This is a genomic window from Mycobacterium sp. SMC-19, assembly GCF_045310815.1.
Classification (GTDB): Bacteria; Actinomycetota; Actinomycetes; order Mycobacteriales; family Mycobacteriaceae; genus Mycobacterium.
Window position 1 is genome coordinate 114576 of the sequence record NZ_JBJIAM010000008.1, and the last position, 115343, is coordinate 229918.

Genomic DNA, 115343 nt, shown 5'->3' on the forward strand with positions numbered 1-115343 from the left:
GCGTTGGCACTCCGGCGAGCCCGGCGTCGCGTTGCCCGGCGGCGAGACGGCCGAGCAGGTGCTCGACCGCTACCTACCGGTCGTCACCGACCTGCGGATGCGTTACCTCGACGACGACGACTGGACCGGGGACATCGTCGTGGTCAGCCACGGCGCGGCGATCCGCCTGGCGGCAGCGACGTTGGCGGGGGTGGACGGCAGCTTCGTGCTGGAGAACCACCTGGAGAACGCCACCGCCGTGGTGCTGGCCCCGATCACCGACGGCCGATGGAGCTGCGTGCAGTGGGGTTCGCTGACGCCGCCGTTCTATCCCGAACCGCACCCGGACCCGGTCGGCGACGCGTTGCGCTCCGACACCGACCCGATGGGCTAGACCGCCAGCGCGTATACCTGCGCGCAGCGGCAGCCGACCGCCTCGCAGTCCAGGGCGAACGAGTGCGGCAGCACCTCGCCGGGGCAGCCGTCCTCGGTGCACTCCGCGGGCTGCTGGACGTGGTGGATGAGTGTGCCGTGGCAGTGCTCCAGGCCCGCCCGGCAGTCTCGGCAGTGGTCGTCCATGGATCGTTCATAGCACTGCGCGCCGACAGGCTCGTTCCGGCGCGCCGCGTCGAGGGCAGTCAGCTCCAACCCAGTTCGTGCAGCCGGTCGTCGTCGATACCGAAGTGATGGGCGATCTCGTGGATCACCGTGATTCGGACCTCCTCGACGAGTTCGTCGTCGGACTCGCACATCTCCAGCAGCGCATCCCGGTAGATGGTGATGGTGTCCGGCAGTGAGCCGGCATAGCTCGAATCGCGCTCGGTCAGCGCGACCCCCTCGTAGAGCCCGAGCAGATCGGGCTCCTCGGCGTTGCGGCCCTCCACCAGGATCACCACGTTGTCGAAGGCCGCCGCCAGCTCCGCCGGGATCAGGTCGAGCGCGTCGGAGACGAGATCGTCGAACCGGCGCGGGTCCATCGCGACACTCACCGCGGCTGGCTACCGGCCGGCAGTTGGTTCAGGCGTTCCGCGGGGATCGACGGCGGCGGGATCGGGGGCTGGCCGTTGATCAGCAGCGATCCGCGGGCACTGTTGATCAGCGCCGCCCAGCCACCGTTGCCCAGCGTGGCGCCCAGACTGCAGGCCACCTCGCGGCTGCCCGCCGACCAGCTGGGCAGGGAGACGGTGGCGTAGGTCAACGTCAACGTCGTGTCGCGCAGCTGCACCGGGTCCAGGTAGGCGTCGGTGAGCCGGGTGCAGGAGTCCTTGATGAACGCATCCTGCTCGGCCTCGGGGGGCAGCGCGTCGGGGAACCGCTCGGTCAGATTGACCGTGCCGGTGACCTCCTTGGTGTGCGGCGCCGCGCAGTCGACCGGAACGTCGTTGGGCTGGTTGGTGGCCGGATCGATGCCCAGGCAGGTGCCCGGCGGCCAGACCTTGGACTGGTCGATGTCGGCGACCTTGCCTACGAACGCGGTCTGCCGGCCGCCCACGCCGGGCAGTTGCAGGCCGCACAACATCCGGCGCTCACCGTGCTGGCGCCACGCGCGTTCACCGGCCCACAACATGCTGGCGACGAACTTGCTGTGCGGGTCGAACTTGGCGCCGAGGTAGCGGCGCACCGACGACTCGCACTGCTCCTGGGTGATCTGCTCGATGCGGGCCATCGACGGCGGTGGGGCGTCGGGACCGTATTCGGCGCCCGGGAACATCTTCATGTCCACCGGGCCGGCCACCTCGAACTTGTGCTCGTCGGCGCAGCTGACGATCGTCGCCGCGTCCAAGTCGTTCTCCGGCCAGTTCAGGCAGTCGCCGGCAACCGCGTGGTCGATCGCTTCGTTGCCCTTGACCGTGCCGAGTCCCAGTCCCGGCCCGGTGCCCTTGCCGCCCGCCCCCGGCGCCGGCTCGGCGTTCAGATGGCCCAGCAGCCCCCCGGGGCCCTCGCCGACGACGGGAACAACCGTGATCAAACCGGCGATCAGCAGCCCACCCAGCGCGGTGAGCAACAGGGCACGGCGGGTCGGGGCGGCTTGGAGCGTGCGTCGCCAAGACACCCGCTTGGCGGGTGGATTCTCCTGGTCGGCTGCCTCTGACATCGGGTCCATTCTGACAGGCAGCCGCGAGCGCGTGACAAATGATGCGAAAGTGATGCAGCCGGCCAGGTTGTAGGGTTTTGCCGTGATCGACCTGAAGCTGCTGCGTGAAGATCCCGACCGTGTCCGCCGCTCCCAGGTGGGTCGCGGTGAGGACCCGGCCCTGGTGGACGCCTTGCTGGCCGCCGACACCGCACGCCGTGCCGCCATCGCGGCGGCGGACTCGATGCGTGCCGACCAGAAGGCGGCCAGCCGGTCGGTCGGGGCGGCATCGCCGGAGGAACGCCCGGCCCTGCTGGCGCGGGCCAAGGAGCTGGCCGAGCAGGTCAAGGCCGCCGAGTCCGCCCAGGGCGAGGCTGAGGCGGCGTTCACCGGGGCGCACATGGCGATCGCCAACGTGGTGATCGACGGGGTGCCGTCGGGCGGCGAGGACGACTTCGCGGTGCTGGACGTGATCGGCGAGCCGCCGGCGATCGAGAATCCGCGCGACCACCTCGAGCTCGGTGAGGCGCTGGGCCTGATCGACATGGGGCGCGGAGCCAAGGTCTCCGGCTCGCGGTTCTACTTCCTGACCGGCCGCGGCGCGCTGCTGCAGCTCGGCCTGTTGCAGCTGGCCGTGCGCCTGGCGGTCGACAACGGGTTCACCCCGATGATCACCCCGTCGCTGGTCCGTCCCGAAGTCATGTCCGGCACCGGATTTCTGGGCGCGCACGCCGACGAGATCTATCGGCTCGAGGCAGACGACCTCTACCTGGTGGGCACCTCGGAGGTGCCGCTGGCCGGCTACCACTCCGACGAGATCCTCGACCTGTCGGCCGGGCCGCTGCGCTATGCCGGGTGGTCGTCGTGCTTTCGCCGGGAGGCCGGCAGCTACGGCAAGGACACCCGCGGCATCATTCGGGTGCACCAGTTCGACAAGGTCGAGGGGTTCGTCTACTGCCGGCCCGAGGACGCTGAAGCCGAACACGACCGGCTGCTCGGCTGGCAGCGCGAGATGCTGGCCCGTATCGAGGTGCCCTACCGGGTGATCGACGTCGCCGCAGGCGATCTCGGGTCCTCGGCCGCCCGCAAATTCGACTGTGAGGCGTGGGTGCCCTCCCAGGGCACGTACCGGGAGCTGACGTCGACGTCGAACTGCACCACCTTCCAGGCCCGCAGGCTGGCGACCCGCTACCGCGACGAGAACGGCAAGCCGCAGACCGCGGCCACCCTCAACGGCACCCTGGCCACCACCCGGTGGCTGGTGGCCATCCTGGAGAACCACCAGCAGCCCGACGGCAGTGTGCGGGTGCCGCAGGCGCTGGTGCCCTACGTGGGCGTGGAGGTGCTGGAGCCGGCCGGCTCCTGACCGGCGGCCGCGTCAGGCGGTGAAGAGTCGCCGCGAGCAGTCCAACAGCATCCGGTGCAGTTCCTCGTTGGGGATGTCCGACACCGCGGGATCGGCTGCCGCGCCGAGAATTCCGGGCACCAGAACCGCGATCGCGATGAGGGTGGCTGGGTCGGGCTGTGGTCCCGCCAGGATGGCCTGCAAGCGCCGGGAGGCGTCCCGGAAGTCTCCGATGGCCTCGACGACTCCCACCACGGCGGGATCGGTGTGGACCAAGGCCGTGGTGCGACGGTGCCGCACTGCCAGTTCGATGATGCCGCTGATGGTGGCCTCGCGCTGAACCTCGCGGGAGTCGATGGCCTCGACGATGGCGACCACCCGGGCGATGTCCTCGAACACCGGGCGAAACACCTCGACGACGATGTCGTCCTTGCAGTGGAATTGGTAGTACACCGCGGACTTGTTGACGCCCAATCGGTCGGCGATCATCTGCAGCGAGGTGCCGCTCACCCCGTGCTCGGCGAACAGCCCTTGCGCGGCCTCTAGTACGCGCTCCCGCGCGAATCCCCGCGGCGCCATCGTCTTCGCCACTGCATGTCTCCCTGCTGTCGGAGTCGACCGTTCACGGGCGTGAGCCACACCGCACGGTTGTGCTGACCGATCGCTTGATTCTACTTTACTGATCGTATAACTTGGCTTTCCGTCACGCTTAACCGCAGATCTGGACTGAAAGGGCGTCGCCGATGCTGAACCGACAGGTGCACAGGCTTTCCCGCTCTGATCAGGCCACCCTGTCCCCGGGCGTCACGGCTTATGTGGTTGACGCGCCGGAAATCGTGGCCGGGGACCACCCGTTGTTCGATGCGATCGCCGAACTGGGCGCCACCGCGAATCGGTTCGCGGCCGACACCCATGTCCTGGTAGTGGTCAGCAAGGCCACCGGCAAGGTCGGATCCGCTCGGTGAAGGCGCTGAGGCGGGCGTGGATGCCGCTGCTCATCGTGGCGGTGGTGGTGCTCGGGACGCTGACCGTGCTGCGGTTGCGCACCTATTTCGGGGGCGACAACTCGCACCTGATCAGCACCAAGGTCGACGACACCAAGCCGTACAACCCGAAGGTCGTCACCTACGAGGTCTTCGGTGAACCCGGCGCGACGGCCGACATCAGATACCTCGATCTCGACAGCAGGCCCCAGCATGTCGACGCCGCAACACTGCCCTGGTCGGTGACCCTGAGCACCACGCTGTCCGCGGTATCGCCGAACCTCTACGCGCAGGGCAAAGGCTCCACCCTGGGCTGCCGCATCAGCATCGACAACGAGCTCAAAGACGAGCGAACCGCCACCGGCGTCAGCGCCCTGACCTTCTGCTTGGTGAAATCTGCATGAGCACTTCTGCGGACAACTTCCCGCCCGAGGCGCCCACCGAGACCATCCCCGCTGCCGCGGAGCATCCCAAGCCGGGTGCGATGGCGAAATGGATTCGGCGACTGGCTATTCCGATCATGCTGGGCTGGATCGGGATCATCGTTCTGGCGAACGTGACCGTCCCCCAGCTGGAGAAGGTCGCCGAGATGGCCGCGGTTCAGATGACCCCGGACGACGCGCCCTCGATGATCGCGGTCAAACGTCAGGGCGAGGTGTTCAAGGAGTTCACCTCCAACAGCTCGGTCATGCTGGTCCTCGAGGGCGACGAGCCGCTGGGTGCCGACGCGCACCATTACTACGACCAGATCATCGACAAACTGAAGGCCGACACCACCCACGTCGAACACATCCAGGATTTCTGGGGTGATCGCCTGACCGCCGCGGGAGCTCAGAGCCCGGACGGCAAGAGCGCGTACGTGCAGATCTACACCGCGGGAAACCAGGGTGAGGCGCTGGCCAACGAATCGGTCAGAGCGGTCAACCAAGCAGTAGACAGTGTTACCGCGCCACCGGGAGTGAAGGCGTATGTGACCGGCGGTGCGGCGCTGGCGGCCGATCAGGACAAGGCCGGCACCCGCAGCATGCACATGATCGAGTCGCTGACGTTCGTCGTCATCATCACCATGATGCTGACGGTCTACCGATCGATCACCACCGTGGCGCTGGCGCTGGCGATGGTGGTGACCGGGCTGGCGTCGGCTCGGGGCATCGTGGCGTTCCTGGGCTATCACGGTCTGATCGGTCTGTCGCCCTTCGCCACCAGTCTGTTGGTGACACTGGCTATCGCGGCCGCCACCGACTACGCGATCTTCCTGATCGGCCGATATCAGGAGGCGCGCAGCGCGGGCGAGGACCGGGAACAGGCGTACTACACCATGTTTCGCAGCACGGCGCATGTGGTGCTCGGCTCGGGCATGACGATCGCGGGCGCCACGCTGTGCCTGCACTTCACCCGGTTGCCCTACTTCCAGTCGTTGGGGATTCCCCTGGGGATCGGCATGACCATCGTCGTCATCACGTCACTGACGATGGGGTCCGCCGTCATCGCGGTGGCGGGGCGATTCGGCACCCTGCTGGAACCCAAGCGAGCCAACAGGGGACGCGGCTGGCGCAAAATCGGTGCGGCCGTGAGCCGTTGGCCAGGACCGATTCTGATCGCCGCGACTGCGGCCGCACTGGTCGGCATCCTCGCCCTGCCCGGGTACAAGCCCGGCTACAACGATCGCGCCTACATGCCCGCGGATCTACCCGCCAACCAGGGTTTCCTGGCGTCGGACCGGCACTTTCCCTCCGCGCGGATGAACCCTGAGATGCTCATGATCGAAACAGACCACGACATTCGAAATTCCGGGGACTTTCTGGTGATCGAGCGAATCGCCAAGCGGGTCACCGGGGTAGAGGGTGTCTCACGCGTCATGTCCATCACCCGGCCGCAGGGTATTCCGATGGAACACTCCACTTTCGGCTACATGCTCGGCATGCAGGCGGTCAGCCAGGACATGACCCGCAAGTTCAACGAAGATCGCACGGCGGACATGTTGGCCCAAGCAGAGGACATGCAGGTCAACATCGACACCATGACGAAGATGATCGAGCTCATGGAGGAGATGAACGCCACCATGGGGCGCATGGTCGGCAAGATGCACCTGATGGTCGACGACATCGAAGAACTGCGCGACAAGATCGCCAACTTCGACGACTTCTTCCGGCCGATGCGAAGCTACTTCTATTGGGAACCGCACTGTTTCGACATTCCGATCTGCCACTCGCTGCGGTCGGTCTTCGATGCCATGGATGGTGTCGACACCATGACCGACAACTTCAAGCAGATCGTTCCGGACATGGACGCGATGGCGGCGCAACTGCCGCAGATGCTCACGCTGATGCCGCCGATGATCCAGATGATGACGAACGCCAAGGCCATGATGCAGGCCACCTACGCCACCCAGAGCGGACTGGCCAAGCAGGCGCAGGAAGCCCAAGGGGATCCCGCCGCGATGGGGGAGGCCTTCGACAAGGCCCGCAACGACGACTCGTTCTATCTGCCGCCGGAGATCTTCGACAACGCCGAATTCCAGCGTGGCATGAAGAGTTTCGTGTCGCCGGACGGGCGTGCCGTGCGGTTCATCGTCAACCACGAGGGCGATCCACTGAGCGCAGAGGGCATCAAGCACATCGACGCGATCAAGCTCGCTGCCAAGGAGGCCATCAAGACCACCCCCTGGGAGGGCTCGAAGATCTACGTCGGTGGTACCGCCGCGATGTTCAAAGACATGCAGGAGGGCTCCAACTACGACCTGATGATCGCGGGCGTCGCGGCGCTGTGCCTGATCTTCATCATCATGCTGATCATCACCCGTGCCGTGGTGGCCGCGCTGGTGATCGTGGGCACCGTGGTGGTGTCACTCGGCAGCGCCTTCGGCCTCTCGGTGTTGCTCTGGCAGAACATCATCGGGCTGCAGGTGCACTGGATGGTGATGGCGATGGCGGTGATCATCCTGTTGGCGGTGGGTGCCGACTACAACCTCTTGCTGGTTTCTCGCCTGCGCGAGGAGATCCACGCCGGGCTGCACACGGGCATGATCCGGGCGATGGGCGGCAGCGGCTCGGTGGTGACCGCCGCAGGACTGGTGTTCGCCTTCACCATGATGACGATGGCGATCAGTGAACTGCGCGTGATCGGTCAGGTGGGCACCACCATCGGCTTGGGGCTGTTGCTCGACACCCTGATCATCCGCTCGTTCATGACGCCGTCGATCGCGACTCTGCTCGGCAAATGGTTCTGGTGGCCGCAGGTGCCGCGGCTGCGTCCCAAGCCCGCACCCTGGCCGGCGCCGTTGCAGCGCAACCCGAGCGACGACCTCGTGGAGTCCGGCGGTGGAGCGCATCGGGGAGGTTGGTGATGAGGTTCGGAGGCGCATGCGCGTTGGCGGGTGTGTCGGCGGCAATCCTGTTCGCTGTGCCCGCGCACGCCGATGTCGATACCGATTTCGCCCGCCGATTGCATGGCTACGGCATCTACGGGGCGCGCGACTACAACGCCCGGCTCGGCAAACTCACCTGTAAACGGTTGACCAACGACGTCGACCATGACGCCTTCGAGTCGGCGGCCTTCGTCGGCAAGAACATCAAGGGCGTGAACTCCCAGCAGGCCTGGCAGTTCGTCGATACGGCGTTGAGCACCTACTGCCCCGACAAGCTGATCGTTCTGGAACAGGCTGGAGGTATTCGATGAACCGCAAGAGCTGGGCTCTGGCGGTAGGGCTGCTGACCGGTATGGCCGCGGCGGGGACTGCGTCGGCGGATGCGACGGAGAACTTTCCGATTCCCAACCGGATGCTGCACACCACCTGCACCGCCGAACAGATCATGGCGGCCGCCCGCGATGTCGCGCCGGTCTACTACGAGCGCTACATGATCGACTACAACAACAAGTCCCCGCAGGTCCATGAGGCGGTGCAGGACCGGATTCACTGGTTCTACTCGATGGATTACCCGGGCCGTCGCGCCTACTCGGAGAACCTGGCCACCGACATCTATTACGAGAAGCTCGCTTTCGCGTGGCCGAACTGGGCCAAGTTGTTCTTCAACAACCACGGGGTCGCTGCCCGGGCCACCGAGGTGTGCGAGCAGTACCCCGCTGCCGACATGGGGGTGTGGAACTGGACCTGACCCTCTAGGTCAGTAACGCCATGATCTGCCGTGCCGTGTCCAGCAGGATCTCGTGCAGCTGTTCGTCGGCGATGTCTGCCAGTTCGGGGTCGGCTGCCGCGGTGAAGGCTCCAGCCATCAGGGTGGTCGTGATCACCCGAGTTCTGGCATCGGGATTGGGGCCCCGCAGGATGGCCGCCGCGGCGTCACTGACGGCCATGAAGTCGTCGCGGGCCCGCACCGCGTGCTCCATGCCGCGGTCGTAGAACAGGAAGGCGAGCCGGCGGTAGCGGACGGCGAGTTCGACGACGCCACTGACGGTCACGTCCCGCTGGCCCTGCCGGGTCGGCATGGCCTCGGCGATCTTGATGACCCGGACGATGTCGTCGAACATCGGTTCTACCAGCGCGACGACGATGTCATCGCGGGACCGGAACTGGTAGTAGACAGCGGGTTTGCTCACGCCCAGCCGGTCGGCGATCATCTGCATGGATGTGCCACCGATGCTGTGTTCGATGAACAGGTCCAAGGCCGCCTGCAGCACCCGCTCGCGCGCGGAGCCGCGCGCCGCCACCGGCTTGGCCACGACATTCCTCCTCCTCGACGCGGCCAGCCTATCGCGCGAGGTCGGGGTCGCCGGCCGCTACGCCGCAGCTTTGGCGTGCCGGTGCTGGCGTTCGATGGTGGCGAAGTAGAAGGCGTAGGCGAACGCGCAGCTGGTGAACAGACTCGACACGAAGTAGAGCCACGGGCGCCGCAGTCCACGCCGGTAGCCGTCGACGATGGTGAACAGCGGCAGCAGAACGACGTTGATGATCGTGTAGTCCTGGCTGGCCGAACCGGCGGCCGGATTGGTGAACATCAGCTGGATGTACTGCGTCCAGCTGCCCGGCCCCCAGATCGGATTGTGGTTGGGGCCGTGCGCGTACTCGTTGACGAAGCGGATGTTGAAGTACCAGCCCAGCACGATCGACGCGATGCCGATCAGGTAGTACACGATCTCCAGGGGTGAGAACGGGGCGCCCCCAGAGGGTTTCGCGAAAACCGCGCGATTGGATGCCACAATCCACCAGATGGTTGCCAGGCCCAGCACTGCATGCACGATGAGCGAGATCATGCGGTCAGTCTCACCATGCGTAGCAAGTTTTGTCAATAATGACATTCCTGACCGGTGTGACGCTGAGGTACCTTTACGCGCATGCCACGAGCCCCGCAGACCGCGCGCAGCGAACGCACCCGCGAAGCGTTGCGGCAGGCCGCGCTGGTCCGCTTCCTGGCGCAGGGGGTAGAGGACACCTCCGCCGAGCAGATCGCCACCGATGCCGGGGTGTCGCTGCGAACGTTCTATCGGCACTTCACTTCCAAGCACGACCTGTTGTTCGCCGACTACGACGCCGGGCTGCAGTGGTTCCGCAGCGCCCTGGCTGCCCGGCCGCCGGCCGAGCCGATGATCGAGGCGGTTCAGGCGGCGATCTTCGCTTTTCCCTACGACGTCGAGGCGGTGACTCGCATCGCCGCGCTGCGCGAAGAAGAGCTCGATCCGGAGCGCATCGTGCGTCATATTCGGCAGGTGGAGACCGATTTCGGCGACGCGGTGGCCGAGCGGCTGCGGGCCACCACGAGGAATGCGTCCGCTGACCCGCTGCGGGTTGCCGTGACTGCCCGCTGCATCGCGGCCGCCGTGTTCGCCGCGATGGAGGTCTGGATGCTGGGTACGGACCGCTCGCTCGCGGAGCTGGCCCGGATGTGCCGTACCGCGCTGGACTCGCTGAGCAGTCTTTAGTTACGTCAATATTGACAAAACTATCCACCCGTGCCAGCGTTCCCGGAAAGCGGGAAGGGGCGGATGGATGACCGACTACGACGCGATTGTCATAGGTGCTGGGCACAACGGACTGGCCGCGGCGCTCATCCTGCAGCGTGCGGGGTTACGCACGCTGTGTCTGGAGGCCGGTCGATACGCCGGGGGGATGGCCTCCACGGTGGAACTGTTCGACGGCTATCGGTTCGAGATCGCCGGCTCGGTGCAGTTCCCCACGTCGGCCGCGGTCAGCGCGGAGCTGGGCCTAGACGGTCTGGAGAGCATCGACCTCGAGGTCATGTCGGTGGCGATGCGCGGCGTCGGTGACGACCCGCTGATCCAGTACACCGACCCGATGAAGCTGTTCACCCACCTGTCCGAGGTGCATGGCGCCGAGGCGGTCAACGGCATGGCCGGGTTGCTGGGCTGGAGCCAGGCGCCCACTCGGGCGCTGGGCCGTTTCGAAGCGGGTCGGCCACCGAAATCGCTTGACGAGATGTATGCCTGCGCCACAAATGAATTCGAGCGTTCGGCTATCGACGACATGTTGTTCGGTTCGGTTACCGAGGTGCTGGACCGTTACCTGCCCGACCGGGAGAAGCACGCGGCGCTGCGCGGCTCCTTCACCGTGCTGGCCGTCAACACCCTCTACCGCGGACCGGCCACCCCCGGCAGTGCCGCGGCACTGGCCTACGGCCTGGGCGTGCCCGACGAGAACACCGTGCTGATGAAGAAGCTGCGGGGTGGAATCGGCGCACTCACCGGGCACCTGTGCGACACGTTCACCGGTCTGGGCGGGCAGCTGCGGCTGCGCACCGCGGTGTCGGAGATCCTTGTCGCCGATGGGACGGTGGCCGGCGTGCGGACCGAATCCGGCGACACCCTGAGCGCACCGGTGGTGGTGTCGGCGATCGCCCCCGACGTCACGGTCACCGGACTGCTCGACGCCGCTTCGGTCCCGGAGGACATCCGCGCCCGCTACGCCCGCACCGACCACCGCGGCAGCTATCTGCAGATGCATTTCGCGCTGGACGCGGCGCCGGTGTTCACCGCCCCCTACGAGGCACTCAACGACCCGGCCATGCAGGCTTCGTTGGGGATCTTCTGCACACCCGAAGAGGTACAGCAGCAGTGGGAGGACGCGCGCCGCGGCGTCGTCCCGGCCGATCCGACCGTGGTGCTGCAGATCCCGTCGCTGCACGATCCCGAGCTGGCCCCGCCCGGCAAGCACGCGGCGTCGGCGTTCGCGCTGTGGTTTCCCATCGAGGGGGACGGCAACTACGGCGAGATGAAGGTCGAGATGGGGCGGCGGGTGATCGACAAGATCACCAGACTGGCACCGAATTTCGAGCGCAGTATCACCCGGCACACCACCTTCACCCCGCGGCATATGGGCACCATGTTCGGTGCGCCCGGCGGCGACTACTGCCACGGCCTGCTCAACCCGGATCAGATCGGCCCCAACCGGCCCGGGCCGCGGGGTTTCCTCGGGCAGCCGCTACCGGTGGCCGGGCTCTACCTGGGGAGTGCAGGCTGTCACGGCGGGCCGGGGATCACGTTCATTCCCGGTTACAACGCCGCTCAGCAGGTCTTGGCTGACCGCTGAGTAGCGCAACTACCGCTGGGCTGCCAGAAGCTCGTCGAGCAGCGCCCGAAAAGCGTCCGGGTCCGCCGGGGTAAATGCCGGGCGCGGCCACGGGTCGCCGTGTAGGTCCAGGGTGATCAGGGTGGACCGCGTCGGCCGCTTGATGTCCAGCGGCAGCCAGCGTCGCAGATCCGAGCTGCCCCAGATCCGGAATCGGTGGGTCAGCATGCCCAGCGGTTCAGCGCGGTAGCCGCGGATCGCCGACAGCGGGATCACTTTCGAGGTCCCGGAGGGGAAGTGATAGCGGCGCAAGGTGATCGCCCGGCGGTCCAGGACCACCAGTCCGTCGTCGTAGGAGTTGCCGCTCACAGCTTCTCGCAGCGCAATTCGTGGCCCTTGGCGGTCAGGCAGCGACCCGACTTGAGATCCCATTCCCAGCCGTGCTGATTGCAGGTCAGCGTGTCGCCCTCGACCACCCCGACCTTCGACAGGTCGGCCTTCATGTGCGGGCAGCGACGCTGAATCTGCCAGTCGCCCAGGGTGATGGTGGCCGAGTCGTCATGGCTCTCGCCGAACCAGCCTTCGGCGTAGACGATCCGGTCCTCGGTGAGGCACTTGAAAAAGGTGTACAGGTACTCGTTGTAGCCGCCGACCCGCCAAGCCCTGAATCGGGTGGACAAGAAGATGGTGTTGACCCAGTCCGGTTCGTCGTCGCGCAGCACGGTCCGCACCAGCTCGGGCGGAATACCGAAGCCGTAACGAAACTTCTCGCCGGGAATCGGCTCGCGCACCATGCGTTTGGGGAAGTCCAGCACCACGGTTTCGGTGTGGCCCTGCCCGTCCAGCACCAGCTCGACCGGATAGCCGATGCCGTCGCAGATCTCATTGCTGCGGGCCATGATCGGCTCGAACAGTGTGCGCAGCGGCTCGAGCATCGCCGGACCGGCCGCCGGCGCCCAGGACGATTTCTCGGCGGCCAGCACCGGCGCCATCCGGTCGGCGTAGGCGGCTATGTAGTCCGCCTTGCCAGTGGTGAAGATGGCCTCGACGTCAGCGTCCTCCAGTGGGTGATTCAGTGAATCCAGTTGCGCCCCGGTGAAGCTCGCGGTGCTGCCGGGAATCATCAGCAGCCCGCGGTCATGCCCGTTGCGGCGCAACTGGTCCAAGAACACCATCTCGTCGGGGAAGATGTTGGCCGGATCGCCGTGATCATCGTTGAGGTAACGCAGCTCGGAATCCAGGAAACATGGCGGACCCGCAGACGGCACCACCCACGTCGCTCCGACGTGGGCGATGTACTGGCGGGCGCGGTCCATCTGCCGCTGGCGCTTCTGGGTGCCGAACGCCTCCTTGGCCCGCGCCGGCATGTCGTAGACCATCGGGTACCAGATCGCCCCGGAGTACTGCACCAGGTGCACGTCGATCGCGTCGAAGGCTGCCAGCACGTCCAGATCGGTGGGGCGGGAGTCGTTCATGTTGAACACGGTGGTCACACCGTCGGACACCACCAGCCCGGAGTCACCGATCGGACCGTCGGCCGGGGCGCGCAGCGCGATGATCATCACATCCAGATCGCCCTTGGGGCCGGACACGGTGTGCCGCTGCGAATCGGTGGTTTCGAAGAACCGGTGAAAGCCCAGGGCCTCCAGCTCGCGGCGCAGGTCGGGCACCGGATAGTCGGGCAGCAGCACCACCGCGTCCTTGTTGACGTGCGCCGCCAGGTGCCGCGGGTCGAAATGGTCGTGGTGCAGGTGCGAGATGTAGAGGTAGTCGCAGTCGCCGAGAGTGTCCCAATCCAGCGCGGAGTTGTCCGGGAAGGGGAACCACGACGCGAAGTAGGCCGGGTTCACCCACGGGTCACACAGGATGCTGCCTGCGGCGGTCTCGATCCGGAAGCCGGCGTGCCCGACGCTGGTGACCTGCACGTGTACCTTCTCCCGACGCTTACAGAGATCCCCTGCGAGCTTACCGGCGGGGAAGCCGACCTCATCGCCTAGGCTTGGACCCTGTGGAGCCTTGGTACGGGAGTGTCGCTGCTGCTGCACATACGTTGTGGCGTTATGAGGGCCTGAAGATCACCGTCACCGGCCGAGAGCACCTGCCCGCCACCGGCGGCGCGGTGATCGCGATCAACCACACCGGCTATCTCGATTTCCTGTTTGCCGGCGTGGCCTCCTATGACGCGAAGCCGCGGCGTCGGGTGCGCTTCATGGCCAAGAAGGAGACGTTCGACAACCGCTTCACCCGCCCGATCATGCGCGGCTGCCGGCACATCGCGGTGGACCGCAGCCGGGGCGCGGAGTCCTATGCCATCGCCGTCGACAAGCTCAAGGCCGGTGAACTGGTCGGGGTCTACCCCGAGGCGACCATCAGCCGCAGCTTCGAACTCAAGGAGTTCAAGAGCGGCGCCGCACGGATGGCGATCGAAGCGCAGGTGCCGATCATCCCGCACATCGTGTGGGGCGCCCAGCGGATCTGGACCAAAGACCACCCGAAGCAACTGGGTCGCACCAAGGTGCCGGTCTCGGTGACCATCGGCGAGCCGATACCGCCGACGTTGCCGGTCGAAGACCTACGCGCGCTGTTGCAGACCCGGATGCAGCACCTGCTGGAGCAGGCGCAGGACGCCTACCCCGAACATCCCGCCGGCGCGTTCTGGGTGCCGCAACGCCTGGGCGGCAGCGCCCCCACCCCTGCCGAGGCGCTCCAGCTGGACGCCGCCGAAGCTGCGCGCAAAGCGCAGGAGCGGGCCGCCCGCCAGAAGCAGCCGCCGAGCCCGACGGGCGCTGCGGAGTAGAGCTGGCATGCAGCCGGTCTTTCGAGCCCTGGAGCTCACTGCGCGCAGCGCGGTGAAGATCGCCGGCGCAACGATCGACTATCGCGGCCTGGAACACATCCCGGCCCACGGCGGTGCGGTGATCGCGATCAACCACACCGGCTACGTGGATTTCCTGCCGGCCGGGCTGGCGGCGTACCACCGCGGACGCCGGATGCGGTTCATGATCAAGGCTGAAATGCAGCAGGTGCGGGTGGTCAACTATCTGATCCACCACACCGGCACCATCCCGGTGGACCGCGGGGCCGGATCCGACGCCTACCGCCACGCGGTGGCCGCGCTGCGCTCCGGCGAGGTGGTGGGTGTCTATCCCGAAGCCACCATCAGCCGCAGCTTCGAACTCAAGGAATTCAAGTCCGGGGCGGCTCGCATGGCGCTGGAGGCGCAGGTGCCGATCGTCCCGCTGATCGTCTGGGGGGCCCACCGGCTGTGGACCAAGGGTCACCCGAGGGCGCGGTTGGTGCGCAGCAAGATTCCGATCACCGTCCTGGTGGGCGAACCGCTGGCCCCGACCGGTGACGCCGCGGCGCTCAGCGCCCGATTGCGTGAGCGAATGGCACCGCTGCTGGCTCAGGTGCAGCAGGACTACCCGCATCCTGCCGGTCAGTTCTGGGTGCCGCGGCGACTCGGCGGCAGCGCGCCCACGCCCGACGAGGCTAGGGTTTTAGAAGTGCAAGAGCTGGCGGAACGGATGCGCAAGAGCGCGGGTGCCGGGAGGCCAGACCCAGGGAAGACGGAGCGCACGGAGCAATAGAGGATGGCAGAACCCTTCTTCCGCGCGCTGGAGATCGTGGTCCCGCGGCTGGCGAACGCCAACGGGCCGCACGTGAGGATCGACGGCCTGGAGAACATTCCCGAGCGCGGCGGCGCGGTGCTCACGGTCAACCACACCAGCTACCTGGACTGGTATCCGGCCTCGATCGCGGCCTTGCGCCGGCACCGCCGGCTGCGGTTCATGATCAAGGCCGAGATGACCGAGGTCCCGGTGGTCAACTACGTGATCAAGCACATCAAGTTGATCCCGGTGGACCGCTCCGCCGGAGCAGGCGCCTACGACGAGGCGGTGCGGCGGCTACGCCAAGGCGAGCTGGTCGGCCTGAACCCGGAAGCCACCATCAGTCGGAGCTTCGAGCTGCGGGAGTTCAAGACCGGTGCTGCCCGGATGGCTCATGCCGCGGGTGTTCCGCTGATCCCGGTCATCGTCTGGGGAATCCACCGGGTCTGGACGAAGGATCATCCGAAGCATTTGTGGCGCAATCATATTCCGGTGCTGGCGAAGGTCGGACGGCCGATGGCCGCCTCCGCGGACGTCGAGGCGACCACGCTCGAGCTGCGGAACACGATGGCGGCGATGCTGGAGGAGACGCAATTGGAGTACCCGCACCCCGCCGGGGCGCACTGGGTGCCACGCCGGTTGGGCGGCAGCGCGCCGACCATGGCAGAGGCGCTGCAGATGCGCGCGGCCGAGTTGGCCGAGCGTGATCGCAGACGCATGGAGCAGACCCAAGGCGGCCGGTTGCGGCGGACGCTGACCGGACGGAGTTCGCACTGATGCAGCCCCATGGCGGTCCTCCCGCCCTGATCGCCAGCGATGTCGACGGCACCCTGCTCGACGGCACCGAGAACATCACCGCGCGGACCCGGGCCGCGGTGCACGCGGCCGTCGACTCCGGAGCTCGCTTCGTGCTGGCGACCGGACGCCCACCGCGGTGGATCGCGCCGGTGGTCGACGCGCTCGGGTTTGCCCCGATGGCGGTGTGCGCCAACGGGGCGGTGCTCTACGACCCGGCCACCGATCGGGTGGTCTCGGCTCGCACGCTCTCGGCCGACAGCCTGGTCAAGCTGGCCGAGGTTGCCAGCCGCGCCATTCCGGGGGCGGGCCTGGCGGTGGAGCGCATCGGCGAGAGCGCGCACGACGCGGCCACCCCGCAGTTCGTCAGCTCACCGGGTTACGAACACGCCTGGCTCAACCCCGACAACACCGAGGTGTCGCTTGAGGACTTGCTGTCCCAGCCGGCGATCAAGCTGCTGATCCGCAAGGCGGGGATGTCCAGCGCCGACATGGCGGTCCAGCTGCAGGCCCACATCGGAACGGCCGCGGAGCTCACCTACTCCACCAACAACGGGCTGATCGAGGTGGTTCCGGCGGGCATCACCAAGGCCAGTGGCATCGAGGAGCTGATCGCGCCGCTGGGCATCGGCATCGAGCAGGTGGTGGCATTCGGGGATATGCCCAACGACCTGCCGATGCTGGTACGTGCCGGACACGGCGTGGCGATGGGCAACGCCCACCCCGACGTGCTGGCGGCGGCCGCCGAGATCACCACACCCAACACCGACGACGGCCTGGCGCGGGTGCTGGAGCGGATTTTCCTGCGTTGACTCTGCGCTGAGGGCGGGGGTTACTCGAACTTTCCCGCCATAGCCGCAGAGTCAACGGTGGTTAGCGAGGCTCGACGAAGGAGAGGCGAAGCTGGACCGCCGCGTCGAAACGGTGGTTAGCCGACTGCGAACGGGTCGATCACCCGCGAGAAGCGCTCGAGCTGTACCGGCGGGCCCTCCGGTGGCGGCGGGGGCAGCACCTCGGCGTTGCCGTCGACGACCCGGATGACCGTCGCGCTGGCCCGGTTGTAGTTCAGGGTGCCGTGCTGGAAGTTCTGGCCCACCCATTCGGGTTCGGCGAGCTCGGCGCTGGTCGGCAGTCCGAGCACGCCGCGTTCGTAACCCAGCGACGCCCAGGCGTCGTAGATGGCCCCGGTGATCGGCTGCGCGCCGGTCTCCGGCGACCAGTACACCGCGCCGTGCTCGAACGTGGCGTACTTGGTGGAACCCTCGCCGATCGCCTCGGGCGACGTGGGGGCGCCGAGCATGCCCTCCGTACCGCCCAGTTCCATCCAGCGGGTGTGGATGGCGCCGCCCTCCATCACCCGGGCGAGGTCTTCCGGGCCGGGCGGTTCGTTGAACCGGGAGGCGATCTCGCGAATCTCGTTGAGCGCGACGTAGCCCTGCTCGCCGGGGCACTCCGTCGCATCGAGGTCGCGGTGACCAATGATCGAGGGCAGCGTCAGCGACGCGCCGCGCGGAACGTTGGTGAACGAGCCGCCGGCGGAGGTCAACTCGGCGATGCCACGCGGATCGGTGCGGTCCAGGCCGAGCCGCCAGCCCAACAACCGGCCGACCGTCTCGAGTTGAATCGGCGGGGGAGGCGCGTCGTCGAAGGTGCCGATCATCGACACTCCCCAGGTATTTCTGTTGAACCCGCCCGCGTGGCTGCCCATGATGCCGCGGGCCAGGCCGCCGGCCCGGCCTTCGAAAACTTGGCCGTACTTGTCCACCAGCGCGTTGTAGCCGATGTCGCACCAGCCCAGGGTGCGGGTGTGATAGGCGTAAATCGCCCGGATGATGTCCGCGGAGTCTTCGGGGGCGTATTCGTTGGAGCCCGCGGTGTGGTGCACCACGGCCGCATGGACCGGGCCACTCTCCACGGGTTTGCCGCACCGCCCGTAGGCGCCCGCGCCCCAGTGACTGCGCGGGATGATGTTGGGTGGCTGTCCCGGGCCCAGCACCGCCTTCGGCGGTTGCCACTGCGAGTCGGCGGGGGCCTTCGGCGGCGTGATCAGCACCGCGGAGACATTCTGGGCAATGGGCTGCGCGGCGGTGGCCGGTAGGTAGCCGAGATCGCCCGGGGCGGGCTTGTTCGGAACCGGGCCCGGCTTGGCGGGGCCCTTCGGTGTGGCGGGTCCGGTGGCTTTGGATCCGGCCTTGGGGTTGGCCTGAGCCGGGTTGCCGGGAGCGTTCGGAGCGGTCCGGGTCACCGCGATCTGGACCGCCGTGGTGCGCCCGACGAATACCGGCTCGGTCCCGTCCGGGCCGGGAGCGGGGGCATCGGCAGGCCGTGGACCCGGGGTCTCCTGTTTGGTCTCGTGCGCGGTCGCATACCAGGGCCCCCAGGACCCGTCGGCGCGCTTGGCGCGGATCCGTGCCGACGTGCCGCTCAGGTCGGCGCCGGTGAGCGCGACCATGGTGAACGGTTCGTCCTGGCTGATCTCGCGGACGGTGACGCCCGGCTCCAGATTCGGCAGTGGCTGCTGGTTCAGCTTGGTCGCGGCAGCGCTGGGGGGTGTCTGCGATGCGTCAACCGACTTGAAGCCCGACCCGGAGTTCAATGCCCACGGCAGGATCAGCACGGTCGCGAGAGACGCGGTCAGCTTGATCGTCGGCGGGGGACGACGACGGGTTGGCACGTGCTGATGTTACGTATGTGTCATGTGTTGTTGGTGATGCGACACGCGCCCGCCGACTCCGGCCGGATTCCCGGGCATTGTTAACGGCACCGCAGAGTCTTCCGGTGCCCGCCGGGTGCGGGCTGACTCTGCGGTGCCGTTGGGCGGAACAGCTCCGCTGTTGTGTCTGTTACGGCAACGGCAACGGCAGCGGCGGGGCCGGGGCGGCGACCGCCGGACCGGCGCCCTGCGCTGCCTGAGCGATGGACGGGATCACCACACCCTTGAGCAGGTCGATGGCCTGTCCGGCACCCAGCTGGTTGGCGGCGCTCATCAGGTCGCTGACCAGTCCACCCTTCTCCTCCGGCATGCCCAGGGACGGGTCGCCGAGGATCGGGTAGGTGCCGTCGAGGCCGGGGTCCAGGCCCACCGGCGAGGTGAGCGGCAGACCGTCGGACCCGAGCAGACCGGTGTCCGGGCTGGTCAATCCGGGGCTGGTCAGGCCAGGGCTGGTCAACCCGGGACTGGTCAGCGGGCTGGTCAACCCGGGGCTGGTCAGTGACGAGTCGGTCAGCGGCGGCGTGGTCAGACCGGGGGTGGTCAGGCCGGACGTGGTCGACACTCCGGGCGTGCCCAGCGGCGGCGTCGACAGCGACGGCGTGGTCAGCGACGGGTCGGTGAGCCCCGGCGTGCCCAGCCCGGGGGAGGTCAGGCCCGGCGTGCCCAGCCCGGGGGAGGTGAGGCCCGGCGTACCCAGGGACGGGTCGGTCAGTCCCGGCGTGCCCAGGCCCGGTGAGGTCAGGCCGGGGTACATCCCGGTGGAGGCCCCGGGGTACATCCCGGTCGAGGCGCCGCCGCCGCCGAAGCCGGGCACCGGCGGGAGGTTCACCCCGAACTGGGACAGGCCCTGGGTCAGGGCGGTGATCAGCTCACTGGGCAGGTCGGCCACGGACGAAGCCGCGACGAAGTCGTGGTGCTGAGGGGCGCTGTTGTGGGCGGCCAGCTCGGATACTGCGACAACTGCGAACGGACTCGCGACCGCCAGGGCGGCGACTGCGCTCATGGTTGTCGAGAGCCTGCGTCGACGTCGGTTCGGCACGGAAGTCTCCTCAATATGTTTTGCCGTCGGGCCCGCGCTTTTCCGGGGCCGTCGTGGCGCTCACTGCACTTGCATCTGTCCTACGTGACCGACGGTACGCGTGTGACTCGTGTGAAAAGAGTGACGAGATCGAATCGTGAGGGAACTGCTATCAACCCTTCTCCGGCGTCCGGAGGCGGCCTCGGCGCCTCCGGATTGCCGAGCCGCCGGTAATCGGCGGGCGATAGTCAAGGTGCAAGCGGGGGCGGCGGGGCGCCGACGATGCGCGCGGGCGCTGGTCGGCTACCCTTGGCGCCGATGACCGCTCGTTTTGACCTCTTTGTCGTGGGTTCCGGATTCTTCGGCCTGACCATCGCCGAGCGCGCAGCCACGCAGCTCGGCAAGCGCGTTCTCGTCGTCGAGAAGCGCCCGCACATCGGCGGCAACGCCTACTCCGAAGCCGAACCGCAGACCGGTATCGAGGTCCACAAGTACGGCGCGCACCTGTTCCATACCTCTAATAAGAGGGTCTGGGACTACGTGCGGCAGTTCACCGAGTTCACCGGCTACCAGCACCGGGTGTTCGCCATGCACGACGGTCAGGCCTACCAGTTCCCGATGGGCCTGGGCCTGGTGTCGCAGTTCTTCGGCCGCTATTTCAGCCCTGATGAAGCTCGGGCGCTGATCGCCGAACAGGCCGCCGAGATCGACACCGCCGACGCGCAGAACCTCGAGGAGAAGGCGATCAGCCTCATCGGCCGCCCGCTGTATGAGGCGTTCGTCAAGGACTACACCGCCAAGCAGTGGCAGACCGACCCCAAGGAACTCCCGGCGGCCAACATCACCCGGCTGCCCGTGCGCTACACCTTCGACAACCGCTACTTCAACGACACCTACGAGGGCCTGCCGGTCGACGGCTACACCGCGTGGCTGGAGAACATGGCGGCCGACGAGCGCATCGAGGTCCGGCTCGACACCGACTGGTTCGACGTCCGCGACGAACTCCGGGCAGCCAACCCGGACGCCCCGGTGGTCTACACCGGACCGCTGGACCGCTACTTCGACTACGCCGAAGGCAAGCTGGGCTGGCGCACCCTGGACTTCGAGCTCGAAGTGCTGGGCACCGGCGATTTCCAGGGCACGCCGGTGATGAACTACAACGACGGCGACGTGCCGTTCACCCGCATCCACGAGTTCCGGCACTTCCACCCGGAGCGGGAGTACCCGGCCGACAAGACGGTGATCATGCGCGAGTACTCGCGGTTCGCCGATGACGCCGACGAGCCCTACTACCCGATCAACACCGAGGCGGACCGGGCGGTGCTGACGTCCTACCGGGCGCGGGCCAAGGCCGAAATGGACACCGCGAAGGTGCTCTTCGGTGGGCGGCTGGGCACCTACCAATATCTGGACATGCACATGGCCATCGCCAGTGCGTTGAACATGTACGACAACATCCTGGCGCCGCACCTGTCCGAAGGGGTGCCGCTGGGGGAGGGCAGTAAGGCATGACCGACAGTTCGCGCGCGGTGAGCCGGCTTTCGCGGATCATCCTGCCTCGCCAGGGCGAGCCGCTGGATGTGCGCAAGCTCTACATCGAGGAATCCGAGACCAACAGCCGACGGGCACACCCGCTCACCCGCACCAGCCTGGAGATCGGCGAGGAGTCCGAAGTCTCGTTCGCCACGTACTTCAACGCCTTCCCGGCGTCCTACTGGCGTCGCTGGTCGATCGTCGAATCGGTGGTGCTGCAGCTGGAGCTGACCGGGGCAGGGCGCGTCGATGTCTACCGCTCCAAAGCGACCGGTGCGCGTATCGCCGTGGACGGCAAGCCTTTCGGGTCAGTCGAAAACAGCGACACCCCGACGGTGGTGGAATTCGAGATTGGTCTGCAGCCGTTCGAGGACGGTGGCTGGATCTGGTTCGACATCACCACCGATACCGCGGTCACGCTGGACCGCGGTGGTTGGTACGCCCCGATCGAGGCGCCCAGCCGGGCCGACATCGCCATCGGCATCCCGACCTTCAACCGGCCCGACGACTGCGTCAACGCGCTGCTCGCACTGACCTCCGACCCCGACGTCGACGAGGTGATCAGCGCGGTCATCGTGCCCGACCAGGGCACCCGCAAGGTTCGCGACCACCCCGGCTTCGCCGCGGCCGCCGCCGGTCTGGGAGACCGGCTGTCGATACACAACCAGCCCAACCTCGGCGGGTCCGGTGGCTACAGCCGGGTCATGTACGAGGCGCTGAAGAACACCGGCTGCGAACAGATCCTGTTCATGGACGACGATATCCGCATCGAGCCGGACTCGATCCTGCGGGCGCTGGCACTGAACCGGTTCGCCAAAACGCCCACCCTGATCGGCGGGCACATGCTCAACCTGCAGGAGCCCTCGCACCTGCACATCATGGGCGAGGTCGTCGACTCGGGCGTCTTCATGTGGACCAACGCCCCGCACACCGAGTACGACCACAACTTCGCCACCGACTCGCTGGCGGAGTCTCCGGATCTGCACCGGCGCATCGACGTCGACTTCAACGGCTGGTGGATGTGCATGATCCCGCGCACCGTTGCCGAAGAGATCGGCCAGCCGATCCCGTCGTTCATCAAGTGGGACGATGCCGAGTACGGGATCCGGGCCGGCGAGCACGGCTACCCGACCGTCACGCTGCCCGGTGCGGCGATCTGGCACATGGCCTGGAGCGACAAAGACGACGCGATCGACTGGCAGGCCTACTTCCACCTGCGCAACCGATTGATGGTGGCGGCCCTGCATTGGGACGGCAAGATCTCCGGGCTGATCCGCAGCCACCTCAAGGCCACCCTGAAACACCTTGCCTGCCTGGAGTACTCGACGGTCGCCGTGCAGAACAAGGCGCTGGACGACTTCATGGCCGGCCCCGAGCACATCTTCTCGATCCTGGAGTCGGCACTGCCCGACATCCACGCGCTGCGCAAGACCTATCCCGACGCGGTGGTGCTGCCGGCGGCCAGCGAGCTGCCGACTCCGTCCCGGCGCAGTCGGGCAATGCGCCCGCCGGTGCAGCCGCTGTCGATCGGCTACCGCCTGGCCCGCGGCATTCTGCACAACCTCAAGGCCACCGAGCCGGAGCACCATCGCCGACCGCAGCTCAACGTGCCCACGCAGGATGCTCGCTGGTTCCTGCTGTGCACCCAGGACGGCGTCACCGTCACCACCGCCGACGGGCGCGGAGTGGTGTACCGGCAACGCGATCGGGAGAAGATGTTCTCGCTGCTGCGCGAATCGCTGCGCCGCCAGTACGAATTGGCGCGCCGGTTCGACAGCCTGCGCCGGGCCTACCGCCGGGCGCTGCCCACGCTGGCGAGCAAACAGCAGTGGGAGACGGTGCTGCTTCCCGACAGTGCCACCTCGTCATGACCGAACTCGGCAGCGCCCCCGACCGCATGGATCTGGCTGATTCGGTGCCCCCGCACGGCGAGGACGCCGTGCTGGTCGCGGTGCAGTCGGCACTGACCGGCCGGTCCGGTGTGCTGCCCGTGGCCCGGGCGATGTCGCACTTCGGTGAGCACAGCCTGGGCTGGCTCGCGGTAGCGGCGCTGGGCGCCCTGGTCCAGCCGCAGCGCCGCCGGAGCTGGCTGCTGGCCGGTGCCGGCACACTGGCCGCGCACGCCGCCGCGGTCGTCATCAAGCGGATCGTGCGCCGCAAACGCCCGCACCACCCGGCGATCGCGATCAATGTCGGCACGCCGAGTGCCTTGAGCTTCCCCTCGGCGCACGCCACCTCCACCGCGGCGGCGGCCATCCTGCTGGGCCGCGCGGCCGGCCTGCGGCGTGGAACCCTGCCGGCGGCGCTGGTGCCGCCGATGGCGCTGTCTCGCCTGGTGCTCGGGGTGCACTATCCCAGTGATGTTGCCGCCGGCGCGCTGATTGGCGCTGCCGTCGCCGCAGCCGCGATCCGCCTGGACAACTCTGGAGACTCGGCATGAGCGCAGAAACGCAAGATCGCACCTCGGAGCTCGGCCCACCGGCCAACCTGCTCGCCGGGGTGATCAAGGCCATCCGGCCCCGCCAGTGGGTGAAGAACGTACTGGTGTTGGCCGCGCCGCTGGCCGCGCTCGGCGGCGGCGTCCACTACGACTACGCCGATCTGGCGCGCAAGTCGCTGATCGCCTTTGTGGTGTTCTCGCTGGCGGCTTCGTCGATCTACCTGGTCAATGACTCTCGCGATGTGGAGGCCGACCGGGCGCACCCCACCAAGCGATTCCGGCCGATCGCCGCCGGCGTGGTGCCGGTGGGCCTGGCCTACGCCCTGGCAGCGCTGCTGGGGGCCACCTCGCTGGGCATCTCCTGGTGGCTGACGCCGAATCTGGCTCTGGTGATCGGCATCTATCTAGCCATGCAGTTGGCGTACTGCTTCGGGCTCAAACACCAAGCGGTGCTGGACATCTGCGTCGTGTCGTCGGCATATCTGTTGCGGGCGATCGCCGGCGGCGTGGCAGCAAATATCCCGCTCTCGCAGTGGTTCCTGCTGGTGATGGCCTTCGGGTCGCTGTTCATGGTGGCCGGCAAGCGCTATGCCGAGAAGCAGTTGGCCGAACAAACCGGGGCGAAGATCCGCAAGTCGCTGGAGAGCTACACCAGCACCTACTTGCGGTTCGTCTGGACGATGTCGGCCACCGCGATGCTGGTCTGCTACAGCCTGTACGCGTTCGAACGCGACAGCGGTTCGGGGTCGTGGTTCGCGGTGTCGATCATCCCGATCGTCATCGGCGTGCTGCGCTACGCGGTGGACGTCGACGGGGGTATGGCCGGCGAAGCGGAGGACATTCTGCGCCGTGATCGGGTGCTGCAGCTGATGGCGCTGGCCTGGATCGGGACCATCGGTGCTGCCGTCGCCTTCGGCTAGCTCGGCCCGGGGGGCCACGAGCGGCAGAGCGCCGGACCCCCGGGTCCGGCCGTTGGGCTGGCCCGCGGTCTCCTACAGCCCCTCGGTGCGGCTGAGTTCGTGGGCCGGGGTGGCGGTGGTGCTGCTGATGTTCGGCATCGGTGCGTGGCGGCGGCGCTGGATCTCCGACGACGGCCTGATCGTGTTGCGCACCGTGCGCAACCTGCTGGCCGGCAACGGCCCGGTGTTCAACGTCGGGGAACGCGTGGAGGCCAACACCTCCACGGCCTGGACTTACCTGATGTATCTCGGCAGCTGGCTCGGCGGGCCGGTGCGCATGGAGTACGTGGCGCTGGTCTTCGCGCTGGTGCTGAGCCTGGCCGGGGTGGCGATGCTGATGCTGGGCGCCGCGCGGCTCTACGCGCCGGGCCTGCAGGGCCGCCGCGCGCTGCTGTTGCCGGCCGGGGCGCTGGTCTACATCGCACTGCCGCCGGCGCGCGACTTCGCCACCTCTGGCCTGGAGGCGGGTCTGGTGCTGGCCTACCTGGGCCTGCTGTGGTGGATGCTGGTCTGCTGGTCGCAGGCGCTGCGGATGCCCCGATCCCGCGCTCGCGGAACCCTTTTCACCGCATGCCTGGCGTTCGTGGCCGGCTGCAGCGTGCTGGTTCGCCCCGAGCTGGCGCTGATCGGCGGCGGTGCGCTGGTCATGCTGTTGATCGTGGCGGCGGACTGGCGGCCGCGCGCGCTGATCCTGGTAGCCGGCGGCGCCCTGCCGGTGGCGTACCAGATCTTCCGGATGGGCTACTACGGCCTGCTGGTGCCGGGGACCGCGCTGGCCAAAGACGCGGCCGGCGACAAGTGGTCGCAGGGAATGATCTACCTGGCCAACTTCAACGCCCCCTACGCGCTGTGGGTGCCCGCGGTGCTGCTGGTGGCGCTCGGCGCGGCGCTGTGGGTGGGCTCCGCCGTCCGCTACCGGCCGCGCCGGCCGGTGCCGCCCGGCGTCGGCCCGTGGGCCCGACTGGTCCAGAGCCCGGGTGCGGTGGTCTGCTTCTTCGTGTTCAGCGGGCTGCTGCAGGCGGCCTACTGGGTGCGCCAGGGCGGCGACTTCATGCACGGGCGCGTCCTGCTGGCACCGCTGTTCTGCATGCTGGCTCCGGTGGCGGTCATTCCGGTGCTGCTGCCCGACGGCGCGCGCTATCGCCGCGAAGCCGGCTTGCCGCTCAGCGGTGCGGTCGGACTGCTGTGGCTGGCGGTGGCCGGCTGGGCGCTGTGGGCGGCCAACTCGCCGGGGATGGGCGATGACGCCACCCGCGTCACGTACTCCGGGATCGTCGACGAGCGCCGGTTCTACTCCCAGGCGACCGGCAATGCGCACCCGCTGACCGCCGCGGACTACCTCGGCTATCCGCGGATGCGCGCGGTGTTGACCACGATCGCCGCGACCCCTGACGGGGCGTTGCTGCTGCCGTCGGGCAACTACGACCAGTGGGATGTGGTGCCGGTCATCTTGCCGGTGCCCCCGGGGATCGGCGTGCCGACCGATCCCGATCCGGGCGGAACCGGCCCCCACACTGTCTTCTTCACCAACATGGGCATGTTGGGCATGAACACCGGCCTCGACGTCCGGCTGCTTGACCAGATCGGGCTGATCAATCCGATCGCGGCGCACACCGAACGGCTGGAGCACGGCCGGATCGGTCACGACAAGGATCTGTTCCGGGACTGGGTGGTGGCCGACGGCCCGTGGGTCAAGTGGTACCCGCTGATTCCGGGGTATCTGGACCAGGACTGGATCGCCCAGGCGGAGGCGGCCATGCGCTGCCCTGACACCGCGGCGGTGCTGGGCTCGGTGCGTGCGCCGATGGGCCCGCGCCGGTTCTTGTCCAACGTGTTGCACTCGCCGGGTTTCACCCGCTACCGGATCGAACGGGTCCCGCGCGACGAACTGATCCGCTGTGGGCTGGCCGTCCCCGAACCGACGCGTCCCCCCTACACCGGGATGTCGCCAGACGTCCCCTGACTGCCTGGCGCCGGTCCCAGCCGAAAATTGTGACGGACGTCATTGTCCGGACCCGGCAGCTACCCGCCTTGTCGGGTCTACCGGCTGGAATGCCTGCCTGAGCGCAGCGGGCCGACTGTCACAAAATTCGGTTGCGGGCCCGGTCGCGGGCCCGGTGGCGGAACCCGGGGATCTCGATGGCGGGCGATTTGTGGTTGACTACACCGGCACTGTTGCGTTGGTACGCACAGATCGGGTCCGAGTCGGGCCACGCTATGAGCTAAGTACGGCAACGAACGAATGAGGATGCCAAGAATGAAGCTGCTTGACAGGTTGAAGGTCGCCGCCACCGGCGCGGCCGTGCTGGCGGGACTGGTCGGTGTCGTCGGCGGGACCCCGGAGGCGAACGCTTTCTCTCGGCCGGGTCTGCCGGTGGAGTACCTGCAGGTGCCTTCGGCCGGTATGGGTCGTGACATCAAGGTCCAGTTCCAGAGCGGCGGTTCGGACTCCCCGGGCCTGTACCTGCTCGACGGCATGCGGGCTCAGGACGACTTCAACGGCTGGGACATCAACACCCCGGCGTTCGAGTGGTACCTGAACTCGGGCATCTCGGTGATCATGCCGGTCGGCGGCCAGTCCAGCTTCTACAGCGACTGGTACAAGCCGGCTTGCGGCAAGGCGGGCTGCTCCACCTACAAGTGGGAGACCTTCCTCACCAGCGAGCTGCCGGCCTACCTGGCCTCGGAGTACGGCGTGAGCCAGAGCCGCAACGCCGCGGTCGGCCTGTCGATGGCCGGTTCGTCGGCGCTGACGCTGGCGATCTACCACCCGAACCAGTTCACCTACGCGGGCTCGCTGTCGGGTTACCTGAACCCGTCCACCGGTAAGGGCTGGATCGGCCTGTCGATGGGTGACGCCGGCGGCTACAAGAAGAACGACATGTGGGGCGACGACAACGACCCGGCATGGTTGCGCAACGACCCGACGGTCAACGTCGACAAGCTGGTGGCCAACAACACCCGCCTGTGGGTCTTCTGCGGTAACGGCAAGGCCAACGAGCTGGGCGGCGACAACATCCCGGCCGTGTTCCTCGAGCAGAACTTCATGATCGGTGCGAACAAGAAGTTCCAGGAGCTCTACACCGCGGCCGGTGGCAACAACGCGATCTTCAACTTCCCGGAGTACGGCACGCACAGCTGGGAGTACTGGGGTCAGCAGCTGCAGGCCATGAAGCCGGACCTGCAGAGCCACCTGGGCGCCACGCCCGGCGGCGGCGCGAGCAGCAGCAGCAGCTCGGGCGAGTAGTCCAGAACGCTAAAGATGTACCGCCGACGGCGGCGACCCTGACGGGTCGTCGCCGTCGGTCGTTTCCTGCCCTGCCCGCGAGTGCCGTGTGATTGACTACCTCCCGGGGTCAGGGCGCGCGACCAGCGGGTGGAATCATCTGAGAATCTGTGCCGACGAGCGAGGTGGAAATGAGCGGACTGTCGAAGTTGCTGCGGGCGCTATGCGTTGCCGTGCTGATGCTGGGCTTGTGGAGTGGGGGCACCATCGTCAGCTCCACCGCGCACGCCGCACAGTTCGAGAACCTGATGGTCCCGTCGCCTTCGATGGGCCGCGACATCCCGGTGGCGTTCCTCAACCAGGGACCGCACGCGGTGTACCTGCTCGACGCGTTCGATGCCCACCCCGACGTGAGCAACTGGGTCACCGCGGGCAACGCGATGAGCACCCTGGCCGGCAAGGGTGTCTCGGTGGTCGCCCCGGCCGGCGGCGCCTACAGCATGTACACCAACTGGGAGCAGGACGGCAGCAAGCAGTGGGACACCTTCCTGTCCACCGAGCTGCCGGACTGGCTGGCGGCCAACCGGGGTCTGGCTCCGGGCGGGCACGCCGTGGTCGGTGCGTCCCAGGGCGGCTACGGGGCACTGGCGTTGGCCACCTTCCACCCCGACCGGTTCGGCTTCGCCGGCTCGATGTCGGGATTCCTGGGGCCGGCCAACACCACCGAGGGCGGTGTCATCGCCGCCGGCCTGCAGAACTTCGGCGGGGTGGACCCGTACGGCATGTGGGGCGCGCCCCAGCTGGGCCGGTGGAAGTGGCACGACCCGACCGTGCACGCCACGCTGCTGGCGCAGAACAACACCCGGGTCTGGATCTACGCCCCGCTGGGCGGCGCCTCCAACCCGGCGGCGATGATCGGCGACCCGTCGCAGGCGGCCGGCAGCGGACGGTACTTCAACTCGCAGTACCGCCAGGTGCGCGGCAAGAACGGCCACTTCGACTTCTCGGCCGGTGACAACGGCTGGGGATCGTGGGCGTCGCAGCTGGGCGCCATGGCCGGCGACATCGTCGGCGCGATCCGCTAACTTGCGTTGACTCTGCGTCCAGGGCGGGAAAGTTCGAGTAAGCGCCGCCCTGGACGCAGAGTCAATGTGTGCCGTCGCCGATCTGTACCGTGAAAGGCGATATGGCCAAGAAGAAGACATCCAGCTCCCCGCGAAAATCCCCCCGGAAGTCGCCGCGCAAGTCGTCAGCCAACCGGCGCCGCGTCCTCGCCTGGATCGCCGCCGGCGCGATGGCCTTGGTGGTGGCCCTGGTGATCGTGGCAGTGGTGATCTGGATCCGCCGGCCGGCCACACCGCCGATCGCGGAGCAGCCGAGCGCCGGCGTCCCGCCGACCAGCTCGGTGCCGTCGCGGCCCCGCAAGCCCCGCCCGGCCTATCAGGACGCCAGCTGCCCCGACGTGCAGCTGGTGTCGGTGCCCGGCACCTGGGAGACCTCGCCGACGGACAACCCGCTCGACCCCACCCAGTTCCCGATCGCGCTTCTGCTCACCGTCACCCGCCCGATCGCCCAGCAGTTCGACGCCGCCCGGGTGCAGACCTACACGGTTCCCTACACCGCGCAGTTCCATAACCCGCTGTCGGCCGACAAGCAGATGAGCTACAACGACAGCCGAGCCGAAGGCACCCGCGCCACCGTCAAGGCGCTGACTGAGATGAACGACCGGTGCCCTCTGACCAGCTACGTGCTGATCGGCTTTTCGCAGGGCGCGGTGATCGCCGGCGATGTCGCCAGCGACATCGGCAATGGGCGCGGCCCGGTCGACGAGGACCTGGTGCTGGGCGTCACGCTGATCGCTGACGGCCGCCGCCAGACCGGCGTGGGTGTAGACGTCCCGCCGTCTCCGCCCGGTCAGGGCGCCGAGGTGACCCTGCACGAGCTGCCGATCCTGTCCGGGATGGGGCTGACTATGACCGGCGCGCGCGAGGGCGGTTTCGGCGACCTCGATAAGCGCACCAACGAGATCTGCGCGGTCGGTGACTTGGTCTGCGCGGCCCCGCAGGAGGCGTTCAGCGTCGGCAAGCTGCCGGCGACGCTGTCAACGCTGGCCGGCGGTGCTGCTCAGCCGGTGCACGCGCTGTACGGCACCACCGACGTCTGGAGCCAGGACGGCATGTCCGCAACCCAGTGGACGCTGAACTGGGCGCGTGAACTCATCGACAACGCGCCACGTCCGCCGCACGGCTGAGGCTCGACGAAGGAGAGGCGAAGCTGGTACCGCCTCGTGACCCGGAGACCGGCGTCACACGCGGTACCGTTTGATTTGGCATGGGCCGCACCGACCTCTAACATTAAGAGCAATTTAAGAGCGGCGCGGTCCATGGCCGCAGGGCAGCAGCGCGTCGTCGGGTGGCGGCAAACCATTACCATCTGTGAGGTTCCGGGCCCGCGCGATGTAACGCACCGGCGTAACCAGACACGCCCGGCAGCTGACTGAGAACGTATGTTCGCGACAGGAGATTTTGCATGGCCCCGGCAACACAGGCCAGTTACCACAACCCGTTCGTCAAGGACGGCAAGATCCGGTTCCCGGACAACGCCAACCTGGTGCGGACCGTCGAGCGCTGGGCTGCGCTGCGCGGCGACAAGATCGCGTACCGATTCCTGGACTTCTCCACCGAGCGTGACGGTATCGAGCGCGACCTCTCCTGGTCGGAGTTCGGCGCGCGGAACCGGGCGATCGGTGCCCGGCTGCAGCAGGTCACCAAGCCCGGTGACCGGGTGGCGATCCTGTGCGGGCAGAACCTGGACTACCTGGTGTCCTTCTTCGGCATCATGTACGCCGGTCGCATCGCCGTGCCGCTGTTCGACCCGGGCGAGCCGGGTCACGTGGGCCGGCTGCACGCGGTGCTCGACGACTGCACCCCGTCGGCGGTGCTGACCACCAGCGACTCCGCCGAAGGCGTCAATAAGTTCTTCCGCAGCCGCCCGGCCAACGCCCGACCGCGGGTGATCGCGGTCGACGCGCTGCCGCCGGAGGTGGGCTCGACCTGGGTGATGCCCGAGACCGACCGGAGCGACGTCGCCTACCTGCAGTACACCTCCGGCTCCACCCGCACCCCGACCGGGGTGAAGATCAGCCACCTGAACCTGCCCACCAACGTCGTGCAGCTGCTGGACTCACTCAAGGGCCGCGAAGGTGACCGGGGCGTCAGCTGGTTGCCGTTCTTCCACGACATGGGCCTGGTCACCATCCTGCTGTCGTCGGTGATGGGTCAGCAGTTCACCTTTATGAGCCCGGCCGCGTTCGTGCGCAGGCCGGGCCGATGGATCCGTGAGCTGGCCCGCAAGGAGGGGGAGACCGGCGAGGTGTACTCGGCGGCTCCCAACTTCGCCTTCGAGCACGCTGCGGCGCGCGGCCTGCCCAAGGAGGGTGAGCCGCCGCTGGACCTGAGCAACGTCAAGGCGATCCTCAACGGCAGTGAGCCGGTGTCTGCGGCATCGCTGCGCAAGTTCAACGAGGCGTTCGCGCCGTACGGGTTCCGTGAGGAGGCCATCAAGCCGTCCTACGGCCTGGCCGAGGCCACCCTGTTCGTGTCCACGACCCCGATCGGCGAGAAGCCCAAGATCATCTACGTCGACCGCGAAGCGCTCAACAACGCCAACCGCCTGGTCGAGGTACCGGAGGATGCGCCGAACGCCGTCGCGCAGGCCTCAGCCGGACGGATCAGCGTCGACCAGTGGACGATCATCGTCGACTACGAGACCGGTGCCGAGTTGCCCGACGGACAGATCGGCGAGATCTGGCTGCAGGGCAACAACATGGGCGGCGGCTACTGGAACCGTGAAGAAGAGACCGCCGACACGTTCCAGAACGTGCTCAAGACGCGTAACAACCCGTCTCGGGCCGAGGGCTCCGACGAGAACGGCTTCTGGGTGCGCACCGGTGACTACGGCGCCTACTACCAGGACGACCTCTACATCACCGGCCGGGTGAAGGACCTGGTGATCGTGGACGGCCGCAACCACTACCCGCAGGACCTGGAGTACTCCGCGCAGGAGGCCAGCCGGGCGCTGCGGGCCGGCTACGTCGCGGCGTTCTCGGTGCCGGCCAACCAGCTGCCGCAGTCGGCCTTCGACAACCCGCATTCCGGGCTGAAGTTCGACCCCGAGGACAGCTCCGAGCAGTTGGTGATCGTCGCCGAGCGCGCACCGGGCGCCCACAAGCTGGAATACCAGCCCATCGCCGACGACATCCGGGCGGCGATCGCGGTGCGCCACGGCGTGACCGTGCGTGACGTGCTGCTGGTGTCGGCGGGCACCGTGCCGCGCACCTCCAGCGGCAAGATCGGTCGCCGCGCCTGCCGGGCCGCCTACCTCGATGGCAGCCTGCGCGGCGGCACCACCGGCCCGAACGCCTACCCCGACGAGGTCTAACCCCAGATGAGCGAGGCTCCGCAGATGACCGGCGACGGCGACGACGCAATCCTGCGCGGCACCAGCCGCACCGACCTGACCGTCGCCGACATGCGGGCCTGGCTGCGCAACTGGGTGGCCAATGCCACCTCCCAGTCGCCGGAGAAGATCAACGAGACCGCTCCGCTGATCGAACTGGGCCTGTCGTCGCGTGACGCGGTGGCGATGGCGTCGGACATCGAGGACTTCACCGGGGTCACGCTGTCGGCGACGGTGGCGTTCCGGCACCCGACGATCGAGGCGCTGGCCACGGTGATCATTGAGGGTGAGCCGGTGCTGGAGGACGACGCGGCCGGCGAGGACTGGTCGCGCGACGCCGATGTCGCCGACATCGCTGTGGTCGGCCTGGCCACCCGATTCCCGGGCGACATGAACACCCCCGAGGACACCTGGGAAAAGCTGCTGGCGGGGTTCAATGCGATCACCGACCTGCCCGAGGGGCGCTGGTCGGAGTTCATGGAGGAGCCTCGGGTTGCCGAGCGGGTCAAGAAGGCGCGCACCCGCGGTGGCTACCTCTCCGACATCAAAGGCTTCGATGCGGAATTCTTCGCGCTGTCGAAGATGGAGGCCGACAACGTCGACCCGCAGCAGCGGATGGCGCTGGAGTTGACCTGGGAGGCGCTCGAGCACGCCCGGATCCCGGCCTCGAGCCTGCGCGGCGAAGCGGTCGCGGTCTACATGGGCTCGACGAATGGCGACTACCAGAACCTGGCGCTGTCCGACCCGAGCATCACCCACCCGTACGCCATCACCGGCAACTCCAGCTCGATCATCGCCAACCGGGTCAGCTACTTCTACGACTTCCGCGGTCCGTCGGTCACTGTCGACACCGCATGTTCGTCGTCACTGGTCGCCGCGCACGCCGGTGTGCAGGCGCTGCGCAACGGCGAGGCCGACGTGGCGGTCGTCGGCGGCGTCAACGCGCTGGTCACCCCGCTGGTGACGGTCGGATTCGACGAGGTCGGCGGGGTGCTGTCGCCCGACGGCCGGATCAAGTCGTTCTCCTCCGACGCCGACGGCTACTCCCGTGCCGAAGGCGCCGGCGTGCTGATCCTCAAGCGGGTCGACGACGCGCGCCGCGACGGCGACCAGATCCTCGCGGTGATCGCCGGCTCCGCGGTCAACCACGACGGCCGGTCCAACGGCCTGCTGGCGCCCAACCCGGACGCTCAGGCCGCGGTGCTGCGCAAGGCCTACAAGAACGCCGGTATCGACCCGCGCACCGTCGACTACATCGAGGCGCACGGCACCGGCACCATCCTGGGCGACCCGATCGAGGCCGAGGCGCTGGGCCGGGTGGTCGGCCGGGGCCGTGCCGCTGACAAGCCCGCCCTGCTGGGTGCGGTGAAATCCAATGTGGGACACCTGGAATCGGCAGCCGGTGCGGCGAGCCTGGCCAAGGTTGTGCTGGCGTTGCAGCATGACAAGATCCCGCCGTCGATCAACTACGCCGGGCCCAACCCCTACATCGACTTCGCCGGCACCCACCTGAAGGTCGCCGACACCGTCAGCGACTGGCCACGCTACGGCGGCTATGCGGTCGCCGGAGTCTCCGGCTTCGGATTCGGTGGGGCCAACGCGCACCTGGTGGTGCGTGAGGTGTTGCCGCGCGACGTGGTGGAGAAGGAAGCTAAAGAGCCCGAAGCGCCTGTCGCCGAAGAGGTTTCCGAACCCGAGATCGAGCACGAGGCCCCGCGCTTCGACGAGTACGGCGAGTTCATCGCGCCCGAGAGTTCGCACGGCTACGGCGACGAACCCGAGTACGAACTGCCCGGCCTGACTGATGAGGCGTTGCGGCTACGCGACGAAGCGCTGGCCGAGCTGGCGGCGCAAGAGCCTGTGCAACCGCTGATCCCCCTGGCGATCTCGGCATTTCTGACCTCCCGTAAGAAGGCCGCCGCGGCCGAGCTGGCCGACTGGATCGACAGCGAAGAGGGCCGGGCCACCCCGCTGACGTCGATCGGCCGGTCGCTGTCGCGGCGCAACCACGGCCGCTCCCGCGCCGTGGTGCTGGCACACGACCACGACGAGGCCATCGCCGGCCTGCGCGCGGTCGCCGAGGGCAAGCAGAAGCCCAACGTCTACTCCGTCGACGGCCCGGTCACCAACGGGCCGATCTGGGTGATGGCCGGCTTCGGCGCCCAGCACCGCAAGATGGGCAAGAACCTCTACCTGCGCGACCCGATCTTCGCCGAGTGGATCGAAAAGGTCGACGCCCACGTCCAGGACGAGCGCGGCTACTCCGTGCTGGAGCTGATCCTCGACGACTCGCACGACTACGGCATCGAGACGTCCAACATCGCCATCTTCGCCATCCAGATCGCGCTCGGCGAGGTGCTCAAGCACCACGGAGCGCGCCCGACCGCCGTCATCGGCCAGTCACTGGGCGAGCCGGCATCGGCCTACTTCTCCGGTGGTCTGTCGCTGGCCGACGCCACCCGGGTGATCTGCTCGCGCGCACACCTGATGGGTGAGGGCGAAGCGATGCTGTTCGGCGAGTACATCCGGTTCATGGCGCTGGTGGAGTACTCCGCCGAGGAACTCAAGACGGTGTTCGCCGACTTCCCGGGCCTGGAGGTGTGCGTCTACGCCGCCCCGAGCCAGACCGTGATCGGTGGCCCGCCCGAGCAGATCGACGAGATCGTCGCGCGCGCCGAATCCGAGGGCCGCTTCGCCCGCAAGCTGCAGACCAAGGGTGCCGGTCACACCTCGCAGATGGACCCGCTGCTGGGCGAATTCTCCGCGGAGCTGCAGGGCATCGAGCCGCACATCCCGAACATCGGCATCTTCTCCACCGTGCACGAGGGCAGCTACGTCAAGCCCGGCGGCGAGCCGATCCACGATGTGGACTACTGGAAGAAGGGGATGCGGCACAGCGTCTACTTCACCCACGGGGTCCGCAACGCCGTCGACAACGGCTACACCACCTTCCTGGAGCTGGCGCCGAACCCGGTGGCGCTCATGCAGGTGGGATTGACGACGGCCAGCGCCGGGCTCCACGATGCCCAATTGATCGCAACGCTGGCCCGCAAGACCGACGACGTCGACGCCATGATCATCGCGATGGCCCAGCTCTACGTCTACGGCCACGACCTCGACTTCCGCACGCTGTTCCCGCGTGAGGTGCAGGGGCCGATCAGCCCGGCGGAGTTCGCCAACATCCCGCCGACGCGGTTCAGGCGCAAGCCGCACTGGCTCGACGCCCGATTCTCCGGCGATGCCACCGGTGTCATGCCCGGCTCGCACGTAGCGACCCCGGATGGCCGGCACGTCTTCGAGTACGCCGGTCGCGGCGAGACCGACTTGGCTGCCCTGGTGAAAGCCGCTGCCGCAACAGTCATTCCGGATTCGACCCTGGTGGCCTCCGAACAACGGGCGGTACCCGGCGAGGGTTCCCGGCTGGTGACCACGCTGACCCGGCACCCGGGTGGCGCGGCCGTGCAGGTGCACTCGCGCATCGGCGAATCGTTCACGCTGGTCTACGACGCGCTGGTGAGTCGCGGCGGTGCAACCGGAGTCCTGCCGGTGGCAGTCGGCGCCGGGACCGCGGTGCCGGCGGAATCTGTTGCGGCGCCGGTCGAACCGGAGCCGCAGGCCGACGACGCCGCGATTCTGAGCGACAATCTCACCGCGGGAGCCGGGCTGGCGGCCGGCTTCGCCAAGTGGTCACCGGAGAGCGGGGAGACCGTCGCTGAGCGGCTGGGTGCGATCGTCGGCGGCGCGATGGGCTACGAGCCCGAGGATCTGCCGTGGGAGGTGCCGCTGATCGAGCTGGGGCTGGACTCGCTGATGGCGGTGCGGATCAAGAACCGTGTCGAGTACGACTTCGACATGCCGCCGATCCAGCTGACCGCGGTGCGCGACGCGAACCTGTACAACGTCGAGGAGATGATCCGCTACGCGGTCGAGCACCGCGACGAGGTGGAGGCGCTGCACGCCCACCAGCAGACCCAGACGGCCGACGAGATCGCCGCCGAGCAGGCCGCGATGATCGCCGCGGCAAAGGGTGCGGCGAGTGCGGAAGTCGCTCCGGCCGCCGAGCCGGCGCCGGCCGCCGAAGCCGCTGCCGCGCCACCTGCTTCGGACATCCCGATCCCGCCGCCGCCGACCAACCCGGCCGGCCCGGCGGTTCCGCCGCCGCCGACGGACCCCAGCGGCCCGGGCGTCGACGCGAGCGGTGTCAGCACCAAGACGGCTGCCGCGGCCGCCGCCAAGGTGCTCACCCAGGAGGCGGTCACCGAGGCGTTGGGCGCCGACGTGCCACCGCGTGACGCCGCCGAGCGAATCACGTTCGCCACCTGGGCGATTGTCACGGGGAAGTCCCCGGGCGGCATCTTCAACGAACTGCCCGCCGTCGATGACGACACCGTGGCCAAGATGGCCGAGCGGTTGTCCGAGCGTGCCGAGGGCATCATCTCGGTCGACGACGTGAAGTCGGCGACCACCATTGAGGCTCTGGCGACCATCGTCCGTGATCAGCTGGAGGACGGCGTGGTGGACGGATTCGTCCGCACGCTGCGCGCGAAGCCCGAAGGTTCGAACAAGATCCCGCTGTTCGTGTTCCACCCGGCCGGTGGCTCGACCGTCGTCTACGAACCGCTGATGAAGCGATTGCCCGCTGACCTCCCGGTGTACGGGATCGAGCGGGTGGAGGGCTCCATCGAGGAGCGCGCCGCCGAGTACGTGCCCAAACTGCTGGAGCTGCACGACGGGCCGTTCCTGCTGGCGGGGTGGTCGCTGGGCGGGGCGCTGGCCTACGCATGTGCGATCGGGTTGAAGCGGGCCGGCGCCGATGTGCGTTACGTCGGGCTGCTCGACCTGGTGCTGCCCGGTGAGCCGATCGACCAGAGCAAGGAAGGAATGCGCGCGCGCTGGGACCGCTACGCACGGTTTGCCGAGCGCACCTTCAACGTCGAGGTCCCCGAGATCCCCTACGAGGAACTGGAAAAGCTCGACGACGAGGGTCAGGTCCGTTTCGTGCTGGACGTCGTCGCGCAAAGCGGGGTGCAGATCCCGGGCGGCATCATCGAGCACCAGCGCACGTCGTACCTGGACAACCGGGCCCTGGACACCATCGAGATCCAGCCTTACGAGGGGCACGTCACGCTGTACATGGCCGACCGCTACCACGATGACGCCATCGTGTTCGAGCCCGCCTACGCGACCCGCAAGCCGGACGGCGGCTGGGGCGAATACATCTCCGACTTGGAGATCGTGCCGATCGGGGGCGAGCACGTCCAGGTCATCGACGAGCCGTACATTGCCAAAGTGGGCGCCCATATGAGTGAGGCGATCAACCGGATCCAATCCGAAGGTGAGAGCGCGTGACGAACAAGACCACCGCCGAACTGTTGGCCGAGCTCCACGAAAAGCTGGAGCTGGCATCCGAACCCGGCGGTGAGGCGGCCGTCGCCAAGCGCGCGAAGAAGGGCATCCCCAGTGCCCGCGAGCGCATTCATGCCCTGCTGGACCCGGGCAGCTTCTTGGAGATCGGTGCGCTGTGCAAGACCCCCGGTGACCCGAACGCGCTGTACGGCGACGGCGTGGTCACCGGCCATGGCCGGATCAACGGCCGGCCGGTCGGGGTGTTCAGCCACGACCAGACCGTGTTCCAGGGCTCGGTCGGAGAGATGTTCGGCCGCAAGGTGGCCAAGCTGATGGAGTGGGTGGCCATGGTCGGCTGCCCGATCATCGGCATCAATGACTCCGCGGGCGCGCGGATCCAGGACGCGGTGACGTCCCTGGCCTGGTACGCCGAGCTGGGCCGGCGGCACGAGATGCTGCGCGGCCTGGTGCCGGAGATCTCCATCATCTTGGGCAAATGTGCTGGGGGAGCGGTGTATTCGCCGATCCAGACAGACCTCTTGGTGGCCGTGCGCGATCAGGGCTACATGTTCATCACCGGACCCGACGTGATCAAGGACGTCACCGGCGAGGACGTGAGCTTCGACGAGCTCGGCGGCGCCGACGTCCAGGCGCAGCGCGGCAACATCCACAAGGTGGTCGACGACGAGGCGGCGGCGTTCCAGTACGTGCGCGACTACCTGTCGTTCCTGCCCGCCAACCACTTCGACGACGCGCCCATCGTCAATCCCGGCCTGGAGCCGGAGATCACTCCGCACGACCTGGAGCTGGACGCGATCGTTCCGGACGCCGACAACGTCGCCTACGACATGCACGAGATCCTGCTGCGTATCTTCGACGACGGTGACGTGTTCGAGATCGCCGATCAGCGCGGGCAGGCCATGATCACCGCGTTCGCGCGGGTCGACGGTCACCCGGTCGGGGTGATCGCCAACCAGCCGATGTACATGTCCGGGGCCGTGGACACCGAGGCTTCGGACAAGGCGGCCAGTTTCATCCGTTTCTGCGACTCCTACAACCTCCCACTGGTTTTCGTCGTCGACACCCCCGGCGCCATGCCCGGGGTATCGGAGGAGAAGAACGGAATCATCAAGCGCGGTGGCCGGTTCTTCAATGCCATCGTCGAGGCCGACGTGCCGAAGGTGACCGTGATCATCCGCAAGGCCTACGGCGGCGGCTACGCCGTCATGGGTTCCAAGCAGTTGTCCGCGGATCTGAACTTCGCCTGGCCGACCGCCCGCATCGCGGTGATCGGTGCCGACGGCGCGGCCCAGCTGCTGGTGAAACGCTTCCCGGATCCGACCGCGCCCGAGGTGCAGAAGATCAAGCAGGACTTCATCGACGGCTACAACGAGAACATGGCGATCCCGTGGACAGCCGCCGAGCGGGGCTACATCGACGCCGTGATCCAGCCGCACGAGACCCGGTTGTTGCTGCGTAAGTCGCTGCGCCTGCTGCGCGACAAGCAGAACTTCCCCAAGGTGCAGCGCAAGCACGGCTTGCTGCCCATCTAGCCCGTGCTTCTCGTGTGGTGAGCGATGCCGTCCCGCGCCGCCGCTAAGTCCTGACTCAGGATGCGGCAACGTTAGCCGACCCGCGTTCTCAGGGTTCGAAGGGCTTGTTCCTGGTGGGGGTGTTTTTCCGGATTAGTGAACCTGAATTTGACATAACAGAGTGTGATTGAAATCATCCAGGTTTGGCAACGCCCACTCATGTGCGGCCTCGAGAATCTGGCGAGGAACTCTGGATGTTTGATGCAGTCGCGGCACGGTCCGGTCACTGCGAGCAAGGCCTGCGAGCTGCGCTGGCCGCCGCCGTCTTGGCGGCCGGTATCGCCGGTGCTCCCCAGCTCACGTCGTTGACCTCGCCGCCCGACCATGCCGGAGTGCTGCTGTCCGCTGCCGAGGGTGGCTCGCTCGCCAACTCGGGCATCGCGCTGATCATGGGCCCCAGCATGATCCCGACGCCGAGCGAGCATTACGCCGAAACCGTGAATGATCTCTTCCTGCAGCCGCACGGGTTCGCCGGCCAGCTCGAGGTGCTGACCACGCCTCAGGAGGCCTACTTACTGGATGAGTCCATGGCCAAGGGCGCGCAGGCTCTGACCGACCGAGTGCTGACCCTGCTCGATGAAGGCAAGGTGGACGAGGACCACCCGGTGACGGTCTTCGGTTACTCGCAGAGCGCCGCCCTCACGACACTGGCCATGCAGCAGCTTGACGAGGCCGGCGTACCGAGTTCGGCGGTGCATTTCGTGCTGATCGGTGATTCGGCAAACCCCCTCGGCGGCTTGCTCGTCGGGTTCTCGGACTACCCGGGCATCGCTGACAACCTGGCGTCACAAGGTGTCACCCTGGGCAACCCGACCCCGAATGATCTGTACCCCACCGACATCTACACCTTGGAGTACGACGGCTACGCCGACTTCCCGAAATACTTCCTCAACCCGCTGTCCAGCCTGAACGCGATCATGGGCATGGCCATCCAGCACATTGCGTACCTTGGCTTGACCCCCGAGCAGATCGCGGACGCCGTCCTGCTGGAGTCCAGCCCGGACAGCATGATCAACTCCTACGTGATCCCCAGCGAGTACCTTCCGCTGCTGTACCCGCTGCTGTTCGTCCCGATCACCGGCAAGCCCATCTACGACCTGCTGGAACCGGTCATGCGCATCCTGGTGAACCTGGGTTACGGCAACATCGATCACGGGTGGAACGACGGCCCGGCGGATGTCCCGAACATGGCGACGGAGGATATGCCGAACCTCGACTGGAACGAGGTCGGCACAGCGCTGGTTGAAGCGACGATGACCGGCTGGGGCGCTTTCGTTTCCGACCTCCTCGACCCGAAGACATACGTGGAAGTGGACGTGCTCGACAACCCCGCACTGGACGGGCTGCTCGCAGCTATGGCCGGTGTGGGCGTCGCTGCCGGCGACGACCCGACGGTGGACGAAATGCTCAACGGCCTGACCAACATGATGTGGGAGTCGCTGGTCGGTCAATACCTGGATCCCGCTTACTGGGACGCCGCTTCCTAGTCTCGGGCGGGTAAGTGTTGCGTAACGCTTCCGCAACACCAGTCACTTCTGTTGCAAACCAATTATCGTTTACCCCAGGCGATCCCATAGTGGGCTAGCCGCCGAGGTTCCAATCATGCGGGGCCGGAACGTGATTCCGGCTGCCCGGATCGCCGTGCGAACCGTCGGAGGCCTGACGGGGGAGACGACGTGTGCCCTAGCGGCGAGGCGCGATGAGTCTACTGCTGCCGGCGAGGCCGTCGGCGCCGGTCGCGCGGAAAGCGCGAAGTGTCCCAGATGACCGTAAGCGGCTGCTACGCAAAGCAATTGCGGCATCGGCCATCGGCAACGCGACCGAATGGTATGACTACGGCGTTTACGCGGTCGTCGCCACGTATCTGACTGAGGCTTTCTTTCCGGACACGCTGGGCAATCTCGGAACCATGCTCGGCTTCGCGGTCTCTTTCGTGCTGCGACCGCTGGGGGGCATGATCTGGGGCCCGATCGGAGACCGGTTCGGACGGAAGTCGGTCCTGGTCGCGACAATTCTGCTGATCGCGGTGGCGACGACGTTGATCGGCGTGCTGCCCACCTATGCCAGCGCGGGGTGGTGGGCGCCAGGCCTGTTGATCGCCCTGCGTGTGGTGCAGGGCTTCTCCACCGGCGGCGAATACGGCGGCGCCGCAACGTTTATGGCTGAGAGCGCACCCGATGACAAGCGGGGGACGTACGGCAGCTTCCTGGAGTTCGGTGCCGTCGGCGGCTTCGTCCTCGGCAGCGCCGTGGTGCTGGCGCTGGAGGCGATGCTCAGCCATGAGCAGATGGCGGCCTGGGGCTGGCGTATTCCGTTCCTGCTCGCCCTGCCGCTGGGTGTGCTGGGGCTGGTGCTGCGCAGTCGGATGCCCGAGACTCCGGTGTTCGCCGAGTGCGTCGCCTGCGACGCGATCAAGGGATCGGCCTGGGACCGGCTGGTCGACCTGCTGACCAACTACACCCGACCGATCTTGGTCACGTTCGCGCTGCTGGTCGCGCTGAACATCATCGACTACACGCTGGTGACCTACCAGCCGACCTACCTGCACGCCTCGGCCGGCCTGGACGAGCGCAGCAGGACGGCGGTGGTGCTGGTCGGGGAGTTGGCCATGATGGCCTGCATCCCGTTCGCGGGCGCCTGGTCGGATCGGATCGGTCGAAAACCGCTGTGGCGCGGCTCTTTGATCGGGTTCGCCGTGTTAGCGCTGCCGATGTACTGGCTCATGGGCCAGGGTTTCACCTGCGCGCTGGTGGGATTCACGGTGCTCAGTGTGCTGTTCGCTGCGCCGTTGGCAACCGTGGCGGCGACGTTTCCGGCGATGTTCCCCACCCAGGTGCGCTATGCGGGATTCGCGATCGCCGACAACGCGGCCGTCGCGGTGTTCGGCGGCACCGCGCCGGTGTTGGCCGACTCGGTCATCGAACACACCGGGTGGCAGCTCTTTCCGGCGGCGTATCTGGTGCTCGCCGCGGTGCTCGGATTGGTCGCCCTGCGGTTCCTTCCGGAGACCCTTGGGTGTTCACTACGCGGTACCGGCATCCCCGGAGTGCAGGGTGAACTCGAACGTGAGCTGGCGGCTGTGATCGCCAGGCAAGCCGACGGGCCCCGCGAGCGTGCACAGAATGACGCCTGACGCGGCGTGTCGGGGTACAGACACGCACGCTCGCGGGAGGTACCCCCAGCTCGCGGGAGGCCCCGATCGGGAGACCGATTACGCCTTGATCCGGATCTGGCCCGGTGACCACCAGCCCGAACGCGTCGCGCTGCCCAGGTCCAACTCCGCGGGCGTTGCCGGTGTGATCACGTCGAACTGGCGCAACGAGCCCCAGTCCCGGCCCCAGTCGTAGTTCAGGTAGGTGGCCATCACGTGCGCCCGCAGCAGCATGTCGGAGATGCCCAGCAGCCCGCCGTTGACTCCGTCCTGCCAGGTGTCGGTGTCCTGCTTCTTGGCGTTGTAGTCCGGGGTGATCCGGTACTGAGGCACCTCGGTAACGCCGTTGGCGTGCAGCATCGGGTGCTGACACGGGAAGGCCAGGCCCACCGCCCAGTCCAGCAGCACCGGCTTGTCGGAGCCGATGTACTCCTGGATGGTCTTCACCTCGGGCAGTCGCGGCGGGGTGAACGCGATCCAGTCCCGCGGGTTCAGCGACTTGTCCACGGCCACAATGCGGACCGCGACGGCCTGGGCGGGGATCTGGGCCCGCGGGTAGCGCAGGTTGCGCCACATCCGCGGCCACTCGCCGAACAGGTCGTAGGGCACCAGCCGGCCGGCGGCCACCGGAGCGCCGTCGGGACCGGGCAGCCCGTACTCCAGCTGCACGTCCTGGCCGGTGGTGTAACCCTTCAGCACACTGTTGCCGGCGATGGTGCCTGCCGCGGTCACCGCCACCAGCGGGTGCCCGTCATCAGCGGGGGGTAGCGCGTACCAGGCCGACGTCAGCTTGGACTCCTGCTGGCCGTCGGTGCTGTAGCTGCCCGCCAACGGAATCCGGGCCGGGTCCAGACCGTAGGGCAGCGGGACGGTCGAGCCGTTGATCCCAGCCGTCTTCAGCTTCTTCGGGGCGTCCCAGTCGTAGTCGGTGCCGGGCTGGGTGATCGGCATCCGCAGCGCCTCGGCGACCACCTTCTCCGGTACCCCGCTGGCGGTGAAACCGACCGGGTCCACCCCGCCCAGCGGTCCGAGATCGCCGTATTCACCGGGCAAAGGTGTCAGCGCGCCGTCATTGGGGTCCGGCTCCACGAGTACGTTGTCGGCCAGCCCGCAGCCGCCCACGAACGCCCGCACGTTGGCCAGGCCGTTGGAGTAGGTCGGGTACTCACGGATGACCCCGGCCACCATCGAGGCGACGAACACGCACACCATGAAGCCGGCCGCCACCGGAATAGGAGCGGCGGTCAGCGCCCGGGCCACCCGGCCCTCGCCGCGATCACGCGGCGCGAAGTGCAGCCAGGCCGCCCAACCGGCCGCCACGGCGAACATGGCGAACAGAATTGTGCTGACGGTGATTCCGCCGATGCGCGGCATGTCGGCGTTGAACGGCACGCCGTAGCTGGAGACGTACCACCAGCCGTTGGTGGTGGCGAAACACAACGCCAGAATGAACAGCACCGCCGCCGCGAAGGCCATCCGGTTTCGCGACCAGCGCACCACTTGTCGAGATACCAGCACCGTGGTCAGCGCCGCCATTGCCCCGGCCACCGCGGCGAACAGGCCGAAGTGATGCACCCACTTGGTGGGCGCGAACATCAGCGAGAACATGGTCGCCAGGATCACGCCCATCAACCGCCACACCGGGCCGCTGGCGACCCCGGCAACGCGCTTGCGCCGCAACATGACGAACATCGCGGTGAACAGGCACAGCGCGCAGATCAGGAAACCGAACCGCCGCGACAGCGAGCCGTCGACGGTCGGCAGGATCAGGTAGTAGTAGCGCAGGTTCTCGGTGTACCAGGCCTGGCTGGGGCCGATCGCGGTACGAACCCGGGTGGCTTCCAGCACGGTGCGGATGGTCTGGTCGGAAAAGACGACGGTCAGGATCACCGCACCGGCGGCCAGCAGCGGCGCCACCAGCGGCCAGGTGCCGTGAATGCGGTGGCGACGCACCAGGATCCGCAGCAGCGGCCGGCCACCGGCCAGCAGCGCGGCCACCGCGATCAGGCCGGTGGGCTGAATACCCAGGGTGAAGGCCGCACAGATGATCGCCAGCGCCGCCGGGGTCAGCCGGCTGGAGATGATCGCCCGCTCCACCAGCACGTAGGTGATCAGCGCACCGACCGCGATGATCCCCTCGGGGCGCAGGCCGTTGTTGAACGGCATCCATGCCGCCAGCAGCACCAGGCCGGCCGCCCACAGCGCGGGCTTGCTGGCCGCCACCGCCGGACCGAACCGGGGCAGCACCTCGCGGCTCAGCAGCAGCCAGCACACCAGCCCGGCGACCAGGTCCGGCAGCCGGATCCAGATGCTGGCGTCGGAGACGTGCGTCATCAGCGCCAGCAGGTTGTAGTACCAGCCGAACGGGTCCTCCGGGCTGCCGAACCAACGGAAGTAATTGCTCATATAGCCGGCGTGATCGGCCACCCGGGCCATCCCCAGGATGTAGCCGTCATCGGAGGAGTTCGCGCCGATCACGTACCAGAGCAGGAACCCGAACACCACCGCCACGTCGGCCAGTGAGAAGAACCGCCAACGGCTCGGGATCAGCCGGTGCATCCGGTGGCCGTCGAGCCGGTCCAGGCGCCACAGCGCCAGCACCGCGATCACGGTGGCCAGGATGGCAACGTAGATCGCGGCCCGCTTCAAGGGGGTCGGCTTGGTGGAGAACCGGGTGTCGATGTCGGCGGTCAACTCCAGACCTGCCGGGGCGGGACCGGCCAGGTCGGTGAACACCCCGACGATCTGCGGGCGCAGGTTCGGGTCGGGCCAGCCGTAGCGCTGGGTGATCCCGCCGATGGTGGCGAACGTTCCGGCGTGCGACGACGTGACCTCGATGTCGGTGCAGCCGGGCCCTTCCACCTTGGCCCGCGGTGCGGTGGCCAGCACCACGTTGCGGTCCGTGACGTCCACCCGCTTCTCGGTGACGGTGATGAACAGCCCGTTGAGTGCGGCGTCCTTGCCCTTGGCCGGTGCGGTGGCCAGCAGTGTGCCGCCCTCGGCGGGCAACTGGCGCACCAGCGCGCACGGCGCCTTCACCGACATCGAGATCGGGGTCTGCGAGATCAGCGGGGCGGTCACGCTGCCCAGCTCGCCGTGCTGCGGCCAGTTCAGCGTGGCGGTGGTCTGCACCACCGGCAGCAGCGGGGTGGCCACCGACAGCAGGAAGCCCACGAGGCCGGCGACGACGGCCACCCAGCGGGTCAGTTTCAGGTCACGGTCGGTCACAGGCGGCGTCATGGCAGTGCTCGAATCGGTCCGGACCGGCTCCAGCCGGTAACAGTGACGGTGCCCTGCTCGATGTCGGCGTCGGGCGCGTCCTTGGCGGGGATCAGTCGGTGATAGGCCTCGACCGCACCCCAGTCGCGATACCAGTCATTGCGCAGGTAGGTCGGCAGGGTGGTCGTCCAGAGCATGGCCTGGGTGATCATGAACGGCCCACCGTCCTCGGCGGACTGCCACAGGTTGGACGACGCCGCGGTCTGCTTGTGATCCGGCATGATCCGGTACTTCGGCAGCTCGGCGATGCCCAGGTGCTCGGTGAACGGCCGCTGGCACGGGAAGTTCGCCGCCACGGCGATGTCCATCAGCACCGGGGTCTGCGAGCCCATCAACTCGGTGATGGTCTGGACCACCGGCACCCGCGGCGGGGTGAAGGCGATCCACTGCTCGGTGGACAGGTTCGGGTCGTTGGCGACGATGCGCACCACGTCGGTGCCCGGCGGCGCCCACGCGAGCGGGAACCGCAGGTTGCGCCAGGAGTTCTGCGGCCCGATGTCGATCGGTTCGGTCTGGCCGAGCGCCTTGAACGTGCCGTCGGGGTTGCTGGTGCCCCACTCCAGGTTCAGCGGCTGGCCGTAGTCGAGCTTGCCGTCCTCGCCGTGCGACCAGATGGCCCCGGCGGCGGTGACGACGACGATGGGCGCCCGGGTGGCGGTGCGGTCGGGTTCGGGCAGTCGGTACCAGACCGAGGTGGCGTGCGCCGCGACCTGCTCCTTGTAGGAGCCGAGCACCGGGGTGACGGCCGGGTCCAGGCCGAACGGCAGCGCCACCCGGGAACCGTTCACCCCGTCGGGGGCGTCGTCGGGGATCTTGCCGCCGGCGGTGCCCGCCGCGTCACTCTGGTTGGCGCTGGGCTTGTTGGGGGAGGCGTCCGCGTTGGGCACCCCGGGCTTGGCGATCACGGCCAGCGAGGTGAGGTCCTCGTCGACGGCGTTGGGGTCGAAGCCGTAGGGGTCGGACCCGCCGAGCGGGCCGAGCTCGGTGTATTTCTGGCCCGGCACCGGCTGCAGCAGACCCGCGTTGACGTCGGGTTCGGCCAACACGTCGTCGGCCATGGCGCAACCGGCCAGGCCGGAGGTGATCGCGTCGGCGTTGGCCTTGGCGGTGGTGTAGGCGGGGTAGCGCCCGGCGGCGGCCTTGGCCATCGAGCCGACCATCAGCAGCACCATCAGGCTCGCGACGATCAGCAGCGGGGTGGAGGCCAGAATCCGGTTGCGCCGGTTGGGCGTCACCTCGGTGTGCCCGGTGTAGTCCAGCCGGAAGTGCTGCCAGCCGGCCAGCAGGCCGGTGGCGATGGACGCAGCCAGGAACATCGACGTCACCGGGCGGCTGGCGATCACCGGTGGGATGTCGAACCACGGCACCCCGTAGCCGCCGACGTAGAACCAGCCGTTGACCCCGGAGGTCGCCACGGCCACCAGGAACAGCAGCGCGGTCACGTACAGAGTCATGTTGCGTCGGCTGTGCAGCCCGACCCGGGCGAAGGTGAACGCGGTGAGCGCCGCCAGCGCACCGGCGAGCCCGGCGAACCCGCCGAACTGCACCGCCCACTTGGTGGGGGTGAACGTCAACAGCAACAGGCCGACGGCGGTCGACCCGATCAGCCGCCAGGCCGGGCCGCTGGCCACCCCGTTGATCCGGCCGCGCCGCAGCAGCACCACCAGCATGGCGAACATGCAGAACAGCAGCACCAGCACGGCGAACCGGCGGGTCAGCGAGGCGTCGACGTTCTCCTCGACGGTCAGGAAGTAGTACCGCAGGAACTCCTGGTACCAGGCGATGGTCGGACCGACCACGTACTTGATCCGGGCCGCTTCGGCGACCGCGGCCAGGGTCTGAGACCGGCAGACCACCACAGCGATCACCGATCCGGCTGCGGCCAGCACGGCCAGCGGGGCGGCCAGGCCGTCGGTGGCCCGGCGCTTGCGGATCACCGCCTCGATGGCCCGGGAGCCGGTCAGCAGGGGGGCCAGTGCGATCAGTCCGTGCGGCGCCAGCGTCACGGTGAAGACCGCCACCACGATCGCCAGCGCGGTGGGCACCAGTCGGCGGGTGGCGATGGTGCGTTCCACCAGCACCCAGACCAGCAGAGTGCCCAGCGCGATCAGGGGCTCGGGGCGCAGGCCGTTGTTGAACGGCAGCCAGGCCGCCGCGAACATGGCCGCGGCGGTGAACACCGCCACCCGGTTGCCGGACAGCCGGCCCAGCCGGGGCAGGATGCGGCGGCTGATGATCAGCCAGCAGGCCATGCCGGCCAGTGTGGCGGGCAGTCGCATCCACACCCCGGCGGTGCTGATCGTGCTCAGCTGGCCGAGCAGTGAGGGATACCAGTCGAACGGGGCCTCGGTGGCGCCGAAGAACCGGTAGTAGTTGGCCACGTAGCCGGCGTGCGCGACGTTGCGGGCCATCGTGAGGTTGTAGCCGTCGTCGCTGGAGATGGCGCCGATGACGTGCCACAGCGCCAGGGTGGCCAGTACGCCGATGTCGGCCAGCCAGGTGATCGGGTTGGCCCGCAGCCAGTGCCGCCAGCTGCGCGGGGTGCGGTGGGTCTGGCGGCGGTCCAGGACGGCCAGCGCCAGGATGGCAGCCAGCACTGCCAGCACCCCCAGCGCCATGACCGCGGTCTTGAGGGCAGTGGGTGCGGTGATGAACCGGGTGTCGACGTCGATGCGGGCGCTCAGGCCGGGCTGCGGGCCGATCTCCAGCTCGGTGAAGACGCCGCCGACCTGCGGTTTGTTCTCGGGGGGCAGGGTGCCTGCCGCGCCGGGGATCCCGACGAAATCTGCGCCGACCTCGCCGGCGTTGGCCCACAGGTGCAGTTGGCTGCAGTCGGCGATCTTGGCGCGGGGGGCGGCCGCGGCCACGTGGTCGCGGTAGGCGGCGAACACTGCCGTCTTGTTGGCCCGCACGAACAGGCCGTGCGCGGTGGCGTCGACGCCGCCGGCCGGCACGGTCGACAACACCAGGCCGCCCTTTTCGCCCAGGGTGGCTATCGCCGAGCAGGGAATGGTGATGTCCAGGCTGCGCGGCGCACCGGACACCAGGGGAGCGGTGACGTCGCTGACGTGGCCGTCGGCGTTGAGCCCCTGCGGCCAGGCGATGGTGGCGGTGGTCTGTTTGACCGGGAGCAGCGGGGTGATGCCGCACAGCAGCACGCCGGTGACGCCGGCCACCACCGCGATCAGCCGGGCGATCCGATAGCGCTGCTTGGGCTGGTCGTAGGTGGAGGACACGAGCCCTGATGTTAGGCGACCCGGCCGGCCGCGCGGGGAACCCGTCCCGCCCGGCGTCGAATGCGTTCGGGGGCGCTCCAGCCCCCGCGAGTGGGAATCTCACGACGTGACACGCCGACGGAGCGTCGTGAGATTCCCACTCGGCGGCAAGAAATCAGTGCCGCAACGGTGCCGGGCTCCACAGCCCGGAACGCACGGCGGTGCCCAGATCCAGCTGCGCCGGGGTGGCCGCCGGGTAGTACGGCGTCAACTGCTGCAGGGCGCCCCAGTCGCGGAACCAGTCGTGGTTCAGATAACTGGGCACCGTGGTCGCGCGCACCAGCAGCTCGGTGATGCCCAAGGGACCGCCACCGTTGTTGTCCATCACCGGGGAGTTCGCCTCGGCGCCGAACCGGTCCGGCAGGATCCGCCACTTCGGCACTTCGGTCACCCCGTTGCGGTGACCGAACGGCCGCTGGCAGGGGAACGCCAGGCCTACCAGCCAGTCCAGCAGTACCGGATCCGAGGAGCCGACCGCTTCCTGCAGGGTGCGCAGCTGCGGCACGCGCGGCGGCGTCACCGCGATCCAGTGCTGTGGGGCCAGGTCGTCGTCGCGGACCACCAACCGGATGCGGGTGGCCTCGGGCGGGATCGCCGACATCGGTGCGCGCAGGTTGCGCCACGCCGGGACCGCGCCGATGTCACCGAACTCGACCGTCCCGCCGGGCTTGTCGTTCGCGGCGCCGGACTCGGTGGCCCACTGCGCGGTGACCTCGCCGCGGTCGAAGCGGCCGGCGGCCGTCACCACCAGCAGCGGCCCGGCGTCGGCCCGGTCGGCGGGCAGCCGGTACCAGGCCGAACGCAGCAGCGCGGGGACCTGAATGCCGGGGCGCCAGCTGCCCAGCACCGGCACCCGGGCCGGGTCCAGCTTGTAGGGCAGCCGGGCTCGTGAGCCGTTCACGCCCTCGGCGGCGGTGGTGCCACCTTCGGTACCGGCCTCGCCGCCGGCGGTCTGTGCGTCGTCGTCGGCCAGCCGGCCCAACCCGGGCGGGCCGATCACCTGGTCGGCCGAGACGTCGGCGGGAATCCCGTTGGGGGTGAACCCGACCGAGAACGTGGCGCCGAGCGCGTCGGCGACCGGAGCATCGATCGGGGTGAGGATCCCGGCGGTGGGGTCCTGCTCCACCAGCACGTCGTCGGCCAGTCCGCAGGTCCGCCCGGAACCCAGCACCGGAATTGCGGCCAGGTTGGAGCGGCCCACCGTCCAGGCCGGGTATTGGCCGAGCATCGAGGCGGTCAGCGACACCACCTCGAACACGATCAGCACCCAGGAGGCGATGGCCAGGGGATAGCCGGACAGCGCCGTCCAGCGCGGCGGCCGCTCGGCGCCGTTGACGAAGTGGAACCAGGCCGCCACCAGCGCCGCCAATACCGTCAGCGCCACACCCATGGTCGCGAACGCCAGATGCCACTTGGGGAAGGCGTTCGACCACGGCACCCCGAAGTTGGAGACGTACCACCAGCCGTTGACGCTGGCGAACGACAGCGCGGTGATGAACAGCACCACTGCGGTGAACAGCGTCCGGTTGCGCCGGGAGTGCATGGCCGCGGCCCCCACTGCGACGGCGGCCAGCGCCCCCACCGACCCGGCCAGGCCGGCGAACACACCGAAGTGATGCGTCCACTTGGTGGGCGTGAACATCATCGCGATGAACGAGATGATGGTGATCCCGATGATGCGCCGGCTGGGTCCGGCCGCGGTGCCGGGAATCCGGCCCTTGCGCAGCGCCATCGCCACCGAGACCGCCAGCGCGACGCCCAGTGCCAGCACCGGGAATCGGCGCGCCACCGAGCCGTCGGGGGTGGCCAGGAACAGCCGTTCGTAGCGGACGTGCTCCTCGAACCAGGCCAGGCTGGGCCCGACCGCGGACTTCAGCGTGCTGGCTTCGATCTCGCCGGCCAGGGTCTGGTCGCGGAAGATGACGATCGCGGTGATGCTGACCGCCGCGGCGATCGGGGCCAGCAACGGCGCCAGCCCGAACTGCTTGGACCGCCGATGCAAGATGGTGCGCAGCGGCCCGATCGCCACCAACAGCGCGCCGATCGACGCGATCCCGGTCGGGCCGGAGAACAGCGTCATCGCGCCGATGATGCAGGCGATCGCCAGCGGCAGCAGCCGGCTGGTGGCCACCGCCCGCTCCACCGAGCACCAGGTCGCCAGGATGCCCAGCGCGATGATCGGCTCGGGACGCAGGCCGTTGTTCAGCGGCAGCCAGAACGCCAGGAACATACCGGCCGCGGTCCAGGCCGCCGCCCGGCTGTGTTTGACGGCGTGGCCCAGGCGAGGGATCACTTCGCGGCTGATCAGCCACCAGCAGGCCAGCGCCATGCCCAGGGTGGGCAGCCGCATCCAGATGCTGGTGGTGGACACCTGCGACCACACCGCCAGCAGGTCGTAGTACCAGCCGAACGGCGCCTCCGGCGTACCGAACCAGCGGTAGAAGTTGGCCATGTAGCCGGCGTGCTCGGAGATCCGCGCCATGGTCAGGATGTAGCCGTCGTCGCTGGTGTTGGCGCCGACGAAGTGCCACCAGACCAGGACCAGCGTGACCAACGCGTCCAGCGGTGAGGCCGACCACCAGCGGGCCGGCAGGAAGCGCCGGTGCCGGGTGCCGTCGGCGGTGTCGAGGATGTGCAGGGCGATCAGCGCGACGATGGTCAGCGTCACCCCGAGGATCATCGCGGCCAGCTTGAGCGGGGTGGGTGCGCTGGAGAACCGGGTGTCGACGGTGGCGGTGAAGTCCAGGCCGGCCGGCGCCGGGCCGGCCAGGTCGGTGTAGACGCCGACGATCTGCGGGCGGAAGTCGTAGCCGCTGCGGGTCCCGGTCAGCGGGGAGCCGGGCTTTTCGGCGTGCGGTCCGTACTTGAGGCCGACGAACTCGGCGGTCACCCGGTCGGCGTGCGCGGTGAAGGTCAGCTTCTGGCAGTCCGGGCCGAGTACCTGGGACAGCGGCGCCACCACCACCGGCACGTTGCGCACCACCAGAACCAGGTCGTCGTTGACGAGTTCGATGAGCAGTCCGCGGTCGACGGCCTTGGGGGCCTGTTTGGGCACCGTGGACAGCAGCACCGACTTGGCGGGGGTGAGGCCCGCCGCGGCCTGGCACGGCACGCTGATGTCCAGGTCGGTGGCGACGTAGCCGATCAGTGGTGCCTGCACACTGGCCAGGACACCGTTCTGCGGCCAGTTGAGTTCGGCAGTGGTCTGTTTGACCGGTAATAACGGGGTGAGGATCGCCAGTAGGGTGCCCAGCACGCCGGCGACGACGGCGACGGCCCGAGCGATCCGGAAGTCGGCGCGCGTATCGGTCACGGACAGATGCTATCGGTGCGGCCGATGGCGTCCGTCAGGTGCGGATGGCAAGCACGAACGGGCCGATCTTCTGCACGTGGAACTGCGGCCCGGCGAACAGGGCCGCATCGAGCTCTACGGTGTAGCGCCGCACGTTGGGATGGTTGGGGTAAACGTCCTTGGCCAGCCGCAGCGTGTAGGTGTCGCCGGCGCCGGGGCGCATCAGAAACACCGTCGGCGCCGGCCACGCCAAGTCGTCGAGCGCGCGGGTGAACTGCTCCGAGGTCTCGAGCTTGGACCAGGCCTCGATCGCGGCGGCGCGCGCGGAGAACTGCGCCAGCGGGTTGGCGTAGTGCGGCGTCAGCCCCTGGAAGCCCCAGTAGGGGTAGTAGGACAGGAAGCTGTAGTCGGCGGTGAGCACCACGGTCTGGTTGCGAGCCTTACCGGTGGCCTTCGTGATGGCCGCATCGACGGCCTCGTAATACTTCGCGGCCCCCGGTGCGCGTCGGTCGCCGCGGTCGCCGTGGCCGTCGGTGTCGGTGTAGGCGACGGTGATGTCGGGCCGCAGCACCTCGGGAATGTCCTGGCTGAACGCGAGCGCCCCGGCCAACCCCACCGCGGTCGCGACCGGGTAGACGATGGTGTGCCAGCCCTGCGCGGCCCGGCCGAGCGCCTGGGCGCCCTCGACGAAGCCGAACACTCCGGCGGTGGCCAGCAGCACCGTCAGCGTCGGCTGGAGCCGGAAGCTCAGCAGGGTGGTGAGGGCCAGGGTCGAGAGCATCGACAGCAGTGACCACAGGTAGACGCCGACGACGCCGACCGCCAGCGCCCCGGCGCGGGTTGACTTGGTGGCCCGCGCCACCAGCCACACCGTGCCCAGCAGACACAGCGCGCCGAGCAGCGTGAACTGCAGCATCGGGAAGCTCAGCTCCGCGCCGTCGCCGGGCAGGTAGTGGAAGGCGCTGCGGGACTCGCCGGGCGGGTGGTACAGCGCCTGCCGCAGGTAGGGCGTCCAGGTGATCGACGCGATGGCAACGGCGATCACGCCGATCACCGCCAGCCGCCCCAGCGGGCTCAGCGCGGCCTTGGCGCCGGCGCGTTTGATCGTCCGGGACGCCGCCAGCACCACCGCCATCAGCGTCACCGTGAATGCGGTGTAGGCCACCAGCAGGGTGTAGAAGGTGGCGGCGAAGCCCAGGAAGACACCGGCGCCGACGATGGCTCCCCAGCCGCGACCGGACGCCCGCAGACCCGACCAGGTCAGGACCAGCACCGGGGGCAGCAGCACGGTGATCATCGCCGCGTAGGGCTCCGGGGAGCTGTAGGCCAGCGTCACCGCGGCCCCGGCGATGGTGACCAGCAGCGCGTACTCGAAGCGGATCAGCTTGTTCCACAGCACCAGCGCGACCGCGACCGCGACGGCGATCGAGGTGATGGCCCACGGCTTGTACATCTCCCAGGCCGGCAGGCCGGTCCAGGCCGCGGCCCGCCCGCCGAGCCAGAACCAGCCCGGCGGGTAGAACGGCGGCAGTCCGAGGTAGGTCATGTCGGCCAATGCGGGACTGTCGGTCAGCCGGGTCAGGTATTCGGTGCGGAACTGCTGGTCCACCGAGATCCCGAACAGGTAGAGCTTGGTGGCCCCCAGCGGCATCGCCAGCGTGACCACCGAGAACGCGCTGGTGAACACCACCGCGGCCAGCCAGCCCAACGTCTGCCGGCCGCGTCGCCACAGCATGGCCGCCGCGGCCAGCCCGGCCAGGCAGCCGACCTGCCCGACGGTGGTCAGCGCATGCAGTTGGTTCGACGACGGATACGCGGGCCACTGCACCCGGGCGATCGCCATCAGCGCGACCACCGCGACGACGACGGCCAGCGTGGCGGCCAGCATCATCTGACCGACGGTGGTCAGCGCGGTGCGCATCAGATGGGCAGCCGGCGGAAGATCGCCCGCGGGACGTGCCGAAGCACCATCATGACGTAGCGGAACGCCCCTGGCGCCCAGACGATCTCCTTGCCCTTGGCGGCCGCGGCCACCGCCAGTTCGGCGACGTCTTCCTTATCGACGGTCAACGGGGCTTCCTTGACGTGCGCGGAGAACCGGGTGCGCACCTGGCCGGGCCGGATCACCAGCACCCGCACCCCGTCTTCGCGAAGCGCCTCGCCCAGGCCGAGATAGAAGCCGTCGAGCCCGGCCTTGGTGGAGCCGTAGACGAAGTTGGTCCGGCGAACCCGCTCACCGGCCACCGAGCTCATCGCGATGATCTGGCCGAAGCCCTGGGCGCCCATATTGCCCGCGAGCAATACGCCCACCGAAACCGCTGCGGTGTAGTTGATCCCGGCGACCTGCACCGCCTTGGCCTGGTTGTGCCAGAGCTCCTCGGCATCTGCGTCCATGCCGAACGCCACGATCGCCACATCTATATCGCCGCCCGAGAACGCGGAGTCGATCATCGCCGGGTGGCTTGCGGTGTCCAGCGCGTCGAAGTCGACGATCCGCACCGACTTGGCGCCGGCCGCCTCCATCGCCGCCACGGCGCCGTCGCGGCCGGGGTCACCGGGCAGGCAGGCCAGCACCACGCTGGCCGAGGCGTTGCGCAGGTAGCGCGCACAGATCGCCAAACCGATCTCGGACGTGCCGCCCAGCAGCAGAATCGACTGGGGATTACCGGTCGCGTCGAACACCATCTAGAGCAGCTCCAAACGTCGGGCCATATCGGAGGCGAAGATCCCGTCGGGATCGACCTTGCGTCGCACCGCGATCCACTCGTCGATACGCGGGTACATGGCGTGGAAATTCTCCGCGGTGGTGCGGGAGTCCTTGGCGGTGTAGAGCCGACCGCCGAACTCCAGCACCCGGCGGTCGAGGGAGTTGAGCAGCTCGTTGACGCCGGGTTTCATCGGGAAGTCCAGGCACACGTTCCAGCCGGGCATCGGGAAGCTCAGCGGCGCCTCATTCCCCGGTCCGAACAGCTTGAACACGTTGAGCGCCGAGTAGTGCCCGCTGGCCTGGATGTCGATGATGATGCTCTTGAACTCCTCGACGGCCTCGGTGGGCACCAGGAACTGGTACTGGGCGAAGCCGGCCGGACCGTAGCCGCGGTTCCACTCACCCAGCAGATCGAGCGGGTGATAGAACTGCGTCAGGTTCTGCACCTTGCCGCGATAGTGGCCGCCGCGGCGGTAGTACAGCTCGCCGATGGCGCTCAGGCTCAACTTGTTCATCAACCCGTTGGGGAAGATGTCGGGCACCGTCATCAACTGCGGCGCGTCGAACTTCAGCGGGTTGCGGGCCAGCTTGGCCGGCAGCTCGTCGCGCAGGGCCAGGCGCCCGCGGGTGATGGTGGCGCGGCCCAGTTTCGGTGGCGGGCTGATCGCGTCGAACCACGCACTGGAATAGGTGTAGTTGGCTTCGCTGCCGTCGCTGTGAAAGGCGATGGTCTCATCGAGAGTTGCGGTGTTGTCGCCGTCGTTGATGAAGTACGCCGTCTCGGTCGGCGTCATGGCAATCGTGGCGCGCAGGATGATCCCGGTCAGGCCGTTGCCGCCGACCGTGGCCCAGAACAATGCAGCCTCGGGGCCGTCGGGTGTCAGCTGGCGCACCGAGCCGTCGGCGGTCAGCAACTCCATCGACACCACGTGGTTGCCGAAGCTGCCCTCGCTGTGGTGGTTCTTGCCGTGGATGTCGCAGGCGATCGCCCCACCGATGGTGACCTGGCGAGTCCCCGGCAGCACCGGCACCCACAACCCGAACGGCAATGCCGCCTTCATCAACTGATCCAGGCTCACCCCGCCGTCGACGTCGACGACGCCGCGGTCAGAGGAGATCGAGTGGATCCGGTTCAACGCGGTCATGTCGATCACCAGGCCGCCGCCGTTTTGGGCGTTGTCGCCATACGAACGGCCCAGGCCGCGGGCGATCACGCCGCGACTTCCGTCGTCGGCCGAGCGAGCCACCGCCTTGGCGATGATTTCGACATCCGGGGTCGACAACACCTGCGCCACGCTCGGCGCGGTGCGGCCCCAGCCGGTGAGGCGGCGCGTTGTGGTCTGCAACTCGGTGCTCAACATCGCACATGAGGGTACCGCCAACGCGCCGGATCCCGGTTCAGCGTGACTAATGCGATCTGTCCCGCTACGATCGCGCAATGCCTGAGACTTCTGCGAGCGAATCCTCCTCTGCCAAGCCCAAGACCGCGGGTTTTCCGCAATCTTCCACCTCGTCGTCGGCGTTGTCGGTGCCCACGATCGCCGCGCTGGCGCTGGCCGTGATCGGCATCGTCTTGGCCATCTTCGGCTGGTTCCACCCGTCGACGAGCCAGAAGTTCTCGGACGACCAGCGTGCCGACGCCAAGGGCAAGATCTGCGAGGCGCAGGGCGTCGTGCGGCAGGGCACCCAGTTCAACACCAACCTGCAGAACCCGGTCCCGGGCGACCTGGCCGGTGACCTGGCGGTCGGCACCAACGCGCGGCTTTCGCTGTTCGCCGGTGGCGCCTTCCTGCACCAGAACCTCGAGGCCAACCCGGCCACCCCGGCCGACCTGTCGAAGGCCGTTGGCGACATGGCCGACACCCTCGAGTCGCTGAGCATCAACTACCTGGCTGGGCACTCGCCCGAGGACGCCGTCCAGCAGCCGCTGCGCGACCAGCTGCGCGGTCAGATCGACGTCCTGGACAACCTCTGCCAGCAGCAGTAATTCAGCAGCAGTAAATCCGTTCGATCCGTAGGTGCGCTGGGCGATGTCAACGACAGAGCCCAGCGCATTTACGTTGGTGGACCTGCTTGCGCAGCAGGCCGACCGCCACGACGACAAGGTCGCCTTCCGGTTCTGCCCGGAGGGCGACGACGAACACGACCGGCTGAGCTATCGCGAGCTGGACCGTCGGGCCCGGGCCGTCGCCGCCGGTCTGCAGCAGCACGGGGCGGCGGGCCAGCGAGTATTGATCTTCTGCCGCCCGGGCCTGGACAGCATCGTCGCCTTCTTCGGTTGCCTGTATGCCCGCGCCATCGCGATTCCGGTGGACGCGCAGTGGACCTCGGCGCGGATCGAGGCAATCGTGCCCGATGCGCGCGCCGAAATTGCCTTGGCCACCACGAAAACCCAAGAGGGGATCCGCGCCGCGGCGGACCGCGCAGCCCAGGCGGCGGGCTTAGCGCCGCTGCAGTGGTTCGCCACCGAAGAATTGAGCGGCGACGAGTCCGCTGCCGACCGTTGGGCGCTGCCGCCGGTGACCGCGGCGACCGTTGCGGCGATTCAATACACCTCCGGAACCACCAAGGCGCCCAAGGGTGTGGTGCTGACCCACGGCAACTTCATGCACAACCTGGAGACCGTCCGCCAGACCTGGAACCCCGCGCCGGACAACCCGGTGTTCCATCGCCCGGTGGGTTCGGTGACCTGGCTGCCGCAGTACCACGACCTGGGCCTCATCGGCGGTGTCCTGATGACGCTGTACGTCGGGACGACCACGGTGGTGATGTCGCCGGGCGCCTTCCTGATGCGCCCCATGCGCTGGCTCGAGGCGATGTCCCGGCACGGGGCCGTCATCTCCGGCGCACCCAACTTCGCCTACGACTGGTGTGTCAAGCGCAGCACGTCGGCCGAGCGCGCGGCGCTCGATCTGTCCAACTGGCAGGTCGCCCTCAACGGCGGCGAACCGGTGAATCCCGAATCGCTGCAGGCATTCTCGGAGGCGTTCGCGCCGGCCGGATTCGCCCCCGAGACGTTTCTGCCGGTGTACGGACTGGCGGAGGCGACGCTGGGAGTGTCCGGTGGATCGGATTCGCCGCTGCCGGTGGTCGTGCACGTCGATCGCGGTGCGCTCGGTGAAGACCGGGTTGTCGAAGCCGCTCCGGATGATCCGCTCGCAGCCGCGGTGGTCGGCTGCGGGCGGCCGCGGGGCGGCCAGCGGGTCATCATCGTCGACCCGGAAACCCGAATCGAGTGCGACGCCGACGGAGTCGGGGAGATCTGGGTCGCCGGACCCAGCGTCGGGCAAGGATATTGGCGGCGTAGCACGGAGACCGAGCAGACCTTCGCCGCGTACCTGGCTGACAGTGGCCAAGAGTTTGACGGCCCGTTCCTGCGCACCGGGGACCGCGGATTCCTGCATCACGGTGAACTGTTCGTCACCGGTCGCTGTAAAGACCTGGTCGTGCTGGGCGACGTCGTTCACTACCCCAACGACATCGAGCGCACCGTGCAGGGCTGCGACTCGGTGTTGCTGCCCGGCCGCGGCGCCGTGTTCGCGATCACCGGCGAGCGCGGGGATCCGTTCGCCGGTGAACGGCTCGTGGTGGTCCAAGAGGTGCAGCGACACCGGATGACCGACACCGATACCCACGGTGTGCTGACCGCGATCCGCGACGCGGTCCTGCGCCACCACCGGACCGAGGTGCACGACGTGCTCCTGGTCAGGCCCATGAGCATTCCCACCACATCCAGCGGCAAGATCCAGCGGGCCGCGTGCCGGGAGAAGTTCAGCGCGGGTGAGCTGGCGGCTCTCGCCCAGTGGAACGCTCCGCTGCCCCCGGCACCCGAACCGGGAACGGCCGCCAAGCAGCAGATGGCACTCGGCCTGGCCCGGTTCGTGGGCAGGCTGGCACGCCAGCGCCGCGAATCGGACTAGACACCGGCGCATCCCCGGCGGGCGTCAAGTTGACGGTACCGCGGGTACCGTCCAGCAAACTGTCTTGCTGCGTCGGATCGACGAACTCGTCCCACGCCCCTCGGTGACGGCAATGCGGCTGGCGAACGGTGCCGGAACCGCGACCCTGGGTGTCATCGCAAAGGTGACGCTGCACCCGCCGCGGCGGAATGGTCAGTAGCTCGTCGGCGGACAGTTGTCCGCCGAATATGCTGCGGTGATGTACGATCCCTCAGCGAATTATCAGTATCGCTAGGGAATGGCAAGCGTCGACGGCGCGGTCCATTTGCCCTGATTGCCGGTGCCGGGCTCGAAGTCTTGACGCCGCCCCGACTATCGGAGGGGCGGTATTGACTACGTACGTTGTCTAATTCTGACTACGCATGTTGTCGCTGTGAACAGGTGCAATGCGTCTATCAACAGACTTGTTGTGAAATGCAATCGCAAAATGTTGTCAATTCTCTGACTACGTCTGTTGTCGTTATTTTGACTACAGACGTTGTCTTTCGCCAATCGAAGAATTGCGTCTGTGAGCCTGAGAGTTCCCTATTTGAAATGTGACGCTTCTCATGTACTGTCGCGAAAGTTTGATCCCCCGAGATGGAAGAAACTCCCGATGCAGCAGTTACTTCGTCCCTACGCCACGACGGGCGTCGCCCTGGTAGGTGCCGGTCTCGTCAGCGTCACTGCTGTGCCGATCCCGCAGGTGAGCTTGCATACCTCGCCGGCGCCACGGCCGGATCTCGCGCCGGTCCAGCAACCGTCGAACCTGCGGTTGATGGCCAACACGTCCGACGTGTTGGTCACCTGGGATCAACTGTTCAGCAACACGGCCACCAACCTGGCCAACCTGGGCCAGCACGTGGACTCCGGGATGCTGCCGTCGGAACTCGGGCTGCTGTTGTCGTCGGTCGCACCGTTCGTCACTGTCGCCAACGCGTGGAACGAGATCTGGGCCGCGATCGCCATCGACCCTGCCAACACGCTGAGCATCCTGTTCAACGCGCCGGCCACCCTGCTCAACGCGTGGCTCAACGGCACCAACACCATCGAATTCTTCGGGATCACCGTCCCGGCGTTCAACGGCCTGCTGGCGGGTCCGCAGTCCTTCGACCTCGAGATCACCCTCAGCCAGGTGCTGGACACGGTGAACCTCGGCGAGAAGAGCCTGACCACGATCCTGTCCGGAATCGGGATCGGCGACCTGCCGATCGGGTCGATGCTCACCAGCCTGCTCGACGGGGTGGGGCTGGGCGACCAGACCCCGCTGGACCTGATCAACGCGATCGGTATCGGGTCGCAGTCTGCCGCGCAGCTCGCCACCGGACTGCTCGACGCCATGGGCCTGGGGCACAAGAACCTGATCGACATCCTGGGCAACGTCGGACTCAGCGACGAGTCGGTGGCGGATCTGGGCACGAAGGTGCTCGATGCGATCGGCATCGGCAACCCGACGCTCGGCGATCTGCTGGGCAACGTCGGCCTGGCCGACCAGTCGGTCTCGGGTGCACTGCTGGCGGTGCTCGACGCGGCCGGCATCGGCGACCCGACCGTCACCGGCCTGCTCGACCAGCTCGGCTTTGCCGACCAGCCGGTCTCCGACCTGGCCGCCAGCCTCCTCGACGGTCTCGGCCTGGGTCAGCGGACCCCGGTCGATCTACTCAACTCGCTGGGCCTGGCTGACCTGTCGATCGGCGACCTCCTGCCCAAGGTGCTCGACGCGCTGGACCTGGGTCAACGGACCCCGCTGGACCTCATCGACGCGATGGGCCTGGGCGACGTCAGCGTGGGCTCGCTGGCCGTCGACTTCCTCGGCGGCGCCGGCCTGGGCGACGCCACCGTCGGCGATCTGGTCAACGCCGCCGGGCTGGGCGGCCTGACCATGCAGAACATCGTCGACGCCGCCCACCTGGGCAACGTCTCGCTGGGCACCATCTTCAGCAACCTCGGCTTCGGCGGCCTGACCCTGAACAACCTGATCTGGGCCACCGGCGGTGACACCGTCGCCGACAAGATCGGCGGCCAGGGCATGATCGACGGCCTCAACGCCAACACGATCAACAGCATCCTGGCGGACCAGGGCATGGCCGATCAGACCATCGCCCAGCTGCTCGGGCCGATGGCCGACCAGAAGCTCAGCGATCTGATCGAAGCCAACCTCTCGATGACCCTGAGCTCGGTGCTCACCGGCATGGGCATGAACACCCAGACGCTCGACGAGCTGGTCGCCAGCTTCGGTCTGGACAACTCCAGCCTGGGCCAGCTGCTCACCGACATGGGGCTGAACGACACCACCCTCAACGAGATGCTGGGCAACCTGCTGGGCACCGGCACCTTGGGGCAGCTGCTCAACGACGCGGGTATCGGTAACCAGCATCTGAGTGACCTGCTCGACGGCATCTTCAGCGGCCAGACCTTGGGCTCGTTGCTCGGTACCACTGACCTGGGCAACACCCACCTCGACGCGCTGCTGCACAGCCTGCTGGGCGACATGTCACTGGGCTCAGTGCTGGGCGGTCTGGGCTTCGCCACCACCGACTTGGACACGCTGGTCGGCGGCTTCCTGGGCGGACAGACCATCGCCGATCTGCTGAGCAGCTTCGAACTCGCCACCACCGAGCTGGACGAGCTGCTTGGTGACCTGTTCGGCGACGGAACGTTGAACTCGATGCTCACCAACATGGGCCTGGGCAGTGACACCCTCAACGACCTGCTGGACCAGTTCGGCCTGTCCGACATGGTGCTCATCAACACCCATCTCGGCGATTTCGGCGGATTCTTCGCCTCGCTATTCGGCGGCGTGTAACCGCCCCCATCCACCGAATCGACTCGGAGAAACCTGATGCTGCAGACCCTTCGCCCCTACCTCACGCCCGGGATCGCCGTCGTCGGCGCCGGACTGATCGCCGTCGTGCCGTCGGTGGCGCCGATGCCCGCCGCCCCGACGTCCTTTGCTGCGCAGCAGCACTCGGTGACGCTGACCGCCGACCCGGCGAACGACGTCACCGGCCTGCTGACCAGCTGGGGACTGCTGCCGACGATCACCGTCAACGCGGTACCACTGCCGGCGCAGATCAACATCGAGCTGGGTTCCACGCTGCACAACCTGCTGGCGATGATCGGCCCGTTCATCACGCTGAACAACGCGTGGAACGACATCATGGATCAGCTCGCCGCCGACCCGGGCAACGCGTTCATGATCCTGCTCAACGCGCCGGGCACGCTGATCAACGCCTTCCTGTTCGGTACGGCCGGCATCGACGTGGCGGGGATGAACATCCCGCTGTTCAACGGGCTGTTCGTCGCACCACACACGGCGACCGTTGACCTGCAACTGGGCCAGTTGGTGGACCTGGCCGGCGTCGGAAACACGACGCTCGGCGACGTCCTCGGCCAGTTCGGCATCGGCGACGAGTCGGTGGAGGGCCTGCTGACCGGCCTGCTCGACAGCCTGGGCTTCGGGCACCTGAGCGTCACCGCGCTGCTGTCCGAATTCGGGATCGGCGACCAGCCGATCGCGGATCTGGCGGCCAACCTGCTCGACGTGATGGGTATCGGGAACCCGACGATCTCCGGCCTGGCTGACCAGGTGGGCCTGGGAGACAAGTCGATCGCCGAGGTGCTGACCGGCCTGCTCGGTCAGGCCGGCATCGGCAACCCGTCCCTGGCCGGGCTGCTCGACCAGTTCGGCCTCGGCGACCAGACGGTGGGCGAGTTGGCGACCGGACTGCTGCACTCCGCCGGGATGACGGACACCAGCATCACCGGCTTGCTCGGCCAGCTCGGCGTCGGCGACCTCACCCTGGGCGACGCGCTCAAAGACCTCGTTCACACCACGGTGGGCGGCGACGCGACCATCACCGATCTGCTCAGTCAGTTCGGTGGTGCGGATATGACGCTCGGCAGCGTGATCAACCCGCTGCTGGACGCCTCGGGTTTCGGTGACCAGAGCCTCGCCGAGCTGATCGACAGCCTGCTGGGCGGCATGTTCGGTGGCGGCGGCGCCGGCAGTATGACCGTCGGCGACCTGGTGATCGAGATCCTGCAGGGCGCCGGCTACGACATGTCGCTGTCGGAGTTGCTGCAGAACGCGGAGATGGCCGACATGACGCTGGGTGACTTGCTCGAAGGCACCGAGATCGGCGACCAGAAATTCACCGACCTGCTGACCCAGGCCGGGATGGGTGACAAGACGTTGCTCGAACTCGCCGACGGCGCGATCCCCATCCCGGACGTCACCTGCCCCCTGCTGCCGGGGTTGTACAACGTGTCCTGCTACCAGACCCTCAACAGTTTGATGGGGCCCAACAGCCTGCTGGAGACTCTGCAGCGGCTGTACAGCGCCGGTGCCCCGAACCTGGGTGTGGCGCCCGGTACTCCACTGTCCGACATCACCATCGGTCAGCTGCTGGGGGCGACAGGTGTGGGCGGCGAGAAGCTCAGCGAGCTGCTCACCGGCCTGAATCTGAGCACCCCCTTCGACACCGTCATGCACAACCTCGGGCTGGACAACGTCACGCTCAGCGACCTTTTGAACAACGGCTTCTCGAGTCTGATGAACATCTCGGTGATGTCGATGCTCAGCTCCTGGGGCCTGAACAACCTGAACATCGACACCGTGATCGACCGGTTGGGCCTGGACGTCACGATCAACGGGCTGCTGGGCAGCCTCGGCCTGAACAACGTCGACATCGGCGGCCTCCTCGACCACGTGCTGGGCGGTATGACACTCGGCTCGATCGCAAACGACTTGGGCCTGAACAACATTCACCTGGACGGGTTCCTGGAGAGCCTGCTCGGCGGCGCCAAGGTCGGCAATCTCCTCGATGACCTGAACTTGAACAGCGTCCACCTGGACGAGATTCTTCAGCGTCTGCTCGGCGGCGTCACCCTGAACGACATCGCCAGCTCGCTGGGCCTGGGCGCCGTCACCATCGACTCGTTGGTCGCCAGCCTGGGCCTCGACGGCCTGACGGTCAACGACGTGATCGACGACCTGGGCCTCGGCGGCCTGGACCTCGACGGCCTGCTGGCCAACATGGGCATCTCCGGCACCGATCTGATCTCCGTCAGCATCGGACAACTCGGCGGGTTGTTCGGCTTCTAAGCCGGTCGAAGACGGCCTCGGCAAAAACCAACACTTCACGAAAAGCAAGGGCGGATAACAGCAATGGGTGGCAAGCGCGACGGTGTGGAACGGCGGACGGCGAACGCAGCCGGGGCGCGTCGGCGCAAACGCATCGCCGGTGCCGGAACCGCGGTAGGCGCGTTCCTGGCATTCGGGATGACCCCGCTGTCCGTCGCGCCGTCGGCCCATGCCGACGAGCTGGACTGGGTCTCAGACCTTTTCGGTCAGAGCCTGGGCGATGCCTTCGCCACCCTGGGCGACGCCTCGTCGTGGCAGACGATCTTCGATGCCGACTCCTGGTCGCCGCTGTTCACTCAGCTCGACAGCGGCTGGGACGCCGCGCTGGTCCCGGTGTCCGCAGCCGCCAGTGACCCGTTCGCGGACCTGTTCAACACGCTGTTCTACGAGCCGGTGCACACCGGCATCGAGAACTGGATCAACAGCCCGCTCGGCCTGCAGGTCAACGGTGCGATCAACGGCATGTTCGGGGTGTACCTGATCGGTAATGGCGCCGACGGCACCGCGGACAACCCGGACGGCGGTGACGCCGGCCTGCTGTTGGGAGACGGCGGCAACGGCTTCGGCTACAGCGGCAACGGCGGCAATGCCGGTTGGTTGTTCGGCAACGGCGGCAACGCCGGCAGCGCCGGTGACACCGGGGCCGGCGACTCCGGGGCCGGCGGGCCCGGCATGGCCACCTTCGCTGCCCTGACCAGCGACCCGGCTCCGATCAACGGCGCGCCCGGAGTGGGCGGCAACGGTGGCGGCCTCTTCGGCAATGGCGGCAACGGAACCGACGGTACGGCCGGGCAGTTCGGTGGCGCGGGCGGCGCCGGCGGCGCGGGTGGCGCCGGTGGATTCTTCTTCGGCAGCGGCGGCAACGGCGGCAACGGTGGTGTCGGCGGCGACGGCACCGCTGTGCACCTCAACGGCGGGGCCGGCGGGGCCGGCGGCGCCGGGGGCCGGGGCGGGCTGTACTTCAGCAACGGCGGCGTCGGTGGTGTCGGTGGTGCCGGTGGTGACGGCTTCACCGGTGGCCGGGACGGTGGCAACGGTGGTGTCGGCGGTGCTGGTGGCGCCGGTGGCGGTGGCGGCACCTTCTTCGGCAGCGGCGGGTCCGGCGGTGTGGGCGGCGTTGGCGGCGACGGCGGCAGCGGCACGGCGGGTACCGATGGCGCGCAGGGCACCTTCACCGGTGCCGGCACCGGAAACGGCGGTGCCGGGACCAACGGCGGCGTCGGTGGCCTGGGTGGCAACGGCGGCGTCGGTGGCGACGCCGGGGCCGGTGGCCTGTTCGGCTCCGCGGGCCACAGCGGATCGGGCGGTGCAGGCGGTGCCGGTGGCGACAGCGGTGCGGGCGGCAACGGCGGTAACGGTGCGGCCGGGACCGCCGCACACCTCAACGGCGGCAACGGCGGTCGCGGCGGCGAAGCCGGTATTGCCGGTGCCGAGGGTCGGGGCGGCGCGGCGGGCAGCGGCTCCGGCGGCGTTGCGGGCGCGGCGGGCAGCGCCGGCGAAGCGGCCACCGTCAGCGGCAATGGCGGCAACGGTGGTGCCGGCTTCAGCGCGGTCAACCCGGGCCAGGCCGCCGGTAACGGTGGTCGGGGCGGTGACGGCGGGTCGACCGGCAACGGCGGCAACGGTGGCGTCGGCGGTAACGGCGCGGCGGGTGCCCTGGGCGGCAACGACGTCAACGGCAACGGCTTGCAGGGCGGCGCCGGTGGTGTCGCCGGCAACGGTGGTGCCGGTGGTGCCGGTGGATCGGTCTCGGGTAACGGCGGTGCCGGAGGCGCGGGCGGTGCCGGTGGCACCGGCGGCGCCGGCGGGGCCGGGGAGACCGGCGATGCCGGTCAGAACGCGGCCGCCGGAACCGGTGGTACCGGCGGGACCGGCGAGAACGGTGGCAACGGTGGCAAGGGCGGCATCGGCGGCCTCGGCGGCAACGGTGGTGCCGGTGGTACGGCGGCGCACGGCACCTCGGGTGCATTCGGTGCGGGCGGTGTCGGTGGTGCCGGTGGTGCCGGCGGTAACGCGGGCGACGGCGGCCAGGGCGGCACGGGTGCTGGTGGTGGCAAGGCCGCCGCGGCCGGCGCGGGTGGCCTCGGCGGTAATGGTGGTTCGGTGGGTGCCGGCGGTGCCGGTGGCGCCGGCGGCCTGGGTGCCGGCGGCGCGCATGCGGTAGGCGGCAAAGCGGGCGCGACGGGTACCGGCGGCGACGGCGGCGTGGGCGGTACCGGTGGTGCCGGGCAGCTGCTGGCCAATGGCACGGTCCAGGCCGGTGGCGTGGGCGGTCACGGCGGTAACGCGGGCGCGGTCGGCAACGGCGGTGCGGGCGGCACCGGTGGTGCCGGGGCGACCGGCGCGGCCGGGATCACCAGCGGTTCGGGTAACGGCACCAACGGTGCGACCGGCGGTGTCGGCGGTGCCGGTGGCGTGGGGGGTGCCGGCGGCTCGATCTCGGGTAACGGCGGCGTCGGTGGTGCCGGTGGCGTGGGTGGAACCGGCGGTGCCGGTGGTGCCGGCTCCAACGGAATCGACGGCGTGGATGCGGCCGCTGGAAGTGGCGGCAACGGCGGCGACGGCGGCAGCACCAGCAGCGTCGGCGGCAACGGCGGCAGCGGTGGCGTCGGCGGCGCCGGCGGTGCGGGCGGCACCGCGGTGCACGGCTCCGCGGGTGGCCAGGGCGTCGGTGGCACCGGTGGCGCCGGGGGCGCGGCCGGCAACGGCGGCACCGGTGGTGCCGGCGGCGACGGCGCCGGTGGCGGCGCCAACGCGGTGGCCGGCCACGGCGGCAATGGCGGTAGCGGCGGCACGGCGGGTGGAGCCGGAAACGGTGGCGCCGGCGGTATCGGTGCCGGCGGCCAGGCCGCCAGCGGAGCCGCGGGTGCGGCGGGCAGCGCGATCGGCGGCGTAGGCGGTAACGGCGGCAACGGCCAGGTGTTGGCCGATGGCACGGTCCAGGCCGGCGGTGCCGGCGGCAACGGCGGCAACGCGGGTGCGATCGGAACCGGTGGCGCGGGCGGCAACGGCGGTAGCGGCGCGGCAGGTGCGACCGGAGGCCGCGACGCGAGCGGCAATGGACTGACCGGCGGTAACGGCGCGGCGGGCGGCGTCGGCGGTAAGGGCGGTGCCGGCGGCACCCTCTCCGGCGACGGCGGTGCCGGCGGCCGCGGCGGTGCCGGTGGCGCGGGCGGCAATGGCGGTAGCGGCGGGTTCGTGACCCCCGGCAGCGGCGCGTCCGGCGCAACCGGTGGCAACGGTGGTACCGGCGGCACCGGCGGAGCCGGGGGCCTCGGTGGTGACGCGACCGACGGCAACGGTGGGGCCGGCGGCCAGGGCGGCACCGCGGGTGCTGCCGGCAACGGAGGCAACGGCGGTGTGGGCACCGGTGGGGGTAACGGTGCGACCGCCGGCAGCGGCGGCAATGGCGGCAGCGGCGGCGAGCGCGGCACCGCGGGTGCCGGTGGCGATGGCGGCACCGGCGCCGGATCCGGCCACGACGGCGCAGCCGGCGCGGTCGGCGGTATCGGCGGCGGCGGTAACGGTGGCGAAGGCGGCCGCGGCGGCGACGGTCGCGAACTGTCCGACGGCACCATGCAGGTCGGCGGCGCAGGCGGCCAGGGTGGCAGCGCCGGATCGATCGGCAACGGTGGCCGCGGTGGTGATGGCGGCGCGGGCGCCAGCGGTGGGACCGGCTCGGTAAACAGCGTGAACGGCGCCAACGGTGCCATCGGTGGTGTCGGTGGTGCCGGCGGCAGCGGTGGCTCGATCGCCGGCAACGGCGGCGCCGGTGGTGTCGGCGGCCACGGCGGCAACGGCGGTAACGGTGCCATCGGCCTGACCGGCGCCGCGGGCACCGATGCCGCGGTCGGCAGCGGCGGCAACGGCGGCAACGGCGGCATCGGCCTCGACGGTGGCAACGGCGGGAACGGCGGCGTCGGCGGTCAGGGCGGTCTGGGCGGCAGCGCGGTCAACGGAGCCGCAGGCAAGGCGGGGATCGGCGGGATCGGGGGCAATGGCGGCAACGCCGGCCACGGCGGCGACGGTGGTGCCGGTGGCCGCGGCGCGGGCGGCGGCTTGAACCTGGTCGCCGGCAACGGTGGCGCCGGCGGAAGTGCGGGCAGCGCCGGCCAGGCTGGGGCCGCAGCGCAGGGCGGCCTCAGCGGCGACGGTGTCAGCCAGCGTGCCGGTGGTGTGGCGGGCGCGGCGGCGGTCGGCGGCGGCAACGGTGGTGCCGGTGGCGACGGTGGTGCCGGCGAGGTGCTGTCCAACGGTGCTTCCCAGGCCGGCGGTAACGGTGGTGCCGGCGGCAACGCGGGCGCGGTCGGAACCGGTGGCGTCGGTGGTGACGGTGGCGCGGGCGCGACCGGGAACGCGGGCGTCACGGACGCCGGTGGCGACGGAAGCAATGGCGGGGACGGCGCGGCCGGTGGAAACGGCGGGGTCGGCGGCGCAGGTGGCACTATCTCCGGCAACGGTGGTGCGGGCGGCACCGGTGGTGCGGGCGGCAGCGGTGGTGCCGGCGGCAACGGACTCGTCGGTACCGCAGGGACCACCGATGCCGCGGGCCAGGGCACCGACGGCGGCGACGGTCGCGACGGCGGCGACGGCGGAAACGCGGCACACGGCGGCAACGGTGGTGCCGGCGGCACCGCGGTGAACGGCAACGCGGGCGCGGCCGGTGCCGGTGGGGTCGGTGGCACCGGTGGCGCGGCCGGTAACGGCGGGACCGGCGGCCGAGGCGGCGACGGGGCCGGCGGCGGCCTTGACTTCGAGGCCGGCACCGGTGGCAACGGCGGCGACGGCGGGGCGGTCGGGCAGGCCGGCCTGGGTGCCGCCGGTGGCACCGGCGCCGACGGCAGCCACGCCGCGGATGGTGCGGACGGCGCCGCAGGCCACTCCAACGGCGGCGCGGGCGGCAACGGTGGCGCCGGCCAGATCCTGTACGACGGCACTCTGCAGGTCGGTGGTCAGGGCGGTAACGGCGGCAACGCCGGGACGGTCGGCACCGGCGGTGCGGGCGGCAACGGCGGTGCCGGTGCTACCGGGGCGGCCGGGGTCACCGATGCCTCCGGCACCGGCACGCACGGTGGCAACGGCGGACTCGGTGGCAACGGCGGGACCGGTGGTGCCGGCGGCACCGTGGCCGGTGATGGCGGCGTCGGCGGTCAGGGCGGTGCGGGCGGCACGGGCGGTCTCGGTGGTGCCGGGCTCAATGCGTCTGTTGCCGGCCAGAACGGCGGCAACGCCGGTGACGCCGGCAACGGCGGTCAGGGCGGCGTGGGCGGCCAGGGCGGCACCGCCGCCAACGGAACCGGTGGTGCCGGCGGGCGCGGCGGCGCCGCCGGTGACGCCGGCACCGGTGGCCAGGGTGGCCAGGGTGTCGGCGGTGGCGCCGCGGCGAACGCCAGCAACGGCGGCAACGGCGGCACCGGTGGGGAACGCGGCACGGCCGGGCAGGGCGGCGGCGGCGGGGCCGGTAGCGCGGGCGACGGCGCGCACGGCGGTGTCGGCGCGGTCGGCGGCGGCGGGAACGGCGGCAACGGTGGCGCGGGCGGTAACGGAATCGGCGTGATCAACAACGCCGGTCAATCCGGCGGCAACGGCGGCCTCGGTGGTGCGGCCGGTAGCAACGGCAACGGCGGAGACGGCGGCGCCGGGGGTAAGGGCGCGGTGGGCACCAACCCGGCCGCACCGACCGAAGGCGGGTCGAACCCGTTGGCCGGCAACGGCGCCGGCGGATCGGACTGCGGCAGCACCGGGGGCACCAGCTCCTGCACCGCCGGAGTCGGCGGCAATGGCACCGCGGGTAACAGCGCCAACAACGGCGGGCACATCCAGAACGGCGGCAACGGTGGCACCGGCGGCCGGGGCAACACCGGTGCGTGGTTGGGCCAGACGGCCACTGGCGGCAAGGGCGGCAACGGCGGTAGCGGCGGGGTTTCCGGCGACGGCGGCGACGGCGGTACCGGCGGCTACGGCTACGTCGGTGGCAGCTCCAGCAGCGCTCACGGTGGTACCGGCGGAAACGGTGGCGACGGTGGCAACGGTGTCAGCGGTGTGACCGGCGGCAACGGCGGTGCCGGCGGTGCCGGCGGTGCCGGCGGGTCGATGTCGGGTGTGGGCGGCAACGGTGGCGTCGGTGGCGCGGCCGGCAACGGCGGCGACGGCACCGTCGGCGGTGATGGCGGCGACGGCGGAAACGGCGGACAGGCCTACATGTCGGCGCCGGTCGGCGGCACCTCCGCGGTCGGCGGCCAGGGCGGCAACGGCGGTAACGGCGGCTACGGCGGTAACGGCGGATCCGGCGGCATCGGCGGCCAGGGCGGTGACGCGGGGGCCGCCGGTGCGGACGGTGCCGGTCAGGCCGGCGTGGGCGGTGCCGGCGGCAACGGTGGTTCCGGTGGTCAAGGCGGTAGCGGCGGCGACGGCGGCGACGGCGGCAACACCAGTCGCGGCACCTCATTCGGCAGCCAGACTGCCGGCCAGGGCGGGACCGGTGGGACCGCCGAGGTCGGCGGAAGCGGCGGCGCGGCCGGCGGGGGCGGCGCGGGTGGCCAGAACGCCGACGGCTCGAGCGCATCCAGTGGTGCGGGGGGCACCGGCGGGACCGACGGCGACAACGGCGCCGCCGGCAGCGGCGGATCGACCGGCAGTACCGGCTAAGGCCACGACGTCCTCAACGAATCAACCATTCCTGCTTAAGTAACGAGGTTCCCCTGTGATTGGTAAGCGCCACAACGCAACTCGTGCTGCTGGTCGTCGAGTGCTGGGTGCGGGTTCGGCGGCAGCGGCATTTTTGGCGTTCGGTGTGTCGCCGTTGGTGTCGGTGCCGGTGGCGCAGGCTGATGGTGAGTTTGATTGGCTGCTGGATGTTTTCGGTTCGGGGGCGTGGTCGGCTGCCGAGGTGGACGCTGGGGGTGCGTTCGATTGGGGGTCGTTGTTTGACTCGTCGGCGGGGTTGGCCGGTGGTGATGCGTTTGATCTGACGGCGTTGGTTGAGGCGTACATCTATGCGCCGTTGCATGCCGGCATGGTCGATTGGCTTGAGAGCCCGTTGGGTGTTCAGGTCGGCTCGTTTGTCAATGACACGTTCGGGTTCGGCTCGATCATTATCGGTAATGGCGCTGTTGGTGTTGCCGGTGTTGATGGTGGCAATGGTGGTGCGGGCGGTTGGTTGTTCGGTGATGGTGGTGCTGGTGTCGCCGGTGGTGATGGTGGCGCGGCCGGTTTGTTCGGCAATGGCGGCGCCGGCGGCGCCGGGCTAGCCGGTGGTGATGGCGGTACCGGCGGTGCCGGTGGTTCGTGGATGGGCGTCGGCGGGGTCGGCGGCGCCGGTGGTGTCGATGGCGGCAACGGCGGCGATGGTGGCGCGGGAGCGGGTTGGCTGTTCGGTTCCGGTGGTGCTGGCGGTGCCGGCGGTGTTGGCGCGGCCGGCGTGGCGGGCATCGACGGAGCTAGCGGCGTGTGGGCCAACGGGGGTAGCGGCAACGGCGTGGTCGGTGGCAACGGTGTTGTTGGCGGCAATGGTGGCAATGGTGGTGTCGGCGGCAAGGCTTCGGGCTTTTTCGGCAACGGCGGCAATGGTGGTGTCGGCGGTGTCGGTGGTGCGGGCGGTAACGGTGGCCGTGGTGGTGACGGTGCTGTTGGACAGTGGGATGTGGCTGCCAGCAATGGAATTGGTGGTGATGGTGCCGGTGGTGGTGACGGCGCCAATGGTGGCCAGGGTGGCCAGGGTGGTCTGGCTGGTGCGGGCACCAGCCTGGGTTCGGCGGGTGTCAACGGCCTGGGCGGCCAGGGTGGTGCCGGCGGCAACGCCGGGATTGCCGGCGATGGCGGCGCTGGTTTGGACGCGGACAGCGAGCATCCCGACGGCGGCGATGGTGGCAACGGTGGGGACCCCGGCGCGATCGGTCACGGCGGTCAGGGCGGCCTGAATGGTGGGTCGACCACCGAGCGTGCGGCCAGTGGCGCCGACGGTCAGGCGGCCGGGCACGGCGGTAACGGCGGTAATGGCGGCGACGGGTTCGACGTGGCGGCCTACAACGCCGCCCACGCAGGCGAACTGGGCTTCAAGGCACTTAGCATCGCCGGCGGCAACGGTGGCAACGCCGGCGACGCCGGACTAGTCGGAGACGGCGGCACCGGCGGCAACGGCGGCAACGGCGGCGCTGGCGGTCCCGGTGGCAATGGTGGCTGGTCGGGCGGCAAGGGCGGTACCGGCGGCGACGGTGGCAATGGCGGCAACGGCGGCGCTGCCGGCGCACTGAGTGGTAACGGCGGACTGGGCGGCAACGGCGGCCTGGGCGGCGACGGCGGGCACGGTGGAAACGGCACCGGCGCCAACAGCAATGCCGGCAGCGGCGGCGACGGCGGCAAGGGCGGCATCGGTGGCCAAGGCGGGGCCGGACAGACGGGTGAGATTGGCAGCTACCTGACCGGTGACGGCAACGGTGGCAACGGCACCAACGGTGGCGCCGGCGGAACCGGCGGCGACGGTGGCAAGGGCGGCGACGCAGGCACCGCCACCGGCACCGGCACCCTGGGCGACAACGGCAACGGTGGCGACGGCGGCCAGGGCGGCACCGGCGGCGCGGCCGGCGACGGCGGCCGGGGTTCGGACGGCGACGCTTCAAACATCAACGGCGGCAACGGCGGTAACGGCGGCAACGTTGGAATCGCGGGCGCCGGTGGCAACGGCGGCGCGGCCGGATCCGGTGGTGTGGGCGGCAACGCCGGTACGCAGGGCGCGGAAGGCGACGCGCCGACCATCGGGGGCAACGGCGGCGACGGTGGTAACGGCTTGGCCTCCTCGGCCGAGGGCGTCAACGGCGGCGCGGGCGGCGCGGGTGGCAACGGCGGCGACCACGGCAACGGCGGGAACGGGGGCGACGGCGGCAACGGCTTCACCGGTGCGGCCGGCGTGAGTGCCACCACCGCGGGCGACTCCGGTACCAGTGGCGGCAACGGCACCGACGGTGGCGCGGGTGGCGCCGGCGGTCTGGGCGGCGCGATCAGCGGCGACGGCGGCGACGGCGGTCTGGGTGGTGCCGGTGGTTCCGGCGGCAACGGTGGGGACGGCCTGGCCGGTGCACAGGCCACGGTGGCCGGGGCGAACGGCAACAACGGCGGCTCCGGTGGCAACGGTGGCAACGCCGGCTCCGGCGGCGCCGGCGGTAACGCCGGAGGCACGGCCGGCGGTTCAGGCAACACGGGCACCAACGGCAGTGGCGGGTCCGGTGGTTCCGGTGGCAACGCCGGCACGGCGGGTAACGGCTCGGACGGTGCAGCAGGCAACGCCTCAAACATCAACGGCGGCAAGGGCGGCAACGGCGGCGAGGTCGGTTCTGCCGGAACGGCGGGCCAGGGCGGCGCGGTCGGAACCGGGGGAACCGGCGGCAACGCCGGGGCCGACGGCGATGCCGGCACAGCGATCGCCGGTCCAGCCGGCAACGGCGGCAACGGCGGCGCGGGCTACGACGCGGCCGGCGACGCCGGTGCTGCCGGCGGGACCAGCGGTGGCAACGGCGGCGCCGGCGGTGATGGCGGCAGCGTGGGCAATGGCGGCAATGGCGGTGTCGGGGGCAGCGGCAAGTCCGGCGTTGGTACCGCCGGCACAGCGGGCACGGCCGGCAACCCCAACGGTGGCGCGGGCGGTACCGGCACCGACGGTGGCAATGGTGGTAACGGCGGTGCGGGCGGAACCGGCGGTGCGCTGGCGATCAACACCGCGGGGAACGGCGGCGTCGGTGGTGACGGTGGAGCCGGCGGCAACGGCGGTAACGGCGGTAACGGATTCAGCGCTACGGCGGCCGGCGCCGCGGGTGGCAATGGTGGGGCCGGTGGCGAGGCCGGCTCCGGCGGTCATGGCGGTTCCGGCGGCAACGCCGGAACCGCGCAGTCGGGCGCGGTGGTCGGTGCCAACGGCAATGGCGGCCAGGGCGGTAACGCCGGCAGCGCCGGCCAGGGCGGCAACGGCGGCCGGGGCGGCGACGGCAATGCCAGCACCCCGAACGGCGGCCGCGGCGGTAACGGCGGCGATCCGGCCAACATCGCGGGCAGCGGGGGAACCGGCGGCGCAGCCGGCAGCGTCGCGGGCGGCGGTGGAACCGACGGGTCCGGCGGCGCAAGCGGAAGTGCGACAGCGGGCGCGTCCGGCAATGGCGGCGCGGGCGGAAACGGCTACAACGCGGCCGGTGACGCCGGCGCGGCGGCAGGAGCCAACGGCGGCAAGGGCGGTGCCGGCGGTGACGGCGGTGCGATCGGCAACGGCGGCAACGGCGGTGCCGGCGGCAACGGCAAGGTGGGCGCCGACGGTTACACGGCCCCGAACGGCCAGGCGGCCGGCGGCGGTGCCGGCGGTACGGGTGCCAATGGCACCCAACCCGGGCAGGCCGGCGGAAACGGCGGCCGGGGCAATGACAACAGCTGCGCCAAGTTCTTCGGCTGCGGCGACTTCTACGCCGGCGGCGGAGGAAACGGCGGCAACGGGGCGCAGGCCGCGGACGGCGGCAACGGTGGTGCCGGCGGGGATGCGTATGCCAATGCCGGCGGCACCAACGGCAAGGCCCACGCCGGCGACGGCGGCGACGGCGGTGACGGTGGTATCGGCGCGAACGGCGCGAACGGCGGTAGCGGCGGCGCCGGCGGTGCCGGCGGCAAGGGCGGCTCGATCTCCGGTGACGGCGGCAACGGTGGTGCCGGCGGTGCAGGCGCCAACGGCGGCGCCGGTGAGAAGGGCGGCGACGGCGGAGATGGCGGCAAGGGCGGATATTCGCAGAACCGTCAGGGTTCTGGCTACGTCTGGGGCGGCAACGGCGGTGATGGCGGCACGGGCGGCGGGGGCGGCAATGGTGGCGACGGTGGCAACGGTGGTGCCGCTGGCGCGGCGGGCGTCGCCCTAGGCTCTGGCAGCTCCGGCGCAGCCGGTGCCAGTGGCGGTGCAGGCACTGGGGGCGCGGCCGGTGCTGGTGGCGCCGGCGGAGCGCGTGGAGAAGGCGGAACGACCTCGCCCGGAACCGTCGGCTCCTCCAACGGTTCCCCGGGGCAAGTCGGAACCGGTGGCGCGGGAGGCACGAAGGGTAACGACGGCGCCCATGGCTAGCCACGCTCTCTCGCACGCATTTTCGCGGCGTTTCCTTTTGCGTGGGAACGCCCTTTCGAGCCGGTTCGCCGACGTCGAAAACTCAACCAACCTCATCCCGAACTCAGCAGATAGGCGTCGTTCCCATGGCTCGTAAGCGTCGTAACACAGGTCAATACGTCAACCGCGGCAATGCATCTCGCCGAGCAATCGGTGCCGCCGGAGCCGTCAGTGCGTTCCTGGCGTTCGGCATGGCCCCGCAAGCGCAGGCCGACTTCGATCTGGACGACCTGTTCGACCCGAGTGCCTGGGCTCCGCTATTCGATTCCAGCACTTGGGATTCGGGCTTGAACTGGGATCAGCTGTTCGCCGGTGACGAGCTGGCCAATGCACTGACCGCGGGCTCGGCGGCCGACACCGGCAACCTCACCGCCATAGTCGACCAGTGGTTCTACACCCCGATGCATAGCGCGATGGTCGACTGGATCGAGAGTCCGTTCGGAACCCAGGTCAACGACTTCATCAACAACACCTTCGGCTTCGGCTCGATCATCATCGGCAACGGTGCTGCCGGTACCGAACTCAACCCCAACGGCGGCAACGGCGGCTGGCTATACGGCGACGGTGGCGCGGGCTACGACGGCTCGCTGACCGGGGTGGCCGGCGGCAATGGTGGCGCGGCCGGGATGTTCGGCAACGGCGGTGCCGGCGGCGACGGCGGCGCGGGCTTCGACGGCGGCACCGGTGGGGCCGGCGGCAGCTGGAGCGGTATCGGCGGCGTCGGCGGTATCGGTGGTGCCGGTGGCGACGGCGGCAACGGCGGTGCCGGGGCTGGCTGGCTCTTCGCTATCGGTGGTGCCGGCGGGGTCGGCGGCGACGGACTGGTCGGCGCCGCGGGGGCGGTCGGAGTCGCCGGTGTCGATGGCGGCAATGGTGGCGTCGGCGGCAACGGCGGTGTAGGCGGCAACGGTGGAGCTGGCGGCGCTTCGAAGGCAATCATTTTCGGCGCCGGCGGTAAGGGCGGCGCGGCCGGTGACGGTGGCACCGGCGGTGTCGGTGGTGCGGGTATGGCCGGCACCGACGGAAACGACGGCGAGACGGGCACCTTCGCCGGCGGCGGTAGCGGCAACGGTGGCGACGGCACTGACGGCACCAATGGCGGTAACGGCGGCACGGGCGGCAACGGCGGTGCGGCCGGCGCGGCCGGTACCGGCGGGAAGGCCAGCTCTTGGTTCGGCAGCAACGGCACCTTGGGTGCCGGCGGTCAGGCCGGTGACGGCGGCAACGGCGGGGCCGGCGGGGTTGCCGGACTCGGCGGCAACGGTGGTGCGGGCGCGGCCGGCACGGCGACGAACCTCAACGGTGGCGCGGGCGGTGACGGCGGCGACACCGGCACGGCGGGCGCCGGCGGTGCGGGCGGACAAGCCGGCGGTGCCGGAGCAGTAGCCGGTCAGCAGGGCATCAACGGTGCCGACGTGACCGGCGTCGGTGGCAACGGTGGAGCGGGCGGCGACGGCTATAGCCCCACGGCCGCAGGCGAATCGGGCGGCAACGGTGGCGCCGGCGGTGACGGCGGCGCCTACGGCAACGGTGGTGCGGGCGGTAACGGCGGCAACGGGTCGACCGGCATCGCTGGCAGCGACGGCAGCGTCACCAACCCTGACGGCACCGACGGTCACACCGGCGGAAACGGTGGCGCCGGTGGCATCGGCGGCAAGGGCGGTTCGATGGCCGGCAACGGCGGAACCGGCGGTCGGGGCGGCCACGGCGCGGACGGCGGCGCAGGCGGCGACGGTGTCGTCGGCGCGACCGGTTCGTTCGACAACGGCGGCACCGGCACCGGTGGCAACGGTGGCGACGCGGGCAGCGGCGGCAACGGCGGCAGCGGCGGCAACGGTGGTGCGGGCGGTACGGCGGCCCATGGCATCGCGGGCTCCACCGGGGCTGGGGGCAACGCCGGTAGCGGCGGTGACGCCGGTAGGGCCGGCGACGGCGGCGCCGGCGCAGCCGGCACAGCAGCGCATCGCGACGGCGGCGACGGCGGCGACGGCGGGAACACCGGCACCGGCGGCAGCGCCGGCAACGCGGGCACCGGGTCTCACACCGGCGCAGCGGGTTCGGCCGGGCACGCCGCCGCAATCGGTCAAGGCGACGGCGGCGCGGGCGGCGCCGGATTCAACGCGACCACCGCGGGCGACTCCGGCGGCAACGGCGGCGTCGGCGGTGACGGCGGCGATCGCGGCAACGGCGGAAACGGTGGCGCCGGTGGATCCGGCGCGGACGGCACCAACGGCGCCGTCGGCAACGCGGTCAACCCCGACGGCGGCAACGGCACGGTCGGCGGCAGCGGCGGCATTGGCGGCGCGGGCGGTAAGGGTGGTTCCGAGGCCGGCAATGGCGGCGCCGGCGGTGTGGGTGGTGCCGGGGGCGCGGGCGGCAACGGTGGCAACGGCGTGACCGGGGCCAACGCCAGCACGGCCGGCGGCAACGGCGCGAACGGCGGCGACGGCGGCGACGGCGCCCTCGGCGGCAATGGCGGCGCGGGCGGTGCCGGCGGTTCCTCCGCGCACGGTACCTCCGGGGCCGACGCTTCCGGAGGTGCCGGCGGTCGTGGTGGTGACGCTGGGGCGGCCGGCAATGGCGGCGCCGGCGGCAACGGCAACGCGACGCACATCGACGGTGGCAACGGCGGTGACGGCGGCGATGTCGGCACCGCCGCCGCGGGCGGCAATGGCGGAGCCGCCGGTGGTACTGGGGCGACAGTCGGCGCCACCGGCGCACACGGCGCCGAGATCATCGGGGCCTCCGGCAACGGCGGCCAGGGCGGCGCGGGATTCACCCCCACCGCGGCAGGGCAATCCGGCGGCGACGGCGGCGCGGGCGGTAACGGCGGTGCCCACGGCAACGGCGGCAACGGCGGTGCCGGCGCGGCAGGCTCTGCCGGAACCAGCGGGCCAGTCGGAAACAACGGCACCCAGGGCAGCGTCAACGGCACCAACGGCGGACAGGGCGGTTCGGGAGGCAACGGCGGCAACGGCGGTGCCGGCGGCACTGGCGGCTCGCTGAGCACCAACACCGCCGGTAACGGCGGCATCGGCGGTGCGGGCGGCGCCGGTGGCAACGGTGGTGTCGGTGGGAAGGGCTTCACCGCCACGGCGCCCGGTGCCGATGGCGGCAACGGCGGCAAGGGTGGTCAGGCCGGTTCTGGCGGCGTCGGCGGTGCGGGCGGTAATGCGGGCACCGCCGCCAACGGAACCGTGGGCAACAACGGCAACGGCGGGGCCGGCGGTAACGCCGGCGATGCCGGAGCGGGCGGCAACGGTGGCGATGGCGCCGCCGGAAATGCGGCCAACCCCAATGGCGGCAACGGGGGCCAGGGCGGCGACCCTGGCAACGTCGCTGGGACCGGTGGCGCCGGCGGCACGGCCGGCGCCACCTCCGGCGGCGGCGGAATCCACGGCGGCCAGGGCGCCGACGGCGTCTCGGCGACCACGGTGTCGGGTAACGGCGGCAACGGTGGGGCAGGTTTCAGCCCGACCAGCATCGCCGAAAACGGTGGCAATGGCGGCGCCGGCGGTAACGGTGGTGCGGCGGGTTCGGCCGGTAACGGCGGCAACGGTGGTGCCGGCGGTGCGGGCGCGACCGGCGTCGGAGGAAATGGCGCGGTCGGTACGGCGGGAACAGCCGGCAACCCGAACGGTGGTGCCGGTGGTTCTGGCGCGGCCGGCGGTAATGGCGGTGCGGGCGGTAGTGGCGGCGCCAGCGGCGCCCTGGTGTCCAACCACGCCGGCAATGGCGGCGTCGGCGGCAAGGGTGGCGACGGTGGTGCCGGTGGCACCGGTGGTGCCGGATTCAACGCGACGACGCCCGGCGTCAACGGTGGTGACGGCGGCAAGGGCGGTCAGGCCGGTTCCGGTGGCACCGGTGGTGCCGGCGGCAACGCGGGTGCGGTGAACGGGGCGGCCACCGCGGGTGTCAATGGCAGCGGTGGTGCCGGTGGTAACGCCGGGACGGCCGGGCAGGGCGGCAACGGCGGCAACGGCGGTAACGGGGATGCCGCAAACCCCAACGGCGGCAACGGCGGTCGTGGTGGCGATGCGGGCAATGTCGCCGGCACCGGCGGTGGCGGCGGTGCGCGCGGGACCGGCGGCACCGGTGGTGTCGACGGAGTGACCGGCGCCAACGGCACGGCGGTGAGCGTGGCCTCCGGTAACGGCGGGAACGGCGGCGCCGGCTTCAGCCCGACCAGCGTGGCCGACAACGGCGGCAATGGTGGCGCGGGCGGTAACGGCGGTGCGGCGGGGTCGGCCGGTAACGGCGGCAACGGTGGTGCCGGCGGTGCGGGCGCGACCGGCGTCGGAGGCACCGGCGCGGTCGGCACCGCGGGCACGGCCGCCAACCCCAACGGCGGTGCCGGGGGATCCGGTGCGGCCGGCGGCAATGGCGGTAAGGGCGGCGTCGGCGGCGCGAGTGGCCTGCTGGGCGTCAACCACGCCGGCAATGGCGGCGCCGGCGGCAAGGGTGGCGACGGTGGTGCCGGTGGCACCGGTGGTGCCGGTTTCAACGCGACGACGCCCGGTGCCAATGGCGGTGACGGCGGCAACGGTGGTCAGGCCGGTTCCGGTGGCACCGGTGGCGCCGGAGGCAACGCGGGTGCGATCAACGGCGCGGCCACCGCGGGTGTCAACGGCAGCGGTGGCGCCGGCGGTAACGCCGGGACGGCCGGGCAGGGCGGCAACGGCGGCAACGGCGGCAACGGGGATGCCGCAAACCCCAACGGCGGCAACGGCGGTCGTGGCGGCGATGCGGGCAATGTCGCCGGCACCGGCGGCGGCGGCGGTGCCCGCGGGACCGGCGGCACCGGTGGTGTCAACGGAGTGACCGGCGCGAGCGGTACTTCCGCGGTCGGCCCATCCGGTAATGGCGGCACCGGCGGTAATGGCTACAACGCGGCCGCCGACCCCAACGCCGCGGCTGGCGCCCGCGGCGGCGACGGCGGTAAGGGCGGCACCGGCGGCTCGATCGGCAACGGCGGCGACGGCGGTGCCGGTGGTACCGGTGCGGCGGGTCAGGCCGGCGGGAACGCCGCCAACGCTGGAGGATCCGGCACGGCCGGACTCACCGGTGGTGCCGGCGGCAACGGTGGTGCGGGCGGCAACGGCGGTGCGGTGTCCGGCGCGGCTGGCAACGGCGGTGTCGGCGGTAAGGGCGGCGTCGGTGGTGCAGGCGGTAGCGGCGCGAACGGCTCGACGGGCATCACTGCCCCCGACGGCGGCGGACTCACCGGTGGCAAGGGTGGCAACGGCGGCAGCGGGGCCATCGGTGGCGCCGGTGGGGTCGGCGGCAACGGCGGTGTCGGAGGCACCGCCACCGACGGCAGCACCGGCAGCCACGGTGTCGGCGGCCAAGGCGGTGCCGGTGGCCAGGGCGGCAGCGCCGGCAACGGCGGTACCGGTGGCACCGGTGCCGGTGGCGGCACCAACGCGGCCGCCGGCAACGGTGGCCAGGGCGGCAACGGCGGAAACCGCGGCACCGGTGGGGCCGGCGGTCTCGGCGGTGACAGCGGTAACGGCCAGCTCGCCTCGAGCGGAGCCGGGGGCGCTACCGGAGCCAGCGGCGGTAACGGCGGCAACGGCGGCGTCGGCGGTAACGGCCAGGGCACCGTCAACGGTGCTGCGCAGATCGGTGGTATCGGCGGCAAGGGCGGCGACGCCGGAACCGTTGGCAACGGCGGGACCGGTGGTGCGGGCGGCAATGGTGCGGTCGGAACGGCCGGTTACACCCCCCCGACTGGCCAGGCAGCCGGTGGCGGTACTGGAGCCAACGGCGCTAACACCACCCAGGCCGGCCAGATCGGTGGTGCCGGTGGCACGGGATCGTCCGCGTCGTGCGCGCTCTTCTTCGGCTGCGGCGACATCAACGCCGGCGATGGCGGTAACGGCGGCAACGGCGGCCAGGCAGCGGCCGGCGGCGCCGGCGGCGCGGGCGGGGGCGCCAATGCACAGACCGGCGGAACCCGCGGCTACGCGTACGGCGGCGACGGTGGCAACGGCGGCAACGGCGGAGACGGCACCAACGGCACGGCCGGGGCCAGCGGCGGCGCCGGTGGCGCGGGCGGCAAGGGCGGTTCGATCGCCGGCAACGGTGGTGACGGTGGTCTCGGCGGCCTTGGTGGTAACGGCGGTGCCGGCGAGAACGGCGGTAACGGTGGCGCAGGCGGCGGCGGCGGTACCGGTGAGAACCACCAGGGCACCGGTTACGCCAAGGGCGGCGACGGCGGCGACGGTGGCACCGGCGGCAAGGGCGGTAACGGTGGCGCGGGCGGTAGCGGCGGCGTCGGTGGCGCCGCGGGGACTGCGCAGGGCATCGGCGCCAACGGAAACGTCGGTGTCGGTGGCGCCGGTGGCACCGGCGGTGCGGCCGGTTCCGGTGGCGCTGGCGGTACCGCCGGGGCGGCCGGATCGGCATCCGCGGGCGGCGCGGTCAGCGCGGACCCGGGCGCGGCTGGCCAGACCGGCACTGGCGGCGGCTCCGGAACGAGGGGCACCGATGGCGCTCACGGCTAGATCCCTTGCGTCCTCGGCGGCTGCATCCCCAACCCAGTTGCCCAACTAACTCTCCACCCACAGACACCAGATAGAGGTCATCCCCATGGCTCGTAAGCGTCGCAGCGCAGCACTGCACGGAACCCGCGTCAGCGCAGGGCGTCGGGCGGTCGGTGCCGCCGGTGCGGTGAGCGCCTTTCTGGCACTGGGGATGGCGCCGCAGGCGCAGGCCGACTTCGGTCTGGAGGACCTGTTTGACCCAAACGCCTGGGGGTCGTTGTTCGACGGCAACACAGGCGATTTGGGCTTCAACTGGGATCAGCTGTTCGCCGGCGACGAGCTGGGCACCGCGCTGAGTGCGGCCTACGCCGATCCGGGTTCGGCGGCGGCGATGCTGGGCGACCCGTTCGGCATCACCGGGTTGCTGGGCCAGTACTTGTTTGAGCCGATGCACGCCGGAATGGTGGCGTGGATCAACGACCCGTTCATCGGCAAGCCGGTGGATGACTTCATCAACACCTGGTTCGGGTTCGGTTCGATCGTCATCGGCAACGGTGCGGCGGGCACCGAGCTCAATCCCGATGGTGGCAACGGGGGTTGGCTGTTCGGAGACGGCGGTGCGGGCTACGACGGTTCGCTGACCGGGGTTGCCGGTGGTGACGGCGGCACTGCCGGGATGTTCGGCAACGGTGGTGCCGGCGGGGCCGGTGGCCTCGGCCTCGACGGTGGTGAAGGCGGCAACGGCGGCAGCTGGATCGGCGTCGGTGGGGCCGGTGGCGCCGGCGGGTCCGGCGGCAATGGCGGTGACGGGGGCGCCGGGCTGGGCTGGATCTACGGCATCGGTGGCAACGGCGGGGCCGGCGGGGACGGTCTGGCCGGGTTCGCCGGTGCGATCGGCGTCGCCGGTGTTGACGGCGGCAACGGTGGCGCGGGCGGCAATGGCGGCGCGGGCGGTAACGGCGGCGCCGGTGGGGCGTCCAAGGCGCTGCTGTACGGCTCCGGCGGCCAGGGCGGCGCGGCCGGAAACGGTGGCGCCGGTGGTGCCGGCGGCCAGGGTCTGGGTGGCGAGGACGGCACCGATGGCGCGGCCGGCACATTCGCCGACGGTGGCTCCGGCAACGGTGGCGATGGCACCGCGGGCTCCAACGGTGGCAACGGCGGTGCCGGCGGTAACGGCGGCGCGGCCGGGGTGGCCGGGGCAGCGGGTGCCACCCATGCGCTCTTCGGCTCGGACGGCAATACCGGTGCGGCCGGCCACGGTGGCGCCGGTGGCGCCGGCGGTGACGGCGGTGACTCCGGGGTGGGCGGCAACGGTGGTGCGGGTGCGGCCGGGACGGCGGCCAACCCGGACGGCGGTGACGGCGGCAACGGTGGCTCGACCGGCACGGCCGGCACCGGCGGTGCGGGCGGCCAGGCCGGCGCCGGTGGTGCGGAGGGCCAGTCGGGTAACGGCGGCGAGGCCTCGACCGGTGCCGCATCCGGCGGCCGAGGCGGCGACGGTTATGACGCCGCCGCAGACCCGAACGCGGCAGCGGGAACCGCCGGCGGCAACGGCGGCAAGGGCGGCAACGCCGGTGACAACGGCAGCGCGGGCATCGGCGGTAACGGCGGCAACGGTGCTGCCGGAGCAGCCGGAGCCACCAGCACGGCCGAGGGCGTGGACGGCACCGCCGGCACCGACGGTGGCGCCGGTGGCAATGGCGGCTTGGGCGGCTTGAACGCCGACGGAATCACCTACGCCACAACAGGATTAGGCGGCGATGGTGGTGCCGGCGGTCAAGGTGGCCACGGCTACACCGGCTTGAGTGGCGCGATTGCCGGCGCGGACGGCGAGAGCGGCAGCAACGGTGGTGCCGGTGGCAACGGCGGTGCCGGGGGTACCGGCTCGGTCGCGGGCCAGCAGGGTGCCGGTGGTGCCGGGGGTAACGGCGGTAACGGCGGCGACGGCGTGGCCGGGGATGCGGGCATCGACGGCACGTCGGCCGACCACGACGGCACGGCCGGCGGCGACGGTGGCAATGGCGGCAACGCGGGCACCGGTGGTGCGGGCGGTCAGGGCGCCGGCGGCATCGCGGCCGGTGGCAACGACGGCACCGCGGGCCTCGGTGGCAATGGCGGCAACGGCGGTAACGGCCTCGCCGGAGTGGACAGTACCCAGGCGGGTATCGACGGCACCGCCGGCGGTAGCGGTGGTGTCGGCGGTAACGGCGGACAGGGTGGCCTGCTGGCGGGCAGCAGCACCGACCGCGCCGCCTCCGGTAACGGTGGAAATGGCGGTTCCGGTGCCAAGGGCGGCAACGGATTCACCGGCGCAGACGGCACTATCCCGGGCGCTGATGGTGTGAGCGGCACCAATGGTGGCGCCGGGGGCAACGGCGGCGCCGGCGGTTCCGGTGCGACGGCGGGCCAGCAGGGCGTCGGCGGCGTCGGTGGCAATGGCGGTAGCGGCGGCAATGGTGCGGCAGGTACCGCGGGTACCGACGGCGTCGTGAACAGTCACGACGGCACGGCTGGCGGCGACGGTGGCAACGGCGGCAACGCGGGCACCGGTGGTGCGGGCGGTCAGGGCGCCGATGGCACCGCGGCCAGCGGCAACGACGGCACCGCGGGCCTCGGTGGCAATGGCGGCAAGGGCGGCAACGGCCTTGCGGGTCTGGACGGCGCCGGGCCGGCAGTGAACGGCACCGCCGGGGGCAATGGTGGTGCCGGCGGCAACGGTGGGCAAGGTGGCCTGCTGGCGGGCAGCAGCACCGACCGCGCCGCCTCGGGTGCCGGTGGCGACGGAGGCGCCGGAGCCAAGGGCGGCAACGGATATACCGGTACCAACGGCCTCACCCCGGGTGCCGACGGTGGTAGTGGCACCAATGGTGGTGCCGGCGGCAACGGTGGCGCCGGCGGGACCGGCTCGACCGCAGGCCAGCACGGTGCCGGGGGTGCCGGTGGCAATGGCGGTAGCGGCGGCAATGGTGCGGCCGGCAGCGTGGGCGTTGATGGCACGTCGGCCAACCACGACGGCACGGCCGGCGGCAACGGCGGCAGGGGCGGCAACGCGGCACTCGGTGGCGCAGGCGGCGAGGGCGCAGGCGGCATCCACGCAGCCAACGGCGCCAACGGCACCGCAGGACTCGGCGGAAACGGCGGCCAGGGCGGCAGCGGCCTGACCGGAACCGACAGCACACAGGCCGGTGTGGACGGAACTGCCGGCGGCAGTGGTGGTGTCGGCGGCAACGGTGGGCAAGGTGGCCTGCAGGCGGGCAGCACCACCGACCGGGCCACCTCCGGCACCGGCGGCAATGGTGGGGCTGGTGGTAAGGGCGGCAACGGCTTTACCGGTGCCGATGGCACTGCGCCGGGTGCGGATGGTGTCAGTGGCACCAATGGTGGTGCCGGCGGTAACGGTGGCGCGGGTGGTTCCGGCTCGACGGCCGGTCAGCACGGTGCCGGTGGTGTCGGTGGCGATGGCGGCAACGGTGGTAAGGGTGCGGCCGGCAGCGTGGGCGTTGATGGCACGTCGAGCAATCACGACGGCACGGCCGGCGGCAACGGTGGCAATGGTGGCAACGCCGGCCTCGGTGGTGCGGGTGGTCAGGGCCCGAGCGGTGCGGCGGCCAGTGGCTCGAACGGTACCGCGGGCCTCGGCGGTAACGGCGGGTCCGGCGGTAAGGGCATCGACGGGACCAACAGCACGGCAGCGGGTGTAGACGGCACCACCGGCGGCAACGGCGGCACGGGCGGCAACGGTGGCCAGGGTGGTCTGCTCGCGGGCAGCACCACCCAGCACGCGGCGTCCGGTACCGGCGGCAATGGTGGTGCTGGTGGTAAGGGCGGCAACGGATTTACCGGCTCCAGCGGCGTCAACGCCGGCAGTAACGGTGAATCCGGAACCAACGGCGGCCAGGGCGGCAACGGTGGCTCCGGAGGCACCGGCGCCACCGGCGGCGCCGGCGGCAACGCGGGCAACGGCGGCGTCGGCGGCAACGGCGGCAACGGAATCGACGGCGCCAACGCCGCGTCCGCCGGTGCGGACGGCCAGAACGGCGGCACGGGCGGCAACGGCGGTCAGGGTGGTGCCGGCGGTCAGGGGGGCAACGCCGGTACCTCGACCTCCGGCAACGCAGCCGCCAACGGCAACGGTGGCAGTGGCGGGCGCGGCGGCGACGCGGGCACGGCCGGCAACGGCGGCAGGGGTGCCGACGGTGACGTCACCAACCCCGACGGCGGCAAGGGCGGCAACGGTGGCGAGGTCGGCACCGCCGGCAACGGCGGATCGGCCGGCTCGCACGGCAGCGGTGGTGCCAGCGGCACGAACGGAGCCACCGGGGCTGGTGGCACCGCGATCACCGGCCCGGCCGGCAACGGCGGACAGGGTGGCAACGGCTTCAGCTCCACCAGCTCGGCTGAGAACGGCGGTGACGGCGGCAACGGCGGTGCAGGCGGCGCCGGCGGCTCACACGGCAACGGCGGCGACGGCGGCATCGGTGGTGCGGGTGCCACCGGCGTCGGCGGTACCGGTGCAGCCGGCACCGCGGGAACGGCAGCTCAACCCGATGGCGGCGCGGGCGGCTCCGGCCTATCCGGCGGCAACGGTGGCAAGGGCGGCAACGGCGGTGCCAGTGGCAACCTCGCAGCCAACCACGCCGGTAACGGTGGCGCCGGTGGAGTCGGTGGCGCGGGTGGCAACGGTGGGACCGGTGGCGCCGGCTACGACGCCGCCACCGACCCCAACGCGGCGGCCGGCACCAACGCAGGTAACGGCGGCAATGGCGGTGAGGCTGGATCCGGGGGTGCGGGCGGCGCCGGCGGTAACGCCGGTGCGGTCAACGGCGCGGCCGGCGCGGGTGCCAACGGCAACGGCGGCAACGGCGGCAACGCCGGCGTCGCGGGCCAGGGCGGCAACGGCGGCAACGGTGCTGACGGCAACGCCACCACCCCGAACGGCGGCAACGGCGGAAACGGGGGCGACCCGGGCAACGTTGCCGGCACTGGCGGCGCCGGCGGCGCGCACGGCACCGGCGGAAGCGGTGGCGTCGACGGTACGAACGGTGCCAGCGGCACCCCGGTCACTACGGCGTCCGGCAATGGCGGCAACGGAGGCAACGGCTACAACGCCGCTACGGACCCCGCCGCCGTTCCGGGCACCAATGGCGGCGCCGGCGGCAACGGCGGCAACGGTGGCATGGCCGGCAACGGTGGCAACGGTGGAACCGGTGGCAGCGCGGCTACCGGTGTGGGCGGCGCCGGTGCGGCCGGCACGGCCGGAGATGCCCTCAACCTCAACGGCGGCAACGGACTTCAGGGTGATTCCGGTGGCGACGGCGGCACCGGCGGCAATGGCGGCAATGGTGGCCTGCTGAGCGTCAACACCGCGGGCAACGGCGGCAACGGCGGCGTGGGCGGTGACGGTGGTGCCGGCGGCACCGGCGGAGCCGGCTACAGCCCGACCGCTGCCGGAGCCGACGGCGGTGACGGCGGTAACGGCGGCGAGGCCGGTTCGGGTGGCACCGGTGGTGCCGGCGGCAATGCCGGAACCGCGCAGAACGGCAGCGTGGTCGGCGCCAACGGCAACGGCGGCAAGGGCGGCAACGCCGGCAGCGCCGGCCAGGGCGGCGACGGCGGCAGGGGTGCCGACGGCGATGCCACCACCCGCAACGGTGGCGACGGCGGAAACGGTGGTGACGCCGGCAATGTCGCGGGCACCGGCGGTCAGGGCGGCGCGGCCGGTACCACGGTCGGCGGCGGCGGAACGGCCGGCGGATCCGGAGCCAGCGGCACCCCGGCTGCCGGGCCGACCGGCAACGGCGGCAACGGCGGCGACGGCTACAACCAGCCTGGAGCCGGTGACGGCGGCCAGGGCGGTGCCGGCGGCGACGGCGGAAACATGGGCAATGGTGGCGACGGCGGGCGCGGCGGCGACGGCAGTGCCGCCGCCGGCGGGTAAGCGTCAGGTCGTCGAGTGAACGGATGCCCGCGATGAGAACGCTGCCCTGGCACGCCAGGGCAGCGGGGCCGAGCACCTGTCAGCACAGGAAGCGCTCCGTACCCCGAGCTGCGTCCATCCGGTTCCGGATGGCTCAGGTAAGTACCGCGAAGACATGGGTGGATAGCTCGACGCCCCGCGGATTCTCCGTGGCGGATCGATCTCCGATCTGACTGTTGCCGCGCGGTAGGCGCGGCGATAGCCGAGCAAAAACATCACAACCATCCATCGGCCCACGCAGTGGGCCACCGTTTGAGAACTTGGGGCAGTACATGACTGGAAAGCGTGAGAGCGCACGGCAGACCGGAGCCGGGCGGCGCACAGGGGACTCGCGTCGTCGAGTGCTGGGTGCGGGTTCGGCGGCAGCGGCATTTTTGGCGTTCGGTGTGTCGCCGTTGGTGTCGGTGCCGGTGGCGCAGGCTGATGGTGAGTTTGATTGGCTGCTGGATGTTTTCGGTTCGGGGGCGTGGTCGGCTGCCGAGGTGGACGCTGGGGGTGCGTTCGATTGGGGGTCGTTGTTTGACTCGTCGGCGGGGTTGGCCGGTGGTGATGCGTTTGATCTGACGGCGTTGGTTGAGGCGTACATCTATGCGCCGTTGCATGCCGGCATGGTCGATTGGCTTGAGAGCCCGTTGGGTGTTCAGGTCGGCTCGTTTGTCAATGACACGTTCGGGTTCGGCTCGATCATCATTGGTAATGGCGCTGTTGGTGTTGCCGGTGTTGATGGTGGCAATGGTGGTGCGGGCGGTTGGTTGTTCGGTGATGGTGGTGCTGGTGTCGCCGGTGGTGATGGTGGCGCGGCCGGTTTGTTCGGCAATGGTGGTGCCGGCGGCGCGGGTCTGGCGGGCTTGGCCGGTGGCGACGGTGGCGCCGGTGGTTCATGGATGGGCGTCGGCGGGGTCGGCGGTATCGGCGGTGATGGTGGTGGCGCCGGCGGTAATGGCGGCGACGGCGCGGGTTGGCTGTTCGGCTCCGGCGGTGCCGGCGGTGCCGGCGGTGTCGGCGCGGCCGGCGCGGCGGGTCTGGCTGGTGCTACCGGTGTTTGGGCTTCGGGTGGCAACGGTGCCCTCGGCGGTAACGGCCTCCTCGGTGGTAACGGTGGCAATGGTGGTGTCGGCGGCAAGGCTTCGGGCTTTTTCGGCAACGGCGGCAATGGTGGTGTCGGCGGTGTCGGTGGTGCGGGCGGTAACGGTGGCCGTGGTGGTGACGGTGCCGCTGGTGAGTGGGATGTGGCTGCCAGCAATGGAAATGGTGGTGATGGTGCCGGTGGTGGTGACGGCGCCAACGGTGGCCAGGGCGGCCAGGGTGGTCTGGCCGGTGCGGGCACCAGCCTGGGTTCGGCGGGTGTCAACGGCCTGGGCGGCCAGGGTGGCGCCGGCGGCAACGCCGGGATCGCCGGTAATGGCGGTGACGGGGCCGAAGGGACAGCGGGCAACACCGGCGGTGGCCGCGGCGCCGACGGCGGAAACCCGGGCGCGATCGGCCACGGCGGTCAGGGCGGCCTGAATGGTGGGTCGACCACCGAGCGTGCGGCCAGTGGCGCCGACGGTCAGGCGGCCGGGCACGGCGGTAACGGCGGCAACGGCGGCGACGGGTTCGACGTGGCGGCCTACAACGCCGCCCACGCGGGCGAACTGGGCTTCAAGGCGCTCACCCTGGCCGGCGGCAACGGCGGTCTTGGTGGCAACGCCGGCGCGGTCGGTGACGGCGGTACCGGCGGCAACGGCGGCAACGGCGGGGACGGCGGTAAGGGCGGCAACAGTGGTGTGCTGCTGGAGAACGGGCACGGCGGCAAGGGCGGTGCCGGCGGCAACGGTGGCAACGGTGGCGCGGGCGGTGCCGGCGGTTGGGAGGCCGGCCAAGGCGGTGCCGGTGGTACCGGTGGCAAGGGTGGTGCCGGCGGCGTCGGCGGCGACGCCCTGAACCCCAACTCCGGAACCGGTGGTGACGGTGGTGTCGGCGGCCGGGGCGGTCTCGGTGGTGCCGGCGGCGCCGGATACACCGGCGCAGCCGGCGTTCAAGGTGTCAACGACGGTGCGGGTGAGAACGGCGGCAATGGTGGTGCCGGTGGTACCGGTGGCGAGGGTGGTGCCGGCGGTAACGCGGGCAACGGCGCCACCGGCAACGGTGGAAACGGCAACGGCGGTGCCGGCGGTAAGGGCGGCGACGCGGGCGCCGGGGGCGACGGCGGCAGGGGCGCCGACGGCGACGCCACCTACCTCGACGGTGGCCGGGGTGGCAACGGCGGCAATGCCGGCATCGAAGGTGCCGGTGGTGCCGGCGGTAGCGCCGGAACTGGCGGTAACGGCGGCACAGCCGGCCTGCACGGAGCCGGCGGCAATCAGGTGACCAGTGGCGGAAACGGCGGTAACGGCGGCGACGGCTTCACCTCGACGGTGGCCGGCGCCTCCGGTGGTAACGGCGGCGCGGGTGGCGACGGCGGCAACCTCGGTAACGGCGGTAACGGCGGCGCCGGTGGCAACGGTGTGGCCGGCACCAACGGTGTCGGGACCGACGCCGGCGGCAACGGCAACTCCGGCACCAGCGGTGGTTCCGGTGGCTTCGGTGGCAAGGGTGGCAACGCCGGCACCGGCCTGAGCACCCTGACCGGCGGCACCGGTGGTGCCGGTGGTTCGGGCGCCGACGGTGGCGATGCCGTGGCCGGTGCGATCGGCTCTGCCGGTTCGTTCACCTCCGGTGACGGCAATGGCGGGGCCGGCGGCAACGCCGGGACGGCCGGTGCCGGCGGCAGCGGCGGCAATGGCGGGGCGGGTGGCAGCAACGGCGACGGCAGCTCGGCCGCGACCGGCACGGGCGGCAACGCCGGCAGCGGCGGCGCGGGTGCCCAGGGCGGTGACGGTGGCGCAGGTGCCCACGGCGACGCAGCGCACCTCAACGGCGGCAACGGTGGCCGAGGTGGGGACTCCAGCCAGGGCGGTGCCGCGGGCACGGCCGGCACCGGCTCCACGACGGGCAGCGCCGGATCCCAGGGCGCGGGTGTCGCCGGCCCGGCCGGCAACGGCGGCCAGGGCGGTGACGGCTACACCTCCGGGGTGGCCGGCGAATCGGGCGGCAACGGTGGTGCCGGTGGCGATGGCGGCAACCTGGGCAACGGCGGCAACGGCGGCGCCGGTGGCGACGGTGTGGCCGGCACCAACGCCGTCGGCACCGACGGCAACGGCAATGGCAACTCCGGGACTGCCGGTGGCTCGGGTGGCTCGGGCGGTAAGGGAGGCAACGCCGGTACCGGCTTGACCTCGTTGACCGGCGGCGCCGGTGGCAATGGTGGTTCGGGTGCCGACGGTGGTGACGCCGCGGCCGGCGTGACCGGTGCGGCCGGGTCGTTCGCCACCGGTGACGGCAACGGTGGGGCCGGCGGCAACGCCGGGACGGCCGGCGCCGGCGGTAGCGGCGGCAACGGCGGTGCGGGCGGCACCAACGGCAACGGCAGCTCCGCTGCGGCCGGAACCGGCGGCAACGCGGGCAGCGGTGGTGACGGCGCCGCGGGCGGAAATGGTGGCGCCGGTGCCAACGGCGATGCAAACAACCTCAACGGCGGCAACGGTGGCCGGGGTGGCGACTCCAGTCAGGGCGGCGCCGCGGGCACGGCCGGTACCGGCGCGTTTACCGGCGCCACCGGATCGCAGGGCGCCGGGGTCAGTGGCCCGGTCGGCAACGGCGGCCGCGGTGGTGACGGCTTCACCGCCAGCACGGCCGGCGCGTCCGGCGGCAACGGTGGTGCCGGTGGTGACGGCGGCAACCTCGGCGACGGGGGCGACGGTGGTGCCGGCGGCAGCGGTGTCGCGGGCATCGACGGCGTCGCCGCCACGGCCGCGGGCGACAACGGCACCAGCGGTACCGACGGCGGGTCCGGCGGCAACGGTGGTGCGGGTGGCCTCGGCGGCTCCCTCTCCGGTCATGGCGGCAACGGCGGTAGCGGCGGTGCGGGCGCCCAGGGCGGAAACGCGGGCGCCGGGGCGGCCGGGGTGAACGGCAGCTACCTCAACAGCGGTGACGGTTCTGGCGAGAAGGGCGGCGACGCCGGGGTCGCCGGCAACGGCGGCCGGGGCGGCAACGGCGGTGCGGCCGGCGGTGTGGCCGCGGGCGGCACCGGAGCCGACGGCGCGGTGGGCGCGGCCGGGTCCGGCGGGGCCGGCGGCGACGGCGCAGCCGGTGGTAACGGCGGTGACGGTGCGGCCGGCGACGCGACCAACCTCAACGGCGGCAACGGCGGAGCCGGGGGCAACTCGAGCACCGGTGGTAACGGCGGCGCGGTCGGCACCGGCGCAGGCGCGGCGACCGGCGGAACCGCCGGCAGCAGCCCAACCGGCCCAGCCGGCAACGGTGGTGCGGGCGGTTCGGGCTTCACCAACGCGGCCGGCGTCGGTGGCGACGGCGGTACGGGCGGCGACGGCGGCAACATCGGCAACGGTGGAGCGGGCGGCTCCGGCGGCAACGGCGGCAACGGCATCGACGGCGACCAGGGCACGCTGGCTGCCATCAGCGGCACCGACGGCACCGCGGGCTTCCACGGCGGTAAGGGCGGCGACGGTGGTGTCGGCGGCTCGACGTCCGGCAACGGTGGCGCCGGTGGCGTCGGCGGTGCCGGAGGTAAGGGCGGGTCAGGCGGTGACGGCCTGGCCGGCACCAGCGCCACTCTGGCAGGCGGTGCCGGTACCGATGGCGGGTCCGGCGGCAACGGCCAGGCCGGTGGCTATGGCGGTGCCGGCGGCAATGGTGGCGCCTCGGCCCACGGGACCGCGGGTGCCAACGGCAACGGCGGCGCGGGCGGTGCGGGCGGTAACGCCGGCACACCCGGTGACGGCGGCAACGGCGGCAACGGTGACGCGGTCACCATCAACGGCGGCAACGGCGGTGCGGGCGGTAACGCCGGCACCGCGGGCAACGGCGGCGCCGGTGGGGCGCACGGCACCGGCGGAACCGGCGGCACCAACGGCGGCGACGGGGCCGACGGCACCGGGGTCACCGGTCCGGCCGGCAACGGTGGCACGGGCGGCAACGGCTACAACGCTGCCAACGACGCCGGCGCGGACGGCGGCACCAGCGGCGGCAACGGTGGAGCCGGCGGTGACGGCGGCAACATCGGCAACGGTGGCAATGGTGGCGTCGGCGGTGACGGTAAGACCGGCGTCGGCGGGACCGGTGCGGCCGGCACCGCGGGCACCCTCGCAGCCCCGAACGGTGGTGCCGGTGGCCAAGGCCTGGCCGGCGGCGACGGCGGCAAGGGCGGCGCGGGCGGCAACGGCGGTTCGCTGGCGGCCAACGTCGCAGGCAACGGCGGAAACGGTGGTAGCGGTGGAGCGGGCGGCGCCGGCGGCACCGGCGGCGCGGGATATGACGCCAGCACCGGATCGGTGGCCGGCGCGAGCGGCGGCAATGGCGGCAACGGCGGGGAAGCCGGATCCGGCGGCACCGGTGGGGCCGGCGGCAATGCCGGTACCACCAGCCACGGCACTGCCGGCACCAACGGCGATGGCGGCAACGGCGGCAGCGCCGGCACCGCGGGCGAAGGTGGCCAGGGTGGCAACGGTGCCGCCGGCGACGCCAGCACCCCCAACGGCGGTAACGGCGGCAACGGCGGTGACCCGGGCAGCATCGCCGGCACCGGCGGCAACGGCGGCGCGGCCGGAACCACGGCCGGTGCCGGGGGCACCGACGGGACCGACGGCGCGAACGGAACACAGGCCATCGGCCCGTCGGGCAACGGCGGTAACGGCGGCGCCGGATACGACCCGTCCCAAGACCCGAACGCGGGAACAGGTGCCTCCGGTGGTGCCGGCGGCACGGGCGGTAACGGCGGCGCGATCGGCAACGGTGGCGACGGTGGTGCCGGCGGTAGTGGCACGGCGGGGGTGGCCGGCCTCAGCGCTACCGTCGCGGGCGACTCCGGTCTCCAGGGCCAGGACGGTGGCGCGGGCGGTAACGGCGGCGCGGGCGGACTCGGCGGCGCCCTGTCCGGTAACGGTGGCGCTGGCGGCGCCGGCGGTTCGGGTGCCGACGGTGGCCAGGGCGGCAGCGGCATGAGCGGTGCTGCCGGCGCGGTGGCATCCGGAATCGCCGGGCAGGCCAACAACGGCCAAGACGGTGGCGACGGTGCCATCGGCGGTCAGGGCGGTAACGGCGGCAACGGTGGTCTCGGTGGAACCGCGGCCCACGGCAGCACCGGCAGCCTCGGTGCGGGTGGCAACGGTGGCAAGGGCGGCGCCGGCGGCACCGCGGGTAATGGTGGCGCCGGCGCGAACGGCGATGCCACCAACCAAACCGGCGGTGACGGTGGCGACGGTGGCGACGTCGCCTACCCGAGCGCCGCGGGCGGCAATGCCGGGACCGGCTCCGGCAACGCCACGGCCGGCAGTGCGGGCAGCGTGCCCGGCGGTCCGGTCGGCAACGGTGGGAACGGCGGTGACGGTTGGAACAACACCGGAACCTCCGGAATCGGCGGCGCCGGTGGTGCCGGTGGCGATGGTGGCAACCTGGGCCTTGGCGGCGACGGCGGCCACGGTGGCAACGGCCCGAACGGATCAGGCCCCAACGGCTGATCCCGGTTGGACAGATCGACGCGGCCGCCCCGGCAATGGGGTGGCCGCGTCGTTTTTTTGGGCGTGGAAAACGGGGAAGATGGCGGTTCTTATTGCGAACTGTTGTCCTTATCGCCACAGGTCGCGAAGCGTTACTGGAGGGTAATCGGGATAGCGGCATTCGTAGTTGATTGCGAAGTCCCGATCTCACCCCTAGAAACCCTGCGGCGAGGTTCTATAGCGAGGGCCGTCGGCCTCAATTGCGCCGTCTGAGCCGGGGTCGCACCGGCGCGCCGCCGTGACGGCGCCGGCGCCAGCGCGCCAAGGAGGCGTTCTCCAAATCGTGCGTGCCGGGCCGCTGATGCGACGTGGCTGCCGGTGACCTGCACCGGGTGGCCCAGGGGGGCCTGGTCGGTGGCGGCGGGCCCCAGTCTGCAGCTGTCAGCAAACGCGTGGAACGCCCGATCTGTTTGCTGAGAACCTGTACCCCGTTGTTTAGCTGTTAGTTACCTGTGAGCAGTGAAAGTGACAACACTAGTTGTAAGTCTCCTTACGGAGGCCAACTAACCGTAATCAGGGGTAACAAGCGCCAACGCAGTACTACCGTCTGTCATAGTGTACCGGGGTTGACTGGGCGAGAATCGCTGTTAACCTAACTCCCCAAACGAGATAGCTGTGTCTGCGTTGTGCGTCAGTTAAGGGGAGTGACGTCATGGCTCGTCATCGTCAGGGTGGATTTAAGGTTCGTCGCAACCGTGTCTTTGGTGCCGGGACCGCGGTCGGCGCGTTTCTCGCCTTTGGGCTGGGGCCGTGGGCGGGGGCGCCGGTGGCGCACGCCGATTTTGACGACGTGTGGGTGGATCTGTTCGGCGCCGATCTGGGGAACGCCGTCGCCGATCTGGGTGCCAACTGGGGCGACCAGGCCGCCTGGGCGGTCGTTTTCGATCCGGGGAGTTGGACGCCGTTCTTCGATGGCCTCGGTGAGCCGGCCATGTGGGACGCGATCCTGGCGGATCTGAATCTGGCCGGTATCGGGGCCGCCTCGCTTGATCTTCCGGGTGCCTCGGACGCGTCGTTCAATTGGGGCGAAATCAATTGGCTGATGCCATTCGGTGATGGAGCGGACGGCACGGCCGCTAACCCTGACGGTGGCGCCGGTGGCTGGATCTATGGCAATGGTGGCGCGGGCTGGGATGCCGATGGCACCGGCGCCAGCGACGACGGTGGCAACGGTGGCCAGGGTGGTCTGTTCGGCGGCGACGGCGGTGCCGGTGGAGACGGTACCGAGGGCGGCGACGGTGGCGATGGAGGCGCCGCGGGTCTGTTCGCCTGGTTCAGCAACGGTGGCGCCGGCGGTAACGGCGGCGACGCGGTCACCGCCGGTGGCGTCGGCGGTACGGGTGGCATCGGTGGCGACGCCGCCCTGTGGGCGATTTTCAGCACGGCCGGCATCGGCGGCCAGGGCGGCGACGGCTTGGCTGGTGCCGCGGGTCTGGCGGGCAGCTTCGCCAACGGCGGAGACGGCAATGGTGGCAACGGCGGCAATGGCGGTGCCGGTGGAAACGGTGGTGCCGGTGGCCGGGGTTCGTACTGGTTCGGCGCTGGTGGAAAGGGCGGCGCGGCCGGTGACGGCGGCAAGGGTGGTGTCGGCGGGTCCGGTGCGGACGGGGCCGACGGCACCAGTCTCGTCGTCGACGGGACGAGCGGTGGCAATGGTGGTCTAGGTGGCAATGGTGGTGCCGCCGGTACTGCCGGTGCCGGCGGTGCGGGCGGCTGGTTCATCCCTAACGCCGGTGCGGGTGCCGCGGGTACGCAGGGCGTCGGTGGTGTCGGCGGCAATGCAGGTGGCGGTGGCGACGGCCACGACGGTGCCGATGGTGCGGAGGGGACTGCCGGCCATGTGGATGGCTACGCCGGTGAGGCCGGCGGACACGGTGGCAACGCCGGGCTGGCCGGCGCCGGTGGTCAAGGTAACGGTGGGCAGGCCGACAGCGGTGCGGCCGCTTCCGCGGGTAAGGGCGGCAGCGGTGGCGTCGGAGGTAAGGGCTATGACGCGGCGTCGGACGCGACCGCGCTGGCCGGAACCGCTGGTGGCAATGGCGGTGCTGGTGGCGATGCGGGGCAGGGTGGCCTGCAGGCTGATGGCACGACGCACGCGGCGGCGGGTGCGGCCGGTGCTGGTGGTGCCGGTGGTGACGGCAAGGACGGCGCTGACGGGGCCGCGGGCACGGCGGTGGATCCCGACGGCAAGGCCGGCGGCGCCGGTGGCGCCGGCGGTAACGGTGGTCAGGGTGGCCTAGAAGTCGATGGCACCACGCACGCCGCACAGGGTGTCGGTGGTGACGGTGGCGCCGGCGGCAAGGGTGGTGCGGGCTATGACGCGCTGGCTGCCGGTGCGGGCGCGGGTGTTTCGGGCGGCAACGGTGGTGCCGGTGGCGATGGTGGCGCCGGCGGTACCGGTTCCACCGCGGGTGCGCACGGTGTTGGCGGCGTGGGCGGCAAGGGTGGCAGCGGCACCGACGGCGCGAACGGTGGTGCCGGGACGGACGGTACGGCGGCCGATCCCGACGGCGGGGCCGGTGGCAATGGTGGCAATGGCGGTAACGCCGGGGCCGGTGGCGCCGGTGGTAGTTCCGGTAATGGAAACCACGCCGCCAGTGGAGCCAGCGGTGTGGCGGGCAAGGGCGGTAACGGTGGCGTCGGTGGTGCCGGCTATGACGCCGCGTCCGACCTGGCGGCAGCCGCAGGCACCGCGGGCGGCAACGGTGGTGTCGGCGGTAACGCCGGCGTGGGCGGTCTTGAGGCCAACGGCAGCCGGGCCGCTGCTGGGACCGCCGGCGTCGGCGGCAACGGTGGTTCCGGTACTGATGGCCAAGCCGGTGCCGTGGGTACGCAGGCCAACCCGGACGGTGGGGTGGGTCAGGCCGGTGGCGCCGGCGGCAATGGCGGCCTGGGCGGCCTGGACGTCGACAACAGTCGCGCCGCCAGCGGTGATGGCGGCAATGGTGGTGCCGGTGGTAAGGGCGGCGCCGGTTATGAGGGCCTGGATGGTGCGACGGCGGGCGCGGCCGGTGAGAACGGCGGCAACGGCGGTGCGGGTGGAGCCGGCGGAGTCGGCGGAACCGGTACCAATGCGGGACTTCACGGGCTCGGTGGTGTGGGCGGCAACGGTGGCTCTGGTGGCGACGGCGCAACGGGCGGTAACGGTGCCGATGGCACGGCCACGCATGTGGATGGCACGGCGGGCCAGACCGGTGGTGCGGGCGGTAATGCGGGCAAGGGCGGTGCCGGCGGCGACAACGGCGATGGAACTCAGGCTGCCGGTGGCAGTGACGGTTCGGCCGGTGTCGGCGGCAAGGGCGGTTCCGGCGGCAAGGGCGTTGACGGAAGCGATGGTTCCAACACCGGCGTCGGACGTATCGATGGCACCAACGGCGGCGCCGGTGGTGCTGGTGGTGACGGTGGTCAGGGCGGTCTGCAGACCGACGGGACCCGTGCTGCCCAGGGCGATGGTGGTGGCGGTGGTGCCGGCGGCAAGGGTGGCAATGGTGGCAATGGCGTGGCCGGGGCCACGGCGGGCGCCACTGGTACCAACGGTGGTATCGGCGGCGACGGTGGTACCGGGGGCGTCGGTGGGCATGGCACCAATAACGGTGCGGCCGGTCTCGGCGGGGTCGGGGGCAACGGCGGCAACGGTGGTGCGGGTGCCGCGGGTGCGGCCGGCACCAACGGCACGGCCAGCCATGTGGATGGCACCGCCGGTGGTAACGGTGGCGCTGGTGGTAACGCGGGCAAGGCCGGCAGCGGTGGTCTCAGTGGTGCTGGTGTTCAGGCCGGCAACGGAACGGACGGCACGGCCGGTGTTGGTGGTGTCGGTGGTCAGGGCGGTGCGGGCTACGCCGGTGCGGACAGTCACACCGCGGGCGTGGCCGGAGGCAATGGTGGTGCCGGCGGCGCCGGTGGTAACGGCGGTCAGGGCGGCCTGAAGGCAGATGGCAGCACCCGTGTCGCTGACGGTGCCGGCGGTGCCGGCGGTGCCGGCGGCCAGGGTGGTGCCGGCTACGACGCGGTTGCCGAGGTTGCCGCACCGGGCACCTCGGGCACCAACGGCGGTGTTGGTGGCGACGGCGGCGCTGGCGGCAGTGGTTCCACCGTGGGTGCGCACGGTGTCGGTGGCGTCGGCGGTAATGGTGGTTCGGGTACCAATGGCGCCGATGGCGCAGTCGGAACCACAGGTACTGCTGAGGATCGCACCGGTGGTGCCGGTGGCAATGGTGGCGATGGCGGTAACGCCGGCGCCGGTGGCGCCGGTGGCGACTCCGGTGGCGGCAACCACGCCACGTCGGGCACGAATGGTTCGGCGGGCACGGGCGGCTCCGGTGGCGCCGGTGGCACTGGCTACGACGCGGCCACCGATGGCAGTGCTGCAGCGGGCACCTCCGGTGGCAATGGTGGTGTCGGCGGTAACGCGGGGCATGGCGGTGTCGAGGTCGGGGGCGGACACGCCGCGGACGGCACGGCCGGTGTGGGCGGCAACGGCGGCGACGGCAAGGACGGCGCCGACGGTGCGGCCGGTACCGCACCCAACATTGACGGCACCGCCGGTGGCGCAGGCGGCGCGGGCGGTAACGGTGGCCAGGGTGGTCTGGAAGCTGATGGCTCCACCCATGCCGCGCAGGGTGATGGTGGCGATGGTGGGGCCGGCGGCAAGGGTGGTGCCGGCTACGACGCGGTGGCTGCGGGCGCGGGCGCGGGCGTCTCCGGCAGCAACGGTGGCGCAGGTGGTGATGGTGGCGTCGGCGGTACGGGTGCCAACCCGGGTGCCCACGGTGTCGGTGGCGTCGGCGGTAATGGTGGTTCGGGTACCAATGGCGCCGATGGCGCAGTCGGAACCACAGGTACTGCTGAGGATCGCACCGGTGGTGCCGGTGGCAATGGTGGCGATGGCGGTAACGCCGGCGCCGGTGGCGCCGGTGGCGACTCCGGTGGCGGCAACCACGCCACGTCGGGCACGAATGGTTCGGCGGGCACGGGCGGCTCCGGTGGCGCCGGTGGCACTGGCTACGACGCGGCCACCGATGGCAGTGCTGCAGCGGGCACCTCCGGTGGCAATGGTGGTGTCGGCGGTAACGCGGGGCATGGCGGTGTCGAGGTCGGGGGCGGACACGCCGCGGACGGCACGGCCGGTGTGGGCGGCAATGGTGGCGACGGTGCGGTCGGGGCCGCGGGTAACGCGGGCACTCAGGCCGACCCGGACGGCACGGCCGGCGGTAAGGGTGGCGCCGGCGGTAACGGCGGCGTGGGCGGTCTCGAAGCCGATGGCACCACCCACGCCACGCAGGGCGACGGCGGTAATGGTGGCGCCGGTGGTGAGGGCGGCGCCGGGTATGTCGGTGCCAGTGGCGCCAACGCCGGTGACTCCGGCCAAAACGGCGGCTCGGGCGGCGCTGGTGGCGATGGCGGAGCTGGTGGAACGGGGAATGTCGGCGGCGCGGGTGGTGCGGGTGGCAACGCCGGCAATGGCGGTAGCGGTGGCGACGGGGTCACCGGTGCCGTCGGCACGTTCGCCAACGGTGGCAGCGGAAGTGGTCAGGCGGGCGGATCCGGCGGCAGCGGTGGATCCGGCGGCAATGGTGGCAAGGGCGGCGTGGGCGGTACGTCGACCGGTGGCGGCGCGAACGGTGCCACCGGTGTCGGTGGTGACGCCGGCGACGGAGGCAACGCGGGCACGGCCGGTGACGGCGGTAAGGGCGCGGACGGTACCGCGACCCATGTCGATGGCGGTACTGGCGGCAAGGGCGGCGAGGTCGGCGCGGCGGGTCACGCGGGTACAGCGGGAACGGGTTCCACCAATGGCGGGGCCGGAACGGATGGCACCGAGATCACCGGCATCGCCGGCAGCGGCGGCAACGGTGGTGACGGCTTCAACGGCGTCAACGCCGGTGACCGCGGCGGCAACGGCGGTGCTGGTGGTGACGGCGGCAGTCGCGGCTCCGGCGGCAGTGGCGGTAGCGGTGGCGACGGTGTGCTCGGCGCCAACGGGGAGAGCATCGGCAACGTCAACGATCCTGCGCAGCATCTTCCGGCCACGGACGCCGGTCGTGCTGGCGGTGCCGGCCAGGCCGGTGGCGCAGGCGGTAACGGCGGCGCCGGTGGTGCCAGCGGTGCGCTGGCCGGCAACGCCGGTAGCGGCGGCAAGGGTGGGGCCGGTGCCGACGGTGGTGACGGTGGCGACGGCGGTTGGGGTGCTGACCACGCGGTCGGCGCGCTGTATCCGACGGCGAACATCAACGGCGGCCAGGGCGGCCTCGGCGGCGACGGCGGAGCCGGAGGCAACGGTGGCGCCGCTGGTGCGTTGAACAACGGCAGTGGCAATGCCGGTGGCCAGGGTGATGCCGGTAAAGCCGGTAACGGTGGCGACGGCGGTGACGGTGGCCGCGGTGGCACCGGAGGTGACCAGGGTGGCGCGGACGGTGTCGGCGGGGTCGGCGGCGCTGCCGGCGACGGCGGAAACGGTGGTGCAGGTGGTTCTGGCCTGACCGCCACCGATGGTGGCAACGCCGGCAACGGTGGTGTCGGTGGGCACGGCGGCCACGGTGGCTCGGGTAACTACCCCGCAGGCACCGACGGCATGTCCGGCGGTGCGGCCGGTGTCGGTGGCAACGGTGGTACCGGTGGAGAGGGTGGTATCGGCACGAACGCCACCAACGGTGGTGCCGGCGGCAGCGGAGGCACCGGCGGTGAGGGCGGCACGGGCGGTGTCGCCAAGTGGAACTCGGGCGGCAATGGTGGCGCGGGCACCGACGGTGGCGACGGTGGTAATGCCGGCGCCGGAGGGGCCGGCCACAACGGCGGCACGGATGGCACCGACGGCACCGGCGGTACGGGTGGCGAGGGCGGCCGGGGCGGTCAAGGCGCCCCGAACAGCGGCCATGACGTGGACGGCAACGGCCTGGCCGGCGGTAACGGTGGCCAAGCCGGCGATGGCGGTGCCGGTGGTCAGGGCATCAACGGCGTTGGTGGCGGCGACGGTGGTCGGGGCGGTCAGGGCGGTTTCGCCGGTGCGGGTGCCAGCGGCCTCAACCAAGCCGCCGGTAGCGGCCTGGACGGCGGTAACGGTGGGGCGGGCGGCAACGGTGGTGACGGCGGTCAGGGCGGTGCCGGCACCGACGGCGGCGCCAACGGCGGTCAAGGCCCGGGTGGTTGGGGCGGTCAGGGCGGTCAGGGCGGCAACGGCGGCACTGCTGCCGCGGGCAGCGGACTAATCGGCGGTAGCGGCGGCAAGGGCGGCGCGGGTGGTAACGCCGGTGCCGGCACCAACGACTACGCCACGATCGACGACTATCACCCCGGCCAGGGCGGTAACGGTGGAGCGGGCGGCAACGGCGCCACCGGGGTGTCCGGTGTCTCTGGCGTCAACCCCGGCGACAGCGGCACGTCCGGTGGTGCCGGCGGCAATGCCGGCGCCGGTGGCAACGGCGGTGACGGTGTCATCGGTGGCAAGGGCGGAAACGCCGGCACTGCCGGTGCCGGCGGCAGCGGAGGAGCGGGTGTCAGCGCCACGGCCGGTAGCGGTGGTGATGGCGGTGACGGCGGCAACGCCGGTGCTGGTGGCGCGGGGGCCGCTGGTGGCGCCGGCGGTAGTGGCAGCGGCACGAACGGCGACGGCGGCGCCGGCAGCAGCGGTGGCAACGCCGGTACGGCCGGAAGCGCCGGCAACGGAGCCGGTGGCGGTGGCGGTACCAACGCCGGCAGCGGCGGTAAGGGCGGTGACGGTGCCGACGGCGGACTCGCCGGCCTGGGCGGCGCGGCAGGCACCGGAGCCGGCAGTGTTGGCAACGACGGCAGCGATGGTGTGGCGGGAACCGACAGCGTCGGCGCCAACGGTGGCGTCGGCGGCGATGGGTCCGGCCTCATCGGTGCCACCACGACCGCGCAGAACGGCGGTCAGGGCGGCGAAGGTGGCGCCGGTGGCTCGCACGCCAACGGTGGTAACGGCGGTGCCGGCGGCAAGGGCGCGACCGGTGTGGCGGGAATCGGTGGCGCTACCGCAGGCGCTTCGGCGACCACCGCGGGCGGTACCGGTGGCAATGGTGGTGCCGGTGGTACCGGTGGCGCCGGTGGCGCGATCTCCGGAGTCAGCGGCAATGGTGGCCAGGGCGGCGAAGGTGGCACCGGCGGCAGCGGTGGTGCCGGTGCCGATGGTGCGGCGGGCACCGACAACTCCGGCAACACCGGTGTGGCCGGCGGTAATGGCGGCAATGGCGGCAACGCCACCGACGGCGGCAACGGTGGCGTAGGCGGGACCGGCGGTGCGGCCGGTGCGGCCGGCGGCGGCGGAAGCGGCCAGCACGGTGCAGGCGGCCAGGGCGGCGACGGCGGTATCGGCGGAACCGGCGGCATCGGTGGCAATGGCGGCGATGGCGGTAACGGAGACGCCGGCGTGGGCGCGGCCGCGGGTAAGGGCGGCGACGGCGGTAATGGTGGTGCGGTCGGTAAGGGCGGTGTCGGCGGTGCCGGTGGCGACAACGGTGACGGCACGAATGCCGCGGCAGGTGACCACGGTGCAGTCGGTCTCGGAGGTGACGGCGGTAAGGGCGGCGACGGCGGCGATGGTGTCGGCCAGCTCGGTGACGGGACCGGCCAGGCCGGTGCAGCAGGCGGCAACGGCGGCAACGCCTACGTCGGCACCTACGACCACGCATTGGGCGCGGGCAACGGTGGCGCCGGCGGTAAGGGCGGTGCGGGTGCGGTCGGGGCGGACAACGCCAGCGGCGATGGCTTCACCGGTGGCGCCGGTGGCGCCGGCGGTAACGGCGGCCAGGGCGGAGTCCAGAACGGCCACGGTGGCGACACCACCGGTCAAGGCGGAGCCGGTGGTCAGGGTGGTAGCGGTGGCGAAGGTGGTGCGGCGACCGGTCCCACCGGAAACGGCGGTACCGGTGGCGCCGGCGGTAAGGGCGGGACCGGCGGCTGGGCCGGAGCGAACAACAACACCGGCCACACCTACAACGGCTACGACTACACGCTGGCCGGTGGTACGGCCGGCGACGGCGGTGACGGTGGTCAGGGCGGCGGCGGTGGCGCGTCCAACGCCGGTACCGGTGGTACGGGCGGTGCGGGCGGCCTTGCCGGTGACGGTGGCCGCGGCGGCTGGGGCTCGGACCTCGGCGCCGATGGTGGCGCCGGTGGCGTCGGCGGCAACGGCGGTGGTGGTGGTCTCGGCGGTGACGGCGTCATCGGTGGCACCGGTGGTGCCGCCGGCGACGGTGGTGTCGGCGGCCACGGCGGCCATGGCGGCTACGGCCAGGGCACCACTCCCGGAGATGCCGGAGCGGCCGGTGCCGGCGGTAACGGTGGCACCGGTGGTGTCGGTGGTCACGGTGCCGACAGCACCAGCGGCGGCAGTGGTGGTGCGGGCGGCAGCGGTGGTGTCGGCGGCGAAGGCGGCACAGGCGGTGGAGCCGCCGCCGGCAGCGGCATGGACGGCGGTGCCGCGACCGACGGTGGCACCGGCGGCAACGCCGGGGCTGGCGGGGCCGGGGTAGATGGCGGCTCGGACGGGGTCAACGGCCACGGTGGCGACGGCGGCCTGGGTGGCCGCGGCGGTCAGAGCGGCAGTGGAGCCAGCGGTACCGCCGCGCACCTCGACGGCGGCGACGCCGGCAACGGCGGTGCGGGCGGTAACGGTGGAGCCGGTGGCCAGGGCATCGGTGGCGTCGGCGGCGGTAATGGCGGTCGCGGCGGCCAGGGTGGCCAAGCCCTTGGCGGTGGTAGCGGCGCCAATGCCACGGCCGGCAGTGGTCTCGACGGTGGCAATGGCGGTGCCGGTGGCGACGGTGGCGCCGGCGGTCAGGGCGGTGCCGGCACCGACGGTGGCCAGAACGGCGGACAGGGCACCGGCGGCTGGGCCGGCAGTGGCGGCGCGGGCGGTAAGGGCGCCGACGGCTCGGCCACCGCTGCTGCGGGCAATGGCGGCAAGGGCGGTGCGGGCGGCGACGGCGGCCTCGGTACCAACCTCGGCGCGACCCCCGACGACTACCACCCGGGTCAATCCGGTAACGGCGGGGCCGGTGGCGCCGGCGGCAACCAGAGCGGTAGCAGCAGTGCCGCCGGCAACGGTGGCGACGGCGGTGCCGGCGGTACCGCCACCGGCGGCATCGCGGGTAACGGCGGTGGAGGTGGCGTCGGTGGTACCGGCACCACAGCTGCCGGTGGTAACGGCGGCAATGGTGGAGCCGGCGGCGCCGCCACATGGGGCACCACCGGTGCTCCCTCCGGCGCGAACGGCGTAGCCGGCGGTAACGGTGGTGTCGGTGGTGCCGGTGGCAACGGCAACGGCGGTGGTGCCGGCGGTAGCGGCGGCAGCGGCGGTCACGGCAGCGACGGTGGCAACGGCGTCGACGCAACCACCGCGGGTGCGGCGGGCAGCAGTGGCGGCAACGCCGGCGCCGGCGGCGCCGGTGGCGGCGGCGGCAAGGGCGGTACCGGCCTGACGGGCAGCGCCGGCGGCAAGGGCGGCAACGGTGGTACCGGCGGCGACGCGGGCACGGCCGGCAGTGGCGGTGCCGGCGCGGACGGCGGCACTGGCCTGCTCGCGGGCAACGGCGGAAACGGCGGTAACGGCGCCAACGGCGGCGCCGCAGGTGCCGCGGGCGCCGGCGGCACCGGTGGCACCACCGGCAGTAACGGGACGGCCGGCACGGCGGGCACGAGCAGTGCCGGCGGCAACGGCGGCCAGGGTGGCGATGGCATAGGCATGAGCGGCTCGACCCCGCAGTCCGGTGGTACCGGCGGCAACGGCGGTAACGGTGGCGTGGGTGCCCAGGGTGGCGCAGGCGGCGCCGGTGGTTCCGGTGCCTCGGTCGGCACCGGCGCGGTCGGCGGCGACGGCGGCAGCGGCGGCGCGGGTTGGCTCGGTAGCGGCATCGGCTACGGCGGTGGCGGTGGCGGTGGCGGTGGCGGTGCCCACGTCGGCGGCAGCGGATCTTCCAGCGGCGTCACCGCGACCGGTGGTAACGGCGGCGACGGTGGCGACGGCACCGCGACCGCACCCGGTGCGGCCGGTCTGACCGGTGCCGTGGCCGACGCGATCATCAACGGCAACGTCACGAACCTGACGATCCAGGCCGGCAACTCGACGGACGAGTTCGCCGGTGGCAGCGCGACGGTGACCATCGACTCCAGCAGCACGATCACCGACAGCTCGGTGACCGGTGGCAATGCCGGTACCGGCGGGGCCGGTGGCGCTGCCTCGCTGACTTCGACGAACGGCGGCAGCATCTCCGACGGGCACGCCAAGGGCGGCGACGGCAGCGACAGCGCGGCCGGCGGCGCCGCGGGCATCACCGCCGACGGCGTGAACAGTTCCGTCACCAACAGCTCCGCGACCGGTGGCAACGCCGGGACGGGCGACGGCAACGGCGGCGCCGGTGGTGTGGGTGGTGCGGCAGCGGTGGGCGCCACCAACGGCGGCAGCGTGGATGGCGGCACCGCCAACGGTGGTACCGGCGGTGACGGCAGCAATGGCGGCACGGGTGGCGGCGGCGGGCTCGGCACCGTCACCGCGGACGGTGCCGGCAGTGCGGCCACCGGCACCGCGACCGGCGGCGACGGCGGCGCCGGCAAAGCCGGCGGTACCGGCGGCGACGGCAACACCGGCTACATCTCGGCCACCGACGGCGGCAAGGTCATCGACGACCCGGCTGTGGGCGCGCCCGCCACCACCGCCACCGGCGGGTCCGGCGGCACCGGCGACAACGGTGGGACCGGCGGCAAGGGTGGCCTGGGCGGTGTCGAGGCGCACCAGGACGGCACCTCCTATGGGCAGGCGAGCGGTGGCACCGGCGGCACCGGGACCGATGCCACCAGCCAAGGCGGCAAGGGTGGCAACGGTGGTATCGATGCCGGCGAGGCGCACAGCGGTCTGGGCGGGCCCGGCGGTACCGCGCATGGCACCGCGATCGGCGGCAACGGCGGCAACGCGACCGGTGGCGGCACCGGCGGCAACGGCAGCTACGGCAGCATCAACGCCGGCGGCACCGGCGCGGAGGCCAGTGGCACCGGCCACGGCGGTAACGGCGGCCAAGGCCTCAACGGAGGCACCGGCGGCAACGGCCAGAACGGCCAGGTGGCGGCGCTCGGCGATGGGACGTACGCCAGCGGGACCGGCCAGGCCGGCAACGGCGGTGACGGCGACGGTGCGAGCAGCAAGGGCGGCGACGGCGGTCTGGGTTGGGTCCGCGCGCTGGCCCAGGACAGCACCATCACCAATGGCAGCTCCACCGGCGGTGACGGTGGTGCGGGCAGCGCCGGTAAGGCCGGCGGCGCGGGCGGTCAGGCGTATGTCCAGACCAACGCCACGGGCGACACGATCACCAACGGCACCGCGGCCGGCGGCAAGGGCGGTGGCAGCGCCAACGGGGTCGACGGCGGCCAGGGCGGCCGGGCGCAGGTCTTTGCCGGTGACCCGAACACCGTGACATCCGGCGGCGACACCATCACCAACAGCGGAGCCACCGGCGGGGACGGCGCAGCCGGCCACAATGGCGGAACCGCACTGCTGCAGGCCACCAACGGCGCCAGCATCTCGGGCAGCCAGGCCACCGGGCAAGACAGCAACGCCACCGCCAACGGCGGGTCGGCCACGGTCACCGCCGACGACGGCGTCAGCACGATCACAGACAGCTCGGCGGCCGGCGGCAAGGCCGGGGTCGGCGACGCCAACGGCGGCACCGGTGGCAATGCCGGCAACGCCAGCGTCACCGCCACGGCCGGCGGCGTCATCACCGACGGCCACGCCATCGGTGGCGACGGCGGCGCCGGCACCAACAGCGGCGCCGGCGGCATCGGCGGCATGGGCAGGGTCACCGCCGACGGCGCCGGAAGCACCGCCGGCGGTGACGCCAGCGGCGGTAACGGCGGCACCGGAGACGGCGCCGGCAGCATCGGCGGTGCGGGTTCTGATTCCGACGTCGAAGCCGCCAACGGCGGCAGTGTGAGTGCGGCTTCGGCAACGGGTGGCGACGGCGGCAACGCGTTTGCGGGTGGCACCGCGGGCGCCGGTGGCTACTCGGCCGTCACCGCCGGCGTGGAAGGTGGCACCGGAGGCAGCGCTTCCGGTGATGGCCACGGCGGCAACGGCGGCAACGCGACCGGTGGCGGCAGCATCGGCGGAAAGGGCGGCAGCGGCAATATTCAGGGCGGCTTTGTCCGCACCGGAATCGGCGGCAACGACGGCTCGGCCAGCGGAACCGCGAACGGCGGCAATGGCGGTCAGGGCACCGGCGGCGGCAAGGGCGGCGACGGCGGAATCGGAAGCGTTGTCGCCGGCGGAACGGGTGCGGTAGCCAGCGGCAGCGGCATCGGCGGTAATGGTGGCGCCGGTTTGGCGGGTGGCACCGGCGGTAGCGGCAGCAGTGGCCAGGTGGGAGCGTTTGCCGCTGGGGCGCACGCGAGTGGTACCGGGCAGAGCGGCAATGGCGGTGACGCCACTGGTGCGGGCAGTGTCGGTGGTGCCGGCACCATCGGCAACATCCAGGCCTTCGGCATTAACAGCGACGCGAGCGGGACCGCTACCGGCGGTGATGGTGGTGCGGCCAGTGCAGGCGGCCACGGCGGAACCGGCGGCCAGGGCCGGATCGTCGCGAACGGCACCGACAGTCAGGCCACCGACGGCATCGCCACTGGCGGCGCCGGTGGCTCCGGGCTTGACGGCACTAACGCCGCCCAGGGCCTCGGTGGTCAGGCGTACATCTTTGCTGGGACCTTCGGTGACCCCAACAGCGGCGGCAACATCTCCGGCAGCACCGCCATCGGCGGCACGGCTGGTGCCTACACCGCCAGCGCCGGTAATGCCGAGATCACCGTCACCGGTAGCGGCAGTGTCACCGATGGACATGTGTCCGGCGGTGACGGTGGCGCCAACGGAGCGGTCGGCACCAACGGCGGTGTCGGCGGCAAAGGCGGGGGCGGTGCTAGCGCGATCCTGACTGTCGGTGACGGCACCAACTACTCCGGCGTCACCCTCAACGGCGGTGACGGCGGCGCCGGCGGTGCCGGCGGAAACGCCGCCAACGGCGGGGCCGGTGGCAATGGCGCCTCCGCCACCATCAGCGGCGGCAGCACGTCGAGCGGCACCGTCACCGGCGGCAACGGTGGTACCGGTGGCGACGCCGGTGGCGGCCACAACGGCGGCAAGGGCGGCGACGGCGGTGCTGCCAGCATCTCCACCAGCACCGGTGGCACCGTCTCCTCCGCGAGCAGCGCGACCGGCGGCAACGGCGGTGACGGTGGTGCGGGTTCGGCCACCGGCGCCGGCGGCAATGGTGGCGGCGGCGGGACGGCGACGATGTCCGCGCTCGACAACGGTGCCATCGACGGCGGCCATGTGGTCGGCGGTGATGGCATCGACGGTGGACTCAACGGCGCCAACGGTGACGCGGGCGCCAACAACTCGCTGATCGTCAGCGGAGCCGGCAGCAGCATCACCGACACCACCATCACCAGCGGGCTGAACACTGCCAACTTCGCCGGCGGCGCGGCCACCGCGACCGTCAACGACGGCGGGGTCATCTCCGGCAGCACCGTCACCGGCGGCAATGCCAGCGACACCGCGGCCGGCGGTGCGGCCACCCTGAGCGCCACCGGCGCGGGCAGCCTGATCTCCGGGAGTCACGCGACTGGTGGCAACGCTGGGGCCACCGACGGCTCTGTCGGTGCTACGGCTGGTGATGGGGGAGCGGCCGGCATCACGGCGACCGACGGGGCGCAGATCACCGACACCACTGTCAAGGGTGGCGAGGGTGGTTATGGCCAGGACGGCGGCTCGGGTGGCGACGGCGGCGTCGCTGTGGCCGGAGCGACCGGGGCCGGCAGCACCATCACCGGGGAGGCGTACGGCGGCGCCGGCGGGCTTGGCAATGCCGGGATTGGCGGTGACGGCGGGAAGGGCGAGCTGCTCGTCGACGTCGCCGGCGGCTCGGTTGGTGGGGGCGGCAACACCGCCACCGCGATCGGCGGTGATGGCGGCGCCGGAAACTACGGAGGCCACGGCGGTACGGGCTCATGGGGTGAGCTCGAGTCCAACGGCCCGGGAGGCAACTCCTACGGCACATCCACCGGTGGTTCCGGAGGTGAGGCCACCGGGAACGGCAGCGTCGGCGGTAACGGTGGCAGCTCCGACATCCAGAGCTCCAAGACCACCTTCTTCTTCGGGAACCCGACCGCCGGTGGCAATGGCGGGACGGCCAGCGGCACGTCGACGGGCGGTGACGGTGGCGCCGCCTACAACAACGGCTTCGGCGGCAATGGCGGCAAGGCCAGCATCGCCGCAGGTGGGACCGACGCCGTCGCCAGCGGCACCGCGAACGGCGGCACCGGCGGCGTCGGCAACGGCGGCCAGGGCGGCAACGCAGGATCCGGCCGGGTCAACGCACTGGGCGAGAACAGCAGTGCCACCGGCAGCACGGGCACCGGCGGCGACGGCGGCACCGGTGCCAACGGCGGCACCGGCGGCGCCGGAGCCGATGGCAATGTCGCGGCGGGCCTCGACAGCACCGGCACCCCGGCCGACCACCCGTCGGCGAATAACGCCACGGGCACCGGCGGTAATGGTGGCACCGGCACGGGTGCCACTGGCGGCAACGGTACCGAGGGCGACGTCTACGCGGTCAACAGCCAGAACGCGGACGGGCAGACCGCTACTGGCAACAACGGCGCGAACAACCCGTAGGGGGAGGGGCGCGCTACTGGTCGCCCGCTCCAAGCATCGCGGCCCGGTCTTTCGACCGGGCCGCGATGGCGTTGCGGCCCGCGGCCGAGGGCGCCGGGTGGCAGATCCCCTACGCCAGCCCGTCCGCCCTGGCAAACGAAGCGTAGGCATTTTTACCTAATCTGAGAAGAAAATAAGTGATGTACAAGAGCTGTGAATCTACGCGGTGTCGTTAACAACATTCTTCTCAGTTTCCGATTGCCCCTGGTCAAAGCGCTGAAAACAAGCGTTGTCGGCACCGCCCAGGTTCCTCAAGGAAATAGGGGTTGACTAAGAGTTAGCCCCTGCTAACCTAGCCCCCCATTAGATTTGCCGCCGTCGTCAATATCTGCAGCTAAGGGGCACGTGCCATGTCTCGCTACCGTCAGAGTGGTTTCAAAGGTCGCCGTCGCAGCAGCCGGGCGTTGGGCTCCGGAACCGCGGTGAGCGCGTTTCTCGCGTTTGGGTTGGGGCCGCTAGCCGCGGCTCCCACCGCGCAGGCGGACATCGAAGACGTGTGGGTGGACCTGTTCGGTCAGGACCTGGGTACGGCCGTCGCGGACCTCAGCGCCAACTGGGGTGATCAGGCCGCCTGGGGCGTCGTATTGGACTCCGCCAGCTGGGACGGGGTCTTCGATTCCTGGAGCGATACCGCCACCTGGGATGCAGTGCTGGCCGACCTGAACCTCAGCGGTATCGGAGCGGCCGACTTCAGCTGGCCGGGTTCTGCGGACGCATCCTTCAACTGGGGCGAGATCAACTGGTTCATGCCGTTCGGCAACGGCGCCGATGGAACGGCCGCCAACCCCGACGGCGGCGCCGGCGGTTGGATCTACGGCAGCGGCGGTGCGGGATGGGACGCCGATGGGACGGGCGGCGTCTACGACGGCGGTGCGGGCGGTCAGGGTGGCCTGTTCGGTGGCAACGGTGGCCACGGCGGTGACGGCTATGACACCGGTGCCGGTGGCGACGGTGGGGCCGCCGGTCTGTTCGCGTGGCTGAGCCACGGCGGAGACGGTGGTGACGGTGGAAGCGCGGTCACCGCCGGTGGCGACGGTGGTGCCGGTGGTGTCGGCGGCGACGCCGCGCTGTGGGCGTTGTGGAGCACGGCAGGTGCCGGCGGTACCGGCGGTGACGGGGCGGTCGGCGCGGCGGGACTGGCTGGTGTGTTGGCCGGCGCCGATGGTGGCGCGGGTCAAAACGGTGGCGCCGGCGGCAATGGTGGTGCCGGCGGCCGCGGCTCGAACTGGTTCGGTGACGGCGGTAAGGGCGGTTCGGGCGGCACCGGTGCCGCCGGCGGGATCGGTGGCCACGGCGCCGACGGCGAGGACGGCACCGTCAGCCACGTTGACGCGATCAGCGGCGGCAACGGTGGGGTCGGCGGTAACGGTGGTGCCGCCGGTAAGGCCGGCTCGGGTGGTGCCGGTGGCTGGTTCGCCGACTCAGGTGCTGCGGGCATCGGGGGCGAAGAGGGCGTCGGGGCGATCGGTGGCAACGGCGGTGTCGGTGGCGACGGCGCTGACGGTGCCGACGGCGCCGACGGCAACGCCTCGCACGTGGACGGGTTCGCCGGCCAGGCCGGTGGCGCCGGTGGCAACGCGGGCCAGGGCGGCGTCGGCGGCCAAGGTGCCGGTGGGCAGGCCGCCAGTGGTTCCGGCGGTACGGCCGGCAGCGGCGGCAAGGGTGGCAACGGTGGAGCGGGTTACGCCGGAGCCGACGGCAGCGCGTCGTCGCATGACGGCGAGGCCGGCGGTAACGGTGGGGCGGGTGGCAACGGTGGCCAGGGCGGCCTCGAGACCGATGGCGTCACGCGCGCCGCTGAAGGCGGCGGTGGCAACGGTGGTGACGGCGCCCAAGGTGGTCGCGGTTATGACGCGCTCTCCGACGGTGCGGCGGCGGGCACCTCGGGTGGACACGGCGGTGCGGGCGGCAATGGTGGTGTCGGCGGAACCGGCGCCACCACCGGTACGCATGGCGCCGGCGGCGTCGGCGGAGACGGTGGTTCCGGTACCGACGGTGGTGACGGTGCGGCGGGTGTCACGGGCACGGCATCGACCATGAACGGCAGCGCGGGCGGCAACGGCGGCAATGGTGGTAACGCCGGTGTCGGTGGCGCGGGCGGCGATTCCGGCGGTGGCAACCACGCCGCGTCGGGCACCCACGGCTCGGCCGGCAAGGGCGGCGACGGCGGTGTCGGTGGCGACGGCTACAACGCGGTCTCGGACCCCGGCGCGCTCGCGGGCACGGCCGGTGGCAACGGCGGTGCCGGCGGTAACGCGGGCCTCGGCGGTCTGGAAGCTGACGGATCACGCGCGACCTCCGGCGTCGCCGCGATCGGTGGCAACGGAGGCGACGGCAAGGACGGCGCCGACGGGGTCGATGGAAACGCCAACCACATCGACGGCACGGCCGGTCAAGCCGGTGGCCGTGGTGGCAACGGCGGGCAGGGCGGTCTGGAGGCCGACGGCACCACCCGGGCTGCAGATGGTGTCGGCGGCGACGGTGGCGCCGGCGGCAAGGGCGGCACCGGGTGGGACGCGGTAGCCGCAGGGGCGGCCCCGGGCAGCGACGGCGGTGCCGGCGGCGCCGGTGGTAACGGCGGCGCCGGAGGAGCAGGCTCGGCCACCGGGCTGCACGGTATCGGTGGTGTCGGCGGCAACGGTGGTTCGGGCACCGCCGGCGCCAACGGGGCGATCGGTACGGCCGGTAGCGCGCTTGACCCCGACGGCGGTGCCGGTGGCAACGGTGGCAACGGTGGTAACGCGGGTGCTGGTGGCGCCGGTGGTGACTCCGGTGGTGGCAACCACGCCGCGTCGGGCACCAACGGCACCGCGGGGAAGGGCGGCAACGGCGGTATCGGCGGCGCCGGGTATGACGCGGCCTCCGATGGTGCTGCTGCCGCGGGTACCTCCGGCGGCAATGGCGGTGCCGGCGGCAACGCCGGGCAGGGTGGCCAGCTGGTCGGTGGTGGTCGGGCCGCGGATGGCACCGCCGGTGTCGGCGGTAACGGCGGCTCGGGTAAGGCGGGCGCCGCCGGTACTGCGGGTGACGCGGTCAGCGTCGACGGCACGGCCGGAGCCTCCGGCGGTAACGGTGGCAACGGCGGCCAGGGTGGCCTGCAGGCCGATGGGACTAACCATGCGGCGTCGGGCAAGGGCGGCAATGGTGGTGCCGGCGGTGCCGGTGGCGCCGGGTATGACGCGGTCAGTGCTGGTGCGGCGGCGGGCACGTCCGGCGGCAGTGGCGGGGTAGGCGGCAACGGTGGTGTTGCGGGGGCGGGTTCGACGGCCGGCACCCACGGCGCCGGCGGCATCGGTGGTAAGGGCGGTAGCGGAACCGCCGGCGCCAACGGCGCGATCGGGACGGCCGGTAGCGCGGGCGACCCCGACGGTGGTGTCGGTGGCAACGGCGGCGACGGTGGTAATGCCGGTGCTGGTGGCGCCGGTGGTGTCTCCGGTGGCGGCACCCAGGCCGCGTCGGGCGCCAACGGTGTGGCCGGCAAGGGCGGCAACGGTGGTGTCGGTGGCGCCGGGTATGACGCGGCGTCCGATGGTGCTGCGGCGGCTGGTACCTCCGGTGGCAATGGCGGCGTAGGCGGCAACGCCGGGCAGGGCGGCCAGCAGGTCGGTGGCGGCCGGGCCGCGGACGGCACCGCCGGTGTCGGCGGTAACGGTGGCTCCGGTAAAGCGGGCACCGCCGGGACCGCGGGCACCGCAGGCAGCGTCGACGGCACGGCCGGAACCTCCGGCGGTAACGGTGGCAACGGCGGCCAGGGCGGCCTGCAGACCGATGGCAGTCAGGCCGCGGCGGGCAAGGGCGGCAATGGTGGTGCCGGCGGTGCCGGTGGCGCCGGGTATGACGCGGTCAGTGCTGGTGCGGCGGCGGGCACGTCCGGCGGCAGTGGCGGGGTAGGCGGCAACGGTGGTGTGGCCGGGACGGGTTCGACGGCCGGCACCCACGGCGCCGGCGGCATTGGTGGCAAGGGCGGTTCGGGAACCGATGGCGCCAACGGCGCCATCGGTACTGCGGGTAGCGCGCTTAACCCCGACGGTGGTGTCGGTGGCAATGGCGGCAATGGTGGTAATGCCGGTGCTGGTGGCGCCGGTGGTGTCTCCGGTGGCGGCACCCAGGCCGCGTCGGGCGCCAACGGTGTGGCCGGTAAGGGCGGCAACGGTGGCGCCGGTGGCGCCGGGTATGACGCGGCCAGCGACGCCGGTGCCGCCGCGGGTACCTCCGCGGGCAATGGCGGCGCCGGCGGCAATGCCGGGCAGGGTGGCCAGCAGGTCGGTGGTGGCCGTGCAGCCGATGGTGCGGCCGGTGTCGGCGGCAACGGCGGCTCCGGTAAGGACGGCGTTGCGGGCACCGCAGGCACGGCCTCGAACGTGAACGGCACGGCCGGAACCTCCGGCGGTAACGGTGGCAACGGCGGCCAGGGTGGCCTGCAGACCGATGGCAGCAATGCGGCATCGGGCAAGGGCGGCAACGGTGGTGCCGGCGGTGCCGGTGGCGCGGGGTATGACGCGGTCGCTGATGGTGCGGCGGCGGGCACGTCCGGCGGCAGCGGCGGCGTAGGTGGCAACGGTGGTGTGGCCGGGACGGGTTCGACGGCCGGCACGCACGGCGCCGGCGGTATTGGTGGCAAGGGTGGTTCGGGCACCGATGGCGCCAGCGGTGCGATCGGTACGGCAGGGGATGCCGTCAACACCACCGGCGGTACCGGTGGCAACGGTGGCGACGGTGGTAATGCCGGTGCTGGTGGCGCCGGTGGTGTCTCCGGTGGTGGCACCCAGGCCGCGTCGGGCGGCAACGGTGTGGCCGGTAAGGGCGGCGACGGCGGCGCCGGCGGCGCCGGATATGACGCCGCCACGGACGGCGGTGCGGCTGCGGGCACCTCAGGTGGCGACGGCGGTTTGGGTGGCAACGCCGGTAAGGGCGGCCAGGTAGTCGGTGGCGGGCATGCAGCCGATGGTGCGGCCGGTGTCGGCGGCAACGGTGGGGCCGGCAAGGACGGTGCTGCGGGCACCGCGGGGGACGCGGTCAACGTCGACGGCACGGCCGGTACTTCGGGTGGTAACGGTGGAAACGGCGGCCAGGGTGGTCTGCAGACCGATGGCAGCAATGCGGCA

53 protein-coding genes (2 of these 53 cut by a window edge) are annotated in these 115343 nt (G+C 70.9%); 37 read left to right on the forward strand and 16 right to left on the reverse strand.

The window, feature by feature from the left end; all coding sequences use genetic code 11:
• Nucleotides 1–373 carry the 3' portion of a histidine phosphatase family protein gene (locus tag ACJH5R_RS17955; RefSeq protein WP_406756684.1) on the forward strand. 317 nt of this gene lie to the left of the window's left edge, so only the last 373 of its 690 coding nucleotides appear in the window; its start codon lies off the left edge, out of view; it ends in the stop codon at nucleotides 371–373.
• Here ACJH5R_RS17955 and ACJH5R_RS17960 read toward each other — a convergent pair.
• The 3 genes from ACJH5R_RS17960 to ACJH5R_RS17970 are packed head-to-tail and all read right to left on the reverse strand — an operon-like array spanning nucleotide 370 to nucleotide 2074.
• Nucleotides 370–558, reverse strand: coding sequence for a hypothetical protein (locus tag ACJH5R_RS17960; RefSeq protein WP_406756685.1), 189 nt, complete (start codon nucleotides 556–558; stop codon nucleotides 370–372). The two genes, ACJH5R_RS17955 and ACJH5R_RS17960, sit on opposite strands and share 4 nt — an antisense overlap.
• Nucleotides 559–617: 59 nt before the next feature.
• Nucleotides 618–968, reverse strand: a complete 351-nt coding sequence (locus ACJH5R_RS17965; RefSeq protein WP_406756686.1) for a metallopeptidase family protein — start codon at nucleotides 966–968, stop codon at nucleotides 618–620.
• Nucleotides 965–2074: a septum formation family protein gene (locus ACJH5R_RS17970; RefSeq protein ID WP_406756687.1), complete on the reverse strand. Its 1110-nt coding sequence runs from the start codon at nucleotides 2072–2074 to the stop codon at nucleotides 965–967. Before ACJH5R_RS17970 ends, ACJH5R_RS17965 begins: the two co-directional genes overlap by 4 nt.
• 82 nt (nucleotides 2075–2156) lie before the next feature.
• On the opposite strand from ACJH5R_RS17970, the gene serS reads away from it, so the two are divergent.
• Complete coding sequence (serS, locus tag ACJH5R_RS17975) at nucleotides 2157–3419, forward strand: serine--tRNA ligase (RefSeq protein WP_406756688.1); 1263 nt, start codon at nucleotides 2157–2159, stop codon at nucleotides 3417–3419.
• Nucleotides 3420–3431: 12 nt separating this feature from the next.
• On the opposite strand, the gene ACJH5R_RS17980 is transcribed toward serS, so the two are convergent.
• The gene (locus tag ACJH5R_RS17980; protein WP_406756689.1) at nucleotides 3432–3989 is read right to left on the reverse strand and encodes a TetR/AcrR family transcriptional regulator; all 558 of its coding nucleotides are present in this window, start codon (nucleotides 3987–3989) and stop codon (nucleotides 3432–3434) included.
• 152 nt (nucleotides 3990–4141) lie between these two features.
• Between ACJH5R_RS17980 and ACJH5R_RS17985 the strand changes: the two genes are divergently transcribed.
• Genes ACJH5R_RS17985 through ACJH5R_RS18005 form a run of 5 tightly spaced genes read left to right on the forward strand, consistent with a single transcriptional unit; the run spans nucleotide 4142 to nucleotide 8496 of the window.
• Nucleotides 4142–4363 (forward strand): hypothetical protein, encoded by a 222-nt coding sequence (locus ACJH5R_RS17985; protein ID WP_406782510.1) that lies wholly within the window; start codon nucleotides 4142–4144, stop codon nucleotides 4361–4363.
• Nucleotides 4360–4785 (forward strand): MmpS family transport accessory protein, encoded by a 426-nt coding sequence (locus ACJH5R_RS17990; protein ID WP_125078644.1) that lies wholly within the window; start codon nucleotides 4360–4362, stop codon nucleotides 4783–4785. The genes ACJH5R_RS17985 and ACJH5R_RS17990 overlap by 4 nt, the downstream gene beginning before the upstream one ends.
• Nucleotides 4782–7727: an RND family transporter gene (locus ACJH5R_RS17995; protein WP_406782511.1), complete on the forward strand. Its 2946-nt coding sequence runs from the start codon at nucleotides 4782–4784 to the stop codon at nucleotides 7725–7727. Before ACJH5R_RS17990 ends, ACJH5R_RS17995 begins: the two co-directional genes overlap by 4 nt.
• A complete protein-coding gene (locus ACJH5R_RS18000) occupies nucleotides 7727–8059 on the forward strand; it encodes a DUF732 domain-containing protein (protein ID WP_406782512.1) in 333 nt (110 codons plus the stop codon). Before ACJH5R_RS17995 ends, ACJH5R_RS18000 begins: the two co-directional genes overlap by 1 nt.
• Nucleotides 8056–8496: a DUF5078 domain-containing protein gene (locus tag ACJH5R_RS18005; protein ID WP_406756692.1), complete on the forward strand. Its 441-nt coding sequence runs from the start codon at nucleotides 8056–8058 to the stop codon at nucleotides 8494–8496. The genes ACJH5R_RS18000 and ACJH5R_RS18005 overlap by 4 nt, the downstream gene beginning before the upstream one ends.
• A 4-nt stretch (nucleotides 8497–8500) precedes the next feature.
• On the opposite strand, the gene ACJH5R_RS18010 is transcribed toward ACJH5R_RS18005, so the two are convergent.
• Both ACJH5R_RS18010 and ACJH5R_RS18015 read right to left on the reverse strand, forming a co-directional pair.
• The gene (locus ACJH5R_RS18010) at nucleotides 8501–9061 is read right to left on the reverse strand and encodes a TetR/AcrR family transcriptional regulator (RefSeq protein ID WP_406756693.1); all 561 of its coding nucleotides are present in this window, start codon (nucleotides 9059–9061) and stop codon (nucleotides 8501–8503) included.
• A gap of 57 nt (nucleotides 9062–9118) precedes the next feature.
• On the reverse strand, nucleotides 9119–9592 hold the full coding sequence (locus ACJH5R_RS18015) for a DUF2834 domain-containing protein (RefSeq protein ID WP_406756694.1): 474 nt from the start codon (nucleotides 9590–9592) through the stop codon (nucleotides 9119–9121).
• Nucleotides 9593–9673: 81 nt separating this feature from the next.
• Between ACJH5R_RS18015 and ACJH5R_RS18020 the strand changes: the two genes are divergently transcribed.
• Both ACJH5R_RS18020 and ACJH5R_RS18025 read left to right on the forward strand, forming a co-directional pair.
• Complete coding sequence (locus ACJH5R_RS18020; RefSeq protein WP_406756695.1) at nucleotides 9674–10258, forward strand: TetR/AcrR family transcriptional regulator; 585 nt, start codon at nucleotides 9674–9676, stop codon at nucleotides 10256–10258.
• Nucleotides 10259–10325: 67 nt separating this feature from the next.
• On the forward strand, nucleotides 10326–11882 hold the full coding sequence (locus tag ACJH5R_RS18025; RefSeq protein ID WP_406756696.1) for a phytoene desaturase family protein: 1557 nt from the start codon (nucleotides 10326–10328) through the stop codon (nucleotides 11880–11882).
• 9 nt (nucleotides 11883–11891) lie between these two features.
• On the opposite strand, the gene ACJH5R_RS18030 is transcribed toward ACJH5R_RS18025, so the two are convergent.
• Both ACJH5R_RS18030 and ACJH5R_RS18035 read right to left on the reverse strand, forming a co-directional pair.
• Complete coding sequence (locus tag ACJH5R_RS18030; RefSeq protein ID WP_406756697.1) at nucleotides 11892–12230, reverse strand: hypothetical protein; 339 nt, start codon at nucleotides 12228–12230, stop codon at nucleotides 11892–11894.
• Nucleotides 12227–13786, reverse strand: coding sequence for a Rieske 2Fe-2S domain-containing protein (locus tag ACJH5R_RS18035; protein WP_406756698.1), 1560 nt, complete (start codon nucleotides 13784–13786; stop codon nucleotides 12227–12229). Before ACJH5R_RS18035 ends, ACJH5R_RS18030 begins: the two co-directional genes overlap by 4 nt.
• An 83-nt stretch (nucleotides 13787–13869) precedes the next feature.
• On the opposite strand from ACJH5R_RS18035, the gene ACJH5R_RS18040 reads away from it, so the two are divergent.
• From ACJH5R_RS18040 to ACJH5R_RS18055, 4 genes are read left to right on the forward strand one after another with little or no spacing between them, the layout of a single operon-like run.
• Nucleotides 13870–14658, forward strand: a complete 789-nt coding sequence (locus tag ACJH5R_RS18040) for a lysophospholipid acyltransferase family protein (RefSeq protein ID WP_406756699.1) — start codon at nucleotides 13870–13872, stop codon at nucleotides 14656–14658.
• Between the two features lie 7 nt (nucleotides 14659–14665).
• A complete protein-coding gene (locus ACJH5R_RS18045) occupies nucleotides 14666–15451 on the forward strand; it encodes a lysophospholipid acyltransferase family protein (protein WP_406756700.1) in 786 nt (261 codons plus the stop codon).
• 3 nt (nucleotides 15452–15454) lie between these two features.
• Entirely contained in the window at nucleotides 15455–16249 is a 795-nt protein-coding gene (locus ACJH5R_RS18050) for a lysophospholipid acyltransferase family protein (RefSeq protein WP_406756701.1), read from the forward strand.
• Nucleotides 16249–17079: an HAD family hydrolase gene (locus ACJH5R_RS18055; RefSeq protein ID WP_406756702.1), complete on the forward strand. Its 831-nt coding sequence runs from the start codon at nucleotides 16249–16251 to the stop codon at nucleotides 17077–17079. The genes ACJH5R_RS18050 and ACJH5R_RS18055 overlap by 1 nt, the downstream gene beginning before the upstream one ends.
• A 116-nt stretch (nucleotides 17080–17195) precedes the next feature.
• Here the strand turns inward: ACJH5R_RS18055 and ACJH5R_RS18060 are convergent, their stop codons facing one another.
• Together ACJH5R_RS18060 and ACJH5R_RS18065 are read right to left on the reverse strand one after the other, a co-directional pair.
• Nucleotides 17196–18941 (reverse strand): N-acetylmuramoyl-L-alanine amidase, encoded by a 1746-nt coding sequence (locus ACJH5R_RS18060; protein WP_406756703.1) that lies wholly within the window; start codon nucleotides 18939–18941, stop codon nucleotides 17196–17198.
• Nucleotides 18942–19110: 169 nt separating this feature from the next.
• On the reverse strand, nucleotides 19111–20019 hold the full coding sequence (locus tag ACJH5R_RS18065; protein ID WP_406782513.1) for a hypothetical protein: 909 nt from the start codon (nucleotides 20017–20019) through the stop codon (nucleotides 19111–19113).
• 288 nt (nucleotides 20020–20307) lie between these two features.
• Between ACJH5R_RS18065 and glf the strand changes: the two genes are divergently transcribed.
• The 13 genes from glf to ACJH5R_RS18130 all read left to right on the forward strand — a co-directional run bounded on the left by glf (nucleotide 20308) and on the right by ACJH5R_RS18130 (nucleotide 42685).
• On the forward strand, nucleotides 20308–21510 hold the full coding sequence (gene glf / locus ACJH5R_RS18070; protein ID WP_406782535.1) for a UDP-galactopyranose mutase: 1203 nt from the start codon (nucleotides 20308–20310) through the stop codon (nucleotides 21508–21510).
• A complete protein-coding gene (locus ACJH5R_RS18075) occupies nucleotides 21507–23402 on the forward strand; it encodes a glycosyltransferase (protein ID WP_406756705.1) in 1896 nt (631 codons plus the stop codon). Before glf ends, ACJH5R_RS18075 begins: the two co-directional genes overlap by 4 nt.
• Nucleotides 23399–23971, forward strand: a complete 573-nt coding sequence (locus tag ACJH5R_RS18080) for a phosphatase PAP2 family protein (RefSeq protein WP_406756706.1) — start codon at nucleotides 23399–23401, stop codon at nucleotides 23969–23971. Before ACJH5R_RS18075 ends, ACJH5R_RS18080 begins: the two co-directional genes overlap by 4 nt.
• Nucleotides 23968–24891, forward strand: a complete 924-nt coding sequence (locus tag ACJH5R_RS18085; protein ID WP_406756707.1) for a decaprenyl-phosphate phosphoribosyltransferase — start codon at nucleotides 23968–23970, stop codon at nucleotides 24889–24891. Before ACJH5R_RS18080 ends, ACJH5R_RS18085 begins: the two co-directional genes overlap by 4 nt.
• The gene (gene zomB / locus ACJH5R_RS18090) at nucleotides 24869–26893 is read left to right on the forward strand and encodes a flagellar motor control protein ZomB (protein WP_406782514.1); all 2025 of its coding nucleotides are present in this window, start codon (nucleotides 24869–24871) and stop codon (nucleotides 26891–26893) included. Before ACJH5R_RS18085 ends, zomB begins: the two co-directional genes overlap by 23 nt.
• Nucleotides 26894–27178: 285 nt before the next feature.
• A complete protein-coding gene (locus ACJH5R_RS18095) occupies nucleotides 27179–28177 on the forward strand; it encodes an esterase family protein (protein ID WP_406782515.1) in 999 nt (332 codons plus the stop codon).
• A gap of 170 nt (nucleotides 28178–28347) precedes the next feature.
• Nucleotides 28348–29241, forward strand: coding sequence for an esterase family protein (locus ACJH5R_RS18100; protein ID WP_406782516.1), 894 nt, complete (start codon nucleotides 28348–28350; stop codon nucleotides 29239–29241).
• A 209-nt stretch (nucleotides 29242–29450) separates the two neighbouring features.
• Nucleotides 29451–30407, forward strand: a complete 957-nt coding sequence (locus tag ACJH5R_RS18105) for a cutinase family protein (RefSeq protein WP_406782536.1) — start codon at nucleotides 29451–29453, stop codon at nucleotides 30405–30407.
• A 278-nt stretch (nucleotides 30408–30685) separates the two neighbouring features.
• Nucleotides 30686–32596 carry a long-chain-fatty-acid--AMP ligase FadD32 gene (fadD32, locus tag ACJH5R_RS18110; RefSeq protein ID WP_406756711.1) on the forward strand — a complete coding sequence of 637 codons (1911 nt, stop codon included), beginning with the start codon at nucleotides 30686–30688 and terminating at the stop codon, nucleotides 32594–32596.
• A 24-nt stretch (nucleotides 32597–32620) separates the two neighbouring features.
• Nucleotides 32621–37963, forward strand: a complete 5343-nt coding sequence (pks13, locus tag ACJH5R_RS18115; protein ID WP_406756912.1) for a polyketide synthase Pks13 — start codon at nucleotides 32621–32623, stop codon at nucleotides 37961–37963.
• Nucleotides 37960–39513, forward strand: a complete 1554-nt coding sequence (locus ACJH5R_RS18120; protein ID WP_406782517.1) for an acyl-CoA carboxylase subunit beta — start codon at nucleotides 37960–37962, stop codon at nucleotides 39511–39513. Before pks13 ends, ACJH5R_RS18120 begins: the two co-directional genes overlap by 4 nt.
• Before the next feature lie 233 nt (nucleotides 39514–39746).
• Nucleotides 39747–41039, forward strand: coding sequence for a PE-PPE domain-containing protein (locus ACJH5R_RS18125; RefSeq protein ID WP_406782518.1), 1293 nt, complete (start codon nucleotides 39747–39749; stop codon nucleotides 41037–41039).
• Nucleotides 41040–41251: 212 nt separating this feature from the next.
• Nucleotides 41252–42685, forward strand: coding sequence for an MFS transporter (locus ACJH5R_RS18130; RefSeq protein WP_406756714.1), 1434 nt, complete (start codon nucleotides 41252–41254; stop codon nucleotides 42683–42685).
• 78 nt (nucleotides 42686–42763) lie between these two features.
• On the opposite strand, the gene ACJH5R_RS18135 is transcribed toward ACJH5R_RS18130, so the two are convergent.
• The 6 genes from ACJH5R_RS18135 to ACJH5R_RS18160 all read right to left on the reverse strand — a co-directional run bounded on the left by ACJH5R_RS18135 (nucleotide 42764) and on the right by ACJH5R_RS18160 (nucleotide 56617).
• Nucleotides 42764–45943, reverse strand: a complete 3180-nt coding sequence (locus ACJH5R_RS18135) for an arabinosyltransferase domain-containing protein (RefSeq protein WP_406782519.1) — start codon at nucleotides 45941–45943, stop codon at nucleotides 42764–42766.
• The gene (locus ACJH5R_RS18140) at nucleotides 45940–49218 is read right to left on the reverse strand and encodes an arabinosyltransferase domain-containing protein (protein ID WP_406782520.1); all 3279 of its coding nucleotides are present in this window, start codon (nucleotides 49216–49218) and stop codon (nucleotides 45940–45942) included. The genes ACJH5R_RS18135 and ACJH5R_RS18140 overlap by 4 nt, the downstream gene beginning before the upstream one ends.
• Before the next feature lie 154 nt (nucleotides 49219–49372).
• Nucleotides 49373–52570, reverse strand: coding sequence for an arabinosyltransferase domain-containing protein (locus tag ACJH5R_RS18145; protein WP_406782521.1), 3198 nt, complete (start codon nucleotides 52568–52570; stop codon nucleotides 49373–49375).
• A 34-nt stretch (nucleotides 52571–52604) separates the two neighbouring features.
• Complete coding sequence (locus ACJH5R_RS18150) at nucleotides 52605–54470, reverse strand: galactan 5-O-arabinofuranosyltransferase (protein WP_406782522.1); 1866 nt, start codon at nucleotides 54468–54470, stop codon at nucleotides 52605–52607.
• Entirely contained in the window at nucleotides 54470–55234 is a 765-nt protein-coding gene (locus tag ACJH5R_RS18155) for a decaprenylphospho-beta-D-erythro-pentofuranosid-2-ulose 2-reductase (protein ID WP_406782523.1), read from the reverse strand. Before ACJH5R_RS18155 ends, ACJH5R_RS18150 begins: the two co-directional genes overlap by 1 nt.
• Entirely contained in the window at nucleotides 55235–56617 is a 1383-nt protein-coding gene (locus ACJH5R_RS18160) for an FAD-binding protein (protein ID WP_406756720.1), read from the reverse strand. It abuts the gene before it with no gap.
• A 77-nt stretch (nucleotides 56618–56694) separates the two neighbouring features.
• Between ACJH5R_RS18160 and ACJH5R_RS18165 the strand changes: the two genes are divergently transcribed.
• From ACJH5R_RS18165 to ACJH5R_RS18215, 11 genes are all read left to right on the forward strand, one after another.
• Entirely contained in the window at nucleotides 56695–57243 is a 549-nt protein-coding gene (locus tag ACJH5R_RS18165) for a hypothetical protein (protein WP_406756721.1), read from the forward strand.
• Nucleotides 57244–57286: 43 nt separating this feature from the next.
• Nucleotides 57287–59176, forward strand: coding sequence for a fatty acyl-AMP ligase (locus ACJH5R_RS18170; RefSeq protein ID WP_406782524.1), 1890 nt, complete (start codon nucleotides 57287–57289; stop codon nucleotides 59174–59176).
• A 634-nt stretch (nucleotides 59177–59810) separates the two neighbouring features.
• On the forward strand, nucleotides 59811–62000 hold the full coding sequence (locus tag ACJH5R_RS18175; RefSeq protein ID WP_406782525.1) for a hypothetical protein: 2190 nt from the start codon (nucleotides 59811–59813) through the stop codon (nucleotides 61998–62000).
• 36 nt (nucleotides 62001–62036) lie between these two features.
• On the forward strand, nucleotides 62037–64301 hold the full coding sequence (locus ACJH5R_RS18180; RefSeq protein WP_406782526.1) for a hypothetical protein: 2265 nt from the start codon (nucleotides 62037–62039) through the stop codon (nucleotides 64299–64301).
• 63 nt (nucleotides 64302–64364) lie between these two features.
• The gene (locus tag ACJH5R_RS18185) at nucleotides 64365–70988 is read left to right on the forward strand and encodes a PE family protein (protein WP_406782527.1); all 6624 of its coding nucleotides are present in this window, start codon (nucleotides 64365–64367) and stop codon (nucleotides 70986–70988) included.
• A 55-nt stretch (nucleotides 70989–71043) separates the two neighbouring features.
• Nucleotides 71044–75426 carry a PE family protein gene (locus tag ACJH5R_RS18190; RefSeq protein ID WP_406782528.1) on the forward strand — a complete coding sequence of 1461 codons (4383 nt, stop codon included), beginning with the start codon at nucleotides 71044–71046 and terminating at the stop codon, nucleotides 75424–75426.
• 125 nt (nucleotides 75427–75551) lie between these two features.
• A complete protein-coding gene (locus ACJH5R_RS18195; RefSeq protein WP_406756727.1) occupies nucleotides 75552–81971 on the forward strand; it encodes a PGRS repeat-containing protein in 6420 nt (2139 codons plus the stop codon).
• An 85-nt stretch (nucleotides 81972–82056) separates the two neighbouring features.
• Entirely contained in the window at nucleotides 82057–87888 is a 5832-nt protein-coding gene (locus ACJH5R_RS18200; protein WP_406782529.1) for a PGRS repeat-containing protein, read from the forward strand.
• A 311-nt stretch (nucleotides 87889–88199) separates the two neighbouring features.
• The gene (locus ACJH5R_RS18205; protein ID WP_406782530.1) at nucleotides 88200–94487 is read left to right on the forward strand and encodes a PE family protein; all 6288 of its coding nucleotides are present in this window, start codon (nucleotides 88200–88202) and stop codon (nucleotides 94485–94487) included.
• Nucleotides 94488–95178: 691 nt separating this feature from the next.
• Complete coding sequence (locus ACJH5R_RS18210) at nucleotides 95179–110199, forward strand: beta strand repeat-containing protein (protein WP_406782531.1); 15021 nt, start codon at nucleotides 95179–95181, stop codon at nucleotides 110197–110199.
• Nucleotides 110200–110588: 389 nt separating this feature from the next.
• Nucleotides 110589–115343: the start of a beta strand repeat-containing protein gene (locus ACJH5R_RS18215; protein ID WP_406782532.1), read on the forward strand. It continues 7311 nt past the right edge of the window; only the first 4755 of its 12066 coding nucleotides appear in the window; the start codon lies at nucleotides 110589–110591; its stop codon lies off the right edge, out of view.

What these genes read in the sequence shown, in the direction of transcription:
- ACJH5R_RS17960 (WP_406756685.1), bottom strand. Translation starts at nt 558, where the DNA reads ATGGACGACCACTGCCGAGACTGCCGGGCGGGCCTGGAGCACTGCCAC.
- ACJH5R_RS17970 (WP_406756687.1), bottom strand. Translation starts at nt 2,074, where the DNA reads ATGTCAGAGGCAGCCGACCAGGAGAATCCACCCGCCAAGCGGGTGTCT.
- ACJH5R_RS17985 (WP_406782510.1), top strand. Translation starts at nt 4,142, where the DNA reads ATGCTGAACCGACAGGTGCACAGGCTTTCCCGCTCTGATCAGGCCACC.
- ACJH5R_RS17995 (WP_406782511.1), top strand. Translation starts at nt 4,782, where the DNA reads ATGAGCACTTCTGCGGACAACTTCCCGCCCGAGGCGCCCACCGAGACC.
- ACJH5R_RS18000 (WP_406782512.1), top strand. Translation starts at nt 7,727, where the DNA reads ATGAGGTTCGGAGGCGCATGCGCGTTGGCGGGTGTGTCGGCGGCAATC.
- ACJH5R_RS18005 (WP_406756692.1), top strand. Translation starts at nt 8,056, where the DNA reads ATGAACCGCAAGAGCTGGGCTCTGGCGGTAGGGCTGCTGACCGGTATG.
- ACJH5R_RS18015 (WP_406756694.1), bottom strand. Translation starts at nt 9,592, where the DNA reads ATGATCTCGCTCATCGTGCATGCAGTGCTGGGCCTGGCAACCATCTGG.
- ACJH5R_RS18020 (WP_406756695.1), top strand. Translation starts at nt 9,674, where the DNA reads ATGCCACGAGCCCCGCAGACCGCGCGCAGCGAACGCACCCGCGAAGCG.
- ACJH5R_RS18025 (WP_406756696.1), top strand. Translation starts at nt 10,326, where the DNA reads ATGACCGACTACGACGCGATTGTCATAGGTGCTGGGCACAACGGACTG.
- ACJH5R_RS18045 (WP_406756700.1), top strand. Translation starts at nt 14,666, where the DNA reads ATGCAGCCGGTCTTTCGAGCCCTGGAGCTCACTGCGCGCAGCGCGGTG.
- ACJH5R_RS18050 (WP_406756701.1), top strand. Translation starts at nt 15,455, where the DNA reads ATGGCAGAACCCTTCTTCCGCGCGCTGGAGATCGTGGTCCCGCGGCTG.
- ACJH5R_RS18055 (WP_406756702.1), top strand. Translation starts at nt 16,249, where the DNA reads ATGCAGCCCCATGGCGGTCCTCCCGCCCTGATCGCCAGCGATGTCGAC.
- ACJH5R_RS18075 (WP_406756705.1), top strand. Translation starts at nt 21,507, where the DNA reads ATGACCGACAGTTCGCGCGCGGTGAGCCGGCTTTCGCGGATCATCCTG.
- ACJH5R_RS18080 (WP_406756706.1), top strand. Translation starts at nt 23,399, where the DNA reads ATGACCGAACTCGGCAGCGCCCCCGACCGCATGGATCTGGCTGATTCG.
- ACJH5R_RS18085 (WP_406756707.1), top strand. Translation starts at nt 23,968, where the DNA reads ATGAGCGCAGAAACGCAAGATCGCACCTCGGAGCTCGGCCCACCGGCC.
- ACJH5R_RS18095 (WP_406782515.1), top strand. Translation starts at nt 27,179, where the DNA reads ATGCCAAGAATGAAGCTGCTTGACAGGTTGAAGGTCGCCGCCACCGGC.
- ACJH5R_RS18100 (WP_406782516.1), top strand. Translation starts at nt 28,348, where the DNA reads ATGAGCGGACTGTCGAAGTTGCTGCGGGCGCTATGCGTTGCCGTGCTG.
- ACJH5R_RS18105 (WP_406782536.1), top strand. Translation starts at nt 29,451, where the DNA reads ATGGCCTTGGTGGTGGCCCTGGTGATCGTGGCAGTGGTGATCTGGATC.
- fadD32 (WP_406756711.1), top strand. Translation starts at nt 30,686, where the DNA reads ATGGCCCCGGCAACACAGGCCAGTTACCACAACCCGTTCGTCAAGGAC.
- pks13 (WP_406756912.1), top strand. Translation starts at nt 32,621, where the DNA reads ATGACCGGCGACGGCGACGACGCAATCCTGCGCGGCACCAGCCGCACC.
- ACJH5R_RS18125 (WP_406782518.1), top strand. Translation starts at nt 39,747, where the DNA reads ATGTTTGATGCAGTCGCGGCACGGTCCGGTCACTGCGAGCAAGGCCTG.
- ACJH5R_RS18130 (WP_406756714.1), top strand. Translation starts at nt 41,252, where the DNA reads ATGAGTCTACTGCTGCCGGCGAGGCCGTCGGCGCCGGTCGCGCGGAAA.
- ACJH5R_RS18135 (WP_406782519.1), bottom strand. Translation starts at nt 45,943, where the DNA reads ATGACGCCGCCTGTGACCGACCGTGACCTGAAACTGACCCGCTGGGTG.
- ACJH5R_RS18150 (WP_406782522.1), bottom strand. Translation starts at nt 54,470, where the DNA reads ATGCGCACCGCGCTGACCACCGTCGGTCAGATGATGCTGGCCGCCACG.
- ACJH5R_RS18155 (WP_406782523.1), bottom strand. Translation starts at nt 55,234, where the DNA reads ATGGTGTTCGACGCGACCGGTAATCCCCAGTCGATTCTGCTGCTGGGC.
- ACJH5R_RS18160 (WP_406756720.1), bottom strand. Translation starts at nt 56,617, where the DNA reads ATGTTGAGCACCGAGTTGCAGACCACAACGCGCCGCCTCACCGGCTGG.
- ACJH5R_RS18165 (WP_406756721.1), top strand. Translation starts at nt 56,695, where the DNA reads ATGCCTGAGACTTCTGCGAGCGAATCCTCCTCTGCCAAGCCCAAGACC.
- ACJH5R_RS18170 (WP_406782524.1), top strand. Translation starts at nt 57,287, where the DNA reads ATGTCAACGACAGAGCCCAGCGCATTTACGTTGGTGGACCTGCTTGCG.
- ACJH5R_RS18175 (WP_406782525.1), top strand. Translation starts at nt 59,811, where the DNA reads ATGCAGCAGTTACTTCGTCCCTACGCCACGACGGGCGTCGCCCTGGTA.
- ACJH5R_RS18180 (WP_406782526.1), top strand. Translation starts at nt 62,037, where the DNA reads ATGCTGCAGACCCTTCGCCCCTACCTCACGCCCGGGATCGCCGTCGTC.
- ACJH5R_RS18185 (WP_406782527.1), top strand. Translation starts at nt 64,365, where the DNA reads ATGGGTGGCAAGCGCGACGGTGTGGAACGGCGGACGGCGAACGCAGCC.
- ACJH5R_RS18195 (WP_406756727.1), top strand. Translation starts at nt 75,552, where the DNA reads ATGGCTCGTAAGCGTCGTAACACAGGTCAATACGTCAACCGCGGCAAT.
- ACJH5R_RS18200 (WP_406782529.1), top strand. Translation starts at nt 82,057, where the DNA reads ATGGCTCGTAAGCGTCGCAGCGCAGCACTGCACGGAACCCGCGTCAGC.
- ACJH5R_RS18205 (WP_406782530.1), top strand. Translation starts at nt 88,200, where the DNA reads ATGACTGGAAAGCGTGAGAGCGCACGGCAGACCGGAGCCGGGCGGCGC.
- ACJH5R_RS18210 (WP_406782531.1), top strand. Translation starts at nt 95,179, where the DNA reads ATGGCTCGTCATCGTCAGGGTGGATTTAAGGTTCGTCGCAACCGTGTC.